Genomic DNA, 115,343 nt, shown 5'->3' with positions numbered 1-115,343 from the left:
TGTTCATCCTCATCGGCGCGGCCATTATCGCCCGCTTCACCTGGGTGTTCTTCCTGTTCGGCGCGTTCCTCATCGTCACCGCCATCAAGTTGGTCACCGGGGGAGACGAAGATGAGGAATATCATGAGAATGGCTTGATCCGCACATTGCGCAAGGTCATCAAGATCACCGATGAGTATGACGGAGAAAAGTTGCGTACCGTCAAAAACGGTGCCAAGTATTGGACTCCGATGCTGATCGTCTTTCTGACCATCGGAACCACCGACGTGATGTTTGCTTTTGACTCCATTCCTGCGATTTTCGGTTTGACGAAGGATCCATTCATTGTGTTCACATCCAATGTGTTCGCGTTGCTCGGTTTGCAACAGCTGTACTTCCTGCTTGGCGAGCTGCTCGACAAACTTGTCTACCTGCCGTTGGGTTTGTCCGTGGTGCTCGGCTTTATCGGCGTCAAGCTCATCATGGAGGCATTGCACGGCAATTCGCTGCCGTTCCTCAATGGTGGGCAGCCGATTTCCTGGGTGCCGGAAGTTCCCACATGGCTATCTCTTGCCGTTATCGTCCTTGCGATTGGTGGCGCGGCTTTGGCAAGTGTTCTTAAGATGCGCACCATGAAAGCGAACGAAAAGTGACAGTCCGGCAAACGTTGGGAGAATAGAGCTTTTCTATTCTCCTACGGAATTGTGAGCGCTCACAACACGCCTCGTTTTGAGGTGGAAGTGGGCGCTTTTTGCTAGTAGACTATGCCACTGGAAACAGGGTCGTCAGATCCCAAATCAATATCAACAAGAATAGGCAGGCATTCATGCGTAAAGCCAAGATCGTAGATACCATCGGTCCAGCTACCGAGTCCCTGGAAGGCATCACCAGCCTTGTCGAAGCAGGTATGGACGTCGCTCGTCTGAACCGCTCCCATGGCACTCCGGAAGACCACCTCAAGGTCTACAACAACCTCCGCGCCGCCGCCAAGGCCACCGGCCGCAACGTCGCAGCCCTGGTTGATCTGCAGGGTCCGAAGATCCGTTGCGGTTGGTTCAAGAAGAACGCCGACGGCGAAGACAAGGTCCAGCTGACCGAAGGCCAGGAGTTCGTCATCACCACCGACGATATCGAGGGCGACGAGCATATCACCTCCACCACTTTCAAGGGCCTGCCGGGCGATTGCCATGCTGGCGACCCGATCCTCATCGATGACGGCAAGGTTCGCCTCGAGGTCACCAAGGTCGAAGGCAACAACGTGTACACCAAGGTTGTCGTGGCCGGACCGGTTTCCAGCCACAAGGGTATCAACCTGCCGGGTGTCGCGGTGTCCCTGCCGGCTCTGACCGAGAAGGATGAAGCCGATCTGCGTTGGGCTATCCGCACCGGCGCCGACATCATCGCCATGTCCTTCGTGCGTTTCGCCACCGACATCGACCGCGCCCACGAGATCATGGACGAGGAAGGCCGTCGCATCCCGGTCGTTGCCAAGATCGAGAAGCCGCAGGCTCTTGAGAACCTTGAAGAGATCGTCAAGGCCTTCGACGGCATCATGGTTGCCCGTGGCGACATGGCCGTCGAGTGCCCGCTGGAAGAGGTCCCGCTGGCTACCAAGCGTTGCATCGAGCTGGCTCGTCAGTACGCCAAGCCGGTCATCGTGGCTACCGAAGTCCTCGGCTCCATGGTCAATTCCCCGGTTCCGACCCGTGCAGAGGCATCTGACTGCGCTAACGCCGTCCTCGACGGTGCCGACGCGACCATGACTTCCAACGAGACCGCCGTCGGCAAGTACCCGGCAGTCACCGTGAACACCATGAGCCGCATCTCCTCCTTCGCCACCGAGCACGGTTTCGACCGTATCCCGGAGCTGAAGAACCTGGATATGTCTTCCACCGGCGCCGTGTCTTCCGCAGCTGTGGATCTGGCTGACAAGCTGAACGCCAAGGCCATCGTTGCCTACACCCAGACCGGTTCCACCGTGCACCGCGTGTCCCGCGAACGCCCGGCCACCCCGATCTATGGCATCACCAACAACGAGCACACCTATCACTGGCTGGCTCTGTCTTGGGGCACCGAGTCCTTCCTGCTCGATGAGGATTACCACGACAAGTCCCGCAAGGACCTGATGATCTTCACCGATAAGATCCTGAAGGATGCCGGCAAGGTCACCGATGGTGACAAGATCGTTGTGCTGAGCTCCGCCCAGGGCGAGCATCAGCCGGGTCGCACCGATTCCATCTACGTCCACACCGTTGGTGCTTGCGACTGAAATGCGTTTCGGTCAGTGACTGACTGATTAGCGAATAGGAGGGCTTTCGTCCGTTTGGATGGAAGCCCTCCTATTGTTTTCGGATGATGTTGGTTTGTGGCCGATTTATAGATTGCGATAGGTTGTGATCAAGGTGTCGAGTATGGTGCGAAACGCCGACCACTCAAGGACTTTGCGAAATCTTTTTTCTGTGTTAAAATAATCAAGTTGTGCGAAAGCCCCTGTATCCCAATTGGTAGAGGAGACAGCCTCAAAATCTGTACAGTGTGGGTTCGAGTCCCACCGGGGGCACCGGATTGATGAACAGCCGCGGACGGGTATCACCCGCCGCGGTTTTCTTGTTATCTGACAACATGTGCAGTTACGTGGTAGCTCAGTGCCTTGCCGTTGCTGCCATATTCCCCTTTCGGCAGTGATGATCCTATCGCGCTGGATTCGTGAGAGTGGCGCCTTATCTCGAAACGATGCCCGTTGGACTCGTGTATGGGAGAATATGTGCGCCATATGTAAATGTGCAGATTTTGTGATTGCGGTCACTATTGCGGTCAAGTGGATGTTTTCTTGTCCGCGATTTTGTCCGCAATCATGGGTGGAAAGAGGTCGAATGATGGTTCGTGACATAGATGAGATGCTCGAGCAGGGAGAGGGACTGTCCGTCGAGTTCAAGAGATGCGGTGCCGTGCCGGAGAAAGACACTTTCGAAACCGTGTGCTCATTTGCCAACCGCTAGGGCGGCCACATCCTTATCGACGTCAACGACGACGGCAACATCGAGGGTGTGGGCGAGAAGTCGGTGGTCGGCATCGAACGGAACATCGTGAACGAGACCAGAAACCCCACCCTGTTCAACACCGCGCCGGGTGGAGATCACGCACGTCACCGTCCAAGGCAGGTGCGTTCCAGAAGGTCGCGGTCGGATATGATCTCCTCGGGAGTCGGGTTGTCATCCGGCACATAATCGCCGCGCGTCCCCTCGCCGTCAGGCAGAGGGTCGTCGAGGGAGACCTCGTTGCGCGTGTGGAACTCGCAGTCAACGCAGTCGCCGTCGCACAGCCACCACTTGCCTCGCGGGCAGAAGCAGCGCCCCCAGTACTGCTCGCGCTTGCGCAGATTCGTGCGCCACCTGTCGAATTCCCGGTACTGGTCCTCCGGCACCTCATACCAGGTGCGGGTTGCCTTGTCATAGATGCGTTGACTCTGATTGCCGTTGTTTTTCATGTGCGATACCTCTGTTTGCTTCTCCCGAACCGGAGGCACCGCGCAAAAAAGGAGCGTGGCCAGCCATCCAGAACGGGAAATCTGTTCTGAAAGGCCAGCCACGCTCGTAAGCTGGTTGTTATTGACTTATGTCACCTTCACGGAGGCTCGAGCCGCCCAGTGCGCACTGGGCGAACGACCGTCAAGGCGGGGCGGTTTATCGACATGCCCAGGTCGATGAGAATCAGTCGTCGTTGATCATCAGCTCGAGGTCGCCGAAGACCTCCTCGTAGCATGCAGGGCTGAGATCGTCGAAGCACGTAGCGCCATGGCGGCGGAAGACGGACTCGGCTGTCTCGCTCCCATACATGGAGCACACCATGTCCGTATCGTTCTCGATGTTGATCCGCCACATCTCTTTGTCATCTGTTGTCACTGTTGACCTCCAGTCTTGATGCGGCGTTCCAGCCCATAGGCACGCCTTGTATGGTTTGCACATGCACGCCATCGTGTGGGCCACTGGTGATCGGCCAGTGCACGAGTGACGTGTGATTGGTTGGGAAGTCGAAAGATATTTCGCGTTCGCAAAAATAAATAGACGTTTGCGTGGGCACGTGATAAAATATCCTTGTGTTCCCATTCATGAGAGGAAGGCCGCGGCCGCTTGCCTTTCAATCACTAAGGTGAGTGTAAGAAATCGGACCTTTTGCAACAGATACATGCGCGGACATTTGAGGACATAATTTGTCCACTCAGGAGGGAGGTGGAAGCGCCTTGAGATTTTGTGAGTTCGCCAAATTCATGCATGAGAATTACGAGGCGAATGCGAATGACAGTGAATTCGTATCTATATTGATTGATGCCATCCTCGATGAATCCGCATTGGAGAAGGAGGGAAACCCGAATCCGATTTATGGGCTCAGCGCGAATACGAGACTCGCTTATTACAGCGGCAAGCGCCAGATTTCACAAAGGAAAGCCGCGCAGATTGTTCCAAATCTGTCCGAGGAATCTTTCGACAACTTTGTGAGCCACTATTCAATGGATGCCCTCGATCACATGCGTGACAAACTGGGTGAGTACGGGTTCGACGTCGAACCGTATGAAGTCGGCAAGGCATGCGCGAACATCCTCGCTCAGATCATCAAACGCCGGTCCGAAGGACTATCGGACGATGTGACCAAGCTTGACTACAAGCGACTGGAAAAGGGACAGAGATTAAAAAACATCGCCCCCGCGTCGATTGAACGCAGAGGCAACAAGCTGGAAATCGCAGGAGAGATCATCACCATCAACCAGGCTCTAGTGCCGGACAGCATCGCGGAACAGGAACTTGAATACATACACGCCCTGTATGAGGTCTTCGCCGAGAAACTCAATCGGGAGAATTTCACCAAGGATGACATGCCGTTGTTGAACAGGGGCATGCGCGAAAACTTCCGTGAACAACGGGAAGCGTATTACAGTGCCGTGAGCGTCGAACGCTCCGTGCGGGACATGTTCACCGACGGGGAGAACGAATTCCAAATACTGAAGGACGACGCATGGCGCGGTATCGACACTACATACTGGAAGGACTACCCGGACGGCTACGCCCGTCTGAATGCTGTGCTGGAAAAGGTGACGAGCACATCGCTTGACCGCTCCATCCTCAGCCAGATGCGCAACCTGATCGGGAATCTTGAAAAGAAAGGCATCTGCCACATCCTGGTGAATGACGGGACAATCGAATCGTGGGTGCATGTCAATGACTGACAGGATTTTCAACACTCCGTTTGAGATGTCGCTGCACGTCGTACTGCTCCTGGGGGTCATTCATGAAAGAGCGACCCTTGACAGGATCGCGGAATACGATTTCATCACCGTGCGCGCCGGGGAATTCGGACTTGATGACGGATCCCTGAACGGTGACAGCATTTTCGCGTTTGGTGAGCTCGCCGCAAAGCGGGAACTGGTGAGAGAAGCCCTGAAGGGCCTTGTTATGGATGGCGTGGTAGATGTCACTGACGGCAATGAGGGAATCACCTATTCCCTGACCGATTCAGGGCGCGCATTGGACGAAGGGCTCGTGTCTGAATATGCGAGCCGATATCGGACGGTGATGAAAAAGGTGAACAGAAGATACAGGAACAAATCGGATGTCGAATTGGCCGGGATCATAAATCGGCAGTCCACGAAGATTTCAAAGAGGTAGCGCTATGCCTGGGTTCTATATAAAGAAGGTCACTGCGAACAGTGCGAAAAAAGGCGACGCCAGCGTCACCTTCGGAAAAGGTCTGAACATCATCCAAGGGCGATCCGACAGTGGAAAGACCTGTGTGGCGAACTGCATAGATTTCATCTACGGCGGCCAGACCAGTAAGCCGTTCAAGGACTCCGCGCAATACGACGGTGTCACCATGATCGTGGCGGCAAATGATGAGCCGGGAGATGTCACGCTGCGGCGTTCCGTTGGCAAGAACCAGGTGGAGGTTGACAGCACGGTCGCTGGGATTGAAAGCGGTATCTATGATGTCTCGCTGAGGAAGAACGCCAAAAACCCACCGTTGAATGAAGTATGGCTCAGGCTTATAGGTACCGACCCTGATGTAAGGATCGTGACGAACTCCGGATTCGAAACTAAAAGGCTCACATGGAAGAATCTTCTGAGGGTCTTCTACCTTGACGAAGGGCGCGTGGATGACGCGGAATCCATTGTCGAGCCGAGCCATCGCTACATGGAGAACACCCTCTTTCTTTCCGCGCTTCTTTATTTGTTTACAGGACGAACGTTCACGGAAACGGATGCTCAGGAAAAGAGCGAAATCAAAAAGGCCCGTCGCAAGGCTGTGAAGGATTACGTGAACAGGAAGATACAGGACGCCGCAGCCAGGAAGGCGGAGCTAGAAGAGAAGCTGCATCTTTTCGACGGAATCGACATAGACGCCCAGATCGAAGAAGCGACAAACGCGCTTGACGAGACACGACGGAAAATCGACCGGGCACTGGAAGAGAGCCAACGGATACTCTCGTCCATATCATCCGAAGAGCAGCGGATCGCCGAATGCAATGTGCTGCTGAACAGATACAACCGGCTATCCGATCAATACAAGGCAGATATCCAGAGACTATCGCTCATAGCGGAGGGCGAGGAATCATACGAAGGCATAAACCCGCCCCTGCTCTGCCCATACTGCGATAATCCGATCACTCCCCGCAAGAGACAGACATACATGGAGTCCGCTCGCGTCACCATGGAAAGGACAATGGATCAGCTCAACGGACTCGTTGATACCGAAAAGGATGTGGAAGAGCAAAAGAAGGAATCGGAAAACAACCTGGAGAAACTGAAATCCGAACGGGATTCCTTGGAAGCCAAAATCAAGATGGAGCTAAGGCCGCAGGAATCGAAGCAGATAGACATCGTGCGCTCCTACAAAGCTTATCTGCAAGTCACGGCGGAGATTGGCGTCATCGAGTCGTATTCCGCCGACTTCGGCCGGGACCTCGATGATATTGAGAACGAGCAAAAGAACGACAAACCCGCTGAGTACCATCCGAAAGAGTACTTTCCGGATGACTTCGTCCCAGCAATGTCCGGATACGCTCAGGAGATTCTCGAGGAGTGCCATTACTCAGGGTTGCTCAAGGCGAACTTCGATCTTACAAAATTCGATATCGTGGTCAACGGTGAAGACAAGGGAACAAGCCATGGCAAGGGTTATCGGTCCTATCTGAATACCGTTATGATTCTGATGCTAAGGAAGTACCTGGCGAATCACGCGAAGTTCAATCCAGGGTCATTCATAATTGATACCCCTCTTCACGGCTTTGATGACGGCGTGGGCGAAGACATTCCGGACAGCATGCGCGCCGGACTCTATCGGTATTTCATGGCTCACCAAGACGAGGGGCAACTCATAATCATCGAGAACCTAGACCACATCCCGCACCTCGACTATGAGGCCAGTGATGCGACGGTCACCACGTTTGAAAAAACAAACGAACCTGGCAAACGATACGGATTCCTGAACGGTGTTAAATAAGAAACACATGCGAATAAAGGCACGGAGGCCTGCAAATGCACTTCAGTTACAACAAGCTGTTCAAGCTTATGATCGACCGCAACATCAAGAAAAAAGAGCTGAGCGAGATGAGCGATGTCAGCGCCACTTCGATAGCGAAACTGGGCAAAGGCGGAAACGTGAACACGGGCGTTCTGCTTCGCATATGCAACGCCTTGAACTGTGATGTCGGTGACATCATGGAGTTCGTACCCGATAAGAAGCAAGAGTCGGTAGCTGATGACGGGAAGACATCAGCTACCTCCCAATAATGAGAAAGCCATGATATGAATGTGTATATGGAAAGCAAAGGAGGGACGCCTCTCAAGTGGAAAAGCTAATAGATATAGGAAGCGATCCCGTGACATCCCTTCTGGATCTGCTACTCGCCGATAAGTCGACGAAAAGGAACATTATATGGGCGACGGATACCTACGAGGAACTTGGCCACGGTTTCACGGACAAGGAGCAAATCGATGCAAAGCTGCTTCTGCAACACGCCGACATCATCAAGCCGAGAATCCAGAAATCGCAGGAGGAGCAAGTCGCCCGAACCCGCAAGAAAGCCGAGGTCTTCACTCCGGCATGGCTCTGCAATCTCATGAACAATTACTGCGATGAGGATTGGTTCGGCAGGAAAAATGTTTTTAACACAGAAAACGACGATCATACCTGGACGGTGACAGAAGCTCAAATTGAGTTTCCGAAACGAAAGACGTGGAAACATTACGTTTTATTGGTGTTATGTACTTTGCGCCGATATTCATCGAGTCCGGACGATCGACATGACGCCGATTAGCGTAGTCTGGGAAAGATTGTCGATGAATAAACTGCCGGCTCGATGGACATTGGAAACCATGCTTGATGTTCATCGAACCGGCAGTTTCTATTTACTTTCAGTGCTTGACCGACAGTGTTTGCTGCAAGGTATGCGAATCATGTGGAGGCACGATGACCGCGCAATCGCGATTGTTAACCGCTTCCACGCACACGAAGCCACGCCATTCGCCGTCGCTCAAATCTCCGATGGCATTGCCGGCTTGCTCTCCCGGATTCCATACCACGGTCTGCGCTGCGCCCTGCTTGGAGACAATGATGGTGCGCTGCAACACGGGGTCGCGCAGCTCAAGCGTATCCGCCGAATAGTAGATGCGGTCAACCATGCCTTGGAAGGTCACAGGTTCATCACCTTGGCTGCAACGCGGATCGCCATCCAATACGGTATCGAGATAGTCCGCGCTCTCCAGCCCGCACACCTGCGACTGTTCGGCGTCGCCAACCTGCAGGTATGTATGCAGTGCCTCTTCGTAAGACAATGGCTCGTCGCCATCGTTATATACGGTAAGCGACATCGTCAATTCATGGCCGACTTCAATGGTGTAAACGGCATGAAATTGAGGATTCGGGCCAGAAACAAACTGGGAAAGTATGTCTGCGTCGATCTCACTGGAATCCAACGTGTAGCGCAAACGAGCTCCGGTGGACCCTTCCTCGTCATAATGCCAGAAACTGTTGCGGGCAAAACCATGCTTAGGTGTCTTCGAAGCCACATGGCCGCCTTCAAAACCGGAATTGAACCAAGGGAAAATAATGGGAACGCCGCCACGGATGGCAGTGCCTTCCTTAAGGTAAATCGCCTTGGGGCGCCAGACAACAGGCTGTTCGCCGGCGGGTGCCCAGGAAAGCACATGCGCACCGTAATCGCTGACTGATGCCGTTGCGTCTTCGTTGACAATATCTCTGATGGTGAAAGTGCTACTCATACGCCCAGTATAAACAAGGTGACGTTGAACATGATTCCCGGAAAGATACTTTGCAAGATTGTGATATTTCCTGAATTTTCCAGCTTGATACGCAAGGCAGGAATGAGGATTGCGGCAACACGCGCTTGTAGGCTTCTGCTAGTATCATCCATGAAAGTACAAGGAAGATAGCCGGTTCGTTTCAACTTGCGTTATGGAAGGTGAATTAAGGCTGTGAAAAGCTGAGAATTCCCAGAATCTGAACGATTGCAAGTAACTGCATCGAATCATTCCGGAAGCGAGTTGGGGCGTGCAAGGCCGGCTTTGGGTGTGACAGTGGAAAGAGACCGACATGTCTGCAGAAAAGACCACGGAACCGGACGAAGTGCTCACCGACGATGAACTTCAGGCTGCCGCAGCGCCTGAGCGCCCCCTCGAAGAGGAGAAGCCTCGCAAGCGTACCGTCGTCGTGGCCGAAGACGAATCCGTGAACCGTATGGATTTGGTTGCCATGCTGGAAGATAACGGCTACGAGGTTGTAGGCGAAGCCGCTAACGGTGAAGAGGCAGTTGATCTGACTCGCAAGTTCCGTCCGAGTGTAGTGTGCATGGACGTCAAGATGCCTCGTATGGACGGCATCGAAGCGGCCGGCATCATCTGCGACGAGAACATCGCCCCGGTTGTTATGCTTACGGCATTCTCCCAGTCCGATCTGGTGAAGAAGGCCACCGGCGCCGGTGCCATGGCGTATGTTACCAAGCCGTATGAGGAGTCCAAGCTGCTGCCGGCTTTGGAAGTGGCCATGGGCCGTTTCGCCGAGATCAACGATCTGCTCGACAATGTGGAGCGCAGCGAATCCAAACTGCATGAAGCCGAAGAGCGGCTTAAGAAGGCGGAAGAGCAGCTGAAGAAGGCTGAGGAAACCCTCGAGGAGCGTAAGCTCGTCGACCGTGCCAAGGGTCTGCTTATGGACAAGGCCGATTTCTCCGAGCAAGGCGCATTCCGTTGGATTCAGAAGACCTCCATGGACCAGCGTATTCCGAAGAAACGCTTGGCCATGGCCATCATCGCCAAGTATGGTGATCAGAAGTCGGAAGCAGAGGATGAGCGCTAACACAGTAACTGTGGAAGGCACTTCACGCGGGACGCTATTGGTCGTTGACGGCCATTCCTTGGCGTTCCGCGCTTTTTTTGCCTTGCCCGTAGAGAATTTCAGTACATCCGCAGGTCAGGCAACCAATGCCGTCTGGGGTTTCGCCACCATGCTTTCGCAAGTGATTGATGCTGAGCATCCCGATCATCTTGCCGTCGCTTTCGACGTCAAAGGCGGCACGTTCCGCAATACGATGCTGCCGCAGTATAAAGGCACGCGAGATGCGGCTCCGGAAGATCTGCTCACGCAGTTGCCTCTGATTCAACAGATGCTTGATGCGTTGGGCGTCACGTTCATCGAAAAACCCGGATATGAGGGTGATGACGTGATCGGCACGTTGGCGAGCATGGGAGACGAAGCTGGCTATCGCACGCTGGTATTGTCTGGCGACCGTGACGCGTTCCAGCTCATCAACAACAACATCACCGTACTGTATCCGGGGCATCATTTCAAAGACCTGAAACATATGACTCCCGATGCGGTAGTGGAGAAATACCATGTCACCCCGGAACAGTACCCGGATTTGGCGGCGCTCCGCGGCGAAACCGCTGACAACATTCCAGGCGTTCCAGGCGTGGGCGATGGCTTCGCAGCCAAGTGGATCAACCTGTATGGCGGGCTTGACCAAATCATCGAGCACGCCGACGAGATCGGCGGCAAAAAAGGCGAGGCACTGCGGGCCAACATCGACCAGGTCAAGCTGAACCGTTCCGTGAACGCCCTGGTGCGTGACCTCGACCTTGGCGTGTCCATCGAAGATCTGACCTTCGGCCAGGTGGATGCCAACCAGCTCAACGAATTGTTCTCCAAGCTTGAATTCGGTATTCGCACCAAAAACCGTGTGCTAAGAACATTCAACGCAGGCAAGCCTACGAACAATCTTGTGCAGCAAGATGAGTCCAGCAAGCTGGAAATACCAGAATTCGAAACGATTGATTCACCGGAAGCGCTGGAATCATGGGTGCAATCCAATCTGCAGGCGACGAACAGGCATCTGCATGATGAGCGAGAAATCGCGCCGAAAACAACTCCTTCCGGTTTCGCCATTGATCATACGAAGAAGTGCTCGCAATCCGTGGCCCGCTCATGGGTGTTGCAGGTGGAAGGCGAAAGCAAGCCGGGGAACGCGGCTTATTCGTCGCTGATGATCGCATCGCAAGGCAAAGCGATTCGCATCAATCATATTGATCGCGATATGGCGTCACAACTGCAAACGCTACTTGACGAATACCACCAATCCATGGTGGTGCATGGCTATAAGGAACAGTCCCATCTGTTGGGAAGCGTCGGCGTGAAACTGCCGGAACCGCTGTTCGATACCAAACTTGCCGGGTATCTGGTCCATCCCGATTTCCATGCAGACACTTTGGAACAGGCGGCGGCTCATTTTTTGGATCTGCATATCGAGGAGCAGTCCGAAAGTGCGACGCAGGGAACGCTTGATTTCGACGAGCCTGAAGAATCCGTGCAGCAGAAAGACGACCAGCTTCCGCGTCACACGGCGATTGTGGGGCTGTTGGCGCGAAATCTGGCGAATTCGCTGGATCAGCGTGAGCAGTTCGCCTTGTTGGATTCCGTGGAGATTCCAGTATCTCGTGTGCTTTATGGCATGGAGCATGCCGGCGCGCAAGTCGATATGAACAGGCTGATGAACATGCGCGAACAGCTTGCCTCCGATGCGAATCATGCGCAGGAAACGGCCTGGCAGTATGCGGGCGAGCGGGTGAATCTGCAAAGTCCCAAACAGTTGCAGAAAATTCTGTTTGAAGATATGGGTTTGAAACCCACGAAGAAGACCAAAACCGGTTCGTATACCACGAATGCGGCGGCTTTGCAGGCGTTGCGCGATCGTTCGTATGATAATGACAGTGCATGCCAGTTCCTTGACGCGTTGTTGCTGCATCGCGAGAAGAACAAGCTCAAGCAGATCGTGCAGACGTTGATCGATGCGACCAACGGGTCTGACGGGCGTATTCATACGACGTTTGAGCAGACTGTGGCTGCGACCGGTCGATTGAGCTCGGTCGATCCGAATTTGCAGAACATTCCGAATCGTGATCCGGCTGGACGTGAGATTCGTTCGGCTTTTGTGCCCGGTGAGGGTTTTGAATCGTTGCTGAGTTCGGATTATTCTCAGGTCGAGTTACGTATTATGGCCGACCTTTCCGGCGATGAGGCGTTGATTGAGGCATTCCGTTCCGGTAGGGACTTCCATAAGTATGTGGCGAGCTTGGTGTATGGCGTCCCTGTTGACGAGATTACGTCTGATCAGCGCAGTCATGTTAAGGCGATGAGCTATGGCTTGGCTTATGGATTGAGCACGTATGGGCTTTCGCAGCAGCTTGGCATTAAGCCGGGTGAGGCCGAATCATTGAAGCGGCAATATTTTGCGACGTTCGGCAAGGTCCATGAGTATTTGGAGTCGTTGGTTTCCACGGCCCGTGAAAAGGGGTATACGGAGACGATTTATGGTCGTCGTAGGTATTTCCCGGGGTTGAAGTCGTCGAATCGTGCGGTACGTGACGCTGCGGAGCGTGCTGCGCTGAATGCGCCTATTCAGGGTTCCGCCGCGGACATTATGAAGATTGCCATGATTCGGGCTGATGATGCGTTGCGTGAGGCTGGTCTTGCCAGCCGGATCATTCTGCAGATTCATGACGAACTTGTGGTGGAGATTGCGCCGGGCGAGGCACAGCAGGCCACTGCGTTGGTGAAGGGTTCCATGGAGCATGCGGTTGACATGGCGGTTCCGTTGGATGTTTCCACGGGTATTGGTTCAGATTGGCAGCTTGCCGCGCACTGATACGGTACTGGGTTTCGTGTGTGCTGTGGATGTGTGTGATGCGAGCAATGGCATAAGGAGGAACGATGGCAACGCTGAAGCAAGTTGTGGATGTGCTGGAAACGCTGTATCCGCTTCGCTATGCGGAACAGTGGGATGAGCCTGGTCTCATCGTGGGTGATTTGCGTCGGCCTGTGCGCAGTATCGCTTTTGCGGCTGATTCTTCTATGGCGGTGGTTGATCAGGCGATTGCCGGGGGCGTTGATTTGCTGGTTTGCCATCATCCGTTGTTCTTCCGTTCCGTTCATGCGGTATCGGGATTGGGTTTCCGCGGTGAGATCGTGCGCAAGCTCAATCGTGCCGGATGCGCGCTGTGGGTGGGGCATACGAATGCCGATGCGGCATATCGTGGTGTCGGCATGGCTGCGGCTGACATGTTTGGTCTGGTGGACCAGCGTCCGCTCGTACCCATCGACGATCCGAACGCCGAGCATCCGGTCGGCCTAGGACGTGTCGGGCGGCTTGCCGAACCTGTGATGCTGCGTGAATTCGCCCGTCGTGTGGCCGACGTGCTGCCGTATACCGAACTTGGCGTGCAGGTTTGCGGTGATCTGGACGCTCCCATCAATACGGTGGCGATATTGCCGGGATCCGGTGATTCGCTGTTCGATGAGGTGCGTGCGACCGGAGCTGACGTATATGTGACCAGCGATCTGAGGCATCATCCCGTAACGGACGCCATTGAACAGGCCCGCTATGAGGCTACCATGCGCGCTTCCGGCATCGCCCTGGGTCATGGCGATGAACATGTGCGTCCGGCGTTTATCAACACTCCACATAGCGCCATCGAATCCATGTGGTTCCAGTATGCGATGAAAGACGTTCCTCAGGCGGTCGCGTCCGTGACCGGCGACACTCCTGATGTGCGTTGGATTTCCATGAACACCGATCCATGGAACATGGTGATCCCCTCGAGCGGACAGGAACGATGACACGTCATGAGTAACGAAGCGGCAGACGAAACCCAAGTTGACGCATTGCTGGACGAGTCCAGCGACGGAGTGGACATGTCCGGCACGGTAACGGTGTTTGACAGCAAGCACGTGTACCAAGGCGCTATCTTCGGTGTCGACGACATGCGGATCGCATTGCCGATGCGTGATGGCGGGCAAACGGTGATTCGTCGGCAGGTGATGCGCCACGCGCCTTGTGTGGTCATGCTGGTGCATGATTGCGCGAACGACCGGTATTTGATCGAACGAGAATATCGTGTCGGTTGCGATGCTTTCGCCTATGGCCTTCCAGCAGGTCTCATCGATGGGGGAGAGGACGTGGAACAGGCCGCGTTACGCGAACTTCGCGAGGAGACCGGTGTGGAACCCACCGGGCATGACGGCATTGAATTCGACCATGTGGGTCAGTTCTACTCGTCCGAAGGCATGACCGACGAGCTCGCTAACATCATGGTGCTTCACCTGCGTTCATGGCGCCCCGTCGAACGTCACTTCGACGGCGACGAGCATGTCGAATCGGCGTGGGTTTCCTGGCGGCGGCTGCGCGACGTTCGCATCACCGCATCCAATTCCATGATTGCCATTCTTCACGAGCAAATTCGGCGAAACCGGCAAAATACAGTCAAAAGTTCTTTCGAATCGTAAAAATAATCGCCGAACAACACGAAATCGCGATTTAAGGTCTGAAACGTGAGATACTTGAATCATGCAAATCAGACCCGGATCGATGTATCCGCTCGGCGCAAGCTATGACGGCGCCGGCGTGAATTTTGCCCTCTTTTCCCAAGTGGCACAAAAGGTCGAGCTTTGTCTTTTCGATGAGGAAGACAACGAAACTCGAATCGAAATGACCGAGCAGAACTCGTACGTTTGGCACAACTATTTGCCCGGAATCCAACCAGGGCAGCGTTACGGCTACCGTGTGTACGGCCCGTACGACCCGATGCAGGGTTTACGCTGCAACCCGAACAAGCTGCTGCTTGACCCCTACGCGAAAGCCATTGAAGGCAATGTCGACGGCGACGAAAGCCTCTACTCGTACTGGTTCAAAAGCCCCGACGACATTACCAGCATGAACACGCTCGACTCGGCCGCACACACTATGAAAGCGGCCGTAGTGAACCCCTATTTCGACTGGGGCAACGACCAGCATCCGAACATCTCATACCACGATTCGGTAATTTACGAAGCCCACGTACGCGGCATGACCAACCTCAACATGGACGTGCCGCCGGACATTCGCGGAACCTACGCGGGACTGGCCTACCCCTCCGTAATCGAATACCTGAAGAAACTGGGCGTCACGGCCATCGAACTCATGCCTATTCACCAGTTCGTCAACGACAGCTTCCTGCAGGAAAAAGGCTTAAGCAACTACTGGGGATACAACACTATCGGCTTCTTCGCCCCGCACAACGCCTACTCCAGCTCCGGGCAGCGCGGCGAACAGGTCAACGAGTTCAAATCCATGGTCAAGGCATACCATCGTGCCGGCATGGAAGTCATCCTCGACGTGGTATACAACCATACTGCCGAAGGCAACAACCTCGGACCGACCCTCAGCTTCAGAGGCATCGACAACGGCGCCTACTACCGTCTGGTAGACAACGACCGCAGGCACTATTTCGACACCACAGGCACCGGAAACTCGCTGCTCATGCGCTCGCCGCACGCGTTGCAGCTCATTACCGACAGCCTGCGCTATTGGGTCACTGAAATGCACATCGACGGATTCCGATTCGATCTTGCGGCCACATTGGCGCGTCAGTTCCAGGAAGTCGACAAACTGTCGGCATTCTTCGATATCGTCGAGCAGGATCCGGTCATCTCTCGCGTCAAGCTGATCGCCGAGCCATGGGATTTGGGTTCCGGCGGATACCAGGTGGGCGGCTTCCCATCCAGCTGGTCCGAATGGAATGGCCGCTATCGTGATTGTGTGCGCGACTTCTGGCGTTCGCAGCCGTCTACCTTGCCGGAATTCGCCAGCCGACTTATGGGCAGTTCCGACTTGTATCAGGTCAACGGCCGCCGACCGGTCGCATCCGTGAACTTCATCACTGCGCATGACGGCTTCACCATGAACGATCTGGTGAGCTACAACGAGAAGCATAATGAGGCCAACGGCGAAGGCAATCGCGATGGCGAAAGCAACAACCGTTCTTGGAACTGCGGTGTCGAAGGTCCTACGACCATCAAGGATGTTAACGAGCTTCGTCAACAGCAGATGCGAAACATGTTCGCCACGCTGTTGCTCAGTCAAGGCATTCCGATGATTTGCGGCGGCGACGAAGTGGCGCGCACCCAGCAGGGCAATAACAACGCCTACTGCCAGGACAATGCGATCTCCTGGACGAACTGGGATTTGGACGAGGATCAGAAGGACCTGCTCGAATTCGTATCGAAGCTGATTCATTTGAGGCTTGAGCATCCTGTGCTGCATCGCCGCCGCTTCTTCTCCGGTCGCGAGCAGGGAGACGACAGCACTGCGATTCCGCAGGTCGAATGGATGGATCACACCGGCTCCATTATGGATATGGACGACTGGTCGAACACACACGCTTTCACCGTGATGATCTATCTGAACGGTTCCGATATTCCGGAAACCGACTGGTACGGCAATCAGATGGTCGACAATGATTTCATTCTGATTTTCAACGCGCATTACGAGCCGATCATGTTCACCCTGCCCGATGAGCAATATGGCAAGAAATGGCGTCTAATTGTCGACACGCATAATCCAAAGGGGCCAGAACTCAATTATGAGGCCGGTTTTGCGATTACTGCGCAATCAAGAAGCTTCCTGCTGTTGATGAGCGACAAGAAGCCGTCCAACGGACATTACAATTTCTGATTGTTTTTCCGACACTGTTTTCCAGCTACGTTTTTTAGACTTCCGAAGCAAGCCGGGAAACAGTGTCGGGAACAGTTTCGCTGACTTCCGCAAGATCCTCGACGGAGTGGGGTCTCTCGGATTGCGCCAGTATCAGCTGCGTCTGCACGCGATCCGCTTCGATGGCGGCAATCTGACGCGAGAAAATGATGAACCAGCCAAGGAACATCATGCCGGCCAACGCCTCCACGTTCGTCAGCGTGTTATGCCCGCTCAGCCATTGGAATCCGGCATAAGCGCCAATCACAATCGCAAGATCGGAAACCACGTATACGATCTTTGAAAGTTGCGGGGCAAGCCAAGGCAGGGCAATCATCAGCATGCTCATCAAACATGGCAGGCCGCGGGCGAACACGTTGTGCAAAATCGGATGCGGCGTGTAACGGAACATGCCGATGCCTATGAAGGCGATGCCGGCCAACGCCAACATGATCGACAGCAGCAGAATCCTCGTACGGAAATGCTTCGGCGTTTCATTGGTGGAGTTGGAATCCAGATACTGCAATTGCAGACGATACGTGGTGATGAGCTCGGAAACGGCGAAATAGCTGATGATCACAATGCAGATGCCCGCGAGCATCAGCGTCGAATTGAACATACGTGCGGCGAACGTCGTACGGTCACCCAGTTGGGAGAAATTATTGTTGTACCAGTATGGATCGTCGGACGTCAATCCTGCGATGCTCACGCCAGACACCACGAAAAACGGCAGTAGGGAAGCGATCGTTTTGGCGTTCATAAGTTCCGCCTGTACGAAAGTTATATAGCCTACAACGCCTGCGATGGCCGCGCATAGGATTGGCAGATAGCCTTTCAGCGTGCGGATACCCATCATGTTGTTGATGATGGACAACATCATGAACGACATGACGAAAATGGTCGAGGCATACACCACGGAAAGCGCGAGAATCTCGAAAATACGACGGACAGGAATAGCCCAACCATGTTTGAGCGTCAGCGATCGTGATTTTCGTGCATAACCCAGACTGAATGATATAACGCCGCATCCTGCCACGATTCCCGAGCAGACGGTGAACAGTCGTTGCGTGACACGCCAGATGGCGGGAGCGAACTGCGTGTAAGCGTTCATAACAAACCAAGCGATGATGGCGCATATTACAAAGGAGATAATGCCCGATGATTCAGCCTGCTGATGACGTCCCATGCCACTCTCCCTTCCGAAACGCTATTGTAAGCCTGTCGTTGTCCAACCATACGCTATAATAGAAACTCGTGTTCACATGATGCGATTCCGCGACGCGGGTTCGCTGAAAGCGAGCAGGAACGGGCTGTAGCGCAGTTTGGTAGCGCGTCTGCTTTGGGAGCAGAATGTCGCAGGTTCAAATCCTGTCAGCCCGACGAAAATCGTTGGAAACAAAGGCGTTTCAGACGGTTTGAAAAACCTTTTCCAGTTTCGGTACAAAACGGTATAAACATGGCAACGCAGAAAAACCTCGTGACCTTTTGCGATGTTCACATGGTTTCGTCCGTCTGGGTTTTCAAACGGAAATGGTATGGACGGAGTCCAATTGCCGAGATCGAGCAAGATACGCACGCTACATGGCGAGATTGAAGCGTTGTTTGCCACGGGTTTTGGATACGATAAACCCTATGAACGCATCTCAAGAGAATCTTTGGCCGGCGCCGTTTGCCAGCAAGTCGCTTGACGCCACCGTTGTGGTGCCGGGCAGCAAATCCCTGTCGAACCGTTATCTCATTCTTGCGGCTCTCGGGCATCGTCCTGTGCGATTGGTCGGGCTGTTGCGCTCGCGTGATACCGAGCTGATGATGGACGCGCTGCGTTCGTTGGGAGTGCGCTGCGAAATCGATGAGCAGGTTGACACCACGGTGACGGTGGTGCCGCCGTCCGACGGCCGGTTCCACGGTGGTACGAAGGTGCTCTGCGGTCTTGCGGGAACGGTGATGCGCTTCGTGCCCGGTCTTGCCATGTTCGCGGACGGTCCTGTGGATTTCGACGGTGACGAGCAGGCGTACGCACGTCCGATGAAGCCCGTGTTGGACGGTCTTGAACAGTTGGGGGCATGTATCGAATACCACGGCGAGGAAGGTCGCCTGCCATTTACAATCACTCCACCTCAAACGGTGAGCCAGTGCGTCAAGCCGAGTGTGGTCAGCATTGATTCTTCGGGATCATCGCAGTTCATTTCAGGACTATTGCTCATCGGCTCTCGAGTGCCAGGCGGTTTGGAACTGCATCACACGGGGGAGAAGACGCCGAGTTTGCCTCATATTCGCATGACCGTGGCCGATCTGCATGGTTCCGGTGTGCGTGCCAACGCAGACGAACACGCCCGCGTGTGGACCGTGCAGCCGGGAGCCGTGCAGTTGCCCGAAACCGTGACGGTCGAGCCTGACCTGTCGAATGCCGCCCCGTTCCTCGGCGCCGCACTGATCGCCGGCGGAACCGTTCGCGTGCCTCACTGGCCGGAATCCACCACCCAGCCGGGCGGCCTGCTTCCCGGATACTTGGAACATATGGGCGCTGAAATCAGCTTCCCCGTGATCGACGGCGTCCGGTACTGCGAAGTGACCGGCAGCAGCCATATCAACGGCTTGGGTGATTTCGACCTGACTGCGGCCGGCGAGATTGCGCCATCGCTGGCCGCAATCCTGGTCTTCGCCGACAAGCCTACGCGCATGCTGGGCATCGGCCACTTGCGCGGCCACGAGACGAACCGTCTGGAAGCATTGGTCAACGAAATCACCAGAGTCGGGGGAGATGCCCGTGAGCTTCCCGACGGGCTGGAGATCGCGCCAGTGCCGGCAATGAATCTCAAGCCGGCTGAAATGGAAACCTATGCGGACCATCGCATGGCGACGTTCGCTGCGATGCTGGGGCTGAAAATCAACGGCATCCTAATCAAGAACATCGCCACCACTGCAAAAACGCTTCCCGATTTCGCAAACATGTGGACCAACATGCTGGCCTAGCAAGGATTGTCAGAGATAATCCGCAAATAATCCACGATATTGAAAACGGTATGAAAATGTCCTTCCTCCGCAAAAACGGAGGAAGGACATTTTACATTTGCACAGGGTCGTAATCATTCTGCGGATGCCGCTATGTCAAGCCACGATGGTTCTTAGCTTTCTTCCTGACACGGCCTGGGCCTTGTCAGGCCCCAACACGGCAAAGGTAGTGGCGCTCGCAAACGTCATAATGCCTACGAAAAACACGGAACCAATGGAAACCTGACACCGTACGTAAAGAGGTAAGCGGCGACGAGGCGTCCGACACCTTGAGAGGTGTTATCTGGCTCGAGCCTAGAAGGCGGAAAGCATGATGAAGCCCCCGGAAGTTTCGCACTTTCGGGGGCCTCATCATATTGATTGTGATTTTGCGTTCAGCAACGAATCAGCTTGGAATCACTCCCACTCGATGGTTGCCGGCGGCTTGGAAGTGCAGTCGAGCACCACACGGTTGATCTGACGGCATTCGTTGGTGATACGCGTCGAAATCGTGGCAAGCACATCGTACGGAATGCGAGACCAGTCCGCGGTCATGGCATCTTCGGAGGAAACCGGACGCAACACGATCGGCGAACCATACGTGCGCTCATCGCCCTGTACGCCCACGGAATGCACGTCGGCCAGCAGCACCACCGGGCACTGCCAGATATCGCGGTCAAGACCAGCCTTGGAAAGCTCCTCGCGAGCGATGGCATCGGCCTCACGAAGCAGATCCAGACGTTCCTTGGTGATCTCGCCGATGATGCGAATGCCGAGGCCCGGGCCAGGGAACGGCTGACGCCATACGATTTCGTCCGGCAATCCAAGCTCGGTACCGATGGCACGAACCTCATCCTTGAACAGGGTGCGCAGTGGCTCGACGAGCTGGAACTTGATGTCGTCAGGCAGACCGCCCACATTGTGGTGCGACTTGATGTTGGCCGCGCCGTCGCCGCCGCCGGATTCCACGACATCCGGGTAGAGGGTGCCCTGAACGAGGAACTTGACTTCCTTGCCGGAAGCGCCCGCCTCTTCGATGACCTGACGCTGGGCCTTCTCGAACGTGCGAATGAACTTTTCGCCGATGATCTTGCGCTTCTTCTCCGGTTCGCTCACACCCTTCAGAGCGGTGAGGAAGTCTTCGGAGGCGTCCACGGCGATGAGCTTGATGCCGGTCGCCTCAACGAAATCATGCTTGACCTGCTCGGCCTCGCCCTTGCGCAGCAGACCGTGGTCCACGAACACGCAGGTGAGCTGGTCGCCGATGGCCTTGTGCACGAGAGCTGCCGCTACTGCGGAATCAACGCCGCCGGACAGGCCGCAGATCACCTGTGCGTCACCGACCTTCTCGCGGATCTTCGCAACCTGATCCTCGATGATGCTGGAGGCATCCCAGTTGTTGCCAAGACCTGCACACTTGTGCAGGAACGTCTCGATAAGCTGCTGGCCCATCGGGGTGTGCTTGACTTCAGGATGCCACTGCACGCCATACAGCTTGCGGGATTCATCCTGCATGGCGGCAACGGGGGCGCCCTCGGTGTGTGCCAGCACTTCGAAGCCTTCCGGCGCGGTCTTAACGGCCACGCCATGGCTCATCCACGTGTTCTGATCGGCGGGGGAGCCTTCGAGCAGACCCTTCGACTCGTCGATGAAGGTCTCGGTCTTGCCGTACTCGCCAAGAGCGGCCTTGTCGACATCCGCACCCAAGGCATAGGCCATGGCCTGGAAGCCGTAGCAGATGCCCAACACGGGAACTCCGGCCTCGAACAGTTTCTTATCCACGCGCGGCGCGCCCGGTTCAAACACCGAAGCCGGACCACCGGAAAGGATGATGGCCTGCGGATCCTTGGCCAGCATCTCGTCGACCGGCATGGAATGCGGCACAAGCTCCGAATAAACATTGGCTTCACGCACGCGACGTGCGATCAGCTGGGCGTACTGGGCTCCGAAATCAACAACGAGCACAGGACCTGCGGCCATAACACTCTCCCTTTTGATATGAGGTATGAAGAAGCAACAATATTAACTGTTCTATTGTGGCGACGCTAGCAGACATTGGAAACGCTGTGAACAGGAAGTGAACAAACCTCACAATTGCTTACTACGCATGGTTCAACACGCCGCATGCAAGTATTGCAAAACGAACGTGAAAAAGGTGCGAGGATGGCTTGAAATCGTTGATATTGAGCCGTTTATCAATCTTTTTGATAGCATGTGAAGTATTCACAAATCTCCCGATAAAAGCTCTCATTTTCTAACAGAAACGACACACTTACGCACACAGTCGCAAAAAAACAGCAAAAAGTCGCACCTCGCTCGTAATATGCTCAAGTGATTGGGAATGAATCGTTCCGCGGAACCGCAAGGTTTTGCAAGATTCAGGACCGAATGAAAATAAACAATCGCACAACACAGTGCAGGAGTACAGGAGTACACATGACGAGTCCTGTTATTGGCACCCCTTGGAAGAAGCTGAACGCTCCGGTTTCCGAGGAAGCTATCGAAGGCGTGGATAAGTACTGGCGTGCAGCCAACTACCTCTCCATCGGCCAGATCTATCTGCGTAGCAACCCGCTGATGAAGGAGCCTTTCACCCGCGAAGACGTCAAGCACCGTCTGGTCGGTCACTGGGGCACCACCCCGGGCCTGAACTTCCTCATCGGCCACATCAACCGTCTCATCGCTGATCACAAGCAGAACACTGTGATCATCATGGGCCCGGGCCACGGCGGCCCGGCTGGTACCGCTCAGTCCTACTTGGACGGCACCTACACTGAGACCTTCCCGAAGATCACCAAGGACGAAGCTGGTCTGCAGAAGTTCTTCCGCCAGTTCTCCTACCCGGGCGGCATCCCGTCTCACTACGCTCCGGAGACTCCGGGCTCCATCCACGAAGGTGGTGAGCTGGGTTACGCCCTGTCCCACGCCTACGGCGCTGTGATGAACAACCCGAGCCTGTTCGTTCCGGCCATCGTCGGCGACGGCGAAGCTGAGACCGGCCCGCTGGCTACCGGCTGGCAGTCCAACAAGCTCATCAACCCGCGCACCGACGGTATCGTGCTGCCGATCCTGCACCTCAACGGCTACAAGATCGCCAACCCGACCATCCTGTCCCGCATCTCCGACGAAGAGCTCCACGAGTTCTTCCACGGCATGGGCTATGAGCCGTACGAGTTCGTCGCTGGCTTCGACAACGAGGATCACCTGTCGATCCATCGTCGTTTCGCCGAGCTGTTCGAGACCGTCTTCGACGAGATCTGCGACATCAAGGCCGCAGCTCAGACCGACGACATGACTCGTCCGTTCTACCCGATGATCATCTTCCGCACCCCGAAGGGCTGGACCTGCCCGAAGTTCATCGACGGCAAGAAGACCGAAGGCTCCTGGCGTTCTCACCAGGTCCCGCTGGCTTCCGCCCGCGATACCGAGGCTCACTTCGAAGTCCTCAAGAACTGGCTCGAGTCCTACAACCCGGAAGAGCTGTTCGACGAGAACGGTGCTGTGAAGCCGGAAGTCACCGCCTTCATGCCGACTGGCGAACTGCGCATCGGTGCTAACCCGAACGCTAACGGTGGTGTGATCCGCGAAGAGCTGAACCTGCCGGCCCTCGAAGACTACGAGGTCAAGGAAGTCGCCGAGTACGGCCATGGCTGGGGCCAGCTCGAGGCAACCCGTCGTCTGGGCGTCTACACCCGCGACATCATCAAGAACAACCCGGACTCCTTCCGCATCTTCGGACCGGACGAGACCGCTTCCAACCGTCTGCAGGCCGCTTACGACGTCACCAACAAGCAGTGGGATGCCGGCTACCTGTCCTCCCAGGTTGACGAGCACATGGCTGTCACCGGCCAGGTCACCGAGCAGCTCTCCGAGCACCAGATGGAAGGCTTCCTCGAGGCCTACCTGCTCACCGGCCGTCACGGCATCTGGAGCTCCTACGAGTCCTTCGTGCACGTGATCGACTCCATGCTGAACCAGCACGCCAAGTGGCTCGAGGCTACCGTCCGCGAGATCCCGTGGCGCAAGCCGATCTCCTCCATGAACCTGCTCGTCTCCTCCCACGTGTGGCGTCAGGATCACAACGGCTTCTCCCACCAGGATCCGGGTGTCACCTCCGTCCTGCTGAACAAGTGCTTCAACAACGATCACGTGATCGGCATCTACTTCCCGGTGGATTCCAACATGCTGCTCGCTGTGGCTGAGAAGTGCTACAAGTCCACCAACATGATCAACGCGATCATCGCTGGTAAGCAGCCGGCCGCTACCTGGCTGACTCTGGACGAAGCTCGCGCTGAGCTCGAGAAGGGTGCTGCTGAGTGGGAGTGGGCTTCCACCGCCAAGTCCAACGACGAAGCCCAGATCGTTCTCGCCTCCGCTGGCGACGTTCCGGCTCAGGAGATCATGGCTGCTGCCGACAAGCTCAACGAGCTCGGCATCAAGTTCAAGGTCGTCAACGTTGTGGATCTGGTCAAGCTGCAGTCCACCAAGGAGAACGATCAGGCTATCTCCGACGCTGACTTCGCTGACCTGTTCACCGAAGACAAGCCGGTCCTGTTCGCTTACCACTCCTACGCCCGCGACGTGCGTGGTCTGATCTACGATCGCCCGAACCACGACAACTTCAACGTCCACGGCTACGAGGAGCAGGGCTCCACCACCACCCCGTACGACATGGTTCGCGTGAACAACATCGACCGCTACGAGCTTGTTGCCGAAGCTCTGCGCATGATCGATGCTGACAAGTACGCCGACAAGATCAACGAGCTGGAAGCCTTCCGTCAGGAAGCCTTCCAGTTCGCAGTCGACAACGGCTACGATCACCCGGATTACACCGACTGGGTCTACTCCGGCGTCAACACCACCAAGCAGGGTGCTGTCTCCGCTACCGCCGCAACCGCTGGCGATAACGAGTGAGTCTAGCCTTTATAGGCTGATTGCTTGAAGAAAACCCCAGAGGATTCGTCCTCTGGGGTTTTCTGTCTTCTCTTCACCGTCTGTCCGCAACACCGTTTCTGAAATGCGTGTCTGTTACTGCTTACGCATTAGAATTGCACGTGGTGCGAAACAACGCAGTCACACACCTGAACAACGAATAGGAGCAGACATCGTGAGTCTAACCAGCGTCACCATCATCAGCCCTGAAGCCGCAAACGGCCGCAACGTCGTGGCCCTTGGCGTCACCAAGGCATTCTCGGCTGCCAAGAAAACGGCCGTGTTCCGCCCGGCGGTTTGCCGAAAGGAAACCTTCACCGACGTTCTTCTTGAAGCAAGCAACGCGGGGCTGGGACGTGAACAATCCGTAGGTGTTTGCCCGAAGCGCGCACGCACCGACAAGGAAGGTGCCCGGGCCGATATCGTGGCCGCCTACACAGAAGCCATCGAAACCGCCCAGCCCGAAGCCGTGGTTATTGTCGGAACGGACAAATCCGCCATCAACGACCCGTCCATCTTTGCATTCAACGCTGACGTAGCTGCAGATCTTAAGTCCGTCGTGCTTCTTGCCGTATGCACCATCAACCGCACTCCGGAACAGGTCTTGGGCACCGTCGAGGCGTCGAAGGTCATCATTGAGAATGCAGGAAGCAAGGTCGTCGGCGTGTTCGTCACTGGATGCAAAGATGAGCAGGTGGAACCCCTCAAGGAGGAGTTCGCAAGTTACGAGGTGCCGGTGTGGACGCTACCCGCCGTTGATTTCGACGAGGAAGACGCCGTAGCCAAGGCCACGAAAGCATTCGAGGCGAATGTCAACGCAGAAGAGCTTATTTCCGCTGTCGAGGCTCCGTTCAAGGCTCCGACCACGCCATACGCATTCCAGTACAGCCTGCTGGGCAAGGCCAAGGCAGACAAGAGAACCATCGTGCTTCCGGAAGGAACCGAAGACCGCATCATCAAGGCAGCCGACTATCTGCTCGAGCGTGATATCGTCGATCTGATCATCGTCGGAGACAAGGAAAGCATTCTCGCCCGCGGTGAGGAGCTTGGACTCAAATCCCTTGAAAAGGCGCAGTTCCAGGCCAAGGACGACGAGGAAGTACTCGCTCCGATGGTCGCCAAACTGTGCGAGCTGCGTGCCAAGAAGGGCATGACCGAGGAACAGGCACGCAAGCAGCTCACCGATGACAGCTACTTTGGCACCATGCTCGTGGTGCTCGGTAAGGCAGACGGTCTCGTTTCCGGATCCATCAACTCCACGGCCAACACCGTACGTCCGGCGTTGCAGGTCATCAAGACCAAGCCGGGATCCTCCCTCGTGTCCGGTGCGTTCCTCATGTGCTTCAAGGATCATGTCGCCGTGTTCTCCGACTGCGCCATCAATCTGAACCCGTCCGCTGAGCAACTTGCGGAAATCGCCATCCAGTCCGCCGAAACGGCGAAGGCTTTCGGCCTTGACCCGAAGGTCGGCATGCTGTCGTATTCCACCCTGGGATCCGGCAAGGGGCCGGATGTCGACCTCGTGGAGGAGGCAACCGCACTCGTGAAGGAGAAGGCTCCGGATCTCGCGGTCGTCGGCCCCATTCAGTTCGACGCGGCTTGGTCGCCGACCGTCGCAGCCACCAAGGCCAAGGGCAACGATGTGGCGGGCCACGTCAACGTGTTCGTGTTCCCGGATCTGTGCGCGGGCAACATCGGGTACAAGGCCGTCCAGCGTTCCTCCGGCGCAGTGGCCGTCGGTCCGGTACTGCAGGGCCTGAACCGACCGGTCAACGACCTGAGCCGAGGCGCGACCGTGCAAGACATCATCAACACTGTTGCCCTGACCGCCATCGAAGCCCAGTAAAACGCTATTTTGTAGCAAGCAAAGAGTAATCTAAAGTTTGGAAAGTCGCGCAAGCGGCACATCGATTAACACATGGAGGATGCACACAATGGCGAAAACCGTCCTTGTCATCAATTCCGGTTCTAGCTCTATCAAGTATCAGCTGGTTGATCTTGAAACCGGTGAAGGTATTGCTTCCGGCCTGGTCGAGAAGATCGGCGAGCCGGTTGACGGCCACTACAAGCATGAGTTCAACGGCGAAAAGCATGAGCTTGAAGAGCCGATTCACGACCACGAGCAGGGTCTGAAGCGCGTGCTCGGCTTCTTCAACGAGTTCGGCCCGAAGCTGGACGAAGCCGGCATCGTAGCAGTCGGCCACCGCGTGGTGCAGGGCGGTTCCATCTTCCCGAACCCGGCTCTGGTTACCGACAAGACCATCAACCAGGTCAAGGATCTCGCCGTGCTCGCTCCGCTGCACAACGGCCCGGAAGCCAAGGGCGCCGAAGTCATGCGTGCGCTCCTGTCGGATGTTCCGCAGATCTTCGTGTTCGATTCCTCCTTCTTCTTCCAGCTGCCGAAGGCCGCCAGCACCTACGCGCTGAACAAGGAAATCGCCGACCAGTACCACATTCGCCGTTACGGCGCCCACGGCACCTCCCACGAGTTCATCTCCTCCGTGGTGCCGAGCGTCATCGGCAAGCCGGCCGAAGGTCTCAAGCAGATCGTGCTGCACATCGGTAACGGCGCTTCCGCTTCCGCCGAGGTTTCCGGCAAGCCGGTCGAGACCTCCATGGGTCTGACCCCGCTCGAAGGCCTCATGATGGGTGGTCGTACCGGCGATATCGATCCGGCAGTCGTCTTCCACCTGATTCGCAACGCCCACATGAACGTGGACGAGCTCGACGCTCTGTTCAACAAGCGTTCCGGCATGATGGGCATGACCGGCTTCGGCGATCTCCGTGAGGTTCACCGTCTGGTCGCCGAAGGCAACGAGGACGCCAAGCTGGCTCTCGACGTCTACGTGCACCGTATCGTCGGCTACATCGGCAACTACACCGCTCAGATGGGTGGCGTAGACGTGATTACCTTCACCGCAGGTGTTGGCGAGAACGATGACGTGGTCCGCAAGATGGTTTGCGACAAGCTCGCACCGTTCGGCGTCAAGCTGGATGAAGAGAAGAACGCGACCCGTTCCAAGGAACCGCGCATCATCTCCACTCCGGACTCGAAGATCACCATCTGCGTCATTCCGACCAACGAGGAGCTGGCAATCGCCCGCAAGTCCGCGGCAATCGCAGAAGCAGGCGAAGACACCTACGGCAACGTCTTCTCCAAGTGATGCTGAGGTCTCGCAGTCATGCTGACTGACGGGACAGCGTAAAAGGGACCGCATGTCCATTGGTATCGGCATTGATACCGATGGACATGCGGTCTTTTCCGTCTGAATATTTCTTTCGCCGTTTCCGAGGTTTCGTCGTCCATCAAACGGATTCCACCCATTCCAGACAACAGCGTTCCATGCCTGTTCATAATCCGCATAATGGGGGAGGGGCTGGTAGTACGATACGAGACGTTGTGACTATTACGCGCATACGTCGCATGTTAAGAGAAGCGGTTGGTTGTTGTGGTAAGACGTCGTTTTGTCGGTCTGAACGGTCTCAAAGGCATTGCCTTGATCGCAATAGTGTTGTATCACTGCGACCAGGGCGCATTGCGGGGCGGATTCCTAGGTGTTGACATATTCTTCACCATTTCCGGTTTCCTGATTTTCTCGTCGTTGCTGAACCATATTGATTCCGGTAAGGGAATAGGTTTCAAGGAATACTGCCTCAAGCGTCTGCGCAGAATATATCCGGCGTTGATTCTGATGGTTCCCGTCACCGTATCGTTGGCATGGTTTATCAACCAAGACATGTTGGTGGGCATTAAAAACCAGATAGTGACGGCCATGTTGGGCTGTTACAACTGGTATGCCATCGGCAGCGGCGACAGCTATTTCTCGCAGATGAATCCAGACATGTTCCGTCATCTGTGGTTCATGTCAGTGCTGATGCAGTTCTATCTGCTGGCTCCTCTGCTGATCTACCTGCTTCGGAAAATTCTGGTACGTTGGGTGCCGGTGGCGGTACTTGCTGGACTTGCCTTGTGCAGTGCGCTTTCCATGGGATTGCAGTATCACCCGGGAACAGATCCAACCAGAGTGTATTTCGGTTCGGATACGCATGCCATGGGACTTTGGCTAGGTGCCATGCTGGCATGGCTGCTGATGATCATACGGCGTAGCAACGGTCGTTCGGAAGAAACTGCGATCATGGAATGCGTTCGTCTGGTCTGGAGAAAGATTGGCCCTACGGCGGCTTTTGTGGCATTGCTGATTCTGTTATGGATGATGCATCACGTTGAGCAGGGGCCTGTTGCCTTCCGTGGAGGGATTTTCGCGGCTTCGCTGCTTTCAGTGGTTCTGGTCGCCGGTTCCATTCCTTTCGGATCTTGGATGCAGGATCTGCTGGTGTTCAAACCATTTGATGTGGTCGGCCGGCATTCATACGGCATTTATCTGTGGCATTGGCCTTTGTGGTTGTTCACCAAGGCGATGTTTCCACAGTGGGGTGCGCGGCATTTGGGATGGATGCTGCTAATCACATTCGCTCTTACCGCATGTTGTACCGCCATGTCGTGGAAGTTGGTGGAACAGCCTGTTGCGCGAGGCGGATTCATCGCCATGATTCGTCCTCTTCCGGAAAACGGCATGTGGGATGCTGCCAGATGCTGGATAACGATCGTAGTGGTGCTGAGCACATGCATGATGTCTGGGTACGCTGTGACTCATGCCCCGCAGCAGACCAGTGTGGAACGCGTATTGTCTGAAAACGCCCGAATACTGAAAGAACAGCAGAAACAGCAAGTGCGGCAGGAGAGCCATGCCGATATCAGCAGAAACGAGGCACCCAAGCCCAGAAAGCCAATTCATACCATGCCTGATGGCGGGCAGATGGTCGCGTTCGGTGATTCGGTGATGTTGGCTTCCAGCCAAGGTCTACAGTCGGTGTTTCCCGGAATCACCGTCGATGCGGAGACCTCACGTTCGATGGTCAAGGCTTTGGGCTTGGTGAATCAGGCCAAAACCCAGCGGGGTGGATTGCGCCAGTGGGTGCTGGTCGGTCTTGCCACAAACTCCACGGTGACCGATGAACAGCTGAATGATTTGCTGAACAGTGTGGGACCGAATCATGTGCTGGTGCTGGTTAACGCGCATGCACCGGTATCGTGGGTTCCGGGAACGAACGACGCGTTGCAAAGGTTTGCGGACGCTCATGCCGACAATGTGGTGCTGGTAGATTGGGATACGGTGATTTCCGCACATCCTGACGAACTTGCAGGTGACGGTATTCATCCGGGAATGACGAATACCCTATATGCACAGGCCGTCAAAGACGCTATTGCCAATTGGATCAAGCGGGGGCACTGAAAGAAAAAACAGTCCTTTCCGCAAGACATCGATTATGAAAAATCCCCCTGACTCGTTTGAGCAGGGGGATTTCATGTCACTTTAAGACTGAATAGTCTCAGTTTTCCTGATGCTGCGGAGCCGACAGGAAATGCTCTTCACTCGGCAGCAACGCATTCAACAGCACAGCCACAACGAACGACACAGCGATGCAGTTGGATGCGAAGATGGACTGGAACAGCGACGGGAAGTTGACGAAAATGTCACCGACCTGCGTGAAACCGATGCCGATGGTGAGGCTCAACGCTGCAATGGTGATGTTGCGCTGCGTGTAGCCGGCCTCGGAAATCATCTGGAAGCCAGACAGGATGATGTTACCGAACATCATGATGGTGCAACCGCCAAGCACGGCCTGCGGCAGGGAATTGAACACTTCCGCCACGGCAGGAACGAAGCTTGCGATCACCAGAATCAGACCACCGGAAAGAATCACCTTACGGTTGACGACCTTGGTCATGGCGACCAAGCCGATATTCTGTGCGAACGACGTCAACGGAAGGCAGCCGAACAGACCGGAGACGGAGGAGATGAGACCGTCGCCTGCGATGGCGCCCGCAGTCTCCTTATCGGTAGGCTGACGGTCGAGACCAACCTTGGTGAGCGCCGCGGTATCGCCGAGCACCTCTACGGAAGACACGACGTACAGCAAGGCGAAGGAGATAATCGCACCCGGATCGAATTCAAGCTGGAAAGGCATGAAATGCGGCACGGACACGACCTGCAGATTCGAGAATCCAGAGAAATCAACCTTGCCCATGAAAATCGCGACAATATAGCCGACAACCAAGCCGAACAGCACGGAAAGCTGCTTGGCGGTACCCTTCATCAGCAGCTGGAAAGCCAGGCAGGCGACCAGCGAAATCAGACCGAGCGTGAGATTCTGCCAGCTTCCGAAATCCTTAGCACCGGAACCGCCGCCGAAACTGGTGGCACCAACGGAAAGCAGTGAAAAGCCAATCGACGTAACCACGATCGCGGATACGATCGGCGGCACGAAGCGACGCCAATACTTGGCGGTCAAACCAAGCACTACCTCCAACAGACCGCCAAGCACGACCGCGCCGGCAACCGCGCCATAGCCTTGATTCTGGGAGATCGACATGGCGGCGGCCACATATGTGAAGGAAATGCCCGTGACCATTGGCAGTCGGGAGCCGATCAGCCACACGCCGTACAGCTGCAGGCAGGTGCCCAGACCTGCCACCAGCAGACCGGCCTGAATGATCGTGGCAGACTGTTCGGCACTCATGTTGGCGGCGGAAGCCACTAGGAAAATCGGAGCCAGATTGGCCACGAACATCGCCATGACATGCTGCAGACCGAACGGGATGCCCTTCCAGAACGAAACAGGTGCGTCCAAGCTGCTTAGCGCTTCAAAGGAAACGCCCTTCTTTTTGTTCGTATTGTCTTTCTTCTCTTCGCTCACAATGAATCCTCTCTTATTCATACTGTGATGAGCAACAGGTTGTAATGGTTTCTGATGCGCGTCCGTGAGATGCGACAATCAGGAGCGGAACTCGATGGTACCGGTTTCCGGATCCATCGACTCCACGATTGCCAGGGAATCAACGTCGTAGCCCGCTGCACGCAGCTCATCGCCGCCGCCCTGGAAACCCTTTTCCACCGCGATGCCGATGCCTTCGACCGTTGCTCCGGCATCATGGCACAGATCGATCAGGCCCTTCAGAGCCTTGCCGTTGGCCAGGAAGTCATCAAGCAGCAGCACATGGTCGCCTTCGTTGAGATACCTCTTGGACACGATGACGGGGAATTCTTTCTGCTTGGTGAAGGAGTAGACGGTGGTGGTGTACTGGTCGCCATCGAGATTGATGGACTGCGCCTTCTTGGCGAACACCACAGGTGCATTGCCGAAATGACGCGCGGCAACACAGGCGATACCAATGCCGGAAGCTTCAATGGTCAGGATCTTATTGATGGTCTTACCGGCAAAATGCTCCGCCCAAGCGGCACCCATGTGGTCGAACAATTCGACATCGCACTGATGGTTAAGGAAAGCGTCCACTTTCAGCACATTACCCGGCTTGACGGTACCCTGCAGGCGAATGCGCTCTTCGAGCTCCTTCATGAATCCCCTTAGATTGTTGGCCGCATAAGGCGGCGTTGATGTTGACATACGGTGAACCGCATATAAACGTTCAGCATACGCGCGTCAATTGACCATGCGAGTGTTGCGCTGACCTGCATGTGTGATAGACATGAACTTCGCAATAATCGACTTCGAATCTTCATGGAAAGAGGAACCGTTGGAGCAGAATATGGAGCCAGGCCTGTGCGATCCGCAAAATCTGATCAAGGACCTCAATCCGCAACAGATGGAAGCGGTGAAGTACTACGGCCAGGCCCTGCTCATCGGCGCCGGCGCCGGATCCGGCAAGACCCGCGTACTCACCAGACGCATCGCATGGCTGCTGGCACACGGTTTTTGGGCGAGCAGCATTCTCGCCATCACCTTCACAAACAAGGCCGCAGCGGAAATGCGTGAACGCCTTACAGCCCTCGTAGGGCCCGAAGCCGAACATATGTGGATCTCCACCTTCCATTCCGCATGCGTGCGCATCCTCCGACGCGACGGCAAGGAAATCGGTCTTACCTCAGGATTCTCCATTTACGACACGGCTGATTGCGAACGTTTGATCAAGCTCATCAGCGGCGATCTGAACATCGATACGAAGCGGTATACGCCGCGCATGCTGCTCGGCAAAATCTCCGACTGCAAGAACTCATTGACTTCATGGCAGGATCAGTTGAAAAGCGTGAACTGCGACTACAAGCCAGGCCAGCGCGGATATCAGGTCTCGGCCGGCGACGTCGACGAGCTGGTCGCCGTGGTATATGCGGAATACCAGCATCGTCTGGCCATGGCGAATGCCGTGGATTTTGACGATCTGATCATGCGCACCGTCGAATTGTTCCAGCGTTGCCCACAGGTAAGCGAATACTATCGGCATAAGTTCCGTTATATTTTCGTGGACGAGTATCAGGACACCAACCATGCGCAATATGTGCTCGTACGCGAGCTTTCCGGCATTGACTCGGGAGAAGAGCCCGATCAACATATGCGTGGCGCGGGCCGTGTCGGACCATCTTGGATTACGGTGGTAGGCGATTCCGACCAGTCGATTTACGCGTTCCGAGGTGCGGACATTCGCAATATTCAGGATTTCGAGCAAGATTTCCCTAACGCGAAAACCATCATGCTCGAACAGAATTATCGTTCGACGCAGACCATTCTCGACGCCGCCAATGCGGTGATTGCAAGAAATGAAAATCGCAAGCCGAAAAAACTGTGGACGGCACTTGGCGAAGGCGACAAGATCGTCGGATACGCGGCCGACAACGCACAACAGGAAGCAGGATGGATCGCCAACGAAATCGCGCAAATCCACGAAGAGGAAGGTGTTGCATACCGCGACATCGCCATCATGTACCGTGCCAACGCGCAATCACGTTCGCTTGAAGAGGCCATGATCAACGCCAATCTTCCATATCAGCTGGTCGGTGGCACCAAATTCTACGAGCGTAGGGAAATCAAGGATGCGCTCGCATATCTGCAGGCCATTGTGAATCCCGCGGACAATGTGAACGTCCGCCGTATTCTCAACGTGCCGAAGCGTGGATTGGGCGTTCGTGCCGAAGGCCTCATTGCCTCGTATGCGGATGCTCACGACACTACGTTCTTTGGTGCGATTGAGCATATGGAGCAGATTGAAGGCATGTCCGCGCGTACGTCGAAGCCGTTGGGTGTGTTCCGCGACATGATGCATGGGCTTGCGGATTTCGCGAAGGAACATGATACGAAACCATCCGAAGTGGTTGCCGAAGTGCTTTCCAAGAGTGGGATTTTGGAGGAGTTGCAGCGTTCCGAGGACCCGCAGGACGCTTCCCGCGTCGACAATCTTTCCCAGCTGCAGTCGGTGGCTGCGGAATTCGAGCAGAACACGCCTGATGCCACGTTGGCGGGATTCTTGGAAACCACGGCTTTGGTGGCCGATTCCGACCAGTTGCCGGGGGAGAACGAGGACTCCGGCAAAGTGACGATGATGACCCTGCACACGGCTAAGGGTCTGGAATATCCGTACGTGTTCCTGACCGGCATGGAGCAGGGAACATTCCCGCACCAGCGGGCCATGGAGGACACCAGCGAGCTTGCAGAGGAGCGTCGCCTTGCCTATGTGGGAATCACCCGCGCGAAGCGTCGCCTGTATGTGACGCGTGCGGCCGTGCGCGCGCAATGGGGGCAAGCCAACGATATGATGCCCAGCCAGTTCCTTGACGAGATTCCCGACGAGCTGATTGATTGGAAAAGACGTGAGGCCGGAGTCGAACGCATGCGTGCCAGCTGGCGGAATGATGACGACGAGTTCGGCGGCTGGGACGATGACGACGATTTCGGATCAGTGACGTTCGGTGGTTCCTCATATGGAAAGACGAGTTACGGTGGTTCCCCATATGGTTCCAGCACGTATGGATCGCGGTCCTCGTACGGGTCGTCCTCGTACGGGTCGTCTTCGTATGGGTCGGGGCGTGCGCAATACGGTGGCTCGTCCACGCGCGGCGCATCATCCTCACACGGCTCCAGCTCGCGGCGTTCGTATGCAGGATCGGGATCGAGCTCCTCATACGGTTCTTCATACAGCTCATACGGCTCCGGCAAGTCCAGCGGAAAATCCGGCAAGGTCACTACTAGGCGTGTCAAGCCGAAAACCAAACCCGTGGACCTGACTAAATCCTCACAGGCAAGCCAAACCGACAATCGGAGCGGCCTGAGCATCTCGGACGTGCATGTCGGAGACAGGATCACGCATGACCATTTCGGCATGGGTACGGTCATCGAAACACAGGACAAAGGCGCTAATTCGGTCATTACCGTTGATTTCGGCAACGGTGAGGTCAAACGTCTGCTGCTGCGTATTGCACCCATCGAAATGCTGTGATGAAGCCGGAAAGCGGACGAAGCCTTTCCTCATAGCACGAAGTTGAAGAAAAAACAAGGCTTTCTTTTTCAAAAGGACCCTGCGATAATCGGCGATGTTGTCTTTTTTGAGAGGAAGATCATGAATAAGAAACTGTATGCCGGTATTTCGCAGATTCTGCTTGGTGCTTTGGTGGCCGTCGCGCCACAGACCTTCGCCCACGTGTGCGCGGTCAAAGAAATGCCGATGGCATGCCATTACACGGCTCAGGCTGCGCTCGGCATCGGCATTGTGATTGCGGTGCTTGGCGTCGCAGGGCTGTTCGTTTCCGATCAGACCCGTGCCGGCCTTGACATTGCCAATGCCGTGCTTGGCGTGCTGACCATCACTGTGCCGACCGTGCTTATCGGCGTGTGCAAGGGTGCCATGATGCACTGCCATATGGTCACCTTGCCGACGCTGATAGTGCTTGGCGTGCTGTTGGCCGTGCTCGCGGCAATCGCTGCGTATCTTGATCTCAAGCCGGCAAAGCGCGCCTGATCCTACGATGCCGAATCACATCACCCTCGCCGGTTTGCCGCTGGTCAACCTCAAGCGCAAACCGTTCCGCACGGCAGCGCTTGCCATCGTCGTCACCATGCTTACCGTGGCCTTTTATGGAGGTTCGCTGCTGTCCATGAACCTCGAAGCTGGTTTGAACAGCATGCAGGAACGTATGGGCGCCGATCTTATGGTCACGCCGCAAAACACCAAAAACGAGGCCGAGGCGTTGCTGACCAATGGATCAGCAAGCACGTTCTACTTCACCAAAGACATCACCGATGAAGTGGCGAAAGCCGACGGCATCGACGAAATCACGGAACAAACCTATATCTCATCGCTGGCCGCCGCATGCTGCGACGAAAAAGTGCAGATCATCGGATTCAATCCCGATACCGACTTCGTAATCACCCCTTGGATCGCATCGCAGTTCGACGGCACGCTCCAGCGCGGTCAGATCGTTGCCGGAGCCAGCATCAGCGTGTCGGGCGATAACACGGTCAAACTGTACGGGCACGAATTCCCAGTGGCGGCGCAACTTGCCAACACGGGTACGTCACTCGACAATTCCGTATTCGTGAACATGCAGACCGTTCCCGACGTGGTCGGCTATTCCGCCAAGGTGGGTCATGCCGCCATTCCGGAAGAATACGCCGACAAAGCCGTTTCCGCAGTGCTCATCAAGGTCAAAGACGGTTATTCCGCTCAGCAGGTCGCTTCGAACATCACCAAAACGACCGGAATCAAAAGCCTCGGATACGTGTATCCGGGCGGTATTACGGCTACCACGAAATCCAATCTGAACGTGATTATTCGCTACGTGACCCTTTTCGTCGCGGTGTTCTGGATTATGGGTCTGATTGTGCTGCTTGCGGTGTTCTCGTCCGCCATGAACGAACGTAAGCGTGAATTCGCCGCGTATCGCATTCTTGGCGCCAATCGTTCCACTTTGGTCGGCATCATTGTGAAGGAATCGGCCATGATTGGAGCTTTGGGCGGAGTCGTTGGCATTGCGGTCGCATCGCTTGCGATTTTCCCGTTCAGCACGCTTATCGGACAGCAGTTGCAGTTGCCGTATCTGCAAACCAACATATGGAATGTGTTGGCATTGATCGCAGTGAGTTTCGTGTTCGCAGTGCTTACCGGACTACTCGCCTCCGCGGCGACGGCGGTGAAACTCTCCGCTCCCGAAACCTATCTGACTTTGAGAGAAGGTGAATGATGACGGAAAACACGGTTCTCGAAGTAAAAGAGCTCACTCGCGAGTTCACACGTCGCGGCAAACCGTTCGCGGCTGTGGATCATGTCGATTTCACCTTAAGTCAAGGCGAATTCGTAGCGATCGTCGGACGTTCCGGCAATGGTAAAAGCACATTGCTGAATCTTATAACCGGCCTGCTCAAACCCACGTCCGGATCCATCGATTTGGACGGTAACGACGTGACGCGGCTGAATGACAGGCAAATGTCGATCGTGCGCAATCGCACCATCGGTTTCGTCACGCAAAGCCAGACGCTGCTGCAGAATCTTACGGCACTTGACAATGTGATTCTTCCTTCCGTACTGCAGAACGGCAAAACAGAGCAGTGCGATACCCGGATGCTTGCAGATCCTCACTATTTACAAGCGACGGAAGAGAACGCTTCTGATTCGTCTTCCGAACAGACGGTCGATGACGGACTCCCGGATGTCATTGCGGCAGTTCCGGCGGCAAAAGCGCAAAACAATCTCGTTCAGGATCATGCCGTGGAACGTGCGCACGCGTTGTTGCGCCGGCTACAGGTCGATGACTTGGCGGAATGCTATCCGAAAGAACTTTCCGGTGGCGAAATGAGACGTGTCAGCATAGCACGAGCTTTGATGAACGGTCCGAAACTATTGATTGCCGATGAGCCCACCGGCGATTTGGACGCCGAAAGCACCGCCATCGTTATGAGGCTACTGCAGAAAGTTGCCAAAGACGGTACGGCCGTACTCATGGTCACCCATGATCCGGACGCACTCGCATACGTGGATCGAACTTACCGCATGGACAGGGGCGTACTGGTCGAAGCATAGCGTCGCAATGGCGGCGTGACATGCCGAAGAGGGCGGAACGGCAAGCTCGTCCCGCCCTCATGTGTATTATTAACGATTGGTGTGCGCCCACAAGGGAACATGCCGTCTGGAGTCTTAGCCCATCAGTGGGTCGGCGGCCGATACGAGCTGTACTACGGCACGTGTTCAAGCCGTTCGTGTTCTGCACGAAGAAGCACTGGAGAGGCTGGCTCAGCGCATATCGGGAAACCGGTTTGCGTTCCGTTCAGACAACGACAGAACAAACAAAGGATTAAACCAATGACGAACGTTCAGCGTTCTCGCCGCCAGGTGCGTCTTTCCCGCGCCCTCGGCATCGCACTGACCCCTAAGGCTCAGCGCATTTTCGAAAAGCGTCCGTATGCTCCGGGTGAGCACGGTCGCACCCGCCGTCGCACTGAGTCCGATTACGCAGTGCGTCTGCGCGAAAAGCAGCGTCTTCGCGCTCAGTATGGCATCTCCGAGAAGCAGCTTCGCGCCGCTTACGAGAAGGGCACCCACACCGCCGGCCAGACCGGTAACGCCATGCTGACCGACCTCGAGACCCGTCTTGACGCTCTGGTTCTGCGTGCAGGCTTCGCCCGCACCACCGCCCAGGCTCGTCAGTTCGTGGTCCACCGCCACATCCTCGTTGACGGCAACATCGTCGACCGCCCGTCCTACCGCGTCAAGCCTGGCCAGACCATTCAGGTCAAGGCCAAGAGCCAGACCATGGTTCCGTTCCAGACCGCTGCCGAAGGCGTGCACCGCGATGTGCTGCCGGCGGTTCCGGGCTACCTGGACGTCAACCTGCCTTCTCTGAAGGCCACCCTGACTCGCAAGCCTGAAGCCGAGGAGATCCCGGTGCAGGTCAACATCCAGTACGTGGTCGAATTCTACGCCCGCTGATCTGGATCTACATACTGTAAGAACATACAGTATAAGGACATACAGCAAGAGCCTCGCAATCCTGATGATTGCGAGGCTCTTCGCTATCTAGTGAATGTAACTGTCAACACCTAGTCGCCGATGATGCCGCCTACAATGCCACTGACAATCGTCATGACAAGAGAGCCGAGTACAGACCATACGAATCCGTCAATAGTGACGCCCACAGAGAAGAACGACAGCGCCAACCATGATGCGAGCTGCATGAACAGCCAGTTGATCACCAATGCGACCAATCCGAACGAAACGATCGACAACGGCAATGCGATGATGTGGATGATCGGCTTGATGGAAGCGTTGATCAGCGCCATGAACAAAGCGAACGCAGCAATGCCAAGCACAGGAGGCTCTCCGATGGCATGCATGCCGGGGAGAACCGCGACCATAACGCCTGCCGCGACGGTAAGAATTAGCCAACGAGAAATAAAACGACCCATAACAACATCGTATAGCACGAATTTGCTCAAACCGTGAGGGTAACATGGAGCCTATGTTGCTTCATCTTCATCTCGTCCGACATGGGCAGACGTTTTTCAACCGATATAACAGGCTGCAGGGTTGGTCGAATTCTCCATTGACGAAATCCGGCATCGCCGACGCAGACAAAGCCGCAAACAAATTGAAGGATTTCGATTTTGCCGCGGCATATTGCTCCGACACCACGCGTGCGCAGATGACTGCCCAGCGTATTCTCGATGTGAACGAAGCGTCCGGCCACGTTCGCCCTCAATTGATGAGCGACATGCATTTCCGTGAACAGTTCTACGGTTATTTCGAAGGGCAGGATATGGGCGTGGCGTGGACCGCCGCTGGAGGCCCTCACGGTGCGAAGAACTACAATGACATCGTTGAAAAGTACGGCCTTGGTGCGACGCGTGACTTCCTCAAAGAGGCTGATCCGTTCCACGACGCCGAATCCGATGCCGAGTATTGGGCGAGGGTCGAAGACGGTTTTGCTTTGATCGCCTCCAATCCCATGCTGAAGGACGGCGATGATGTGCTGCAGATTTCCCACGGCAATACGCTGCTGAGCCTTATGCACCGTTTTGCTCCGGAAGGATACGATTTGAGTGAACGTCCGGCCAATGGATCGGTGACCGTTCTTGACTTCGACACGACGAAACCCATCGAAGAAGCGGTAAGCGTCGTTTCATACAACCAGTGAACGTAACTTGCCTTAGGTCGGGGCTTTTTACTACTGTTATGCGGGTATTGTGTTCGCGGGCAACCGTGGGACTGAAAAGAGGTTCAAGATGGGTGTTGGAGAAATGGCCGGTCTGATTGCGGCAATCGCTTTTGCGATTCTTGCCGGTTTCATGATCTACCCGTTGATTCGTCTCGGTAAGCTGTTCGACCAGATCGCCAAGACCGTCAAAGATACGGGGGATCATGCGATTCCTGCGCTTGACGAAAGTGTGACCACCGTCCAACAAGTCAACAAATCGTTGGAAGACGTCAACAAGATCTCCGCCGCGGCTTCCACGACGGCCAATAATGTCGGTGCGCTGACCGATCTGTATGGATCGTTCCTCGGCAAGCCGGTCATCAAGGTCGCTTCTGCGGTATATGCCCTGAAAACCACTGCGCAGTCCTTCGTGAACAAGAAGAACATCAACAGTGCAGCAAGCAACAAGGGGGAGTGATGTTCAAGCGTCTCTTCTGGATTTCCATCGGTGTGGGCATTGGTGCTGTGGCCGTGACCAAGGCACAGGCATACGTCAAGGCCAACACTCCTGACGCGGCCCGGCAGTTCCTGTTTGGGCCAGACCAAGATCATGTGGCCGTACGTACCCTTGAAGCCTTGTTCAATGAGTTCGACGAAGCACGACGAGCCCGCGAAGCTGAACTTAACACCAAATATGCGAGCAAGATCAGCTGATTCTTCAGCGTGATACAAGTTCAGACAACAATCACGAATTCTTTGGAAGGCATTAGGCCTTCCAGCAAAAAAGGAGCTCAATCTCAAATGCGCACTTCTGAAATCGCGAAGCGCTATCTTGATTATTTCGAAAAGCACGGTCATCTTATCGTGCCTTCGGCGTCGCTGATCTCTCCGAACCCGACCACCCTGTTCACCATCGCAGGCATGGTCCCGTTCATTCCTTACCTCATGGGCGAGCAGACTCCGCCGAAGAGCCGCATGGCTTCCAATCAGAAGTGCGTGCGTACTTTGGATATCGACGAGGTCGGCAAAACCACCCGCCACGGTACCTTCTTCCAGATGCTGGGCAATTTCTCCTTTGGCGATTATTTCAAGGAAGAAGCCATCCACTATGCGTATGAGCTGCTGACCACCCCGCAAGACAAGGGCGGTTACGGTTTCGATCCGGAAAAACTATGGATGACCACCTTCACCGACGATGAGGAAGCCCGCTCGATGTGGAAGAACGAGGGTGTTGACCCCGAACACATCCAGATCATGGGCATGGAAGACAACTTCTGGACGACCGGTGGCCCTGGCCCCGGCGGCCCGTGCTCCGAAATCTACGTGGACCGTGGACCGGAATACGGTGTGGAAGGCGGCCCGATCGCCGACGAGAACCGCTACATTGAAATTTGGGATCTCGTGTTCGAAAACTACGAGGTCGATAATGTCAAGTCCAAGACCGACCTGCACATCGTGGGCGAACTTGAGAACAAGAACATCGATACCGGCGCTGGTCTGGAACGTCTTGCCTATCTGATGCAAGGCAAGCAGAACATTTATGAGACCGACGAGGTCTTCCCGGTCATCGAAGCAGCCCAGAAGCTGTCTGGCCGTACGTATGGCGATGACGAAGCCATGGACGTGCGCTTCCGCATCGTGGCCGACCACGTGCGCTCCGCCTTGATGATCATGTCTGACGGCGTGCGCCCATCCAACAACGGTCGTGGCTATGTGCTGCGCCGACTGCTACGTCGTACCGTCAAGGCCATGCGCGAACTCGGTGTGACCGGTCCGGTCATGCCGACCCTGTTGCCGACTTCCAAGGCGGCTATGGAGCCGAGCTATCCGGAACTCAATAACACTTTCCACGATGTGTCCGAGGCGGCTTACGGCGAGGAGGATGCTTTCCGCCGCACGTTGGAATCCGGTACCGAAATCTTTGATCTCGCTGTGGCAAAGGCCAAGGAATCCGGATCCGACGCCGTTTCCGGCGAAGATGCGTTCAAGCTGCACGACACCTATGGCTTCCCGATCGAGATCACCCTCGAAATGGCCGCAGATCAGGGCGTCAAGGTCGATGAGGCCAAGTTCCGCGAGCTTATGGCCGAGCAGAAGAGCCGCGCACGTGCCGATGCTCTTAAGAAGCGCCACAACGTGGATCTTTCCGTCTACGACGATTTCAAGAAGACGCTGGTTCAGCCCATCGACTTCCTCGGTTACACCGACATGTCCGCGCGCGCCAAGGTGCTGGGCATCATGCAGGAAGGCAAGGGCTCCGTTCCCGCAGTCACCGGTCCGGCCAATGTCGAAGTCATTCTCGACCGTACCCCGTTCTACGCGCAGGCCGGTGGCCAGCTCGCCGATCAGGGTGAGATTCTCTCCGATGATGGCGCTGTGCTCGAGGTCGACGACGTGCAGAAGCCGATCAAGGATCTCATCGTGCACCAGTGCCGTCTGACCGAAGGCACGCTGGTTGTCGGTGCCGAGGTCAACGCCAACATCGATCTTGATCGCCGTGGTGCCATCGCCCGCTCGCATACCGCCACCCACATGGTGCACAAGGCGCTGCGTGAAGAGCTTGGCCCTCAGGCCACCCAGCGCGGTTCCGAAGATGCGCCGAACCGTCTGCGCTTCGACTTCCAGTGGTCCAGCGCTCCGAGCAAGGATGCGATGAACTCCGTGGAAGCTCGTGTCAACGAGAAGCTGCGCGAAAACCTCGCCGTCACCACTCAGGAAATGAAGTTCGATGATGCCATCGCCCTGGGTGCCATGCACCTGTTCGGAGAGAAGTATGGCGACGTCGTGCGTGTGGTTTCCATTGGCGAAGACGGCTGGAGCCGTGAGCTCTGCGGCGGTACCCACGTTGATCATGTAGGTAAGATCGGCGCGGTCAACATCATGTCCGAAGCTTCCATCGGTTCCGGAGTGCGCCGTGTCGATGCGGTCGTGGGCGAAAGCGCTTACGAGTTCAACGCTCGCGAGCATGCGTTGGTGTCACAGCTTTCCGACATGGTTAACGCCCGTCCGGATGAGCTGGCAGACCGCGTGAACGCGTTGCTTGCCAAGCTTAAGGAATCCGATCGTCGTCTTGCAGCTATGTATGAATCCCAGCTTTCGGCTTCCGTTCCGGCTCTGGTTGCTGAGGCCAAGGCTTCTCAGGCTCCGGTCAAGGTGGCCGCGAAGAACGTCGAGCATTTCGGTTCCTTCGATGCGCTGCGCAAGACCGTGCTTGACGTCCGTGGCCAGCTCGGTGAGGAAACCCCGGTCGTGGTGGCCCTCGCCGGCGTGAATGAGGAAGGCAAGCCTATGGTTGCCGTGGCCACCAATGAGGCCGCACGCAAGCAGGGTATCAAGGCGGGAGATCTCGTTCGAGGCGCATCCAAGATTCTCGGCGGCGGTGGCGGCGGCAAGCCGGACTTCGCTCAGGGTGGCGGCGCGGACGCCACCAAGATTGACGAGGCTCTCGAAGCTTTGGCCCACCAGGCCATGAAGGGCTGAGCCACCAAGCATGGTTTGGCTCGGCATTGATTTGGGTGATGCTAGGGTCGGACTCGCATTGTCTGACCCCGGCATCACCCTCGCACACCCTGCAGGCAACATTCAAGTCTACGGGGATTCATTTCGCGCATTGGATGAGGTCGTTGACGTCATCGAAGACGAATCAGTCGACCATGTGGTAGTCGGGTTGCCGTTGCTGCTAAGCGGAGAAGAAGGCAGAAGCGCGAAGAAGGCACGTCGGTGGACTGTTAACCTTGAGAGAAGACTGCGCGCCGCGGTGGAGGATGATGAATACTCGTTGACGCAAGTTCCAACCATCGAATTGGTTGACGAGCGACTGACCACGGTGACTGCGCATCATCAGCTGTTCGATGCGCAAATCGGTGGACGTGGGCATCGTCCGATGGTCGATCAACAGTCAGCGGTGGTGATACTGCAGACAGCAATCGACAGAAGAGAGAGGCAAGAGGAGAGAGACCTGTGACCGATAATCTCGATGATTTTTTCTCCGATAACGCGCAATGGGTGGATTCGTCGGATAGCACATCCTTCAACTCGGCAATGCCTCCGCAGCCGCCGAAATCGCGTAGAGACATGCGTCGTCGCAGAAAACAAAAGCGTCGTCGTCTGTACCTCACGATTATTGCCTCACTTGTGGTAGTTGTTCTGATCGGTGTCGGCGTGTTCTTCGGAGTACGTGCATTGAAACATTGGAAGGCCGCGAACGAAGCGAATTCGCAGAGCCAAATCGAGGATTACACGGGATCAGGCGATAAAGAAGTGACCTTTACCGTAGAATCCGGCCAAGGCCCCGCCGAAATCGCTGAGAACCTTGTCAAAGCGAAGATCGTCAAGTCCGCTGCCGCGTTTACTTCTGCGGTAAGCGGGGCCTCGGCCACGTTGTATCCGGGATCGTACGCTTTGAAGACGCATATGAAGGCATCCGACGTGGTCAAGATTTTGTCTGACCAAAGCAAGGCCGGAGGCTTCGCCGAAGTCAAGGCCGGTGAGCGCGTGTCTGATGTCATCGCGAATGCGGCACAGGCATCGGGCATAGATGTTTCGGAATTCCAAGCCATCATAGATGGTGGGGGATCGGGAATCCTTCCTGAAGAAGCCGGTGGCAAATTCGAAGGCTGGCTTGAGCCTGGCGCCTACAATGCGCAGAACAAGTCCGCTAAGGATATTATCAAGAGCATGGTCGATGCGCGCATCGCCAAGTTGGATGATTTGGGTGTGCCAACCGGCAGCGAACGTGAAAGCATTTTGATCATTGCGTCCATTGCTGAATCTGAAGTGGGCAGTGACAGATACTACGGGCAGGTCGCAAGGGTTATTCTCAACCGTATCGACAGTGACATGGCACTCGGTATGGACACGACTGTCGCCTATGGTCTAGGCATTTCCGCGAGCCGTCTTACCGATGACCAGCTGAACGATGACAGCAATCCGTACAATACCCGCATTCACAAGGGGCTGACGCCTACGCCAATCAGCAATCCGGGAGACGACGCCATCAAGGCATCCATCAATCCTCCGGAAGGCAAGTGGATGTATTTCGTCACCACCAATCTGCAAACCGGCGAAACAAAATTCGTTGAAACGGAAGACGAGTTCTGGAAGATTCGCGACGAGTATAAGAACAACAACGAAAACGCGAACTGATCAGAACATAACGCCAACTGCAATGCCTATCGCCCCGGTCGCCACAATCGCCGGGGCGAATGGCGTTCTACCGGCGTAAGAAGTATGCTTTTGCGGATCAAAACGTGTCCATAGGGCAATCCAGCACAAGCCGACCACGCCGACGGCAAGCCACCAAGACACTACGGCGAACAGACCGAACATGCCGACGGCCAAACCCATAAGCAACGTGGTCGTGACGTCGCCAAATCCCAACGAGCCGGGTTTCACTAAAGCAAGAGCGCATTGCAGCGCCGCCGACAGCGCGGCGAAGAGCAGTGCCTGCAGCGCCAAGAATAGTGCGTTGGCATAGAGCGCGTATATGAGGTTTACGATAATCTGCACTACGCATCCTGCGGCGACCCATGTGCGCGGGATGCGACGTGAACGGATGTCTTCAACGCTGACGGCTAGTCCACAGAGCAGACTCGGCAGGCAAATCATGTACCACATACCGTTAAGATAGTCCACTAGTTGCATTCGGAAGAAAAGGAGTTGGCATGTTGCGCTGGCAGACAGCAGGTGAATCGCACGGCGAGGCGCTTGTCGCCATGATCGAGGGGCTGCCTGCGGGCGTCCACTTCACTACGGAGGATATTGTCGGCGCGTTGGCGCGTCGTCGTCTTGGATATGGCCGTGGCGCACGTATGAAGTTCGAGCAGGACAAGGTTCGTATGCTTACCGGCGTGCGTTTCGGTGAGACCATCGGCTCTCCGGTGGCCATTGAGATCGCCAACACCGAGTGGCCGAAGTGGACCGAAGTGATGAGCGCCGATCCGCTTGATCATGAGATTGCTCGTGAGGGGCGCAATGCCCCGCTGTCCCGCCCGCGCCCGGGGCATGCTGACCTGACTGGCATGCGCAAATACGGTTTTGATGACGCTCGTCCGGTGCTGGAACGTTCTTCCGCACGCGAGACGGCTTCTCGTGTGGCGCTGGGCGAGGTTGCCAAGCAGTTCTTGGAGCAGACATTCGGCATCCGCACCGTTTCACATGTGCTCTCCATCGGCGGCGCGGGCATTACCGATCCGCAGCAGGCCACGCTTCCTAAGCCGGAGGACCTTGAAGCATTGGATGCCTCTCCGGTGCGTACGCTTGACAAGGAAGCGGAAAAGCAGATGATCGCCCGCATCGATGAGGCGAAAGAGAACGCCGACACGTTGGGCGGTGTGATTGAGGTCGTGGCGTACGGCGTTCCTGCGGGCGTCGGTACCTATGTCGAGTCGGATCGCCGTCTTGATGCGGCTTTGGCAAGCGCCGTGATGGGCATTCAGGCCATCAAGGGTGTGGAAATCGGTGACGGTTTCCTTGAAGCCATGCGTCCTGGTTCTCAGGCCCATGATGAGATGGTGGTGGGCGAGGACGGTCGTATCTCCCGTCTGAGCAACCGTGCCGGTGGTATCGAGGGTGGCATGTCGAACGGCCAGCCGATCGTGGTGCGTGCGGCCATGAAGCCAATTCCGTCCATTCCGAAGGCGTTGCGAACCGTTGATGTGACCACAGGCGAACCGGCGCAGGCCATCAACCAGCGTTCCGACAACACCGCGGTTCCGGCGGCCGCGGTTGTGGCCGAGGCAATGGTGCGTCTGACCATTGCGCAGTATGTGCTTGAGAAGTTCGGCGGCGACTGCGTTGCCGAGACCAAGCGCAATGCCGAACAGTACATTGCCTCCTGGCCTGAGCATATGAGGTGATTCGTTTCATGGCTGGTATGCGCAGGCCTGTCGCCGTGATCATCGGCATGATGGGCGCGGGCAAAACACGTGTCGGCAAGGAAGTGGCGCGGATGATGAATCTGCCGTTTGCCGATGCCGATAATGAGATCGAACATGATGCGGGAATGCGAATCCCCGAATATTTCGAAAAGTACGGCGAGCCGGAATTTCGTGAGCTGGAAAGCGATGTTGTGCTTGACATGCTTGAGGATTTCGATGGCATCTTTTCCTTGGGCGGGGGCGCGCCGATGACACCTTCCATCCAGGAGGGATTGGCGAGATACGTTGCGTCTGGTGGCAAGGTCGTGTATTTGATGGCTGATCCGGAAGAGGCCATGGAGCGCGCGAATCGTGGTGGAGGTCGTCCGATGCTCAACGGCGATGCCAATATGCGTTGGAAGAAACTTTATAAGGAACGTGATCCGGTGTTCAGGCGCGTGGCGAACGTGCATGTGGGCACACGCGGCCAGTCTCCGCAGGCGGCTGCGAGAAAGCTGATGGAAATGATTGATCAACGTATAGTACATGTCACCGGTTCCACCATCGAACCGTACGATGTTCGTATCGGCGAGGGTGTGATGGGACAGCTTGCACAGGTTTTGGGCAGCAAGCCCGTCAAGGTGGCGCTTATCCACACACAGCCGGTGCAGCGTCATTCGGATCGTGCGCGCACGCTGCTTCGGCAGGCGGGCTATGATGCGTACGACATTATCATTCCCGATGCGGAGGCTGGAAAGACCATCGAGGTAGCCAACGGTATTTGGCAGCGTTTGGGCGATGAGGGTTTCACCCGTTCCGATGCGGTCGTCGGCCTTGGCGGTGGAGCGGCAACCGATTTGGCTGGTTTTGTGGCAGCCACATGGATGCGTGGCATTCGCTATGTGAACTGCCCGACATCGCTGCTTGCCATGGTTGACGCTTCGACCGGTGGCAAAACTGGCATCAATACGCCGCAGGGAAAGAATCTGGTCGGTTCGTTCTACACTCCGGCCGGAGTGCTCGCCGACCTGAAGTCGCTCACATCGTTGCCGAACGACATTTTCATCGAGGGTTTGGGTGAGGTCGTCAAGTCCGGTTTCATCATGGATCCGGAAATTCTGCAGATTCTCGAGGATTATGCCGATGAACTGCGTGCCTTCGACGGGTCGACATTCCTGGATTCCGATTTGAAGGATGTGGTCGCGGAGCTGATCGAACATACCGTGAGCGTGAAGGCCTACCATGTGTCCGCCGATCTTAAGGAGGCGGGACTGCGAGAATTCCTGAACTATGGGCATACTCTCGGCCATGCCATCGAAAAGCTTGAGCATTTCCGTTGGCGTCATGGCAACGCGGTGGCGGTCGGATGCGTGTATGCGGCCGAACTGTCGCATCTTCTGGGATACATCGATCAGGATCTTGTGGACTACCATCGTTCGCTGCTGGGCTCGCTGGGCTTGCCCACGTCTTGGAACAACGGTACGTGGGACGATGTGCTCGCTTTAATGCATCGAGACAAGAAGGCCCGCGGCAACAAACTTCGTTTTGTGGTGCTTGACAGGATTGGGCATCCGATTCATCTTGAGGATCCACCCGCGGATGCCGTCGAAGAGGCGTTCCGCCGCATTCAGCAGTAATAACAGGGGAGTTTGAACATGACTAAAGTAGTAGTCATCAATGGACCGAATCTCGGTCGTCTTGGCGTGCGACAGCCCGACGTGTACGGCAAGCAGGATCTTGAGACCCTGCGCGAGTTGTGCACGCAGTGGGGTTCGGAACTCGGGCTTGACGTGGAGGTCCGCCAGAGCGATGACGAGGCCGAGATGATCGGCTGGATGCATCAGGCCGCCGACGAGAAGACGCCCATCGTGATGAACCCCGCCGCATTCACCCATTACTCCTACGGTCTTGCGGACGCCGCCCACATGGTGATTGACGAGGGTCTGCCGCTGATGGAGGTGCATATATCCAATCCGTCCGCGCGCGACGAGTTTCGCAAACGCTCCGTGATTTCACCGGTCGCCACCGGCACTATCACTGGCATGGGCTTCTACGGATACAAGCTCGCTTTGGACGCCGTCGCGCACCTGCTGGAAGCTAAGTAACGTTTTTCGAGTTCTGATTGGGACTGCCCAAGCAACGCAATACATGCCGGATGCTTTCCGGTAGGCATCCGGCATCCACCGGGGCCACCGATCCGTCCGATCCTGATGCGAACCAGAAAGATGACGAGACACTACCGGATGATAGAAGCGTCACCATCTACTGCAAGCCTGCCGACTCCAGCTGGAAGAGCCCGAAGACAGGTCCGCCATCACGGGTTTCGTATTGGCCACGGTGACTTTTGACATAGCATTCGCATTCGCGGCTTCCCACAGAAAGAAGAACTGAATCTGATTGACTGACTGTATTTCCTACTTTTGCTAGGCGGGATCATCGAAGAGACGATGGTCCCGCATTTTCGCATTGAAGAAACACGCCGCGTCTTATGCCGCTGATAGACTGAAGTTCCATGGTTAGAAGAACACATGGCAATTCTCAAGAGCACGTTACCAAGCATATTTTTGTCACCGGTGGCGTTGTTTCCTCTCTCGGCAAAGGCCTGACCGCATCCTCCCTTGGTCGCCTACTTCGTAGCCGTGGCATCAAGGTTTTGCAGCAGAAGCTCGATCCGTACATCAACGTTGATCCGGGCACTATGAATCCGTTCCAGCATGGTGAAGTCTATGTCACCGAGGACGGCGCCGAAACCGATCTCGACATCGGCCACTATGAGCGTTTCCTTGACGTGTATCTGAGCCAAAAGGCGAACGTCACCACCGGCCAGATCTACCAGGAAGTGCTGCGCAAGGAACGCGCCGGCGAATACCTTGGACAGTGCGTGCAGGTCATCCCGCACATCACCAACGAAATCAAGTCCCGCATGCGTGCGCAGGCGTCCGATGACGTCGACGTGATCATCACCGAAATCGGTGGCACCGTCGGCGACATCGAATCCCAGCCGTTCCTGGAGGCCGCGCGTGAGGTCCGCCGCGATCTGGGCGCCGAAAACTGCATGTTCGTGCACGTCTCCTTGGTGCCGTACATTGCTGCTGCCCATGAGCTCAAGACCAAGCCGACCCAGCACTCCGTCATGATGCTGCGTCAGCTCGGCATCTCCCCGGATGCCCTGGTGTTGCGTTCCGACCGTCCGCTGAACCAGTCCATCAAGGACAAGATCTCCCTGATGTGCGACGTGGATTCCGAAGGCGTGGTCAACTGTGTGGACGCCCCGAGCATCTACGACGTGCCGAAGACCCTGTTCGACGAAGGCCTCGATGCCTATGTCGTGCGCGAACTCGGCCTGCCGTTCCACGATGTCGATTGGGACGAGTGGGAGGACCTGCTGGAGCGTGTGCACCACCCGAAGCATGAGGTGAACATCGCCATCGTCGGCAAGTACATCGATCTGCCGGATGCCTACCTGTCTGTTACCGAAGCCATCAAGGCCGGTGGTTTCGCCAACTATGCCAAGGTGAACGTCAAGTGGGTCGCCGCCGATAAGTGCGAGACCGAGGAGGGTGCGGCCGCCGCGCTCGACCAAGTCGACGGCATTGTCGTTCCCGGAGGCTTCGGCATCCGCGGCATCGACGGCAAGATCGGCGCCCTGAAGTTCGCCCGTGAGAACAAGCTGCCGGCTCTCGGCCTGTGCCTCGGCCTGCAGTCCATGGTCATCGAATACGCCCGCCACGTCCTCGGCTTGGAGGACGCGAACTCCACCGAGTTCGAGCCCGATTGTGCGACCCCGGTCATCGCAACCATGGAGGAGCAGAAAGACATCGTCGCTGGCAATGGTGACATGGGACACACCATGCGTCTTGGCTCCTATCCTGCTGAGCTTGAAGAAGGTTCCATCGTTGCGGAACTGTACGGCACCACGCATGTCACTGAGCGCCATCGTCACCGTTACGAAGTGAACGTGGCATATAAGGACCGTCTGCGTGAAGCGGGTCTGCGCATTTCCGGCCAGAGCCCGGACGGCGAACTCACCGAGTTCGTCGAACTTCCTCGCGAAGTGCACCCGTTCTATGTGGCCACTCAGGCTCATCCTGAGTTCAAGTCCCGCCCGACCAAGCCGCACCCGCTGTTCGCAGGTCTAGTCAAGGCTGCTCTGGACCACCAGCAGGAGCGCTAAATCGACGAATTGTGATTAACGTCGGATAACCCGATATGCAACATGGTCATGAGTCCAAAGGAGTTCATGACCATGTTGCATAATAGGGGCCTGGCCTTGAATTACCAACAAGACGTATTCGTAATGAAAAACCTTTACGAGGGAGCATGAGCTTGAACGATATGGATTCTCCGGAAAGCGGCAACGGTAAGTTCGCCTTCCCAAACATGGGCGATGACCCAAAAGTCATCTCGCAGGTGAGCTTGGATTCGTTTGCCGAAACGGCCGATCCCATTGATGATGGCGCAGCGTTGACTGTGAATGCCAGCAAGAAGCGCCACCTGTTGTGGCTGTGGATTGTTCTCGCGGTGATGCTTCTTCTCGGTGTCGTGTCCGGCGGCGGATACTGGTTCTTCCAGTCACATGCGTTGCCAGGTGTCACGCTCTGGGGCAAGTCCATGACAGGACAATCCCGAGATCATATCATCCAAGAGATTTCCGATACGGCGGAATCATTGACGGTTCCCGTTTCCTATGAGGGAACGAGTAAGAAAGTCACGTTGAAGGATCTTGGCGTCGCCATTGACGCGGAGTCCATCGCCGAAAATGTGATGAACGCGAAACGTAACGATTCCTTTTTCCAGAAGTATGCATTCTGGACCCGTGAGGATGTCGACGTCGAGTCTTTCGACGATTCTCGAGTCAGTGCCCAGACGGTAGGTGACATGTTGGGAGTGCAGTCCGTGTCCGCCACCAACCCGTCGCTACAGCTCAACGCGGATGGTACCGCCTTCGATGTGACGCCAGGCCAACAGGGGACTGGTATCGATGTGACGGATATCGTCAAAGAAGCCAAGAACGTGCTTGAGTCCTTCGGCAAGCAGACCGCTCAAATGGTGACTCTTAAAAATAAGGTTACTGATCCCGTCATCACGGATGACCAAGCCAACGAGGCCAAGGCTTCTGCTGACGCGTGGATAGCGAAGCCGGTGGCTATCAAAATCGGCGACCATAAAGTGGCGGAATTCGGCGCGCAGTCCATCGCATCGGCCATCACGCTTGGACCGGATAGTGAGAAGCTCGGCAATAATCAAACCCGAAATGGCTCTTTGATCATCGACGGGGACAAATTGCAGCAATACTATAATGATTCCATCAAATCGAACTTCCATGCGGATCGAGTTGACGGTGATGTCATCGTTAATAGTGTCGGTGATGTGCTGCAAACCAATGTAGCTGGGCATGATGGCATAACTGTTTCTGATGGTGGTGACACCAATGTTGGCCGTGATGCCGCTGAGGCGTTTGCCAAAGGCTCTGATTCAGTAAATATCCAAGGCACTTGCGACCCACAGAATGAGAAAAAAACCACACGTACCGTGGTGGTCAGCTTGTCTTCGCATACCGTTACAGCCATTGAAAATGGGCAGACCGTCCGTGTCATGCATATGTCTGCCGGTCAGGGCAACGATTATCAGACGGGCCAGTGCCAGCCGAGCGGCGACTTGTGTACGCCAACCTACTGCGATTCGAACTCCTACGACAACTGTACGCCTGACGGCGACTTCAAAGTGTGGCTCAAATACCAATCTCAGAACATGAGTGGCTCGCTTACCCTATCGAACGGAAGCACCGAGAAGTGGGATGTCAAGGATGTTGGATTCGTCAACTACTTCTCAAAGACCGGATGTGCGATTCACCGCATCGCCACCCAGAGCGCGTTCAACGACAGCAGCATTCAAGCTATGGGGAAGAACACATCCCATGGTTGCGTCGGCGTCGGCTGGGATCAGGCCGAATGGTTCTACAATTGGTGCCTAATGGGAACGACGGTTCACGTTCAGGCCTGATTCGCGGGCTATCGACAGAAAGACGCAAAGGCGGAAGACTGATGTTCGGCTTCCGCCTTTGCGCTATGTAAGATAAATCACGACAAATCATTGCCGAATAGCGAAAGGGGTGCTAGTGTTTCACCCCACGTTCTGTTAGGTTGTCATAAGTACAAACGAGTGATTGGAGGCAGCGTACGGTGGCAGAGAACCAAGCGCCCAATGCCGCAGCTGACGTGGAGATGAGCCAATATGTGGCTGATCGCACGCGAGTGAACGAAGATAAAATCAAGCAGGATGACGAAATCATCCAGCAGTTCGGCGACTATACGTACGGATGGCATGACACGGATTTCGCCGGAGAAGCGGCAAAAAAAGGCATTGACGAGAACGTCGTGCGCGCCATTTCCGCAGATAAGAACGAGCCGGAATGGATGCTGGAAAAGCGATTGGAAGGCTATCGCGATTTCATCAACCGTCCGATGCCTCAATGGGGTGTCGATCTGAAGGATTTTGACGCCGACGATTTCAAGTATTACGTCAAGCCGATCGACAAGCAGGCCACGACCTGGGAGGAATTGCCTGATGAGATCCGCACGACGTATGACAAGCTTGGCATTCCGGAAGCGGAAAAAAGCCGTCTTGTCTCCGGCGTCGCGGCACAGTATGAATCCGAAGTCATCTACAACTCGATCCAGAAGGATCTCGAAGACCAAGGCGTGATTTTCGTCGACACCGACACTGCGGTGCAGAAATATCCGGAAATCGTCAAGAAGTATTTCGGCAAGTGCATTCCAAGCAACGACAACAAATTCTCGGCATTGAACACCGCCGCATGGTCCGGTGGATCGTTCGTCTACGTGCCGAAAGGTGTGCATGTCGATATTCCGCTGCAGGCATACTTCCGTATCAACACGCCGAACATGGGTCAGTTCGAACGCACGTTGATTATTGCCGATGAGGGATCGTACGTGCATTATGTGGAAGGCTGCACCGCGCCGATCTACTCGACCGATTCGCTGCATTCCGGCGTAGTGGAGATTTTCGTTGAGCCACATGCCCGCGTGCGCTACACCACCGTGCAGAACTGGTCGAACAACGTCTACAATCTGGTGACGCAGCGTGCCTACGTGCGTGAAGGCGGCACTATGGAATGGGTCGATGGCAACATTGGTTCTAAGGCAACCATGAAGTATCCGGCCTGCATTCTTGCCGAGCCGTATGCGAAGGCCAGCACCATGTCGCTTGGCTTCGCAGGTAAGGGCCAGTATCAGGATACCGGTGCGAAGATGATCCACCTTGCACCGCACACCAGCTCCACCATTGTGGCGAAGTCGATTTCCCGCGGCGGTGGACGTTCCGCGTATCGTGGTCTCGTCAAAATCGTCAAGGGTGCCGAAGGATCGTCCAACTCGACGGTATGCGATGCACTGCTTGTCGATGAGTTCAGTCGCTCCGACACCTACCCGCATGTGGACGTGCGCGAAGACGATGTTTCCATGGCACATGAGGCTACGGTTTCCAAGGTTTCCGAAGACCAGCTGTTCTACCTGATGAGCCGCGGTCTTTCCGAAGACGAGGCCATGGGCATGATCGTGCGAGGCTTCGTGGAGCCTATCAGCCGTGAGCTGCCGATGGAATACGCGCTTGAACTGAACCGACTGGTTGAACTGCAGATGGAAGGATCGGTGGGCTGATTACCATGGCACAAACTCAGGAAATCAACATTCCCGTCGCGGATCCGAACGATCCGTATGCGAATCCGGCGGCCATGCCATCTTCGGCGGATCGCTCGCCGCGTTCATTCGATGTAGACGCATTCGAAGTGCCCGACCGCAAGCAGGATGATTGGCGTTATACCCCTGTGGAACGCGTCGAAGAGTTCTTTGAACCGTTTACGCCGTCGAACGAAACCCAGATTGCCGTCACTATGATCGACGGCACGGCTCTCACTGAAGGCGTGACCTATAGCGAAGGCAAGCCGGGAGACGCCGATACAGGCATTGTTTCCAAGCCTTGCGATCGCGTGTCCGCGGTGCAATGGAATTCCACATCCCGTGCTGGAATTCTGCGCATTGAGGGTGAAATCGAGCAACCAGTGCTTGTCAAGGTGCATGGTGCCGGAACCGACTTGGATGCTTTCCATTTGGTGATCATCGCAGCTGACCGCGCCCACGCTGATGTTGTTGTGGAGCATGACGGCGATGCACGTATCGCCGAAGGCGTGGAGATCCTCACAGGTAAGGACTCCCATGTGTCCACCACATTCATTCAGGAGTGGAACAAGGGATCCAAGCATGTGGGCAACCAGCGCATCCACATGGGAGAGGGCGCGTCCCTGCGTCATTCCGTGGTCACGCTCGGCGGCGACGTTGTTCGAATCCGTATGGATCAGGATTTCGGCGGCGGCCAAGGCGATCTCAATATGCTGGGTATCTACTTCGTGGATCCGGGCGAGCATATCGAACATCGCACCATGGTTGTGCACAACTATCCCGAATGTAAGAGTCGTGTGGTATATAAAGGCGCTCTTGACGGCAAGGACGCGCACTCCACATGGGTCGGCAACGCGCTGATCGCTCCGACCGCGCCGGGTACTGACTCGTATGAGCTCAACCGCAATCTGGTACTTACTCCGGGCGCGATCGCCGATTCCGAACCGAATCTAGAAATCGAAAACGGCAACATCATCGGAGCTGGACATGCCTCTTCCGTCGGTCGTTTCGACGATGAGGAGCTGTTCTATCTGCAGTCCCGTGGCATTCCGGAAACCGAAGCCCGCAAACTTGTGGTGCGCGGCTTCTTCGGCGAACTCGTCGAGGAAATCGGCATTCCCGCAATCAGCGAACATCTCATGAACGTTATCGATATGCGCCTGGCACGCGGCGAGAATGACGCAATCGCCCAGGTGTTGGAAGAGAAGTAGAACGTAGGAGCGAAAACCATGTCAACTCTTGAAATCAAAGATCTGTACGCCCACGTCGAAACCAAGGACGGCATCAAGCCGATCCTCAAAGGCGTGAACCTGACCGTCAACTCCGGCGAAACCCATGCCATCATGGGACCGAACGGATCCGGCAAATCCACGCTGGCATACACGCTGGCGGGCCATCCCAAGTACGTGGTCGATTCCGGACAGGTGCTGCTCGACGGCGAAGACATCCTCAAGATGACTCCGGACGAGCGAGCCAAGGTAGGTATCTTCCTGGCCATGCAGTATCCGGTCGAAGTGCCGGGTGTGTCGATGACCAACTTCCTGCGCACCGCAAAAACCGAAGTCGACGGCAAGGCTCCAGCCATCCGTACCTGGACCAAGGAACTGTCTGAAGCGATGAAACGCCTGAAGATGGATCCGAAGTTCGCCACCCGTTCCGTGAACGAGGGTTTCTCCGGCGGTGAGAAGAAGCGTGCCGAAGTGCTGCAGCTCGAGCTTCTCAAGCCGAAGTTCGCCATCCTTGACGAAACCGACTCCGGTCTGGATGTCGACGCGTTGCGTATCGTCTCCGAGGGTGTGAACCGCGCCAAGGAAGCCAGCCAGTTCGGCATCCTCATGGTCACGCATTACACCCGAATCCTCAAGTACATCAAGCCGGATATCGTGCATGTGTTTGCGGCAGGCCACTTCGTCAAGACTGGTGGTCCTGAACTGGCCGACGAGCTTGAGGAATCCGGCTATGACGCATACCTGCCGGAAGGTGCCGATTCCGAAAGCGCGCTGGCATGACCGGTTTCGCGGCGATCCGTAGGGAATTTCCGATTCTCAATCAGAAGATTCACGGCCATCAGCTCGTTTATTTGGATTCCGCGGCGACTTCTCAGAAACCGCAATGCGTGATCGACGCCGAAAGCGATTTCTATCGCACCATCAACGCCGGTGTGCATCGTGGAGCGCATGAACTTGCCGCACGCAGCACCATGGCGTTCGAGGAGGCGCGTGCCAAGGTGGCGCGTCTTGTCGGTGCCAATGCGGTTGAAGGCGAGGAGGAAATCGTCGTCACTTCCGGCGCCACGGCAGGATTGAATCTGTTGGCGACCGCCTTCGGTAACGCATCCCAGGGGCGTGGGGGAGAAGTGGCACGACGTTTCGCTGTGAAGCCGGGAGACGAGATTGTCGTATCCAAAGCTGAACATCATTCTGTGTTGCTGCCATTCCAGGAACTTGCCGCACGTACCGGAGCGACATTGAAATGGTTTGATCTGGACGATGAGGGACGAATCCTTGCCAACACCGCAGATGAGGTAATCACCGAGCGTACGAAGATCGTGGCCGTCACCCATGTAGGCAACACCACTGGTGCCATCACCGATATTGCGCCGATTGTGAAGCGTGCGCACGAGGTGGGCGCAGTGGTTGTGCTTGACGCATGTCAGTCCGTGCCGCACCTGAAGATCGATTTGCACGCATTGGACGTGGATTTCGCCGCATGGAGCGCGCATAAGATGTACGGTCCAACGGGCGTCGGCTTCCTATATGGCAAGCGTGAGATGCTCGAAGCGTTGCCTCCGGCGAATTTCGGCGGATCCATGGTGGAACTTGCCTGGATGGATCAGGAAGCGCAATACATGGCACCCCCGGCACGTTTCGAGGCGGGCACACAGCCAGTTGCCCAAGTCGTCGCAGCAGGCGTTGCAGCCGAGTGGCTAATGAACATTGGCATGGAAAACCTTGAAGCCCACGAACGCGTTATCGCAGGAGAACTGCTCAAGATGGGGCAGATCGAGGGTGTACGCATTCTTGGACCGCATGCCAACGAGCAACGTATCGGTACGGTTGCTTTCGAAATCGAAGGTGTTCACCCGCATGATGTCGGCCAGTTCATCGATGCGCAAGGCATCGCCATCCGTGTCGGTCACCATTGTGCGCAGCCGGTGCACCGCCATTTCGGTGTATATGCGTCCAACCGTGCATCCAGTGGCATCTACAACTGCGTCGAAGACGCACAGGCGTTGGTTGAGGCGTTGAAGAAGGTCCGTCCGTTCTTTGGAGTTAAGTAGCACATATGAGTGATTTTGCATTGTCTGGCGACGATCTCGAGCAGATGTATCAGGAGGTCATTCTCGAAGCCTCAAAGAATCCGCATGGCAGGGAGCATTTCGCTCCGGATCTGGCTTCTGAACATGCTTCCCAATCGGGAAACGCTACGGTTCAGGCGGTTCACGAGTATTGCACTCCTGGCGAGTCCCATCAGTTCAATCCGACCTGTGGAGACGAGGCCACCGTGCACGTGGAGGTTTCCGACCAGGAGCCGCATGTTATCGAACGATTGGTGTGGGACGGTCATGGTTGTTCCATTTCACAAGCCAGCCTTTCGGTGATGGTCGACCTTGTGGAAGGCAAAACCGTGGATGAGGCCATGAACTTGGCTAATACCTTCCATAAGCTCATGGAATCACGTGGCAAGGGACTGGATGATGAATCCGCGGAAGAATCCCTTGAGGACGGCATCGTTTTCCAAGGAGTTTCCAAGTATCCGATGCGTATCAAATGCGCATTGCTTGGTTGGGAAGGCATGAAGGATTCCGTGGCTAAGGCGTTGTCTGCGAAGGCGTGACAAGCATCTTTCCGCAAGTGGACCGGTGTTTCGTGCATTGTGCCTACAGTGAACGAAACACCGTCGACAAACTCCAGCCAACACGATAGGCTACTCAACAGGATATACTCAAATCAAATATGGAGCGACAATGAGCGATACCTTGGTCCCAGAACCGCAGGCCTCGATTTTCGATTCCGTTGCCAAGGCATTGGGCAATGATGAAGCCGCTGCGCGTCGCGTCATGCTTAACCCTAATCTCGCCAAAGGATTCAAGGACGGCAAACCAGTGGAAATCGAACACGAGAACATCAAGCAGGATGCTTGTGGCTGTGGCAATCAGGCCGGAGCATGCGGCTGTTCCGAGGAGCAGGATGACGGCATCGCATTGAAGGCCGTCGATGATATCGGACGTGCGACCGCCGCTGATGTGAAGGAAGCACTACATCAGGTCATTGATCCGGAACTCGGCATTGACGTGATTGATTTGGGCTTAGTATACGGCATTGAAATCGATGAGCTTGGCCGTGCCATCATTACGATGACGCTGACCACTCCGGCATGCCCGCTGACCGATTTGATTGAAGACGAGTGCGCAAGCACCCTTGCAGGCCTCGTTGAGGAATTCCGTATCGATTGGACATGGCAGCCGCGTTGGAGCATGGAAAAGATTACTCCGGAAGGACGCGAACAGTTGGCTGCGCTTGGCTTCAACTTCGATAATCTTCCGAAATACTGACAGTATAGCGACATAAAAACGACATAAAAAGCGTGCTCCCGACGCTGGGAAGCACGCTTTTGTTCTGTGTGCGGCAGAACGTCAGTCGTCGACCACAGTACCCTTCGGCACCACAGTGATGCCTTCCGGCGTGACGGTGAAGCCACGAGCCAGATCATGTTCGGTATCGATACCGACGGTCGAATTCTCGGTAAGCACAACATTCTTGTCGAGAATCGCCTTGTAGACGCGTGCCCGACGATTGATGGTCACGCCGTCGAACAGAATCGAATCGACGACCTGCGACCACGAGTGGATACGTACGTTCGGTGAAAGCACGGAATGGTGCACTTCGCCGCCCGACACGATGACGCCGGGGGAGACGATCGAATCGGTGGCGTGTCCAAGACGGTCACGCCCGGCATGCACGAACTTTGCAGGCGGCAGATTGCCGGACAGTGTGTAGATCGGCCATTCGGTGTTATACAGGTTGAACTCCGGCACATAGGAGATCAGATCCATATGTGCATCGTAGAACTGCTTCAGAGTACCCACGTCGCGCCAGTAGGCATGATCGGTCGGCGTCGCTCCCGGAATCTCGTTGGAATTGAAGTCGTAGACGCCGGCCTCATTGCGAGCCGCGAAGTACGGAGCGATGTCGCCACCCATATCATGCTTGGTGTCTTCGGCCTTTTCGTCGAGCGCCAGAGCCTCGAACAGGGCGTCCGTGTTGGCAACGTAATTACCCATGGAAGCGAGGATGGAGTTCGGATCATCCGGCAGACCAGTCGTGGTCTGCGGCTTCTCCTGGAAGCTTTTGATCATGCTCGGGTGTTCCGGATCAACCTCGATCACGCCAAACTGGTTGGACTGGCTGATCGGCTGGCGAATACCCGCCACCGTGAACTCCGCACCGGATTCGATGTGCTGCTGCACCATCTGCTGGAAGTCCATACGGTAAACGTGGTCGGCGCCGACGATCACCACAATATCCGGCTGCACGTCTTCGATGATGTTGATGGTCTGATAGACGGCGTCGGCCGAACCGAGATACCAGTGCTTACCGAGACGCTGCTGGGCGGGAACAGGGGAGACATAGTTGCCGAGCAACGGCGAGAAACGCCACACTGTGGAAATATGGCGATCAAGCGAATGGGACTTGTACTGGGTGAGCACCACGGTCTGCATGTAGCCGGAATTGACCAGATTGCTCAATGGGAAGTCAATCAGTCGGAACACGCCGCCGAATGGAACAGCCGGCTTTGCTCGGTCCCTAGTCAAAGGCATCAGACGGGTGCCTTCACCACCTGCAAGCACGATGGAAAGAATTTTCGGATTCTTCGCCATGAGAACTCCTCTCCTAGAGCGTCGTTATGACACCGCACACATTGGTGGTCTGCATCATCGCAAACCGCTTACGCACTCAATAATTGCATATTTTTTGCAACATGCAAGGAGTTTGCACCGCGAGTCTTGAAAATTTGCGGATTGTTTTAGCGAACAGCAGTTGAATAGAAGGCTACGGCGCTCGAAGCGGCAACGTTAAGACTGTCCACTCCGTGGCTCATGGGAATCTTCACCGTCAGGTCGGCACGGGAGATGGTGTGATGCGACAGGCCATCGCCTTCAGTGCCGAAAATCAGCGCCAACTTATCGATATGGTCTTTTTCGTCGTCGGCATTGTTCAAGCGGCGAACGAGTTCTTCCAACGAAATGGAGTCGTCCTCAAGAGCCATCGCAACGGTCGTGAATCCAAGATCGCGCAATTCCTGCATGCCGGCGAACGGCCAGTAATGCTTATCATCTCCGCCGATGCGCGTCCACGGAATCTGAAACACCGTGCCCATCGACACGCGGGCGGCGCGCCGATACAGCGGATCGCCGCAAGAAGGCGTTACCAACACGGCATCGACATCCAACGCGGCCGCGGAGCGCATAAGCGCGCCGACATTGGTGTGGTCAACGATATTCTCCATGACCGCGACGCGGCGTGCCCCTTGGCAAACTTCTTCGACGCTGGGCAAAGGCCAACGTTTCATCGCAGCCAACGCGCCTCGGTGCAGACGATAGCCGGTCAGCTGCTTGAGCTGTTCGGGGGAGGCCACGTACACGGGAATGTCGGTGCCCCATCGGTTGTCGATGAGCGCGAAGGTTCCGGCCATGCCTTCAATCCACGGTTCTTCGACCAGCAGCGATATCGGCTCTCGGTTGGCGGCAAGCGCCCTGTCAATGACTTTCGGCGATTCCGCGATGAACAGGCCTTTGCTGGGTTCAAGCTTGTTGCGAAGCTGGATTTCCGTGAGATTTGTGTATGCCGCCACGCGCTCGTCGTCAATGGAATCAAGATGGATGAACTGCATGTGACCGATCTTTCACCGAATAGCTTTTCAGATACAAGAAAACCCCTTGTCTCCAAGGGGTTTTGCTGGTGTCCGGAGCGGGACTTGAACCCGCACGCCTGTATAAATAGGCACTAGCACCTCAAGCTAGCGCGTCTACCATTCCGCCACCCGGACAGGTGCGTTGCTCAGCGGCAACGAAAGAAAACTATAGCAGATGCTTGGCGTGATGCAAGTCTCGGCGTGTCGCGCGGAATTCCGCCATTGGTATCCGAGGTGCTGGTAGTCTCTGAAACTATGACTGATGCCCTTTTTCTGCTTGATACGGAACATGATGATGTGCCTGTGAACAGCGATGAGCTGAACGCCGGATGGAAATTGACGTTGCCTCAATCGGTGCGTCGCCACGCCATTCAGGCCATGCGCCTGAAAGACGGTGATGAGCTGCAACTTTCCGATGGTAGGGGATTGCGCATCCATGCAGTGCTGTGCGACGCGCAGCAGGGAATCGCGCAAGTGTCGAGCTTCGGCAAGGAACCGCAACCCATCACCAAACTCGCTTTGATTCAGGCGTTGGCCAAAACAGGGCATGATGAACAGGCCATCGACACGGCAACGCAGATCGGTGTGGACGAGGTAATTCCATGGCAGGCCGATCGTTCCATCGCCAAATGGAAGGTGGGGCGTACCGACAAGAAGTGGAGGCAAGTGCTTGAGGCGGCCACCGAACAATCGCGACGTTCCTGGACGCCTGAATTGGGTGAGTGCGTGACCAGCAAGCAGCTGGTCGCCATATGCAAACGTGCCTGCGTGCACGGCGATATGGTAATCGTGCTGCACCAGGATGCCACCAAGACCTGGAGCCAGTTGGAGGAGTCGATCGCGGCGCTTTCCGACAAGTGTCTGCAAGACGGGCGCCAGCGTACCGTGTACGTGGTGGTCGGGCCGGAAGGCGGTATCGGCGATGCGGAAATTGAGTCTTTCACCAACGCCGGAGCCGAAGTATGCGTGCTCGGAAGCAACATTCTGCGGGCGTCCACGGCCGGTCCGGTCGCATTATCGTTGCTCGCACGGGCGTTGGGACGTTTCGTTTGATGCCACACGTCGGCGATTTGCCGTGGATTATCCCGGTTGCGCAATAGCATGGTCATGGAGGTTTCCCAGCATTAAGGAGCATTATGAGCGACAAGGATTGCCTGTTCTGCAAGATCATCACAGGAGAGATTCCAAGCGAAAAGGTGTATGAGGACGATACCACCTACGCGTTCAAGGACATCAATCCGAAGGCCAAAGTCCACGTGCTTGTGGTGCCTCGCGAGCATTATGCGAACGTGGCCGAGCTTGCGGCGGCCGATCCGCAGCAGCTTGCCCACATGGCTCAAGTTGCGCAGATCATCGCCGATAAGGAATTCCATGGCGCCTTCCGGCTGATCTTCAACACCGGGATTGATGCGGGGCAAACCGTATTCCATGTGCATGCTCATGTGCTGACCGGTGAAAAACTCGACGAGTAACTTTCTTTTCCCCATATATCAACGTTAGAAGAGGTTTTGTGGCCACCACTACACGTACCATCGCGATTCCCCAACAGCTTGATCCGGTAACCGTGCTTGGTCCGGTCGACGAGGTTCTCCGGGAAGTGGAACGAGCGTTCCCTGACCTGACCATCATCGTCAGAGGCAACCGTATCGCGATCATGTCACATTCCAACAAATCCGAATCCCAAGCCGCGCAGGCCGAACATGTGATTGAAAACATCATTCAAGCCGCATATACGGCTCCGATGGATGCCGACACGGTGCGACGCATGCTCGACCAGAATGTGTTGAAAAACCCCGTTCGCGCCGCGCGCCCGGGGCATGGGCGTGTAGTGGAGGGACTACGTTTGGCTGATAGGCAGCAGGGGCGTGCCGCACAACGTGAGCATGCCGCAGACCGCCGCAAGCCGCATGTGCCGGGAGTGATCACCTTTGCGCTTGGCAAGCCGGTCCGCGCGAAAACCGCTGGTCAGGTCGCCTATGTCAATGCCATCGAGTCACATACCATCACGTTTGCCATCGGCCCCGCCGGTACAGGCAAGACGTATCTTGCAGTAGCCAAGGCGGTTCGCGCCTTCCAAGATCGGCAGGTGCGCCGCATCATTCTGACCAGACCTGCAGTGGAGGCCGGAGAGAACCTCGGTTTCCTGCCGGGCACACTGAACGAAAAAGTCGATCCGTATCTTCGCCCGCTGTACGATGCGCTTTCCGACATGCTCGGAGCGGACCAGCTCAAACGTTACATGGACGACGGCACCATTGAAGTCGCGCCGCTTGCGTACATGCGTGGACGCACGCTCAACGACGCGTTCGTGATTCTCGACGAAGCGCAGAATACCACCGAACAGCAGATGAAGATGTTCCTGACGCGACTGGGTTTCAACACGAAAATGATCATCACGGGTGACGTGACGCAGGTCGATCTGACAGTGCCGAAATCCGGCCTTGCCACCATCGAACGCATCCTTGACGGCATCGACGACATAGCATTCGCCCACCTCAAGCCGGAAGACGTGGTGCGACACGCGCTGGTCGGCAAAATCGTCGCGGCCTATGATCGACACGCGGCCATCGCCGGCGACCATAGCCGTCGCGTCGCAAGCAGAATCACATCTAGGAAAACGGACGAGCAAATCGAAAGGAACGCTGAATGAGCGTCGAGGTAACCAACGAAACCGTCTGGCAGATCGACGGCAAGGTGTTCTCCGATCTCGGCATATGGGTGATGGACCAGATGCGCGTCAGCACGCAATCCGACCTGACCATCATGTTTGTCGACCCCGATCCGATCGCCCAATTGCACATGCGTTGGATGAATCTTGAAGGACCGACTGACGTAATGAGCTTCCCCATGGACGAGTTACGCCCAGGAGACGGCAGAACCGTGATGGAAGGCGTGCTTGGGGACATCGTGATCTGCCCATGGGTGGCCGCCCAGCAGGCGCTTGCGGCCGGACACAGCACCATGGAGGAAATGATGCTTCTGACAATCCACGGTATTCTCCACCTGCTTGGATACGATCATGCGACACCGGAACAGGAGCGCCAGATGTTCGGTCTGCAGCGTCAACTGCTGCTCACTTTCTTTGCTCTCCGCCAAGGATCGGGAGCGCAGGCGATTCTTCCGTCAGGAGCGCCGGATGCGCTTGCCGAATGGGATCGGGAGCATGGTACCGGGCGACAGATCGCCAAATAGTGATTACGTTGCCGGCAACATATCGTCCGGCATGATGGGGGCTGAATTATGGTGCAGGAGACAATGATTGCGGTGGTCGCGGTACTTGCCGTGGTAGCGTTGCTGCTGGTCTGGCTGTCTCTTTCGATGGCTGCCACCGAAGGCGCTGTGGGACGTGTGACCCGGGCGAGCCTGAACAACCTGATTCTTGAAGTTCAGACGGATGCGGAACTTTCGCAGTTCATTCGCGACAAGAAGATCAAGCGTATCCATAAGGTCCAGCGGCTGGTGGCCGACCGGTATGCCACCGCAGGATCGTGCGCGTTCTTCCGTATTTGCTGCAATGTGCTTGACGGTGTGCTTGTAACTGTGATCGCAGGCATGCTGGACGCTCCACTATGGGCCGAATTGCTTGCCGGATTTGTTTTTGCCATCGTCGTGGCGGTGATTTCGCTGCTGGTGCGTCCGCGTAGTGCTGGAGCATCCAAGCCCGTCGACATCATGCTGCAGCATGCGGATACCGTCTCCATTGCGGTGCTGTTGACCCCATTCGCGAAAATCGGCGGACAAAAGGGCACGAAGCGTCGTGGCAACGATCTTTCCGACGACGAGGAACTCGAGAAGATCCAGATCGAGCAGGGGCGCGCGACCATCGACCGTTTGGTTGAGGCCAACGATTTCGACCCCGAAGTTTCCGAAATGCTACGAAATGTACTCACGCTTTCCGAAACACTGACCCGTGAGATCATGGTGCCGCGCACCGACATGATCTGCATCGAGCGAGGCGAGACGTTGGAAAACATGTTGAAGCTTTGCTCCCGTTCCGGATTCTCGCGTGTGCCGGTCATTGGCGACGATGTGGACGATCTGGTCGGCGTGGCCTATCTGAAGGACGCCGTGCGCGCGACGGCTTTCAACCATGCGGCGATGACGCGCGAAGTCGAATCGATAGTCCGTGATCCGATGCTGGTACCCGAATCCAAACCGGTTGACGACCTGTTCCATCAAATGCAACGCACACGCCAACATGTCGCCATCGTCGTGGACGAATACGGCGGCATCGCAGGCATGGTCACCATTGAAGACGCCATAGAACAAATCGTGGGCGAGCTGGAAGACGAACATGATCGCACGCAACATGCCGATCCAGAACAAATCGGCGACAAAAAATGGAGCATGCCAGCCCGCACGCCGATCGCCGATCTGGAAGAGATTTTCGAAATCGACATTGACGAGGATGACGTCGACACCGTTTACGGATTGTTGACCAAATTGTTGGGACGCGTGCCGATCGTCGGTTCTTCCGCAGTCACCCGAGGATTGCGTATGACCGCAGTCGATTCCGCGGGACGACGCAAGAAGGTGTCGACCATTGTGGTGGAACCGGTCCACGTCGAGGGCGTGGACGAAACTGAAACACGTAACGAAGAACATGCGGATGATACCGAAGAGGCATCCGACAACGATAAGGATTCCAAAGACGAGCATGACTGACGCAGCAATGACTGAGACGCCCTCCAACCATTCCGATTCCACCACGCCCGTTCCATATCGTTCCGGTTTCGTTGCCGTGGTAGGACGTCCGAACGTAGGCAAGTCGACGTTGATCAACGCGTTGATCGGCACGCAGATCGCCATCGCATCATCTCGACCGGAAACCACACGTAAGGCCATTCGTGGCATTCTTACCACAGATAATGCGCAGATCGTTTTGGTTGACACGCCCGGTATCCATCGCCCGCGCACATTGTTGGGGCAGCGCCTGAATGATGTTGTGGATGAGTCTCTTGCCGACGTGGACGCCATTGCTTTCCTGCTGCCCGGTGATCAGGAGATCGGTCCAGGCGACAAGCGCATTTTGAGTCGTCTGCGTTCCGATTTCGCAGTGAAGCGCGATGACGGCACGTTCAAATGGAAAGTGCCGCTGATTGCCATCGTCACTAAAATCGACGAATTGAGCCGTGAAGGACTGATCAGCAAGCTTATCGAAATCAACGAGTTCGCCGATTTCACCGATATCGTGCCAGTCAGCGCACTCAAGCACGACAATCTTGCCGAGGTCAAGAACGTGCTTATCGAAAACATGCCTGAAGGTCCGCAAATGTATCCGGCCGAACAGATCACCGAAGAACGTCCGGAAGAAACCATTGCGGAACTGGTACGCGGTGCCTTCCTGGAAGAGTTGGATGATGAGCTGCCGCACTCGCTGGCCGTGGTCGTGGACTCCATTGAATATCCAGAAGACAACGATAGCGGAGAATCATACGATGGCAAAGCTCAAGTGATTGTATCGATTTATGTGGAGCGAGATTCCCAAAAGCCGATCATCATCGGCAGGGGAGCGGAACATCTTGTGCGCGTCAAAAAGAAACTACGCACGCCGGTCAATCGCATCGTCGGTCAGAAAGCGAAACTCGATTTGCATGTCAAGGTTGCCAAGGGATGGCAGTCGGATCCTAAACAGCTCGAGAAGCTAGGCTTCTGATCTGCTTAGGATCCGCTTCGCAGCGAAGCTGCTCACTTCACCTAAGGACAGTCCACTGGACTGTCCTTTTGACGGTTCAGCCAAACAGCTCGAGAAGCTAGGCTTCTGATCTGCTTAGGATCCGCTTCGCAGCGGGCTTATTACAATGAAATGAGGTCTGACTCCTGTGGGAGTCAGACCTCATTTCATTGCTGTTCGAAGGTTACTTCTTCTTGGTGTACATCTGCGTGTTCAGCAAAGTGGCATAACGCTGAATGACCTTCGGACGAATCACCTTCATGGAGGAGGTCATTAAACCATTCTCCTGGGTGAACTCCTCCGGCAGAATGATGAACTTGCGTACGGATTCCGCACGGGAAACGCCTTCGTTGGCCTGATCGACCCACTTCTGCACTTCGGCGCGGACCGCTGCATTATTGGCGGCATCCTCCATTGGCATATCGCGGTCAAGTCCCTTGCTTTCCAACCACGGACGCAAGGATTCCTCATCAAGCGTGACCAGAGCGGAAATGAACGGTCGCTTGTCGCCGAGCACCAGCGCCTGGGAAACGAATTCGCAGCGTTTGATAACCTCTTCAATCGGGCCGGGAGAAACGTTCTTGCCGCCCGCGGTGATGATCAGATCCTTCTTACGTCCGATAATGTACAGGAAGCCATCATCATCGATACGTCCCAAATCGCCGGTACGATACCAGCCATCCTCGGTGAACGAATCTTCAGTAGCCTCTTCGTTCTTGTGATACTTCGGGAACACCGCCGTACCCTTGACCTGAATCTCCTCGTCCTCGGCAATACGAAGCTCGAAGCCGGGGAAGGCGACACCGACGGAACCTTGATGATATGGCACACCAAGCGGGTTGAACGCGCACGGAGCGGTGGTTTCGGTCAAACCATAGCCCTCATACACGGGCACGCCGGCGCCACGGAAGAACGCCATCAGTTCCGGATCGAGAGGAGCGCCGCCCGCCACAATCCACTGGGCACGTCCGCCGAGTACCTCACGCAGCGAAGCGTAGACCATCGGATCGAACGCCATACGGCGAGCCTTGGCCAGAGCGCTGGCCTTGCCCTTTGCGCTGATTTCCTTCATATAATTCTGAGCTGCCACAACCGCCGCGGCGAAAGCCACGCCCTTGGCGCCATGTCCGGCCTTTTGCGAAGCCGCGTTGTATACCTTCTCGAGCACACGCGGAACAACGATCATAACGGACGGTTTGGCGACCTGCAGATCGGCGATCAGCGTCTTGATGCCCTGCGCGATGTAAATATGCAGCTCGCTGGCCACGCAGATGTAGTTGATGGCGCGCGCGAAGGAGTGAGCCTGAGGAAGGAACAACAGCACGCTGTTCTTCTTCTCGTGCAGCAGCTGCGGCATGTATGCCGGAAGATTCAACGCGGTGGTGCAGTAATGCTCATGAGTCATCTCCACGCCCTTCGGTGCGGCGGTGGAACCGGACGTGTATACGATGGAGCACGGGTCGGTTTTCTTGATGGAATCAATGCGTGCGTCGAGCTCTTCGTCGCTCACGCCCGAACCATAGGCCATGATTTCGTCAAGACCGCCGTTTTCGAAGCAAATGATATGTTCCAGCGTCGGGCATTCCTTTTCGGCGCCGTCGGCCTTGGTGCGCATATCGGTGGTTTCGACCACCAGCAGACGCGAATCGGAATTATTGACGATGTTGCGAATCTGTTCCGCAGAATCCGTGTCATAGATCGTGGCAAGCACGCCGCCGCACGCCATAACGGCCGCGTCGAACACATCCCACTCGTAAGAGGTGCGGCACATGAACGCCACGCCATCGCCCTTCTTCAGGCCGTAATGCATCAGGCCCTTGGCGATCTGGCGAATATCGGCAAGCACCTCATTGCCGGTTTTGGTTACCCATTCGCTATCCGATTTATAGGTGTAGAGCGGTTCGTCACCCATACGTTCGGCACGATTGGCGTAGATGTCGTAAATTGTGGTGCCCTCGTCCAGCGGCGGCTGTCCCTCGGTTTTGGTGGTCAGTAAACCGGTTTCCGGGTCAAGGAACGTGGTGGATGGGAATCCTTCGCCCCACTCGACGGTGTGCGGAAGATCGATATGACCGTCGGGGGAGATGATGTTGTTCGGATCGTTGTAGTCCGGATTGTTACCGGAATCGTCGCTGACGGGGTGAACGAAGTCACCGCCCAGACGCAGTGCCTTCTGCGCGAGATTTGCAGCTCGCTTGTTCAAAGAGGTGATGACGGACACGTGACTCTCCTACACATCTAAATCCAATATCTGTAGGAATGATAGACCCTTGAACGCGACACGTCACCTTACGGTAGCGTAGGGAAAGCGTATGCGCTAACAAAGCGCTGCATGAAGAAATCGTCATGGAATGCCATTCAATAGGATTCAATAGGTGAACTTTTCTTCATGCGAAGGTGTGACCTACGTTACACTGGTGCGCTGTACCTGTTCATTTTGATTTCTTTAACGAGGAAGAAAGGGCACCTATGGCTGAAAAAGCTGAAGCCACTGTGGTCTTCGGAGTTCTCAATGAGACTTCCGAACACGAGTCTCGCGTTGCTCTGACACCGGATATCGTAGCGAGGTTGCGTAAATCGGGTGTTAATTGCCTGATTGAAACCGGTGCGGGAGTCGCGTCGCATTATGTTGATGAGGATTATACTAAAGCCGGAGCGCAGGTCGTCTCCGCTGATGAAGTGATTGCGCGTGCTGATGCGCTTGGTTTTGTCGATCGTCCGAGCGATGCGTTGATCGCTCGTATCAAGCAGGGTACTTGGATTATCGGTATGCTTGGCTCGTTCACCGATGCCGGTTATATCGCTGCGATTGAGAAGGCCGGCTTGGTCGGTGTCGCCATGGAGAAGCTGCCGCGTCAGTTGAGCTCTGCTCAGTCCATGGATGAAATGACCTCCCAGAACTCCGTGATGGGTTACAAGGCCGCCATTGTGGCAGCCAACGCTTATGGTTCGTTCCTGCCGATGATGACCACTGCCGCTGGCACGATCCGCCCGGCCAAAGTGCTCATTCTTGGCGCCGGTATCGCCGGCCTGCAGGCCATCGGCACTGCCAAGCGTCTTGGTGCGGTCGTCACCGCATACGACGTGCGCCCGGCCTCCAAGGGTGAAGTCGAATCCTTGGGTGCCAAGTTCCTGGATCTGGGTCTTGATTTCTCCAAGGGGCAGGGTGAGGGCGGCTATGCCCGCGCGCTGAGCGCCGAAGAGCAGGCCCAGCAGCAGGCTGCCGTCGACCAGAAGGCTGCCGGTTTCGACATCGTCATCACCACCGCCAAGGTTCCCGGCCGCAAGCCTCCGGTTCTGCTGACCAAGGCTGGCGTGGCCGGACTGCACCGTGGCGCTGTGATCGTCGACTGCGCGGCAAGCGACCTCGGCGGCAACGTCGAAGGTTCCACCGTCGGTACTCAGGTTACCGAGAACGGTGTGACCATCATTGGCGCTCCGTACCTGTCAAGCGGCGTTTCCACTACCGCATCCAACCTGCTGAGCCGCAATGTGGCTGACGTGTTCGCGCATTTCGTGCGTGACGGCAAGCTGGCCATCGATCTGAACGAAGAGCTTGACAACGCCATGGTCGTGGCCGGCCGCGGCGAGGAAGCCAAGAAGGAAGGGGAGTAAGCAATGGATATCGTTGTTGCGATCACTCTGTTCGTCCTCGCGCTGCTCATCGGCGTTGAGGTTATCGGTAAGGTGCCGGCCACCTTGCACACTCCGTTGATGTCGGGCGCGAACTCGATCCACGGCATCGTCATCGCCGGTGTCGTCATCGTCGCCGCGCATGCCACCAGCCCGCTCGCCTGGGTGTTCATCTTCCTGGCCGCAGTGCTGGGCACGATGAACGTGGTCGGCGGTTACGTCGTCACCGACCGCATGCTGGAAATGTTCAAGTCCGACAAGGGCAAGAAGAAGGAAGAGGAGGCCAAGTAAATGGGTACCATGGCTGAAATGCTGAGCACGCCGCTCGGCGTCATCGAATGGTTCGTCTATCTGCTGGCCGCCGTGATGTTCGTTATCGGCCTGCACTTGATGAACTCTCCGAAGACCGCCCGCAAGGGCAATATGGTCTCCGCTGTCGGCATGATTCTCGCCGTGGTCATGGCGTTCATCGTGCTGTTCGCAGGTGAGATCTCCAACGGATTCCAGCATGGCGTTGCCGTTGTGCTGCTGATCGCCGGCATCATCATCGGTGCCATCGCCGGTGTGGTTTCCGCCAAGAAGGTCAAGATGACCGACATGCCGCAGCTTGTTTCCGTATTCAACACCGTGGGTGGTGGCGCCGCCGCGCTTGTGGCTTTGAACGACATTCTGACCTCCGAAGGCACTCCGTCCATCGTGGTGCTGATCACCGCTGGTTTGGGCATCATGATCGGTTCCGTCACGTTCTCCGGCTCTCTGATCGCAGCCGGCAAGCTGCAGGGCATCAAGTGGGTGAAGAAGCTGAACTTGCCGGGCAAGGGCTTCTGGAACATTCTGTTCGCCGTACTGACCGTCGCATCCTTTATCATGCTGTGCGTGCAGCCGGGCCAGCGTCTGCTGTGGTCCGTACTCACCACCGTGTTCGCGCTGTGCTACGGTCTCGTGTTCGTCATCCCGATCGGCGGCGCCGATATGCCGGTAGTCATTTCCGTACTCAACGCCTGCACTGGCACTGCAGTGGCCATGTCTGGCTTGGCCATCAACAACATCGCTCTGATCGTGGCCGGCGCACTGGTTGGTGCAGCCGGTGTGACCCTGTCCATCGCCATGTCCAAGGCCATGAACCGTCCGCTGCTGTCCGTGCTCGCAGGCGGTTTCGGTGGTGCCAATGCCGCCGCTGGCGCCGGTGAAGGTCCGGAAGGCACAATGAAGGAAACTTCCGCAGACGATTTGGCCGTGCAGCTCGTGTATGCCGAGAAGGTCATCTTTGTACCGGGCTTCGGCTTGGCCCAGGCCCAGGCCCAGCGCGAGCTCGCCGATCTTGGTGTGCTTCTTAAGGACCATGGCGTCGAAGTCTCCTACGCCATCCACCCGGTGGCAGGCCGTATGCCTGGCCACATGAACGTGCTGCTCGCCGAAGCCAACGTGCCGTACGAGGAGCTCGTCGACCTGGACGACATCAACCCGCAGTTCCCGCAGGCCAACGTGGCTCTTGTAGTCGGCGCCAACGACGTGACCAACCCGGCCGCACGCAAGCCGGGCACCCCGGTCTCCGGCATGCCGATCCTCGACGTCGACAAGGCCCAGAACGTGGTGGTCATGAAGCGCGGTCGCGGTACCGGTTATGCCGGTATCCAGAACGAACTGTACTTCGAAGACAACACGCAGATGCTTTTCGGCGACGCCAAGGCAAGCCTGCAGGCCGTTATTGCGGCAGTCAAGGAGCTCATCAACTAACAGCTGAAACGTTGCGTTGATGTGTTCTGAAAGGTCCCTTCCAGTGATGGAAGGGACCTTTTTGCATATGGTGATTTTCGTAAGATCAGGTCTGTTGCATGCGAATTGTGAGTTATCCACAGTCGTTATTCGCCTGTGGATATGGGCGGAGTTTTCCACATATCCACAGATTTTCAAGGTCCGGTGGCGCAAGATGATTTGAATATGAGACAGTAGGTGCACCCTACAACAAAGGAGTTGCACATGGCGGAAATAATCACTGGCCCGTTCCATATGGATGAACAGGGATTTTTGGCAACGATCGAAGAACTTATCGAGCGGTTTGATGGATACAGTTCTGGCAAATATCTTGCGGAATTGGGAAAAATCCACGATGAATACGGTGAGATCGGATCTCTTTCGCTTTTTGACGAAAAAGTCTGTGAACTGGGAAAGGAATTATTCTGCAGCACATCATGGGTGGCGAATCTGGCGTGGGCCATGATTTCGTTCGATTATGATCTGGTTGAGCATGATGCGAATTTTCTTGATGGATGCCGTAACATCGTGCGTAAGTACGGTATGAGCGTTTGGCTCTATGAAATGATCAATGACGCTTCGATAGCGGTGGCTTTGCAAAGGCCCAGCAGCAGAATGCCATTCCAGATTGGATTGACTTACACCAAGGATGTGTTTCGGAGAAGCAAGAAAAAGGGTGGAAAATACGCTACCGGCAAAAAGAAGAGACTGGCCTGCATGGCTGAATATTTGCAGGAAGTATATTGGCTGGCCGCGTACAGTCTGCTGCGTTGGGGCGAGGAAGAGCCGCGTGCGGCCGATGTTGCGTTGATGGTGCTTGGATATGGCGGTATCGGCATGTGCATGCTGAGGGACGATCCGAAAGTGGTGGATTCCGGATGCGATGAAGACTTCTCCTATCGCAATCTGTGCGACCATCTGCGCGATCTTAGAATTCAAGCCGATCTGGACTATGCCTGCAATGCCGACCTGGCCGAATCCATGTTGCTTGAATATCCCGCGTGTATGGATGCGCGATATCTGTACGATGCCGAGAAAATCGTGGAAGCGTATCGTGCTTTGTGGAACAAGCAGACTGAGTCAGCTTCGCAAATCATGGAACGCGTTTACCAGAAGGGCGCATATCAGGTGGCGAGCATTTGGGAGGATCCGCTGTACCTGCATGATCTTGCCCTGTCGTTATTGGGGGCGGTGGGCTCGCGGCCACTTACTGAAGGGTTCCGGACCCGAGACGACAAGATGTTCCAGCAGGGAGTGGAAAGTCTGAAACGAACGACTGAATCCGTTAAAGGGATGGGGTTGGTGATGACATTGGGAGGGTATATCTGCTTCCCGGAGCCGGAAAGTAGGGATGATGCGCTTTTCGCACCGCGAAAGGAGAAGAAACAATTAATGGACACTTGTAACGGGCTTAGGGATCTGTCGACAATGGTTGCGCTGTACCGTTTTCCAAGAGATATCGAATCCCTACGTGCCACGCGTGCGCTTCTCGCTCATGACGCGAAGGAATATATCGATCTGATGGGTCCATACATGGGAAGCGTGGATGAGACGGGAGGCAACGAGGGGAGGCCGGTTTCAGTCGGCGACTGATCGACCTCTTAGATCGCGAACGTCTAAGCGTGTGTATCGTGGTTGTGCCGAGATTGAATGGCGGAACGTTCAGATGAACTCTGTCTCTTCGATCTCGGTGCATGCTATGCCGCGTTGCTCCAACAATTCGCGAAATGCTTTTACGTATCTATCTGTGGTGAACTTCTGCGTGAATGTCAGACAGAAGTTCTCGTTTACGCAATTCACTTCCACCAGCGTGGACGTCCAATCCGCATAGGCGCAACAATTTTGGACATGCCGTGCCAAAGAACCCCGATCGAACATTCCTATATAACTGATGTCAGCCGTTGAACGTCACATGCTGATAACTTGTCTGCACATCTGTTTCTGGGCTTCCAGATTCGGCAGGCTCTCAAGATAGTGATTCAGCCAAGTGGTTCCGGCTAGCTTGGGAATCAGTGTTTCAATATCGCACTCGTCTACCTGTTCATGGGGTATCTTCAGCTTGGTCCGGCAGATGCGGCTCTTGGCGCAATCCCTGCACAGGCCATCAGTGTGATCGTCGCGCTGGTGATGATTCGTTGTAAGCGGAAAGACATTCGTTTAAGAAAAGCTGATTTCAAGCCGAATCGCAATATGTTGGGCGACATTCTCAGCATACGGACATTCGTATATTGGCTTCATTCCCCTGCCTTACTTGGAAATCGTATCGTCAAGGTGCATAAACAGTGGGCGAGCCAGCCATGCCAAGGGCAGTGATGCCAGTGCTGAAATCAGCAGAATAAGCCAAACCGTGCAATGTGCGTGCAGCCATCCGTAAAGCATTTGCCCGAGTGGCTGGGCGCATATCGTCAACGATGAAATAATGGCCATGACCTTGCCTGTAATCGCGGTTGGCGTCCTCATCTGAATAGATGGCACGAGAATGAGGTTCAAGAAATCAACGGCGATTATGACTACCGCAGTGCAGAGCACCAGCATGATGAGCTTGGTTTGCGTTGAACATGGAAGCAGGAAGGCGATGGTCGGCGGAAGCAGCATAAGACTTTCCACAAACAACAACGAAGGGGCGTTTCGTGATTTCAAACAGTTGGCGAAACACCCAGCGATGAATGTTCCCGCTATGCCGGCAATGCCGATAATGCCATCGCATAGACCATATGTCGCCGCATCGTAGCCTAACGTAGTTCGAATAATGTAAGGAAAGCTTACTGAACTGAATCCAGTCAGTATCAGATTAATCCATGTGCAAACACCGGCTAATCGTGCTACGGTCGGCTCCTTGCGAAGCAGGAAAGCGGTCGCCGAATGCATATCGCCGATAATGACGCCGAGTAGGCAGATGCCGGCATCATCTTGATTCGATAGGGGCTTCGCGAGTCTGATGAAGCATTCAACCATGGCTGCCGACATAAGACATGCTGCGGTGATGAGCATCATCAGTCGAATGCCAATCAGCCCGTACATCACGCCACCTAGGAAACTCGGGAGTAATTGGCTGAGCTGCTGCACTTGGTTGATGATGGCCGTGCCTCGGCGAAGGTCAGTGGAGGACTCTCTTCCGATGATTTGTGGCAGTGCGGATTGTACGACGGGAGTTTCCATGGCATCGAGTACTGCCAATACTACCTGCATGATGGCGATGGCGAGAATGTTGAATCCGGATAGTGCGAAAAACACAGTCGCGAGCAGCGTGACGATTCCTGAGATGATATCGAGCGCCACCATCATGGCACGTTTGCTTACTCGGTCGGCCATAACACCTCCGAATGGGCTGATAAGTATGGTCGGAATGACGGATATGGCCAGCACAGTGGCGAAGGTCGTGGATGATGCGGTTTCGTCCAGTACCCACATGGACATGGCAAATCGGAGCATGGTATTGCCGAACAAGGAAATGCCTTGACCGAGTACAAGCAGGATGAAGTTTGCGGAGCGCAAGCTGGATTGGAGCGTCGTTTCTGACGAGTTTTTCATGATTATTCCTTTCGATACCGACTGACGGTATGTAAAAAAGTGCAAATAAAGATAGATTGATATTGCTGAGCTTTTATTGCGGATTGCTGGCGAGTAGGAAGAAGCCTTCCGCAAGCCGATCTTCCATATCACTGTCGTGATCGATAAGTGGAACTCCGAGCGAGTCCATAATCAATCCAAGACAGTGGATGCGATGCTTGAATTCACTAGGGGTAGTGATGGGGTAGAAGTTTGGGGCTAGCCAGTAATTGAATAGCAGTGAAAAAAGTTCCGCGGCTTCTTGAGGGTATTCGGTTGTGATCGAACCGTCCTTTAACCCCTCCTGGATGAAGTCGTATGCGATTTTGGTGCTGTCGGTTCGCCAGATGCGAAGATTTTCGGCGAGGATTTTCGGGTCGTTCAGCAGGGGAAATGCATCGCGCATGAGGGTCATATGTTCGGCGTCGGTAATCTGCATCATGAGCGAATTGCGTAGTTTTTGCAATCCGTTTCGCGAGCCATCCTCTTGATTTGCTTGGGGAAGAAGTCGTTCGTTGTCGGAATCTACCAGCGCATGCAGCATCGCTTCTTTGTTTTTGAAATGATGGTAGATAGCGCCTTTGCTGAGGTCTTCGAGCTCGTCGAGAATATCTTGAATCGTGGTGTGCTCATACCCCTTTTGCGCGAACAGCTTTTTCGCGGCGTCAAGGATTCGCTGTCGCGTCACCTCAGGGTGTGCATTGCGCGCCATATGCCTCTCCTTCAAAGGTGGAGTCGAATACACCAACATTATACATACCGTTGGTCGGTATGGTATGTCGGATGCCTCCCAGCTCGGTCGAAAAGTGTACCGAAAGAATCTCTGCAGATTTCTGCAAAGAAACCTGAATCCGCGTTGCCGGGGGTGCGGGATGTCTGTCTTTTCTGCGGTTAGTGCATGATTGGGCGTCCAAGGTCAACTTGAGTGAGTGACGGCTGGGTTCCCGAAAGGAAATAAGACCTTGGTTCCTATATGCCTTTTATGGCATGGGACTTTCGGTGAAGAACGATTGCATCCGATGTGAAAAATCCCACAAATCCGGTCCACGTCCTGCTTGAGGACTCCGAAACTGTTGCCAATGCTGGAAACACGCCGTATATAGTGTTTGAGAAGACAGCGAGACACTGTATGTTGTGGTCTTGATTTTTATTTTCGTTCGGATAATGTGTGCCACGTACCAACGACGTACGGTCGTGAAAGGACGTGGAACATGAACATTACGTTATACACCAAAGCAAACTGCCCGCAATGCACGGCGACAAAACGCCAATTGGACAAACGGGGCCTTCCGTATAGGGCTGTCGACATTACGGCCGACGCACGTATCTCCGACAGATTGCGGAACGAAGGCTGGCGGCAGATGCCGGTCATCATCGCAGACGGCGAATCCTGGTCTGGGTATCGTCCCGACAAAATCCACGAGCTGGAGGCTCGCTGCCGGTGAGCGCGCTGGTGTACTTCTCGTCGGCATCGGGCAATACGACGCGCTTCGTTGAGGGATGCCGATTGGATGAATTCGGCATCCATGCAATGCGCATCCCGCTGCGGCCGGACGAGCCGGAGCTGCATGTGGATGAGCCCTATGTCTTGCTGACACCTACATACGGCGGAGGAACAATCGGCAAAGCAGTGCCCGTGCAAGTCAAACGATTCCTCAATGATGAACGCAACCGCAGCGGCATCATCGGAGTCATCGCATCGGGCAACACCAACTTCGGCGAAGCCTACGGCATCGCAGGCGACATCATCGCGGCTAAATGCCGCGTACCGCTACTCTACCGATTCGAACTGATGGGCACTCCGGAAGATACCACGACCGTGCGCGAAGGACTGCGCAGATTTTTCGACGAATACACACAACAGGAACAACGATAACCATGCCAGAAGATTCAACGACACCACACGCAGCAACCGACGTTACAACCTCTTACGATCGCGCCCATGACTGGCACTCGCTCAACGCGATGCTGAACCTCTACGACAAGCAAGGGCGCATCCAATTTGATAAAGACCTCCAAGCCGTACATGAGTACGTCGAAAAGCACGTGCTGCCGAACACCGTCCACTTCAACTCCACGCAAGACAGACTCAGCCGGCTCATAGAAGACGGCTACTACGATGAATCCGTATTCGCCCAATACGATGCCGAATTCCTTGACAGGTTCTACCGCAACGTGGACGACTGCGGATTCGAATTCGATACATTCCTCGGAGCCTTTAAGTTCTACCGCTCATACGCATTGAAAACCTTCGACGGCAAACAATACCTGGAGAACTTCCCGCAACGCGCGGCCGCCGTCGCGCTCGCTCTTGCCGCCGGCGACCAGACAGCCGCCGAATCGTATTTCGAAGAACTCGTATCAGGGCGTTTCCAACCGGCGACTCCCACTTTCCTCAACCTCGGTAAAGCGCAGCGCGGAGAGGCGGTCAGCTGTTTTCTCGTACGTATCGAAGACAACATGGAGTCCATATCGCGTGGCATCAACGCCGCATTGCAACTGAGCAAGCGAGGCGGAGGCGTCGCGCTGTTGCTTAGCAATCTGCGCGAGGCCGGCGCACCCATCAAGCGCATCAAACACCAGTCCAGCGGCGTTGTGCCTGTGATGAAACTGCTTGAGGACTCTTTCAGCTACGCCAACCAGTTGGGCGCTAGACAGGGTGCCGGTGCGGTGTACCTCAGCGCTCATCATCCGGACATCATGCGTTTTCTCGACACCAAGCGCGAGAATGCGGATGAGAAGATTCGCATCAAATCTTTGGCTCTTGGAGTAGTGATTCCCGACATTACATTCGAACTGGCGAAGAGACACGAACGTATGGCCCTGTTCAGCCCATATGACGTCGAACGCGTCATGGGCAGACCCTTCGCCGATGTTTCCATCAGTGAAAACTACCGGAATATGGTGGACGATGAACGCATCGGAAAAACCTACATTGACGCACGAGAGTTCTTCATGACTTTGGCCGAATTGCAATTCGAATCCGGATACCCGTATATGGTATTCGAAGATACTGTGAACCGAGCCAACCCGATCGACGGGCGAATCGCCATGAGCAACCTGTGCTCGGAAATCCTCCAAGTGCAGGAGCCAAGCACCTATCATGAGGATCTGTCCTACGATCACGTGGGACGTGACGTGTCCTGCAATCTTGGATCGCTCAACATCGCCAAAGCGATGGACGGTGATTTGGGACGAACTGTGGAACGTGCGATTCGCGCACTGACCTCAGTGTCGGAACATACGGACATAGCGTGTGTGCCATCCATCCGACGCGCCAACGACGAAGGCCATGCCATCGGATTGGGACAGATGAACCTCCATGGATTCCTTGCCAGAGAATCGATCATGTACGGTTCGCCGGAAGCCCTCGACTTCACCGACATGTACTTCATGACCGTTGCCTACCATGCCTACCGTGCCTCGCATGATCTCGCAGTCGAACGCGGGACACGGTTTAGAGGCTTCGAACGGTCTGCCTATGCGAAGCCTGCCGGCGCAGGCAACTATTTCGACAAATACACGGACGGCGAGCGATCGCTGGTGCCGAAGACCGGAAAAGTCGCGTCGCTGTTCGCACAACGTGGCATCCATATCCCCGACGAGGATGATTGGCGGCGTCTGCGTGACGACATCATGCGTGACGGTATCTTCAACCAATATCTACAGGCCGTGCCGCCCACGGGGTCAATTTCGTACATCAATCATTCCACGAGTTCCATCCATCCTATCGCCTCGAAGATTGAGATTCGCAAGGAAGGCAAGATTGGACGGATCTACTATCCGGCTCCCTATATGACCAACGACAATCTCCAGTATTTCGCGGATGCGTACGAAATCGGATGGAAGGCCATTGTCGATACGTATGCCGAGGCAACACGGCATGTCGATCAGGGTCTGTCGTTGACCTTGTTCTTTCCCGATACGGCGACTACCCGAGATTTGAACAAGGCGCAGATTTATGCGTGGCGCAAAGGCATCAAAACGCTGTATTACATCCGCATTCGTCAGCAGGCGTTGTCTGGCACCGAAGTGCAAGGCTGCGTCAGCTGCATGTTGTGAAACTCTTGGCTTGAAAGGAAAAGGCATGTCTCGTTTGGTTTACCGCGCGATGCTTCGTCTGACGGCTCCGGACGAATACAGGCGGCTATACGGCCGCGACAATAAGACGACGATCAGAAAGGACGACCATCATGGCACCGATATCCGTACCTCGGCAGAGAATTAAGCTCATTGACCGCGTGAGCGCCATCAACTGGAACAAACTCGAGGATGAAAAGGACCTTGAAGTATGGGACAGGCTGACCGGCAATTTTTGGCTGCCGGAAAAAGTGCCAGTCTCCAATGATCTGCCCGTTTGGCGCGGAATGAGCGAGGCCGAACATACGTTGACCATGCGCGTATTCACCGGCCTCACCTTGCTTGACACTATCCAGGGAACCGTTGGCGCGGTCAGCCTCATACCTGATGCGCTTACCCCGCATGAGGAAGCCGTTTATACGAACATCGCGTTCATGGAATCAGTGCACGCCAAAAGCTATTCCTCGATTTTTTCCACCTTGTGCTCCACCCGACAGATCGACGAAGCGTTCTCTTGGAGCGAAGAGAACGAGTATCTGCAAAGAAAAGCGCGCATCGTGCTCGACTATTACGAGGGGGACAGTCCACTCAAACGCAAAGTGGCCTCCACGCTGCTGGAATCGTTCCTGTTCTACTCAGGCTTCTATCTACCGATGTATTTCTCCGCGCACGCCAAACTCACCAACACCGCCGACGTGATCCGTTTGATCATCCGCGATGAAGCCGTGCATGGTTATTACATCGGATACAAATATCAAAAAGGGCTCGAGCGGGTCGGCGAGGACAAACGCAGTGAACTGCGCGACTACACCTACGACCTGCTCAACGAGTTGTATGACAACGAGGTGGAGTACACGCGCAGCCTCTACGAGCCTGTCGGATTGACGCAGGATGTCGAAAAGTTCCTGCGATACAACGGCAACAAGGCGTTAATGAACCTCGGATATCCAGCGCTTTTTCCACAAGAGATCTGCGACGTGAACCCGTCGATCCTTGCTGCGTTAAGTCCGAATGCCGACGAGAACCATGACTTCTTCTCCGGTTCGGGAAGCTCGTACGTGATGGGCAAATCAGTCGAGACCGACGACGATGACTGGGATTTCTGACTGTATCCCAGACAACCCCGAGGAAAGCAGCTATTGGAAACCGTCACGGGCGAGTTCGCGTCGGATCATCCACGCAGATATCTGCCCGTGACGCTGTCAGGACAGGCACGGATCGTTTCCGGTGTTCCCTCGCATACGATGCGACCGCCGGACATGCCTCCGCCCGGACCCATGTCGATGAGATAATCCGCATTCGCGATTACATCAAGATCATGTTCGATTACTACAACTGTCGCCCCAGAAGCCACCAACGAGTCGAACACGCGTAGTAATACCAGCACATCCAACGGGTGTAGCCCGATCGTAGGCTCGTCGAACACGAATACCGAACCGGACTGTCCGCGTCCCATTTCGCTGGCCAGCTTCAGCCGTTGCGCTTCGCCGCCTGATAACGCAGGAGTCGGCTCGCCAAGTGTCAGATACCCCAGGCCAAGCTCATGCAGTGTGGCCAGTTTCGATCGAACGGGACGTAGGAAATCCAATAGAGGCATCATCTCGTCGACGCTTAGCAACATCAATTCCGGCAGTGAACGGGCGACGCTGTCCGCGCAAACCAATCGAATGTCATCGGCGGTCTGTGCATACCGCGTCCCATGGCAATCGGGACACGTGACGTCAACATCGGGCAGGAACTGCACGTCCAACGAAATGGTACCGGTTCCATCGCAAGTGGAGCAGCGCAACTTGCCCGTGTTGTATGAGAATGCGCCAGGTTTGAGATTCTTCTTATGGGCATCGGAAGTCTTCGCAAACGCACGACGCAGATCATCGTGAACACCACAATACGTCGCCACGGTCGAACGGATGTTTGCTCCAATGGGCGTGGCATCGATCAGTTCCACTTTCGAAATGCCATCCGCGTCAATCAGACGAATCGAGCTTGGGAAAACGGTACCATCAACGGCCGAGCGCAACGCAGGGACCAGTGTCTCCAACACCATCGTCGTCTTACCGGAACCCGACACGCCAGACACCACAGTGAGACGCCCTCGCGGAATGTCCACCAATAACGGATGCACCGTATGCACGGTATTCGTCTCCAAATGAATCCGACCCTTGGCGAACATCGCATCTAAGTCAATCTGCGGCCGCACCCGCTCGTGTATTTTGCCACCATCACGCAGAAAAGGCGCTATCTGAGAACCAGGTGCCGTCACAACATCCACCACCGAACCCTGAGCGATCACATGACCGCCTTCGGCACCAGCCGTCGGACCCATCTCCACCAAATGATCCATCGCGGCAAGCACACGGGTATCATGATCGACCACAACCACCGAATTGCCGTCAGCCACCAAATCGCGCATCACGCCCAACAGTCCATCCACATTCGCCGGATGCAATCCGATAGACGGTTCATCCAGCACATACAGCACGCCTGTAGTGCGGTTACGCACCGAACGGGCCAACTGCACACGTTGGCGCTCGCCGGTGGACAGTGTCGCACCTGCGCGGTCAAGCGACAAATAGCATAATCCGAGTTCCACGAGCCGCTCGGCCGTATCCTCGAACGATTCGCAGATGGCTGTGGCCATCGCACGCATCTCCTGCGGCAATGACTTAGGTACTGAATGCACCCAACGTATCGTTTCGTCAAGTGTCATCGCCGTGGCTTGTGCCAGATCAATACCGAGAATCTGCGGTTGACGAGCCTGCTGTGAAAGCCTCGTACCGAAACAATCCGGACATGGTTTCTCGCTGAGGAATCTCGACACGCGTTTGATACCCTTCTCATCCTTGGCTTTGGCGAGCGCGTTCTCCACGGTATACACGGCGTTGAAGTACGTGAAGTCAAGTTCGGCGAAATCATTGCCTTTCTTCGGTTTGTATAGAATATGTTTCTTGACGGCCGGGCCGTTGAACACGATGTCCCGCTCGGCGTCGGTCAGCTGGTTGAATGGAATGTTCGTGCGCACTCCCATCGCGCCGCACACCTGCTTCATCAGATCCCACATCAACGATCCCCATGGTAATACTGCGCCGTCGTCGATGCTTTTGGTCTCGTCTGGCACCAGGGAAGCACGGTCGACGATTCGCACGATACCTGTTCCGGAGCAGGTCGGGCATGCGCCGGCGGAATTGAACGACAGCTGTTCGGCGGATGGTGGATGCATGAGTTGGTTGCAGGATGCGCATCGTATAGGCAACTCGGCCGCCACGTTCATTGTGGGACGGTTGCGTACGCCACAATGCTCGCAGACATGTGAGGCGCAACGGGAGAACAACAGACGCAGACTGTTGAGCAACTCCGTCATCGTGCCGAACGTGGATCGCACGCCGGGCACTGAAGGTCTTTGATGGAGGGCGAGAGCCGCAGGCACATGACGTATGTCGACTACCTGCGCTCGACTCGCTTGGGTGAGACGTCGCCTGGTATACGTCGACAAAGCCTCCAGATAGCGTCGGGATCCTTCAGCGTATAGCACACCTAAAGCGAGAGAGCTCTTTCCGGACCCGGAGATACCGGCGATACCGACTAATTCGTTCAACGGAATGTCGACGTCGACGCTCTTGAGATTATGTACGCAGGCACCGCGCACTTCGATGTGGGACGGTGGGAAAGCTCTAGATGATTGTTCCATACCTGCTACAGTACCTGTGTGACGGAAAAACACGTGGGCAGGGGAGCCTTATCCGTCATGGTATTGCGGCATGTGGTATTTGATCCATATATTCGACCGCAACGGAGGGGATGTCATTGTTTTCATGGCTGTCGTCAGTGTGCGTGAATCAGAAGGTGATGCGGTGGAATACGGAGAAATGGATTGGGAAAGGAAGAAATCATGTACATCGTATATACCAATGGAAAGAAGTTCGCCGAGGAACAGGACCGGAGTCTGTTCCTCGGCGTGGAGCGGGTTGCGGGCGAATGCCCAGAACATCCGCGTAAGGCGTTGATAGGCTTGTCCGCCGTGTCAGCGTGATGACAAGGCGTTGGCGCTCTTGCCTTTCGTGGCGAGCGTCACGGCGATGATAGACACGAGAGCGACAGCGTACAGTACGGTGATGATCGGAATCAGCGCGCTGTATCGGTGGGCCGCATCCGTCGTATGAGAGACGACGAAGGACGCCAGCTGGTTGCCGGACAATCCGGCGAACGCCCACGCGCTCAAAGCCAGGCCGTGCACGGTGGACACTGACTTCATACCAAAGTGCTGCTCAAGCAGCACCGGCAGTGTGGAGAAGCCGCCGCCATAGCCGGCGTTGATGAGGAACAGCATCGTCACAATCAGCCATAGGGTGCCGTTGTCAATCGAATGCGTGAAGATCTGCAACGCGCACACCGCGATGGACATGATGAAAATCACCAGATATGCGGTTTCACGGCGCTTGCAGTGGTCGGACAGTGCGGAGAACCCGATACGTCCGGCAGCATTGAACACGGCATCGACGGCCAGGATGACGCTGATGCTTCCCGCAATGGCCGTGGCCAGCTGTGTCGCGTTCAGCGACGCGTACTTTGGAAGGATGGACAGCGCATCATGCAGGATGTCCTTCTCTTGGGAGATCAATGCCAGACCGCAGGTGATGTTGAGGTAGAAGGCCAGCCAAATCGCCCAGAACACCGGTTTTCTCATGATGTCGCGACGGCGGATGCGGGCCTGTTCGGAATACACGTATCCGGCTGGACGCTTGATTAGTGCGAAGCCGATCAGCATCATTACCGCGTATACGACGGCAAGAACATAGAACATGGGCGCCAGACCAATCGTGGAGACCAGCCACTGCATGACCGGGCTTGCAATGGCCTTGGCCAGACCGAATCCCGCGACGGCGATGCCGGTGGCGAGACCCTTGTTGTCAGCGAACCACAGCATCAGGTTCTTCGCCGGCGTCAGATAGCCGACGCCCAACCCGATACCCATGATCACGCCATAGAAGATGAACACGCCGGGGAGCCATCCCGCCGCAATACTGGCTCCGGTACCGGCGAACCCACAGACGAAGCAGACCGTCGAGATCAAAGCCGATTTCTTGATGTCCTTTTCGACGAAGGGTCCAAGGAAGGCGGCCGACATGCCAAGAAAGAAGATGGCAAGCGAGAATCCCCATTCCACAATGCCCGGGGCCACATGCATCTGATCGGCGATCAGCTGTTTGAACACGCTCCAGCAGTATACGGTGCCGATTGAGATATGAATGAGCAACGCCGGAATAACAGCGCTCACCCAACGGTTTCCCCCATGTTGTTGATTGACCATGTAATATTCGTTCCTCTCTGTTGTTTGTTCGCTCTGCGACGAACAAACAACAAGATAATGGTGGAGTATTCCATGGCCTTGAGCGTGCCGGGAGGTGACAGGAGTGGGTAAGCCGTTGATTTCATTGGTTTTCCAACAAATGAACATTGCGTATGTTCACTTTGGGGATAAACATGAGGAAAATCTCGTGTGAGTCTTGACACAGTTTTCATGGCTCACAATTCGAATGCGCGTTTGATGAAGGCGTTGACGGTGTTCCAATACAGTTCGGGATCCACGACGGATGCTTCCATATGGCGTGCGTCGGGAACCATGAGCTTTTCCCGATCGATGCTCGAGCACGCTTCGTAATTGATCTTGAGGAAACGTGAGCTCACGATGTCGTCCTGTTCGCCATGAATGAACAGCATCGGAATGACGGTATGTCTGAGCGACTGCAGACAGGTGGCTTCCGAAAAATCGTACCCTGCATAATGTTTGCAGAACAATCCCGTGGCATCTACGCATGCCGCGGCAAGCGGTTTCAGCAGATGCGACGAATGCCGAAGGTTGTCGATGAACACCATGCGTGCAGACGTGTAGCCGCTATCGACGATCGCGGACGCCACATTGCGCGGCAGACGCGGGTCTCCCGTCGTCATCATCACCGTTGCCGCGCCCATCGAACCGCCATACAGCAGGATACGGGCGTCGGCGTCACTCGACACGATAAGGTCGATCCAATTCAGTAGATCATTGCGTTCAAGCCAGCCCATGCCGACGTACCGTCCCTCGCTCAGGTCTTGGGCGCGCTGCGACGGAACCAATACGGTGAATCCCATGCGGGCGTAACGATGTGCCCATTTTGCGGTTTCCTCCGGCACGCCGGTATAGCCATGCATGCAGATCGCGTACAGGTGTGGTTTCGGCGCAGTGCAATCCGGATCGAACAGCCATCCATGCAGTCGAAGTCCATCATCGCTGGTAATCGTCACCGGCTGTTTGGCTTGCGAGAACCATTCTCCTGCTTCCTTTGCCTCACCCTGCTGAAGTTTCTCGATACGTTCCGGAGCAATCAGCGATTGATGGAAAACGGAACGTTTCCATTGCGTATCGATGCAGAAATGGAACAGGTATTTCGCAGTCGCAGCCAACGATGCGATACAGGCAGCCGCCACGGCTCCCGTGGCGATGCAAATATCACGAACGATTGTGCCATTGTCATGCTTCATTGCTGTCTCGATTCCTTGCGATTGACGGATTGTTCACAATTACTATCGATTGTACGTGCATACGGCGTTTTCGTGTGCTTTGACGGATTTTTCCATTTTTGATTTGTGACGTTTTCCGATGATGTCCGTCCCTGCCGTATACTGGTTGAATGTTGTCTTGGCGAGGGAAGCGTATGGCTTCCGTTATCGACTCGGCGTGTGATTCACAACTCCTTGCAGGAGCTCTTTCCACGGCTCGTTGATGCGCCGAAACAGAATGAACGAATACAACAAGGAGAAATAGCCCATGGCTACCACCATTACCCTCGAAGGTGCTGCCCGTACCGAGTTCGGCAAGGGCGCTGCCCGCCGCATGCGCGTTGCTAACCTCATTCCGGCCACTGTGTACGCAGGCGGCGAAGAGCCGGTCTTCGTGCAGCTGCCGATGAAGGAGACCACCCTGTCCCTGCGCCACACCAACGCTCTGTTCACCATCAAGTACGGTGAAGAGACCAAGATGGCCGTCGTCAAGGACGTTCAGCGCAACCCGGTGAAGCGCATCGTCGAGCACGTTGACTTCTATGAGGTCAAGGCCGGCGAGAAGATCGACGTCGAGGTGCCGGTGTTCGTTGAGGGCACCCCGAAGGGCGCTGCCGTCGCATTCGTCGACATTCAGGAGCTCAAGGTTCGCGCTGATGTCGCCAACCTGCCGGAGAAGATCGTGGTCAACGTTGACGGCCTGACCGACGGTTCCAAGGTCTTCGCCAAGGACGTCGTGCTGCCGGAAGGCGTTGTGCTCGACGTTGAGGATCCGGAAGAGTCCGTCGTCACCGTCGAGGTGCCGGAAGACGCTGCCGGTGAGGCTGCTCCGGTCGAAGCCGCTCCGGCTGCCGACGCTGAGTGAGCTCAGCTAGCTTAAGGAAGCAAACTTCCATCTTACGGTTTTGAAAAACCGTAAAAGATGATGAAAAGCCCATGTGCTCAGACGCACATGGGCTTTTTCGTACCCCGGCAACATCCGTTCTATGAGCTGGAAGGCATACGAAACTGACGGCGAATCCTGCATTTCTTACGCAATATTGGTATAACGGGTGGATACGGGCTATACTCGCCTATACGTTCAGTGAACCCGTATGGCACTGTCGGGTGCGAGGGGAACGTTTGCGTACTGCCGGAGACGGACTGCGTGACGATCCGTTTTCCCGGCAGCCATCCTGATGCCGCACATTAATGGACTATATCGAGAATCATCATTTGACGGTGGTAGGCTTCCCACGTGAGATCACACTGATCGACAATGGTCTGACGCAGGATTCCGGCAAATACGTGACGTGCATCAGCATTCCAATCGAATAACGACTAGTATGACTGACGGTGCACGGAAACAATGCACGAGAGACAAAGTGAGACGGTGCGGAAGAGAGAAACATTTGAATAAGCGTATTATTCGGCTTGATGTGGTGATGGTGGTATTCCTTGGCGGATGCGTCGGCACGGGACTGCGGTATGCGAGCTCGTTCATTGCGGACGTGGGCAGCTTTCACGTCGGCACATTCGCAGCCAATATGGTGGCCTGCTTCGTATATGCGGCGCTTTCCGCATGGCTGGGATCTTCCAGTCTGTTGAAAGGCTGTGCAAAAGAATACGTGAATCGTGGATTCGGCATGGGCATATGCGGAGGCCTTTCCACCATGTCTACGCTCGCATTGGAAGAATTCATGATGTTTGACGATCACGCGATTCCCAGAGTCCTCACCTATTGCTGCGCAACGTTCATTGTCGGTTTTTCGCTCGCCTACGCCGGTGCCTTATGCGGTTCGTGGTCGGTGGAACGAAACAAAGACGAACATGCTGACAAGGAGACGATCCGATGAGCGCAATGCTTGCGATCAGCGTATGCGCATGCGGTGGCGTCGGCGCGGCCGCACGCTATATCTGCGATTCGTATATCAAGGCATTGTGGCGCAAAACGTTCCCGCTTTCGACGTTTGCCATCAATGTTGTGGCCGGTCTGCTTGCCGGCTTGGTGGCGGGATTGTTCGCGGCGAACACCATAAGCCCCGACTGCCGCCTACTGCTCGCAACAGGATTTCTCGGCGGTTTCTCAACGTTCTCAACTATGATGAACGAGACGGTTACGCTCCTGCGCAATGGGAAAATCGCTTGTTTCATCGGTTATGCTCTGGCTTCGATCGTCGTGCCTGTCATGGCCGTTGCGTGCGGTTACTGGCTGGCCTGAGCCAACGTAAACGTGATTCCAAAATCATGTCCCAATGCAGAGACTGGCTTAAGTCCGCGCGTAACATGCAGCTACGCTCGGGACTATGGAAATCACGTATACCGATGAAAAGGGATTCGCCAAAGAGCAGGTGCAGCAACTGTTCCGGTCCGTCGGATGGGTGTCGGGTGAATATCCGGAACGTCTGCACAAGGCTCTGATGGGATCGTCCACCGTGTTCAGCGCATGGGACGGCGACCGCTTGGTGGGCTTGGTGCGCGTGCTCGATGACACTGAGATGGTGGCTTACATGCATTACGTGCTGGTCGATCCGGAGTATCAGGGTCATGGCATCGCAGGCCATCTGGTGGGCATGGTCAAAGAGAAATACTGCGACTACCTTTATATTGAAGTCATGCCGGAAGAAAGCAAGAACGCCACCTTCTATCAGAAGCACGGCTTCTCAATCATGGAAGACGGCGTGGCCATGCAGATCCGCAATCCGGGAGAACGCCGCTGAAACAAGCATCGTGACGCCAACAATCTTATTGCCCCCGTCTAATGGCGGGGGTATTGCTTTTTCGAGTATCCGCCAATACATTGGAGGGTTGGGCGGAGCATTTGGTCATTTTCGTACCCCCTATGTGGTCTTTTTCCAGCAAGTTCTGCCATATATAGGCGAGATGTCCCCGGTCAAGTTCACAAATCTGCCATATGTAGCGCGGATACGTGCATAGGGGGGCGTCTTGTCGATGCTGCCCGCGGATGGCGGGCAGAGGTTGCGCCGCTGTGCTGTTTCCGGAGTAAAGGAAGTTGATGCACCATGGCAGTTAACAGCAGTTCCCTAGGCCTCCTGACAGTGCCCAACCCTGGGAGCTCTTGTTAGTCGAACGAAGCTGCGGTGGGTGCCGACCGGCGTGAGGGCGGCAACTTTTTCGCAGGATGTTTCTTCCTATCTCATATCGCGAACGCTTGTAATCGAAAGAGATTATGATGTGGGAAAGTTACTAACCAGAACCGGTGCCACAAGCACTGGAATACCAACAACCGCTGGCCGCTTTCGGGCGGCTGCAACAAGAAGAAGTAAAGAATGACTGAACAGAATCATCACGATCCGGCAGAGCTTGACAAGCTCACCGAGAAGTTCACCGTGCTCCCGAACGAAAACCCGGCATCCGACGCCAAACGTGCCGAACTCATCGACAAGCCGGCATTCGGTCAGGTCTTCTCCGACAACATGGCCCACATGACTTGGACCAAGGGCGAAGGCTGGGGAGACCGCCGCATCGAGCCGTATGCGCCGCTGAAGATGGATCCGGGCGCATCCGTTCTGCACTACGCTCAGGAATGCTTCGAAGGTCTGAAGGCCTACCGTCATGCCGATGGTTCCACCTGGCTGTTCCGTCCGGATGCGAACGCCGAGCGTTTCCAGAACTCTGCCAAGCGTCTGTACCTGCCGGAACTGCCGATCGACGATTTCATCGGTTCCGTGGCCGCCCTCGTCAAGCGTGACGTGAACTGGGTTCCGACCCGCCGCGAGTACACCCTGTACATGCGTCCGTTCATGTTCGCTTCCGAGCCGTTCCTCGGCGTGCGTGCTCCGCAGGAAGTGGACTACTGCGTGATCGCATCTCCGTCCGGCCCGTACTTCCCAGGCGGCGTGAAGCCGGTCAGCATCTGGGTTGAAGACAAGTGGTTCCGCACCGGCCCTGGCGGCACCGGCTTCGCCAAGTGCGGTGGCAACTACGCCGCATCCCTGCTGGGCGAATACACCGGCATCGACCACGGCTGCGAGCAGGTCTGCTTCGTCGACGCCGCTACCAAGACCTACCTCGAGGAGCTTGGCGGCATGAACATGATGGTCGTGCACAAGGACGGCCACGTGGAGACCCCGTCTCTGACCGGCAACATTCTGCCGGGCGTGACCCGTCGCTCCCTGATTCAGCTCATCCAGGACAACGGCCACGACGTGGTCGAAACCATGATCGCTCTGGACCAGTTGCTCGAAGACATCAAGTCCGGCGAAGTCACCGAGGTGTTCGCTTGCGGTACCGCAGCCATCATCACCCCGATCGGTCGTTTCAAGTCCGAGAAGTTCGACGTGACCGTTGCCGACGGCAACTCCGGCGAATTCACCGTGAACCTGCGCAACCAGCTGCTGGGCATCCAGCTTGGCGAGATCGAGGATCCGCACAACTGGATGTGGAAGGTCTGCTGATTTCTCGCGACTGACTTTTATGGGTTCTGACCCCGCGTGAGGGCGGAACATATGTTGCTCGACACACTCAAGGCCGTTCGGCCAAGCCTACGGTCGAGCAACACATGTTCCGTCCTCACGCTTTGTCTGTGTACGATGGGAAGTCGCGAAATCCGAAAGTGAGGGAAGGGAAAGGGAAGCATGCCGGTGGCGTTGGAAAGTAATGCCTTCTTCTGGGGGATTGAGTATTTGGCGACGTTCTGCTGCGGCATGTGCGGCGGACTCGCTGCCGTGCGCAAAGGCTACGACATTTTCGCGATTCTCGTCACCACATGGCTCACCGCACTGGGCGGAGGCATCATCCGTGACTTGCTGTTGGGTATTTCGCCACCAGTCGGCGTATCAGACAAGGGTTTGGTGATCGTCGCGCTGCTCGCTTCGGTGGCTGTAGCGGTGTGCCATCCCGAAATCAACAAGCTCAAATGGTCCATGCTGTCGTTGGACGCTCTGGCATTGGGATTGTATGCGGTCAACGGTACCAGCAAAGCCATGATGTACCACACGTCAGGCATGACCGCGGTTTTTCTCGGCATGTTCACCGCGCTTGGAGGTGGCCTGATTCGAGACATGCTCATCAACGAAGTGCCGATGGTGATTCGTGACAAACATTGGTATGCGGTTCCATCTGCCGTGGGGTGCGTACTGACGGTGCTTGTCTGCAAAGGCGTGGACGCTGGAATCGTCAGTTTTCCAGCCGAAGTGGTGCTTGATCTGCTGATCGTCGCATTGATGGTCAGCATGCGATTGGTATCGGTGATTTTCGACATTCAGCTTCCGGGAGCGTTGGTGCGTCATAATACATATCTGCCAAGTGAAGCGAAATATCTGAAACGACCGGTCATTCATTCTGATAAGGATTCCGACAAACGCAAGTGTGACAAGCGTAGGTAGCGACAGTGAGATGGTAATTAAACGGAAGACATTTGCGTAACAAAAAATCCCGCAGGAAAAACCTGCGGGATTTTCGTTAGCTGTGAGCTTCTAAAACTCAGAGAGCGTTGATGGCCACGGCAAGACCGGACTTGCGGTTAGCAGCCTGGTTCTTGTGGATCACGCCAGCGCCAGCAGCCTTGTCGAGCTTCTGAGCTGCGACCTTGTAGGCGGCTTCTGCTGCGGACTTATCGCCGGCGGCGATAGCTTTACGGGTGGCGCGAACGGCAGTCTTCAGGCTGGACTTCACGGCCACGTTGCGCTTGTGGGCCTTCTCGTTGGTGAGAACGCGCTTCTTCTGCGACTTGATGTTTGCCACTATTTCTCCAAACGACGTTTTCTATAAGGACATACAAACGATGATGATAACATGGCGCGCGGATAAATTGCCAACGGGCTTAGGAGTGTCGCGACTCACCATGCCGATACTAGCGGTTAGAATCGTTTGCGTCGAATATTTCAAGAGGAGGATGGCGTGGGCCAGCAGCATAACCAGCCCGGTTTCACCGATCAGTCGTTGATTCGCAATTTCTGCATCATCGCGCATATCGATCACGGCAAGTCCACGGTGGCAGACCGTATTCTGCAGCTCAGCGGCATCGTGCCCGAACGTGAGATGCGTGATCGTTTCCTGGATCGTATGGATATTGAGCAGGAGCGTGGCATCACCATCAAATCGCAGGCTGTGCGCGTGCCGTGGACGTTCGACGGCACCGAATATACCCTCGGCATGATCGACACTCCAGGCCACGTCGATTTCACTTATGAGGTTTCCCGCGCTCTCGCCGCATGCGAAGGCGCAGTGCTGCTCGTCGACGCGACGCAGGGCATCGAAGCGCAGACCCTGTCGAACCTGTATATGGCCATCGACCATGATCTGGCCATCATTCCTGTACTGAACAAAATCGATCTTCCTAGCGCGGAACCAGACAAGCATGCCGAGGAAATCGCAGGCCTGATCGGCTGCGATCCTTCCGAAGTGCTGCGCGTGTCCGGCAAAACCGGCGAAGGCGTGGCCGAACTGCTCGACCGCATTGTTGCCGACGTTCCTGCACCAACCGGCGATCCGGAAGCTCCCGCGCGTGCGCTGATCTTCGACTCCGTCTACGACTCCTACCGCGGCATCGTCACCTACATTCGTATGGTCGATGGCGAGTTGCGTTCCCGTGAGAAACTGCACATGATGGGTATTGGCATGACCCATGATCCGATTGAAATCGGCGTGATCAGCCCAGACATGATGCCTACAAAGGCGCTTGGTGCGGGTGAGGTCGGTTATGTTATCACCGGCGCGAAAGACGTCAGCCAGTCCAAGGTGGGCGACACCATCACTTCCGCGCTCAAGCCTGCGGCCGATCCGCTCGAAGGCTATCGTGACCCGCAGCCCATGGTCTACGCTGGCCTGTTCCCAATCGACAACGCGCAGTATCCGGAACTTCGTGAGGCGCTCGATAAGCTCAAGCTCAACGACGCGGCTTTGATCTACGAGCCGGAAACGTCCGTGGCGTTGGGCTTCGGTTTCCGCTGCGGCTTCCTTGGCCTGCTGCATATGGAAATCGTGACTGAACGACTGAGCCGCGAATTCGATCTCGACTTGATCTCCACCGCACCGAACGTGCCATACGAGGTCACCGCGGAAGACAATTCCGTGCATCGTGTGACCAATCCGAGCGAATTCCCCGACGGCAAGATCAAGCAGATCGTCGAACCGATGGTTGCCGCCGACATCATCACGCCGAAGGAATTCATCGGCGCCGTCATGGACCTGTGCCAGGACCATCGTGGCCAAATGGGCACCATGGAATACATTTCCGCCGACCGTGTGGAAATGCATTATCGAATTCCGCTGGCCGAAATCGTATTCGACTTCTTCGACCAGTTGAAGAGCCGCACCAAGGGTTACGCGTCGCTGGACTACCATGAGGACGGCGAACAGTCCGCCGATCTGGTGAAGGTTGACATTCTCATCCAGGGCGAGAAGGTCGATGCGTTCAGCGCCATCGTGCATAAGGATAAGGCGTATTCCTACGGTGTGATGATGACGAAGAAGCTGCGTGAGCTCATCCCTCGCCAGCAGTTCGAAATCCCGATTCAGGCCGCCATCGGCTCCCGCATCATCGCGCGCGAGAACATTCGCGCCTTGCGTAAGGACGTGCTTGCCAAGTGCTATGGCGGCGACATTTCCCGTAAGCGCAAGCTGCTCGAAAAGCAGAAGGCCGGCAAGAAACGCATGAAGATGCTCGGCCATGTCGAGGTGCCGCAGGAGGCGTTCATCGCCGCATTGTCGACCGGAGATGCCGGCAATGACCGTGATACCAAAGACAAGATTCGTGCAGCCCAGAAGACCGAAGGCTGATGTTCGAAGTCTACATTCACGTACCGTTCTGCATGCGTCGCTGTGGGTACTGTGATTTCAACACGTATACCGCCGTCGATATGGGAGCGGGCGCATCGCGCGGCAACTACGCCAACATGGTGATTCGAGAAATGTCGATCGTTCGCGATTGGCAGAGCTCGCACGGCATTGACGAACCGGAAGCGGCCACCGTCTTCTTCGGCGGTGGCACGCCCACGATTCTGAAAGCCTCGGATCTGGTGGCTATGTTGAATGCAGTGCGCGATACGTGGAGCATTGCCGAGAATGCGGAAATCACCACCGAAGCGAATCCGGACACGGTGAACGCCGATTATGTGAAGGAACTCGCGGACGGCGGCTTCAACCGTATTTCCTTCGGTATGCAGTCGGCCGTGCCAAGCGTGCTGAAAACTTTGGACCGTACCCATACCCCAGCCAATGTTGCGGCAGGGGTTGCGGCCGCGAATGCCGCAGGCATGCGATCCAGCGTCGATTTGATCTACGGCGCACCGGGGGAGAGCCTTGACGATTGGAGGACTTCCGTACGCACGGCGATTGATTTAGGCGTCAACCATATTTCGGCATATGCGTTGACGGTTGCTCCGAATACGAAAATGGGCCGTCAGATCGCTGCGGGAACATTGCCCACACCCGATGACGACGATGAGGCAACCAAATATGAGATCGCCGACGATCTGTTGGGCGCGGCCGGTCTTGAATGGTACGAGATCAGCAATTGGGCACGCCCCGGCTATGAATCGCAACATAATCTTGGCTACTGGCGCAATGTCGACTGGGCCGGACTCGGACCGGGTGCGCACAGCCATTATGGCAATGTGCTGGGTGTCGAACAGTCTGCGCCGGAGGAAAAAACCGAAACAGTCAAAACTTCGGGTTTGCGCAGCTGGGATATCGCACATCCACGCATGTGGGGGCAGGCTATCAACGCCGGCGATGTGCCATGGTCGGGAAGTGAACGAATCTCCAAAGAGGAGAACCTCGAAGAAATCATCATGCTTGGTCTGCGCATGCGTGAAGGCCTTGATTTGAGCCGCCTTGGAAACACGGCTGATATGGCTCGCATCCAACCCATGGAAGACGAAGGTCTTATCGTGATCCGTGACGGACGTGTGATTCCAACCCGAACCGGACGCCTGCTCAACGACACCATCATCGAGCGTTTCTTCGATGCCTGCTCGTTGTAATGCCGATAATCCTCTGACGAATTGGTTTTAGATGGCCCATCTTGGTATGGGCGGATACAGTGTGCAGATTGAAACGGGCCTCGGATGCAGGTTGTTGCATTCGAGGCCCGATGGCATAGCGCCTCGAACGAGGCTGTCGCCGGATGTTCACAATCAGCGCATCGTGAGTCCGCCATCGACATGCAATGTCTGTCCGGTGATGAAACGCGCATCCTCACCCACCAGCATCGTTACGCCCCCTGCGATGTCGTCGGCGGTGGCGAGCCGTCCCAAAGGCGTCTGTTCAATGATATGTTCGCGAATATCTTCAGTAGTGGCGCGGCTTGAATCCGTGCCTACGGTCAGCCCTGCGGCGATGGCATTCACCGTGATGCCCCACGCGCCGGCTTCCTGCGCCAGCGAGCGTGTGAGCCCGATGAGTGCGCCTTTGGCGGCTATATAGTCGTGGTAGGGGACGATGGGGCTGTCGACGAGGTTGCTGGAGATGTTGACGATACGTCCCCATGATTGGCGTCGCATGTATGGCAGTGTGGCTGTGCAGGTGTTGTAGGTGCCTTTGAGGCATCCTTCGAGTTGGATTGCATAGTCGTTCCAGTCGGTGTTGTCGAAGGTACTGCGGTTGCGCGGGTCGAACGAGTAGTGACTGAGTGCGTTGTTGATGAGGATGTCGATGCTGCCGAAAGTGTTGGCTGTGGTTTGCGTGAGTTCGTTGACTTGGTCTAGGTCGGTCACGTCTGCCTTGCATACGATGATGCGTCCTAGCGCTGCGGCGTCGTGTTCGATATGTTGCGCGGTCTGTTGCGCGCGTTCGTTGTTGCTTAGGTAGTCGATGGTCACGTTGGCGCCGAGTTGCGCGAGTCTTAGTGCGATTGCGGCGCCGATGCCTCGGCTTGCTCCGGTGACGATGGCTGTTTTGCCGGTGAGCGGTCGACTTGTGGGTTGCTGGTTCATGGGGTTTCCTTGGGATTATTCGTAGTCGATGTCGAAGGTGTCGGAATAACGGTCGGTGTTGCGTTCGATATCGACGGCTCTGACAAGATCGAGGATGTTGAATCCGCCATCGTGGTGCCATCCGGATTTCGCACGGTTCATTTCGCCGATGGGACAGATGCGATCGATGCCGTATTCGCCCACGTGCTGCGCAAGCGTGAACAGTCTGGATGAGCTGGCGGCGATCGCGCAGGTTTGCAGCCAAACGCGATATGGTTTCAACGTTGGCAGCGCGTTTTCGAGCTGGTCCACGGCGACGAGGTTGATGGTGCGGTTGAGTGGGGTCGCCAATGAGGTGAGACTGTCGGTATTGGGGAAGTAGAGTACGGTCCAGTTGGTGCCTTGCGGCGATTCGATGACGAACGGCGCCTGTAGGTTGCTTTGGGCCACGGAACCGTCTGATGCCGGTGCCGCCATGAACAGCGCCTTCATTTCGGTTTCTGAACGCGCTCTGCGTATGGCGAGCGATTCTTCATCGGAGGGGGTGGATCTTGGATATTTGTGCTGCTGCGAGTCGAGTTCGCGGGCAAGCAGTTCGGCGGTTTGCGCGGGGGAGATGGCTCCGCCTCGTTCCACGAAGATGGTTTGCGGCGCCAAACAGCTTTGTTGGTCGTAGGTGGCCACGTCCACGGCCATGCGGTGCACGGTCTGCACATGCGTGTCCGCGCGCAATGCTTCGCGGCCAATCAGTGAGAAGCCAATGCGAGCACCATAGCTGAGGAACGGTTTGCCGGCGCCGACACGTGGACGGATGGCTTCGGTGGTGTGCGAAGAACCGTAGGCGATCACGGCGTTCGCTTCGCCGATCGCCATGTCTTCAAGTTCCACAGTGCCGCCGCGCCATGGCACCACGGCCAAAGCGTCAGCAAGATCCGGATCGATTTGCGCCAAGGAGCGCGCGAAGAGCACGGGCATCAGCGGCTCGTCGAACGAGGATTTGCCGATGATCGCGCTTTTCGTCAGCAAACTCATGGTCATGCTCCACACAGGAATGCCGGGAACATTGCTGGAGAACACGTGGAACGTCAGATCCGGTCCGTACAGGCGCGTGTATCCGCCGGACTTGTTCGGACGGTATTCATCCAGCATGCGCGGGCTCGACAGCTCATCGTCGAGAAAACGCAACAGCTCGCGTCTACGGAACATGCGCATGTAACGTTTCAACTCGATGCGCGTCATCGTCGGATCATAGCCGGTAATGGAGGGAATCAACGATTCGGCAAGCAGACGTCCCTCATAATCGGGATCCGTCCACAATGCCACAGCCTTACCGATAACATCCACAATGCGTTCGACGGAATATGCCGACAGTGCCTGCAGCCGATTACGACGTACCGTCCCGCACAAATCACGGATTATCTCCGCAGTGAGCACCGGATATCGTAACGTGACCTCACCATGATCGGTGATGATGTCGCGCGTTTCGAAATCCTGAAACACGAAACCGCGCGGCGCATGGAAAACATCGATGACGCTCATGCGTTCGCCGCCATCACCTCATCGACGGCGATGGAGCAGCCACGTGCCTCCGCACCCTTCGCACGACCATTGAGTTCGTAACCGGAAGCGGTGCGCACGCCAAGATCCTCCGTCAAAATCGCCAGGCAGGAATTCCAATTCGCCAAATCGTAATGCGCGATCACACCCTGCTTGCCGTCGGGAACAGGCATGAGGGTCGCCGGATCGAGAAACACGGAACGAACCCACGACGGCGTGGCCTTCAAATAATTCGACGAGCCATCCGTATAGTACGACAGCAGATTCTGATCGTAAATCTGTGAACTCAACTCCGTCATACCATACATGTTCACACAGTGCGTGCGCGCGACGCCGAACACTTCAGAGAACCTCGCATACAGGTCATCGACCGTCATATCGGTTTTTGTGCTCTTGAATCCACCGGTATCGAACACACGCGAATCCTTCGCCAACGCATAGGTCTTGCCCTGCTTGGCAAGATAGTCAAGCAGATACAGGTATGCGGACGAGGCACCCATCAGCATCACCGGCTCGCCATCGGCCACCGCCTGATTGAGGAATCTCTCCACGCCCGCGAAGTCCAATCCATCCTCATGGAAGAAGAAGCCGCTGCCCTCGCTACCGCACCGCTCCACCGCACGCGTCAGATAACGGGCCAACGAACCATTATGATTCATCTCCCAAGCGGGGGAGAGCACTGCGATGCGTATACGCTCGCGGTCCGGCATGATGAAATGACGGAACGGGCCGATCATCGAAGCGTCCCACACCTCAAGATCAGGATGATAGTTGCGTCCACGCTGGCCAGGATGCGTGGTGCCGCTGGTCATAAACACGGCCTCGCACTCCGTCTCGGGAACCGAAGTGAGCGTCAGCATCTTGAACCCATCCACCGGCATCGGTGGAATATCCATCCAGCTGGACAACGTCTGCGGAGTCACCCTGCGAGACATGCAATACGTGCGATACTGCATGTTATGAGCGTACTGAAAAGCGAAAATCTGTCGTGCGAGTGCGTCGAACGCCTCATCCGGCGCGGTTTCGCATCCGTACTTTTCGATGAACTCAAGCACATCTGCCTTGACCTGCTGCGCTTCAGTGTTTAGCGACATCGATGTCATGATGCAATGTTCCTTTCCTATGTTGAATTTCGGTAACGGTTGGCCATGAATCAAGCTTGTGCCTGATCCCCGTTGTTGCCCACGGCTGTTTTGCGACGATTGATTAGATTCGGCAAATCGATCAGCAACGCTTTGAGAATCACCACGCAGAACGCGCCGACCAGAATCGAATTGGAGAAGAACACGTGAGCGCCGCCCTCAAGACCGCTCAATGCGTTCGGCAACGCGATACCCAACAGCAGTGACAAGCCGATGACTACTTGGGATCGGTCGTCCGGCTCTGCCTTGCGCAGTGTATTGAAGCCCGTACTGATCAGGCTCGCCGCAGCCGGAAGGAAAATGCCGCCGATTACAGGGGAGGGAATCAGCGACAACATCGCGCCGGCTTTCGGCACGAAACCAAGTGCCACAAACACCACACCGGCGATGATCACCGGCACGCGTGTGTGGGACTTGCCCTCATCCGTAACCTTCAGTAAAGCGACATTCTGTGGATATGCGGTAGTGGTGAAGCCACCGATCAGCGAAGAAATAGCGGAACCAGCCGCTTCGCCGGACAAACCATAACGAACCTGGCGATCCTCAAGCTTGACGCCTTGAATCTCGCTGGCCGCCTGATACACGCCAAGCGCTTCCATAATCGCAACCATATATGCGATGAAGAACGGTACAAAAACCGTAGCATCAAAATCAAAACCGCCATATGGCATGATCTGAGGAAGACCGAACCAAGGCTTGGACGCAACCCCGGAAAAATCCGCCATGCCAAACACTATGGAGAGCGAAGTGCCGACAACCAGCGCAATCAAATAGGAAAGCGCCCTGACCATGCCTTTGCCGAACTGGGAAAGCACCACCACCAACACGCAAGTCACCACAGACACGGCCAGCGTCTTCGGATCAGCGAACCCGTCATCGCCGGGAGCGCCGCCAAGAAACTCACTCAATGTGAAACTCGACAGCGAAACGCCCACCAGAAAAATAATCACGCCGGAAACCATCGGCGCAAATAGAAAACGCATCTTCTCAATCACACGAGTCAGACACAACACCAGAAAAATCAGCGAACTAACAAAAATCGACGTGCCAGCCGCAGCCAACGAACCGGCGGTACCAGCGGCAATCATCAACGCGTCAAACGCGGCAGACGGACCTTGCACAATCGGCAGACGCACCAATTTCGTGGACTGAATCAACGTGACCAAACCGGACACGATGAAAATGGCATTCACCATATTCGAAGACAAGGCCAACGGCAACCCAATGGCACCGGCCACAAATACCGGATCAAGCCACACATTAGACACCAACACATGCTGCAAGCCCAGCAAAACGTTCTTTGGAGTGAGCTTCTTCGAATTGGATCCGCTCTGAACGGACGGTTGCGACATGGCAGACATGCCAATTCCCTCTCTTCCTTATGGGGGCGACCAGTCTATGATCGCCGACACAGGGGAACGCATGTGCGCACTGTTCGTGACATTCCTACGCAGGCATTACCCTGATCAGGTATGAGGGTCCAGGCAAAGCCCGTCTCAGCCACATATCGGCTCCCCCTGTGCTATTCGGACAGGCAACCAGCATAACGGCATGCGTCGATACTTGGATGAGTTGGCATGAGAGCCCAGTGCGTTGTGAATTCTCCACATTTCCTCAAGAAAATGTACCTTGACTTTTCTGGGTATTCGTTATATGGACACGGAAATATCCACGACACAAAGGCGCGCTATTCTAAACCGCGCATTAAAGAACCGCAAGACTTTTCTTGCCCAAAAACATTGAAGGTGGTTTCGGTGACTTTCCACACCCCGTTAGATCTCACGATCCATGATTCCCAAGGTATGTACGATCCCGGCGCCGAGCATGACGCCTGCGGCGTGGGTATGGTCACCACCCTCAACAAGCGCCCCGAACGCAAAATCGTCGACGACGCCATTGAAGTGCTCGTCAACCTCAACCACCGTGGCGCGGTCGGCGCCGAAGAAAACACCGGCGACGGCGCGGGCATCCTCATGAGCATGCCCGACGAATTCATGCGCGCCACCGCAGGCGTCGAACTACCCGAAGAAGGCCACTACGCCGCCGGCATCGCGTTCCTCGACCGAGACATCGCCACCTCCGGCCAACAAGAACAGGCCATCGCCAAAATCGTGTGCGAAGAAGGCCTCGAAGTACTCGCATGGCGCGTCGTACCCACCAACCCGGACGGACTCGGACTGCAGGCGCTCGCCAGCATGCCCGCGTTCAAGACGCTGGTCGTGGCCGACCCCGAAGGGCAGCTCACCGGCATCGAACTGGACCGCAAGACGTTCCGCATCCGCAAGCGCGTGGAACACGAGGTGGGCATCTACTTCGCGTCCCTTTCCGCACGCACCATCACCTACAAGGGCATGCTCACCACCATGCAGCTCAAGCCCTTCTTCCTGGACCTTTCTGATGAGCGCATGAAGGCGAAGATCGCCATCGTGCACTCCCGTTTTTCCACCAACACGTTCCCGAGCTGGCCGCTCGCACAGCCGTTTCGCCAGCTGGCTCACAACGGCGAGATCAACACCATCCAGGGTAACCGTAACTGGCTGTCCGCGCGAGAAGGTCGACTGAGCTCCGAACTGCTTGGCGAATTCAAGCCGTTGCTGCCGATCGCGACCCCGGGCTACTCCGACTCCGGCACGTTCGACGAATGCCTCGAACTGCTGCACCTGTCCGGACGTTCCATGCCGCATGCCATCTCCATGATGCTGCCGCCGGCATGGGAGAAGAACGACCAGCTCGATCCCGACGTTAGGGCGTTCTACGAATACAACAACACACTGATCGAACCGTGGGACGGCCCCGCGCACATCATCTTCACCGACGGCACTCAGGTCGGCGCGTTGCTCGACCGCAATGGCTTCCGCCCCGGCCGCTGGCAGCTCACCGACGACGGTTACATCGTGCTCGCCTCCGAAACCGGCGTGCTTCCGGAGAACGCCGAGGAGCACATCGTGTCCAAGGGCCGCTTGGAGCCGGGCAAGATGTTCCTCGTCGACACCGATGAAGGCCGCATCATCCCCGACGAAGAAATCAAGAAGAACCTCGCTGCCCAGCATCCGTACCGCCAGTGGGTCGAAGGCAACACCGTCGAGATGAGCCAGCTGCCCAAGCGCGAGCACGTCAACCACTCCGGCCAGTCCGTGCAGCGCCGTCAGCGTGCCTTCGGCTACACCGAAGAGGACCTGAAGCTGCTGCTCGCCCCGATGGCCAACACCGGTAAGGAACCGCTCGGATCCATGGGCAACGACGCGCCTATGGCCGCGCTCTCTTCCCGCAGCCGCATGCTGTTCGACTACTTCACCCAGAAGTTCGCGCAGGTTACCAACCCGCCGCTCGACTGGGAACGTGAAAAGATCGTGACCTGCCTCGAATCCGCCATCGGTCCCGAGCCGAACCTGCTGGCCGATTCCGAACTGCACGCCAAGAAGATCCTCATTCCGTTGCCGGTGCTCAACTCCGACGAAATGGCGCAGCTCAAGCGCCTCGACCGCGCCAAGATCCTCGGCGGCTACTACAAGCCGTTCGTCGTCAAGGGTCTTTATCAGGTCGCAGGCGGCGGCAAGGCACTGAAGGAACGTCTTGAGGAAATCTTCCAGGAAGTCGATGAGGCCATCGCAAACGGGTCCAACTTCCTTGTGCTCTCCGACCGTGAATCCAACTACACGTGGGGACCGATTCCATCACTGCTGCTCACTTCCGCGGTGCAGCACCACCTGCTGCGCAGACACACGCGTACCCAGATCTCCATGGTCGTGGAGGCCGGCGATGTGCGCGAAATCCACCATGTCGCTCTGCTAATCGCCTACGGCGCGGCAGCAGTCAACCCGTATCTGGCGTTCGAATCCGTCGAAGACCTGTCCCGCAATGGGTATCTCAACGTCGATGCCGAAACCGCAGTGAAGAACCTGACCAACGCGCTGTCCACCGGCGTGCTCAAGATCATGGCCAAGATGGGCGTCTCCACCATCATGAGCTACCGCGGCGCGCAGTTGTTCGAAGCCATCGGCCTGAACAAGGACGTCATCGACAAATACTTCACCGGCACCACCTCCCGCGTCGGCGGCGTCGGACTCGACGAACTGGCCGAAGAGGTTGCCATTCGTCACCGTGTGGCCTACCCGTCGCAGTGGACCGCCCGTCCGCACCGCAACCTGCGCACCGGCGGCGAGTACAAGTGGCGCCGCACCGGCGAGGATCACCTCAATGATCCTGAGGCCATCTTCCTGCTGCAGCAGTCCACCCAGCGCGGCGATTACGACATGTTCAAGAAGTATTCGGCGCACATCAACGACACCTCCAACCGTCTGATGACGCTGCGCGGACTGATGAAGTTCAAGTCCGACCGCAAGCCGATCGACATCAGCGAGGTCGAGCCGGCCAGCGAGATCGTCAAGCGTTTCTCCACCGGAGCCATGAGCTACGGATCCATCTCCCAGGAAGCGCATGAGACCCTCGCCATCGCGATGAACACCATCGGTGCACGTTCTAACTCCGGCGAAGGTGGCGAATCCGAGGATCGTATCAACGATCCGCTGCGCTACAGCAAGATTAAGCAGATCGCATCGGCGCGTTTTGGCGTGACCAGCGATTACCTCGTGCACGCCACTGATTTGCAGATCAAGCTCGCCCAAGGCGCCAAGCCGGGTGAGGGTGGCCACCTTCCGGGAGCCAAGGTCCCGCCGTGGATCGCCAAGGTGCGTCACGCGACCCCGGGCGTAGAGCTCATCTCCCCGCCGCCGCACCACGACATCTATTCCATCGAGGATCTGAAGCAGCTGATCAACGATGCGAAGATGGCGAATCCGAAGGCTCGCGTGCACGTCAAGCTCGTCTCCGAATTCGGCGTCGGCACCATCGCCGCCGGCGTGGCCAAGTGCCATGCCGACGTGGTGCTGATTTCCGGCTACGACGGCGGCACCGGCGCGGCTCCGCTCAACGCCATCAAGCACGCCGGCACCCCATGGGAGATCGGCCTGTCCGAAACCCAGCAGACGCTCGTGCTCAACGGCCTGCGTTCGCGCATCACCGTGCAGTGCGACGGCGAGCTCAAGACCGGACGCGACGTGGTGATCGCAGCCCTGCTTGGCGCCGAGGAATTCGGCTTCGCCACCGCCGCATTGATCGTCGAAGGCTGCGTCATGATGCGCGCCTGCCAGAAGAACACCTGCCCGCAGGGCATCGCCACCCAGGATCCCGAACTGCGCGCACGCTTCAAGGGCAAGCCGGAGCACGTTATCAACTTCTTCATGTTCATTGCCGAGGAAGTGCGCGAACTGCTCGCACAGCTTGGCTTCCGCACCTTGGAGGAGGCTGTCGGCCATGTCGAATGCCTCGATCAGAACGAAGCGATCAAGCGTTGGAAGTCCGACGGCATCGATTTGAGCAACGTGCTGATGCAGCCGGGACCGGTTCCGGGAACCATCCTGCATCAGACCATCGAGCAGAACCACGAGCTCGACAAGGCGCTCGACAACAAGCTCATCGAGCTTGCGCAGCCAGCCCTTGAGAGGAAGGAGCCGGTGCGCATCGAGATGCCAATCCGCAACGTGTACCGTACGCTTGGCACCATGGTCGGCTACGAGATCACCAAGCGCTACGGCGAGGAAGGTCTGCCGGACGACACCATCGACATGACCTTCCACGGTGCGGGCGGCCAGTCCATCGGCGCGTTCATCCCACGCGGCGAAACCATCCGCATATACGGCGAAGTCAACGACTACGCAGGCAAGGGCTTGTCCGGCGGCCGTATGGTCGTGCGTCCGGAAGCGGGCATCACCTTTGATCCGCATGAGAACGTGATTGCAGGCAATGTCACCGGTTTCGGCGCCACCTCTGGCCAGATGTTCGTGGCGGGACGCGCTGGCGAACGCTTTGGCGTACGCAACGGCGGCGCCACCTTCGTGGTGGAAGGCGTCGGTGACCACGGATGCGAATACATGACCGGCGGCACCGTCGTGATTCTCGGTCCCACAGGCCGCAACCTCGGCGCAGGCTTCTCCGGCGGCCACGTGTACGTGCTCGATCTCGATATGAAGCAGGTCAACCCGGCAGCCGCCACCAACGGCGCACTGCTGTTCGAACCGCTCGACAGTGAGTCGGACGAAATCGTGCACGGCCTGGTCAAGCAGCACGCGGAAGAGACCGGCTCCGCATTCGCGGCCGGACTGCTCGCCGACTGGAAGAATGTATCCAAGCGATTCACGCACATCGTGCCGAGGCACTTCCTCGCCATGCAGAAGGCGATGAAGAACGCCGAAGAGAACAATATCGATTTCAATACGCCCGGCGTCTGGGAACAGGTGTACGAGCAGGTTATGGAAGGAGCGCGCTGACATGGGAGATCCACGTGGATTCCTGAAGGTCCGTACCCGTCGCGAACTGGCCGAACGCCCCGTCGAGGAGCGAATCAAGGATTGGTTCGACGTCCACGCCGAATCCGGCCTGCAACCTTGGACCACCGAACAGGCGGCCCGATGCATGGATTGCGGCACGCCGTTCTGCATGAACGGCTGCCCACTGGGCAACATCATTCCAGAATTCAACGATCTGGTCCGCCAGGAGAAGTGGGAGGATGCGTACAACCGCCTGTCCGAGACGAACAACTTCCCTGAGGTCACCGGCCGCATCTGCCCCGCGCTGTGCGAGGCCGCCTGCGTGCTGGGCATCCACCAGCCGCCGACCATGATCAAGAACGACGAATGCACGATCATCGATCAGGCATGGGATCTCGACTATGTCAAGCCGTTGCCTCCGCAGCGTCTGACCGACCAGACCGTCGCAGTGGTCGGCTCCGGCCCATCCGGTCTGGCATGCGCCCAGCAGCTCACCCGCGCCGGCCACACCGTGGTCGTATACGAGCGTGATGACGCCATCGGCGGTCTGATGCGCTACGGCATTCCGAACTTCAAACTCGACAAGCGGCTCATTGACCGCCGTGTGGAACAGATGGAGGCCGAAGGCACTGTGTTCCGCACCGGCGTGGAGATCGGCAAAGACATCTCTTGGGACGATTTGCGCTCCCGCTACGATGCCGTGGTCGTCGCCATCGGTTCCACCGTGCCGCGCGATATGAAGATTCCGGGCCGTGAACTCAAGGGCATCCACTTCGCCATGGAGTTCCTGCCTGATGCAACCCGCCGCGTCTACGGCGTTAAGCCAGTCAATGACATCACCGCCGAAGGCAAGCATGTCGTGATCATCGGCGGCGGCGATACCGGATCCGACTGCTTGGGCACGTCCATTCGCCAAGGCGCCAAAGATGTCACCGTGCTGCAGATCATGCCGCAGGAACCAAGCGAACGCCCGGCCAACCAACCGTGGCCGACTTTCGCACGCCTGTACCAGAAGACCTCCTCCATGGAGGAAGGTTTTGAAACTCAGCGTGCTGAATACGTGTACAGCACGGATTCCGTGAACTTCGTCGGCATCGAAGAGGAACAGGCCAAGGTGAAGGTGGAGCACTCCACCGCCACCGAAGGCTTCGTGGCCGACGAGAACGGACATGTGACCGGTCTCAAGGTCGTGAACGTGGCACCCGGCGAAAACGGCCCATTCACCCGCCAGCCGGGCACCGAACGCGTGATTCCGGCCGATCTGGTGCTCATCTCCGTCGGCTTCCTGCATCCGGACACCACCACGCTCGTGGATCAGCTGCCCGTCGACCTCGACGGACGCGGCAATGTGGCTCGCAACGATAAGTTCGCCACCAGCCAGGATGGCGTATTCGCCTGCGGCGACGCCGGCCGCGGCCAGAGCCTCGTGGTATGGGCCATTTCCGAAGGCCGCTCCTGCGCGGCTGCCGTGGATGAATACCTCACCGGTGCCACTGAACTTCCGGCGCCCATCGTGGCTTCCAAAAGGCCGATGATGCTGCCGCGCTGATTCGACGACGACACCAGGATCCAAGTGGTCTTCATCCGCATCCATCGGCATGCGGATGAAGACCACTTTTCCTATAGGCAACGTTTTCCTTGAATTGATATGACTGAAGCGTGGAAAACAGCCGGCGTACGGGTCCGGCATGCGCTAAAGTGGCATGCAGCAACAAGTAACAAAGGAGTGCACCAATGCCAAATCGCGCCGAACGACGTGCCCAAGCCAAGCAGAACCGCAGGGGAGTGCCCCAACAGTACGACCAGACCAGAGGCCGTGGTCGTTCCGGCATGCTTGACGAATACCAGCTTCAGGAGAAGTCCCGTCGCCTGCAGGACGGCATCGACGGTCCATGGAAACCGACCGGCGGCAGCGTCGTGGAAAACGAAAGCCTGCTGACCACCAATCCGGATTACACAAATCCCAAGATGTTCAAGGCGCCGCATTCCGTGCGCCAGTGGTTCCGCGTGGCCAGCTGGGCGCTGATCGCATTGTCCGCAATCGCATTCCTTGTAGTCATGTGGCTGCCATCGCATCCGATGTGGCTCATCGCAACTGTTTCCACTGTCTTTGCCGTCGGTGTGCTTAGCCTGTTCTTCACGGCGGGTAACCCGAAGCATAATCCGAACCTCGATCAGAATGGTACGGCCGTCTGATGGTAAGGCGATGAACGCAGAGCGGGGCTGCATCCGATGGAAGGATGCAGCCCCGCTTTCGCATGCGAGTCACGAATGACGACACTATTCGTTCCTGGTTTATTGACCTCCTTGTTTGCATTTTTAGAAAAGATGCAAAACTTTGTGACACGAATGAAACAATCAGGCGTTTCCTTGGAAATTTGCCTTACAGTAGTGGTGGAACAACTGCCTGACTCGAAGAGGAGAGCACAGATATGAAGGTTGACATCCTTTCCCGTGAATATCCGCCCAAGGTGTACGGCGGCGCAGGCGTGCACGCAGAGGAGCTTTCCAAGGTTCTGGCGGAACGTGTGGATGTGACGGTTCGTGCATTTGACGGACCACGTGCCGAAAACGAGATTCCCGAAATCCCGGGTGACAATCCGAAAGGTTCGCTCAAGGTCGTCGGATACGACGTTCCCAAGGAACTCCAGGAAGCAAACGGCGCGCTGAAGACGTTCGGCGTCGATCTGCAGATCGCCGACGATGTGGACGCCGACATTATCCACGCGCACACGTGGTATGCATGCTTGGCCGGATACCTTGCCAAGATGCTGCACGGAACGCCGCTGGTCATCACCGCGCATTCCCTCGAACCGTTCCGCCCATGGAAGCGTGAGCAGTTGGGCGGCGGCTACGACCTGAGCTCGTGGGCTGAACGTGACGCATACGAGCACGCCGACCGCGTCATCGCCGTATCCGCCGGCATGCGCGAGGACATCCTGTCCGCATATCCGAATCTTGATCCCGACAAGGTGGTCGTGGTGCACAACGGCATCACCATGAGCCAGTTCGAAATCCCGGCTGACGACGATCCGGGCTGGAAGGTGTTCGAACGTTACAACATCGACCGTAATAAGCCCACGCTCCTGTTCGTCGGCCGCATCACCAGGCAGAAGGGTTTGCCGTACCTGCTGCAGGCGTTGCATTTCGTCGATCCGGGCATCCAGGTCGTGCTGTGCGCCGGCGCGCCCGACACTCCGGAAATCATGAACGAGGTCAAAACCGCGTTCGCCAAGCTTGATGAGGAGCGCGGCAACATCATCTGGATCGAGGAGATGCTGCCGAAGCCGGAACTTAACGCGCTCGAACACGGTTGCGACGCGTTCATCTGCCCGTCCATCTACGAGCCGCTCGGAATCGTGAACCTTGAGGCCATGGCCTGCGGTCTGCCCGTGGTAGCCTCCGCGACAGGCGGTATTCCCGAGGTCGTCGTCGACGGCGAAACCGGTTATCTCGTGCCCGTCGACCAGTTGCACGACGGCACTGGCACCCCGACCAATCCAGACAAGTTCGTACACGATATGGCTGACGCCATCAACCGCATCATGGCCGACCCCGAAAAGGCGAAGCGGATGGGCCAGGCCGGATATGAACGCGCACGCGACAGCTTCAGTTGGGAGTCGATCGCCGACAAGACCGTCAAGGTTTACGAGGATGTGCTGGCCGAGCAGGGCAAAGCCGCCGAATAACCCGTTCACCACGTAGACGATACGTGAACGCCTTCCTCCGGACGCATTATTCTGGCGGAAGGCGTTTTCGTGACTGCAATCTGAACAACGGCAAGGGAGGAAGAATGCCGGAACAGAACATCGCGCTGAAACTCAGTGACGTGGAATTCCGTCGTCGTAAGCGCGTGATTCTCACCAAAGTCAATCTGGAAATCAACAAAGGTGAGAAATGGGTGCTGTTCGGTCCTAACGGCATCGGCAAATCAAGCCTGGTGCAGATGATGAGTACCAGGGGCTTCCCGTCCGAAGGCACCGTCGACATTCTTGGCAACCGTCTCGGAAAAGTGGACGTGTTCTCCTACCGTAACCGCATCGGTTTGAGTTCCGCGGAACTGAGCCGTGCGTTCCCGCCTCAGGAAGATCCGCTCGACGCCATCGTGACCGCATTGACCGCGACCACCGGCCGTTGGCGCGACACCTACACCGACGAGGATTATGCCAAGGCGCGCTCCCTGATGCGCGAATTCGGCATCGAATACCTCGAAGGCAAGATGATGTTCAAGCTTTCGGAAGGCGAACGCACGCGCGTGCTGATCTGCCGTGCGCTGATGGCCGATCCGGATCTGCTGATTCTGGACGAACCGACCACAGGACTCGACCTGGGTGGTCGTGAAATCGCGCTCCGTGCGTTGAGCCGAGTCGGCGCCGAACAATCAGACCGTGCCGTGGTATTGGTGACGCATCGTCTTGAGGAGATTCCGCAGGGATTCGACCATGTGGCGATCATGGGCAGAATCACCGGCAGCGAAGCCGACGCATATGCCGACAATGTGGCAGGTAACGATCCGGCTCCCGGAACCATCGTGTACACGGGCGACTTGGAACATGGCTTTACGTCCGGGCGCCTGAGCGAGGTGTTCGGTCTGAAGCTCGAGGTGACGCACGCGAACGGGCGTTGGAACGCGTACGCGCTGTAACTGGCGCTTTGCAAGGCAGAACATGCTGTAGCATGAATAGCGCTAGACAGGCGGGTCTTGACCGTGCTGTCGCAATGATGGAATCCATGTTTGCAATGAAGGAGCGATTGATGCGTCGAGGACCGTTGACGACGGGCGAGAAAGTGCAGTTCACGGATCGCAGATCCAATAAGATCACCGACCAGCTGGTGCCTGGTGGCGTGACGCAGACCTCGCATGGCATCATTCTGCACGACGACGTGATTGGGCAGCTGGAGGGATCTGTGGTGGTTACGGTGAGCGCCAAACGCGAGACCCAGATCAACCAGGACCATCCGGAACGCGACGCCAACAAGCCTTGGAAGGGCACGCGCGCCATCGGTGGATGGCAGTTCGCGGTAATGCGTCCGAGGCTGGCCGACTATGTGCTGTCGATGCCTCGAGGCGCGCAGATCATGTATCCGAAGGACATTGCCCAGGTAATTCAGTTGGGCGACATCCGTTCCGGCATGAACGTGCTGGAATCCGGAGCCGGATCTGGCGCCATGAGCATCAACCTGCTGGACGCGGTGAGTGAGTCCGGCCGGCTGACCACCATCGAGATGCGGTCGGAATTCGCCCGCGTGGCCGAAGCGAACGCCACGGTCTATTTCGGAGGCCGCCCTGCTTGGTGGGATTTGAAAACTGGAGATTTCGACTCGGTGGCGGCCACGTTGCCGGAGCATTCCTTCGACCGCATCATGCTTGACATGCTCGACCCTTGGAACCGGCTTGAACAGGCGTATCGAGTGATCGCCCCCGGAGGCGTGCTCGTGGCGTATGTGACCACCACCACGCAGCTGAGTCGTATGGCGGAGGCGTTGCGCGAAGCCGGCTGCTGGACGGAACCGGGCATCCAGGAAACGCTGGAACGCGACTGGAAGGTGCAGGGTTTGGCAATCCGCCCCGACCATCAGATGATCGGGCACACCGGTTTCCTTATGGTATCCCGTGCGATGGCTCCGGGATTCCAGGCGTTGCGCAAACGCGACCGTGCCACGAAAGACACAACCACGGATATCGATTCCCTGAGCGCCGAAGAACGTGCCGAACAGCTCGAAGACCTTGAACTGCGTGACATTTCCGACCGTAAGCTGCGCAAAGTGCTGCGCGATCTCGACGCGCAGGTCGAGGCTATCGGCGATTGATACGGTGATTCTTGCAGGTGTTCTGAGACAATAGTCGTGTGTGTTGCGTTGACGCGCATCGGATCGTTAAGGATTGGAGCATTCGTCCATGGGAACGAGCCTTAAGAAGGTTGCGAAGAAAGCCAAGGATTACAAATACGTGCTGCTGGTGATGCGCCACGCCAAGACCGAACCGTTCGGTGACGGCGGCGACGCCGGGCGCGAACTGACTGACAAGGGACGCAAGCAGGCGAAGGCCGTCGCCAAAGGCTTGGCCGCTCACAAAATGGCGCCGACGCGTATCGCGTGCTCCAGCGCCACCAGAGCAAGACAGACATGCGACCGCATGCTCAAGGTGTTCGGCGACGACCCGAAGGTCGACTACCGCCAGAGCCTGTATGAGGGTGGAGTGCAGTCCGTGTTCGACGAGCTTGCGCAGACCAAGGAAAAGCATCGCGAATTGTTGGTGCTTGGCCATGAGCCCACCGTGTCGATCGCATGCCAGTGGCTGGCGAGTTCCGAATCGGATGCGACACTGCTCGAGCTGCTGAATCTGGGCATGTCGCCGGCTTCGCTCGCCGTATTCGGCTCGAACGAGCCGTTCAACCAATGGCAGTTGCACAGCGGCGAACTCATCGCATTGCTGACGGCCAAGGATTTTGAATAATTCCTTGTCGATCGGCATGATGTTGAGAGGCGTGAAACTATCGCGCCAACTGGTATAAACCATGCTTATAACGACACTCAAATTTTCTTAATGACTTATATCAAGGCGATTTGTGATAGCTTGAGCGGGTTGCATTGTTCATATCAGATGGAGGATTCATGTCCGTTCTCACTTCCGTCTCCGGTTTCCCTCGCATCGGCCAGAACCGCGAGCTGAAGAAGATTATCGAAGCTTATTGGAAGGGTGCCGCAACGCTCGACGACGTGCGCGCCACCGCCAAGGAGCTGCGCGCCAAGCATTGGAAGCTGCAGCAGGAAGCCGGAATCGATTTGATTCCGAGCAACGACTTCAGCTATTACGACCAAATGCTCGACACTGCCATCCTGCTGAACGTCATTCCGCAGCGCTACCAGCGCCTCGCCTTCGACAATCCCGAAGAGACGCTGTTCGCCATGGGCCGCGGCTACCAGGGAGACAAGGGCGACGTCACCGCGCTGCCGATGAAGAAGTGGTTCACCACCAACTACCACTATCTGGTGCCGGAAGTCGACGAAGCCACCGACATCAAGCTCAACAGCACCAAGCCGTTCGACGAATTCAACGAGGCGAAGGCGCTCGGCATCACCACCAAGCCGGTGCTCATCGGCCCGTACACCTTCCTCAAGCTCGCCCGCAATCCGCAGGCCGAAGAACTCGAATATGACAAGGGCCTGGTCAACGCGGTCGCCGCCGTCTACGCCGAGGTCGTGGCCAAGTTCGCCGAGCTGGGCGCCGAATGGATCCAGATCGACGAACCGTACCTCGTGCTCGACAAGGAGCCGGGCGACGTCGAACTGTTCAAGAGCCTGTACACCAAGATCCTGCCCGCACGCGACGGCAAGATTAAGGTGCTGCTCAACACCTACTTCGGCCACATCGCCGACGTGTATGAGACAGTCAACCTGCTCGCCTTCGACGGCATCGGACTCGACCTCAACGAAGGCAAGGACGAGAATCTCGCCGCCGTTGAAAAGTTCGGCGTCGCAGAGAGCACCACCATCTTCGCCGGTGTGGTCAACGGCCGCAACATCTGGCGCAACGATTACGCCGTCAGCCTTGGACTCGTCGACGCGCTGAAGAAGGTCACCGACAACGTGGCCGTCTCCACCGCAAGCTCCCTGCTGCATGTGCCGTTCAGCACCGAAGGTGAAGACGGTCTCGCCGATGATGTGCGCAAGCATTTCGCCTTCGCCGTTGAAAAGCTCGGCGAACTGCACGACCTCTCGGTTCTCGCCGACGCCAGCGAGGAAGACAAGAAGGCATCCGGGGCATTGGCCGCCAACCAGGCGCTCTTCGACGGTACCCGCGTTGCCGCCGACAAGAACGTGGCGGAACGTCTCGCAGCTCTGACCGACTCGGACTTCGTGCGTCAGCCGGCACGTGCCGAACGTCAGAAGGCACAGCGTGAGGCGTTGAACCTGCCGTTGCTGCCGACCACCACCATCGGATCCTTCCCGCAAACCAAGGAAGTGCGCGCCGAACGCGCCAGACTGCGCAAGGGCGAAATCACCAAGACTGAATACGACGAATACATGAAGGCGCAGATCGACGCCTGCATCAAGCATCAGGAGCAGATCGGCCTTGACGTGCTTGTGCACGGCGAATTCGAGCGTAACGATATGGTCGAATACTTCGGTCAGAACCTCAACGGTTTCCTGTTCACCAAGAACGCTTGGGTGCAGTCCTATGGCACCCGTTGTGTGAAGCCTCCGATCGTATGGGGCGACGTGTCCCGCGCCAACCCGATTACCGTGGAATGGAGTGCCTACGCGCAGTCCCGTACCAGTCATGTGATGAAGGGCATGCTCACCGGCCCGGTCACTATTCTCAACTGGTCCTGGCCGCGCGAGGACATCACCCACGAGCAGCAGACCCAGCAGCTGGCCCTCGCCATCCGCGACGAAGTGCTCGATCTCGAAGCCGCTGGCATCAAGGTCATCCAGATCGACGAGGCCGCCCTGCGTGAAAAGCTGCCGCTCAGGAAGACCGACTGGCACAAGAAGTACCTCGACTGGGCCATTCCGGCATTCCGACTGGTGCACTCCGCGGTCAAGCCGACCACGCAGATCCACACCCACATGTGCTATTCGGAGTTCAACGACATCATCACCGACATCGACGCCATGGACGCCGACGTGATTTCCTTCGAAGCTTCCCGCGGCGATCTCGTGGTGCTCGACGCCATTCACGACGCCAACTTCGAAACCGAAGCTGGCCCGGGCGTCTACGACATCCACTCGCCGCGCATCCCGTCCGAAGCCGAAATCGAGGAACGCATCTACGAAATCCTCAAGAAGATGGACGTCGAAAAGGTGTGGATCAACCCCGACTGCGGTTTGAAGACCCGCGGCAACGCCGAAACCTGGCCAAGCCTTGAAAACCTCGTGGCCGCAGCCCAGGCTGTGCGTGCCAAGCTGACCAAATAAGGCGAAACGTTAGGAACAAGACGACAGCCATGCATTCGCCAATGTTCTCGCTCGAGGTGTTCCCTCCGAAGCGAACCTCCCCTGTAGGCACCATCTACGATACGTTGGATGGCCTGCAGGGGTTGGACCCCGATTTCATTTCCGTCACCTACGGCACCGGCAAATCATCCGACCGTACATTGACCGCGCGCATCGCCCACACGGTAAGCGAATACGGCATCCCCAGCGTGGCCCATCTGACCGCGCAGTATCTGAACAAGGATGACGTCGACCAGGCACTCGACATGTTCGAACAGGCCAAGGTCTCCGGCGTGCTCGCCTTGCGTGGCGACCGCATCGACGGTGCCGAACCGGCAGGAGTGTTCGAACATGCCAGCGATCTGGCCGCATATATCCGCCAACAGCGCCCGGGCATGAAGATCTACGGCGCCTGCTATCCGGAAAAGCACCCGCAGGCGGCAACGCTGGAAGAAGACATCGACAATCTCAAAAAGAAAGTCGACGCCGGCGTGACGCACCTGATTTCGCAACTGTTCTACGACAACGAGGACTTCCTGAGATTCCTCGACAAAGCGAGGGCCGCAGGCGTCGATGCGCCGATCGAAGCGGGCATCATGCCAGTCATGAACGCGAAATCGGTGTTGAACATGTCGAGCAAATGTCAGTCGAAGATCCCCGAAAAACTCAGCATTATGCTTGATAAATGGGGAAGCGACAAGGCTTTGCTTAAAGAGGCGGGTATCGCTTACGCATCCGAGCAGATCTGCGATCTAGTGGCGCGGGGCGTCGACGGTGTGCACCTGTATACGATGAACCATCCATGCGTCAGCAGACGTATTTGGTCCAACGTCAAACCATTCTTCGTCTGATTCCAGACGATGCAACAAACATCAGGGG

At 56.2% G+C, this 115,343-nt stretch carries 96 protein-coding genes, 3 tRNA genes and 1 riboswitch (1 of these 100 running past the window's edge); of the genes, 76 read left to right on the top strand and 23 right to left on the bottom strand.

Annotation, left to right across the window (positions count from 1 at the left end; genetic code table 11):
• The 4 genes from CE168_RS00485 to CE168_RS09215 form a co-directional block, all read left to right on the top strand.
• On the top strand, positions 1-632 hold the 3' portion of the coding sequence (locus CE168_RS00485) for a TerC family protein (RefSeq protein ID WP_099570682.1). It extends 352 nt beyond the left edge of the window; only the last 632 of its 984 coding nucleotides appear in the window; its start codon lies beyond the left edge, outside the window; the stop codon is at positions 630-632.
• Positions 633-805: 173 nt separating this feature from the next.
• The gene (pyk, locus tag CE168_RS00480) at positions 806-2,248 is read left to right on the top strand and encodes a pyruvate kinase (protein ID WP_099570681.1); all 1,443 of its coding nucleotides are present in this window, start codon (positions 806-808) and stop codon (positions 2,246-2,248) included.
• Between the two features lie 217 nt (positions 2,249-2,465).
• Positions 2,466-2,539 (top strand) — tRNA-Leu (locus CE168_RS00475).
• A 313-nt stretch (positions 2,540-2,852) separates the two neighbouring features.
• Positions 2,853-2,978: an AlbA family DNA-binding domain-containing protein gene (locus CE168_RS09215; protein ID WP_259295469.1), complete on the top strand. Its 126-nt coding sequence runs from the start codon at positions 2,853-2,855 to the stop codon at positions 2,976-2,978.
• Between the two features lie 146 nt (positions 2,979-3,124).
• Here CE168_RS09215 and CE168_RS00470 read toward each other — a convergent pair whose 3' ends face one another.
• Positions 3,125-3,466, bottom strand: a complete 342-nt coding sequence (locus tag CE168_RS00470; protein ID WP_180753642.1) for a hypothetical protein — start codon at positions 3,464-3,466, stop codon at positions 3,125-3,127.
• A 223-nt stretch (positions 3,467-3,689) separates the two neighbouring features.
• Positions 3,690-3,881: a hypothetical protein gene (locus CE168_RS08900; protein ID WP_117789656.1), complete on the bottom strand. Its 192-nt coding sequence runs from the start codon at positions 3,879-3,881 to the stop codon at positions 3,690-3,692.
• Between the two features lie 338 nt (positions 3,882-4,219).
• On the opposite strand from CE168_RS08900, the gene CE168_RS00465 reads away from it, so the two are divergent.
• The 5 genes from CE168_RS00465 to CE168_RS00445 all read left to right on the top strand — a co-directional run bounded on the left by CE168_RS00465 (position 4,220) and on the right by CE168_RS00445 (position 8,287).
• Positions 4,220-5,200 carry an ABC-three component system protein gene (locus tag CE168_RS00465; RefSeq protein WP_143433375.1) on the top strand — a complete coding sequence of 327 codons (981 nt, stop codon included), beginning with the start codon at positions 4,220-4,222 and terminating at the stop codon, positions 5,198-5,200.
• A complete protein-coding gene (locus tag CE168_RS00460; RefSeq protein ID WP_333939256.1) occupies positions 5,160-5,639 on the top strand; it encodes an ABC-three component system middle component 2 in 480 nt (159 codons plus the stop codon). Before CE168_RS00465 ends, CE168_RS00460 begins: the two co-directional genes overlap by 41 nt.
• A 4-nt stretch (positions 5,640-5,643) precedes the next feature.
• Complete coding sequence (locus CE168_RS00455; RefSeq protein ID WP_099570678.1) at positions 5,644-7,470, top strand: coiled-coil domain-containing protein; 1,827 nt, start codon at positions 5,644-5,646, stop codon at positions 7,468-7,470.
• Between the two features lie 35 nt (positions 7,471-7,505).
• Positions 7,506-7,760 (top strand): helix-turn-helix domain-containing protein, encoded by a 255-nt coding sequence (locus tag CE168_RS00450; protein ID WP_099570677.1) that lies wholly within the window; start codon positions 7,506-7,508, stop codon positions 7,758-7,760.
• 89 nt (positions 7,761-7,849) lie between these two features.
• Positions 7,850-8,287 (top strand): hypothetical protein, encoded by a 438-nt coding sequence (locus CE168_RS00445; RefSeq protein WP_201797046.1) that lies wholly within the window; start codon positions 7,850-7,852, stop codon positions 8,285-8,287.
• 97 nt (positions 8,288-8,384) lie between these two features.
• Here CE168_RS00445 and CE168_RS00440 read toward each other — a convergent pair whose 3' ends face one another.
• The gene (locus CE168_RS00440) at positions 8,385-9,251 is read right to left on the bottom strand and encodes a D-hexose-6-phosphate mutarotase (protein ID WP_099570676.1); all 867 of its coding nucleotides are present in this window, start codon (positions 9,249-9,251) and stop codon (positions 8,385-8,387) included.
• Between the two features lie 331 nt (positions 9,252-9,582).
• On the opposite strand from CE168_RS00440, the gene CE168_RS00435 reads away from it, so the two are divergent.
• From CE168_RS00435 to glgX, 5 genes are all read left to right on the top strand, one after another.
• Positions 9,583-10,344 carry an ANTAR domain-containing response regulator gene (locus tag CE168_RS00435; protein ID WP_099570675.1) on the top strand — a complete coding sequence of 254 codons (762 nt, stop codon included), beginning with the start codon at positions 9,583-9,585 and terminating at the stop codon, positions 10,342-10,344.
• The gene (gene polA / locus CE168_RS00430; protein ID WP_099570674.1) at positions 10,334-13,186 is read left to right on the top strand and encodes a DNA polymerase I; all 2,853 of its coding nucleotides are present in this window, start codon (positions 10,334-10,336) and stop codon (positions 13,184-13,186) included. The genes CE168_RS00435 and polA overlap by 11 nt, the downstream gene beginning before the upstream one ends.
• Before the next feature lie 65 nt (positions 13,187-13,251).
• Positions 13,252-14,157: a Nif3-like dinuclear metal center hexameric protein gene (locus tag CE168_RS00425; protein WP_099570673.1), complete on the top strand. Its 906-nt coding sequence runs from the start codon at positions 13,252-13,254 to the stop codon at positions 14,155-14,157.
• 6 nt (positions 14,158-14,163) lie between these two features.
• On the top strand, positions 14,164-14,823 hold the full coding sequence (locus CE168_RS00420; protein WP_099570672.1) for an NUDIX hydrolase: 660 nt from the start codon (positions 14,164-14,166) through the stop codon (positions 14,821-14,823).
• Between the two features lie 61 nt (positions 14,824-14,884).
• Complete coding sequence (glgX, locus tag CE168_RS00415; RefSeq protein WP_099570671.1) at positions 14,885-17,029, top strand: glycogen debranching protein GlgX; 2,145 nt, start codon at positions 14,885-14,887, stop codon at positions 17,027-17,029.
• 34 nt (positions 17,030-17,063) lie between these two features.
• On the opposite strand, the gene CE168_RS00410 is transcribed toward glgX, so the two are convergent.
• The gene (locus CE168_RS00410; protein WP_099570670.1) at positions 17,064-18,233 is read right to left on the bottom strand and encodes an ABC transporter permease; all 1,170 of its coding nucleotides are present in this window, start codon (positions 18,231-18,233) and stop codon (positions 17,064-17,066) included.
• Positions 18,234-18,353: 120 nt separating this feature from the next.
• Between CE168_RS00410 and CE168_RS00405 the strand changes: the two genes are divergently transcribed.
• Positions 18,354-18,427, top strand: a tRNA-Pro gene (locus tag CE168_RS00405).
• A gap of 252 nt (positions 18,428-18,679) precedes the next feature.
• Positions 18,680-20,020 (top strand): 3-phosphoshikimate 1-carboxyvinyltransferase, encoded by a 1,341-nt coding sequence (aroA, locus tag CE168_RS00400; RefSeq protein WP_099570669.1) that lies wholly within the window; start codon positions 18,680-18,682, stop codon positions 20,018-20,020.
• Positions 20,021-20,455: 435 nt separating this feature from the next.
• Here aroA and guaA read toward each other — a convergent pair whose 3' ends face one another.
• Positions 20,456-22,018: a glutamine-hydrolyzing GMP synthase gene (gene guaA / locus CE168_RS00395; RefSeq protein WP_033501228.1), complete on the bottom strand. Its 1,563-nt coding sequence runs from the start codon at positions 22,016-22,018 to the stop codon at positions 20,456-20,458.
• A gap of 456 nt (positions 22,019-22,474) precedes the next feature.
• Here guaA and CE168_RS00385 point away from each other — a divergent pair, with 456 nt between their 5' ends.
• The 4 genes from CE168_RS00385 (at position 22,475) to CE168_RS00370 (ending at position 30,264) form a co-directional block, all read left to right on the top strand.
• A complete protein-coding gene (locus CE168_RS00385; RefSeq protein ID WP_099570668.1) occupies positions 22,475-24,952 on the top strand; it encodes a phosphoketolase in 2,478 nt (825 codons plus the stop codon).
• Positions 24,953-25,145: 193 nt separating this feature from the next.
• On the top strand, positions 25,146-26,816 hold the full coding sequence (gene pta, locus CE168_RS00380) for a phosphate acetyltransferase (protein WP_099570667.1): 1,671 nt from the start codon (positions 25,146-25,148) through the stop codon (positions 26,814-26,816).
• A gap of 88 nt (positions 26,817-26,904) precedes the next feature.
• A complete protein-coding gene (locus CE168_RS00375) occupies positions 26,905-28,134 on the top strand; it encodes an acetate/propionate family kinase (protein ID WP_099570666.1) in 1,230 nt (409 codons plus the stop codon).
• A gap of 276 nt (positions 28,135-28,410) precedes the next feature.
• Positions 28,411-30,264 carry an acyltransferase family protein gene (locus CE168_RS00370; protein ID WP_099570665.1) on the top strand — a complete coding sequence of 618 codons (1,854 nt, stop codon included), beginning with the start codon at positions 28,411-28,413 and terminating at the stop codon, positions 30,262-30,264.
• Positions 30,265-30,361: 97 nt separating this feature from the next.
• Here the strand turns inward: CE168_RS00370 and CE168_RS00365 are convergent, their stop codons facing one another.
• Complete coding sequence (locus CE168_RS00365) at positions 30,362-31,750, bottom strand: nucleobase:cation symporter-2 family protein (RefSeq protein WP_236824270.1); 1,389 nt, start codon at positions 31,748-31,750, stop codon at positions 30,362-30,364.
• A 57-nt stretch (positions 31,751-31,807) separates the two neighbouring features.
• Positions 31,808-32,389, bottom strand: coding sequence for a xanthine phosphoribosyltransferase (locus tag CE168_RS00360; RefSeq protein ID WP_099570664.1), 582 nt, complete (start codon positions 32,387-32,389; stop codon positions 31,808-31,810).
• Positions 32,390-32,579: 190 nt separating this feature from the next.
• Between CE168_RS00360 and CE168_RS00355 the strand changes: the two genes are divergently transcribed.
• The 5 genes from CE168_RS00355 (at position 32,580) to rpsD (ending at position 38,741) form a co-directional block, all read left to right on the top strand.
• The gene (locus CE168_RS00355) at positions 32,580-35,258 is read left to right on the top strand and encodes an ATP-dependent helicase (protein ID WP_180753678.1); all 2,679 of its coding nucleotides are present in this window, start codon (positions 32,580-32,582) and stop codon (positions 35,256-35,258) included.
• Positions 35,259-35,378: 120 nt separating this feature from the next.
• Positions 35,379-35,777: a DUF4418 family protein gene (locus tag CE168_RS00350; RefSeq protein WP_099570662.1), complete on the top strand. Its 399-nt coding sequence runs from the start codon at positions 35,379-35,381 to the stop codon at positions 35,775-35,777.
• Between the two features lie 7 nt (positions 35,778-35,784).
• Positions 35,785-36,999, top strand: a complete 1,215-nt coding sequence (locus CE168_RS00345) for an ABC transporter permease (RefSeq protein ID WP_099570661.1) — start codon at positions 35,785-35,787, stop codon at positions 36,997-36,999.
• Complete coding sequence (locus CE168_RS00340) at positions 36,996-37,835, top strand: ABC transporter ATP-binding protein (protein ID WP_099570660.1); 840 nt, start codon at positions 36,996-36,998, stop codon at positions 37,833-37,835. Before CE168_RS00345 ends, CE168_RS00340 begins: the two co-directional genes overlap by 4 nt.
• Positions 37,836-38,114: 279 nt before the next feature.
• Positions 38,115-38,741 carry a 30S ribosomal protein S4 gene (gene rpsD / locus CE168_RS00335; protein WP_099570659.1) on the top strand — a complete coding sequence of 209 codons (627 nt, stop codon included), beginning with the start codon at positions 38,115-38,117 and terminating at the stop codon, positions 38,739-38,741.
• Positions 38,742-38,851: 110 nt separating this feature from the next.
• Here rpsD and CE168_RS00330 read toward each other — a convergent pair whose 3' ends face one another.
• Complete coding sequence (locus tag CE168_RS00330) at positions 38,852-39,217, bottom strand: phage holin family protein (protein WP_099571145.1); 366 nt, start codon at positions 39,215-39,217, stop codon at positions 38,852-38,854.
• Between the two features lie 53 nt (positions 39,218-39,270).
• Here CE168_RS00330 and CE168_RS00325 point away from each other — a divergent pair, with 53 nt between their 5' ends.
• The 6 genes from CE168_RS00325 (at position 39,271) to mltG (ending at position 45,090) form a co-directional block, all read left to right on the top strand.
• Entirely contained in the window at positions 39,271-39,945 is a 675-nt protein-coding gene (locus CE168_RS00325; protein WP_099570658.1) for a histidine phosphatase family protein, read from the top strand.
• An 88-nt stretch (positions 39,946-40,033) separates the two neighbouring features.
• Positions 40,034-40,423: a DUF948 domain-containing protein gene (locus CE168_RS00320; protein WP_099570657.1), complete on the top strand. Its 390-nt coding sequence runs from the start codon at positions 40,034-40,036 to the stop codon at positions 40,421-40,423.
• The gene (locus CE168_RS00315) at positions 40,423-40,659 is read left to right on the top strand and encodes a hypothetical protein (protein WP_099570656.1); all 237 of its coding nucleotides are present in this window, start codon (positions 40,423-40,425) and stop codon (positions 40,657-40,659) included. The genes CE168_RS00320 and CE168_RS00315 overlap by 1 nt, the downstream gene beginning before the upstream one ends.
• An 87-nt stretch (positions 40,660-40,746) precedes the next feature.
• Positions 40,747-43,425 carry an alanine--tRNA ligase gene (gene alaS / locus CE168_RS00310; RefSeq protein ID WP_099570655.1) on the top strand — a complete coding sequence of 893 codons (2,679 nt, stop codon included), beginning with the start codon at positions 40,747-40,749 and terminating at the stop codon, positions 43,423-43,425.
• Between the two features lie 10 nt (positions 43,426-43,435).
• Positions 43,436-43,909 carry a Holliday junction resolvase RuvX gene (gene ruvX / locus CE168_RS00305; protein WP_099570654.1) on the top strand — a complete coding sequence of 158 codons (474 nt, stop codon included), beginning with the start codon at positions 43,436-43,438 and terminating at the stop codon, positions 43,907-43,909.
• Positions 43,906-45,090: an endolytic transglycosylase MltG gene (gene mltG / locus CE168_RS00300; RefSeq protein WP_099570653.1), complete on the top strand. Its 1,185-nt coding sequence runs from the start codon at positions 43,906-43,908 to the stop codon at positions 45,088-45,090. The genes ruvX and mltG overlap by 4 nt, the downstream gene beginning before the upstream one ends.
• Here the strand turns inward: mltG and CE168_RS00295 are convergent, their stop codons facing one another.
• Positions 45,091-45,561, bottom strand: a complete 471-nt coding sequence (locus CE168_RS00295) for a prepilin peptidase (RefSeq protein WP_180753453.1) — start codon at positions 45,559-45,561, stop codon at positions 45,091-45,093.
• 47 nt (positions 45,562-45,608) lie between these two features.
• Between CE168_RS00295 and aroC the strand changes: the two genes are divergently transcribed.
• From aroC to CE168_RS00235, 11 genes are all read left to right on the top strand, one after another.
• The gene (aroC, locus tag CE168_RS00290) at positions 45,609-46,802 is read left to right on the top strand and encodes a chorismate synthase (protein ID WP_099570651.1); all 1,194 of its coding nucleotides are present in this window, start codon (positions 45,609-45,611) and stop codon (positions 46,800-46,802) included.
• Positions 46,803-46,819: 17 nt separating this feature from the next.
• Positions 46,820-48,439, top strand: coding sequence for a bifunctional shikimate kinase/3-dehydroquinate synthase (locus tag CE168_RS00285; protein WP_099571144.1), 1,620 nt, complete (start codon positions 46,820-46,822; stop codon positions 48,437-48,439).
• An 18-nt stretch (positions 48,440-48,457) separates the two neighbouring features.
• Positions 48,458-48,907: a type II 3-dehydroquinate dehydratase gene (locus CE168_RS00280; protein WP_099570650.1), complete on the top strand. Its 450-nt coding sequence runs from the start codon at positions 48,458-48,460 to the stop codon at positions 48,905-48,907.
• Between the two features lie 407 nt (positions 48,908-49,314).
• Positions 49,315-50,976 (top strand): CTP synthase, encoded by a 1,662-nt coding sequence (locus CE168_RS00270; RefSeq protein WP_099570649.1) that lies wholly within the window; start codon positions 49,315-49,317, stop codon positions 50,974-50,976.
• 146 nt (positions 50,977-51,122) lie between these two features.
• Positions 51,123-52,805 carry a L,D-transpeptidase family protein gene (locus tag CE168_RS00265; protein WP_099570648.1) on the top strand — a complete coding sequence of 561 codons (1,683 nt, stop codon included), beginning with the start codon at positions 51,123-51,125 and terminating at the stop codon, positions 52,803-52,805.
• Between the two features lie 221 nt (positions 52,806-53,026).
• Entirely contained in the window at positions 53,027-54,481 is a 1,455-nt protein-coding gene (sufB, locus tag CE168_RS00260) for a Fe-S cluster assembly protein SufB (protein ID WP_099571143.1), read from the top strand.
• 5 nt (positions 54,482-54,486) lie between these two features.
• Positions 54,487-55,710: a Fe-S cluster assembly protein SufD gene (sufD, locus tag CE168_RS00255; RefSeq protein WP_099570647.1), complete on the top strand. Its 1,224-nt coding sequence runs from the start codon at positions 54,487-54,489 to the stop codon at positions 55,708-55,710.
• An 18-nt stretch (positions 55,711-55,728) separates the two neighbouring features.
• The gene (gene sufC / locus CE168_RS00250) at positions 55,729-56,508 is read left to right on the top strand and encodes a Fe-S cluster assembly ATPase SufC (RefSeq protein ID WP_099570646.1); all 780 of its coding nucleotides are present in this window, start codon (positions 55,729-55,731) and stop codon (positions 56,506-56,508) included.
• Positions 56,505-57,779, top strand: coding sequence for a SufS family cysteine desulfurase (locus CE168_RS00245; protein WP_099570645.1), 1,275 nt, complete (start codon positions 56,505-56,507; stop codon positions 57,777-57,779). The genes sufC and CE168_RS00245 overlap by 4 nt, the downstream gene beginning before the upstream one ends.
• Before the next feature lie 5 nt (positions 57,780-57,784).
• Entirely contained in the window at positions 57,785-58,336 is a 552-nt protein-coding gene (gene sufU, locus CE168_RS00240; protein WP_099570644.1) for a Fe-S cluster assembly sulfur transfer protein SufU, read from the top strand.
• Between the two features lie 130 nt (positions 58,337-58,466).
• The gene (locus CE168_RS00235) at positions 58,467-59,054 is read left to right on the top strand and encodes a metal-sulfur cluster assembly factor (protein WP_099570643.1); all 588 of its coding nucleotides are present in this window, start codon (positions 58,467-58,469) and stop codon (positions 59,052-59,054) included.
• Positions 59,055-59,135: 81 nt separating this feature from the next.
• Here the strand turns inward: CE168_RS00235 and glgC are convergent, their stop codons facing one another.
• From glgC to CE168_RS00220, 3 genes are all read right to left on the bottom strand, one after another.
• Entirely contained in the window at positions 59,136-60,380 is a 1,245-nt protein-coding gene (gene glgC, locus CE168_RS00230; RefSeq protein WP_033501205.1) for a glucose-1-phosphate adenylyltransferase, read from the bottom strand.
• 146 nt (positions 60,381-60,526) lie between these two features.
• A complete protein-coding gene (locus tag CE168_RS00225; protein ID WP_099570642.1) occupies positions 60,527-61,393 on the bottom strand; it encodes a TrmH family RNA methyltransferase in 867 nt (288 codons plus the stop codon).
• A 66-nt stretch (positions 61,394-61,459) separates the two neighbouring features.
• A tRNA-Leu gene (locus CE168_RS00220) sits at positions 61,460-61,549 on the bottom strand.
• A gap of 120 nt (positions 61,550-61,669) precedes the next feature.
• On the opposite strand from CE168_RS00220, the gene CE168_RS00215 reads away from it, so the two are divergent.
• The 6 genes from CE168_RS00215 to era all read left to right on the top strand — a co-directional run bounded on the left by CE168_RS00215 (position 61,670) and on the right by era (position 67,070).
• A complete protein-coding gene (locus tag CE168_RS00215; protein ID WP_099570641.1) occupies positions 61,670-62,467 on the top strand; it encodes a 16S rRNA (uracil(1498)-N(3))-methyltransferase in 798 nt (265 codons plus the stop codon).
• Between the two features lie 83 nt (positions 62,468-62,550).
• Complete coding sequence (locus CE168_RS00210) at positions 62,551-62,886, top strand: histidine triad nucleotide-binding protein (RefSeq protein ID WP_099570640.1); 336 nt, start codon at positions 62,551-62,553, stop codon at positions 62,884-62,886.
• Between the two features lie 38 nt (positions 62,887-62,924).
• Positions 62,925-64,064 carry a PhoH family protein gene (locus CE168_RS00205; protein WP_099570639.1) on the top strand — a complete coding sequence of 380 codons (1,140 nt, stop codon included), beginning with the start codon at positions 62,925-62,927 and terminating at the stop codon, positions 64,062-64,064.
• Positions 64,061-64,606 (top strand): rRNA maturation RNase YbeY, encoded by a 546-nt coding sequence (gene ybeY, locus CE168_RS00200; RefSeq protein ID WP_003835085.1) that lies wholly within the window; start codon positions 64,061-64,063, stop codon positions 64,604-64,606. Before CE168_RS00205 ends, ybeY begins: the two co-directional genes overlap by 4 nt.
• A gap of 48 nt (positions 64,607-64,654) precedes the next feature.
• Complete coding sequence (locus tag CE168_RS00195) at positions 64,655-66,079, top strand: hemolysin family protein (RefSeq protein WP_099570638.1); 1,425 nt, start codon at positions 64,655-64,657, stop codon at positions 66,077-66,079.
• Positions 66,072-67,070 carry a GTPase Era gene (gene era, locus CE168_RS00190; RefSeq protein ID WP_099570637.1) on the top strand — a complete coding sequence of 333 codons (999 nt, stop codon included), beginning with the start codon at positions 66,072-66,074 and terminating at the stop codon, positions 67,068-67,070. Before CE168_RS00195 ends, era begins: the two co-directional genes overlap by 8 nt.
• A gap of 202 nt (positions 67,071-67,272) precedes the next feature.
• Here the strand turns inward: era and CE168_RS00185 are convergent, their stop codons facing one another.
• Positions 67,273-69,309, bottom strand: coding sequence for an AMP-dependent synthetase/ligase (locus CE168_RS00185; protein ID WP_099570636.1), 2,037 nt, complete (start codon positions 69,307-69,309; stop codon positions 67,273-67,275).
• Between the two features lie 248 nt (positions 69,310-69,557).
• On the opposite strand from CE168_RS00185, the gene CE168_RS00180 reads away from it, so the two are divergent.
• The 4 genes from CE168_RS00180 (at position 69,558) to CE168_RS00160 (ending at position 74,069) form a co-directional block, all read left to right on the top strand.
• A complete protein-coding gene (locus CE168_RS00180; RefSeq protein WP_099570635.1) occupies positions 69,558-70,703 on the top strand; it encodes an NAD(P) transhydrogenase subunit alpha in 1,146 nt (381 codons plus the stop codon).
• A 3-nt stretch (positions 70,704-70,706) separates the two neighbouring features.
• Positions 70,707-71,012: an NAD(P) transhydrogenase subunit alpha gene (locus CE168_RS00175; protein ID WP_003809446.1), complete on the top strand. Its 306-nt coding sequence runs from the start codon at positions 70,707-70,709 to the stop codon at positions 71,010-71,012.
• Entirely contained in the window at positions 71,013-72,458 is a 1,446-nt protein-coding gene (locus tag CE168_RS00170) for an NAD(P)(+) transhydrogenase (Re/Si-specific) subunit beta (protein WP_099570634.1), read from the top strand.
• Between the two features lie 243 nt (positions 72,459-72,701).
• Positions 72,702-74,069: a riboflavin deaminase gene (locus CE168_RS00160; RefSeq protein ID WP_099570632.1), complete on the top strand. Its 1,368-nt coding sequence runs from the start codon at positions 72,702-72,704 to the stop codon at positions 74,067-74,069.
• Positions 74,070-74,723: 654 nt separating this feature from the next.
• On the opposite strand, the gene CE168_RS00155 is transcribed toward CE168_RS00160, so the two are convergent.
• A complete protein-coding gene (locus CE168_RS00155) occupies positions 74,724-76,007 on the bottom strand; it encodes an MFS transporter (RefSeq protein WP_099570631.1) in 1,284 nt (427 codons plus the stop codon).
• A 73-nt stretch (positions 76,008-76,080) separates the two neighbouring features.
• On the bottom strand, positions 76,081-76,737 hold the full coding sequence (locus CE168_RS00150) for a TetR/AcrR family transcriptional regulator (protein ID WP_099570630.1): 657 nt from the start codon (positions 76,735-76,737) through the stop codon (positions 76,081-76,083).
• 499 nt (positions 76,738-77,236) lie between these two features.
• Between CE168_RS00150 and nrdH the strand changes: the two genes are divergently transcribed.
• The 4 genes from nrdH to nrdF all read left to right on the top strand — a co-directional run bounded on the left by nrdH (position 77,237) and on the right by nrdF (position 81,211).
• Positions 77,237-77,470, top strand: coding sequence for a glutaredoxin-like protein NrdH (gene nrdH / locus CE168_RS00145; protein ID WP_039197963.1), 234 nt, complete (start codon positions 77,237-77,239; stop codon positions 77,468-77,470).
• The gene (gene nrdI / locus CE168_RS00140) at positions 77,416-77,901 is read left to right on the top strand and encodes a class Ib ribonucleoside-diphosphate reductase assembly flavoprotein NrdI (protein WP_430796967.1); all 486 of its coding nucleotides are present in this window, start codon (positions 77,416-77,418) and stop codon (positions 77,899-77,901) included. The genes nrdH and nrdI overlap by 55 nt, the downstream gene beginning before the upstream one ends.
• 2 nt (positions 77,902-77,903) lie before the next feature.
• A complete protein-coding gene (nrdE, locus tag CE168_RS00135; RefSeq protein ID WP_099570628.1) occupies positions 77,904-80,087 on the top strand; it encodes a class 1b ribonucleoside-diphosphate reductase subunit alpha in 2,184 nt (727 codons plus the stop codon).
• Positions 80,088-80,218: 131 nt separating this feature from the next.
• On the top strand, positions 80,219-81,211 hold the full coding sequence (gene nrdF / locus CE168_RS00130) for a class 1b ribonucleoside-diphosphate reductase subunit beta (RefSeq protein WP_099570627.1): 993 nt from the start codon (positions 80,219-80,221) through the stop codon (positions 81,209-81,211).
• Positions 81,212-81,276: 65 nt separating this feature from the next.
• Here the strand turns inward: nrdF and CE168_RS00125 are convergent, their stop codons facing one another.
• Complete coding sequence (locus CE168_RS00125) at positions 81,277-83,325, bottom strand: excinuclease ABC subunit A (protein WP_236824269.1); 2,049 nt, start codon at positions 83,323-83,325, stop codon at positions 81,277-81,279.
• Here CE168_RS00125 and CE168_RS09100 point away from each other — a divergent pair.
• Both CE168_RS09100 and CE168_RS08975 read left to right on the top strand, forming a co-directional pair.
• Positions 83,324-83,509 (top strand): hypothetical protein, encoded by a 186-nt coding sequence (locus tag CE168_RS09100; RefSeq protein WP_229027363.1) that lies wholly within the window; start codon positions 83,324-83,326, stop codon positions 83,507-83,509. The genes CE168_RS00125 and CE168_RS09100 overlap by 2 nt on opposite strands.
• Before the next feature lie 485 nt (positions 83,510-83,994).
• Complete coding sequence (locus CE168_RS08975; protein WP_180753641.1) at positions 83,995-84,135, top strand: hypothetical protein; 141 nt, start codon at positions 83,995-83,997, stop codon at positions 84,133-84,135.
• Here CE168_RS08975 and CE168_RS00120 read toward each other — a convergent pair.
• Positions 84,127-85,413, bottom strand: coding sequence for an OFA family MFS transporter (locus CE168_RS00120; protein ID WP_099570625.1), 1,287 nt, complete (start codon positions 85,411-85,413; stop codon positions 84,127-84,129). The two genes, CE168_RS08975 and CE168_RS00120, sit on opposite strands and share 9 nt — an antisense overlap.
• A 215-nt stretch (positions 85,414-85,628) precedes the next feature.
• Positions 85,629-86,624: an alpha/beta hydrolase gene (locus tag CE168_RS00115; protein ID WP_099570624.1), complete on the bottom strand. Its 996-nt coding sequence runs from the start codon at positions 86,622-86,624 to the stop codon at positions 85,629-85,631.
• Positions 86,625-86,910: 286 nt separating this feature from the next.
• Between CE168_RS00115 and CE168_RS00110 the strand changes: the two genes are divergently transcribed.
• From CE168_RS00110 to CE168_RS00085, 7 genes are all read left to right on the top strand, one after another.
• Positions 86,911-87,507, top strand: a complete 597-nt coding sequence (locus CE168_RS00110; protein WP_099570623.1) for a 50S ribosomal protein L25/general stress protein Ctc — start codon at positions 86,911-86,913, stop codon at positions 87,505-87,507.
• 326 nt (positions 87,508-87,833) lie between these two features.
• Positions 87,834-87,959, top strand: coding sequence for a hypothetical protein (locus CE168_RS09210; RefSeq protein WP_260805437.1), 126 nt, complete (start codon positions 87,834-87,836; stop codon positions 87,957-87,959).
• Between the two features lie 8 nt (positions 87,960-87,967).
• Positions 87,968-88,477: a FluC/FEX family fluoride channel gene (locus tag CE168_RS00105; protein ID WP_180753640.1), complete on the top strand. Its 510-nt coding sequence runs from the start codon at positions 87,968-87,970 to the stop codon at positions 88,475-88,477.
• Complete coding sequence (gene crcB / locus CE168_RS00100; RefSeq protein WP_099570622.1) at positions 88,474-88,842, top strand: fluoride efflux transporter CrcB; 369 nt, start codon at positions 88,474-88,476, stop codon at positions 88,840-88,842. Before CE168_RS00105 ends, crcB begins: the two co-directional genes overlap by 4 nt.
• Before the next feature lie 85 nt (positions 88,843-88,927).
• Positions 88,928-89,341, top strand: coding sequence for a GNAT family N-acetyltransferase (locus CE168_RS00095; RefSeq protein WP_099570621.1), 414 nt, complete (start codon positions 88,928-88,930; stop codon positions 89,339-89,341).
• A gap of 570 nt (positions 89,342-89,911) precedes the next feature.
• The gene (locus tag CE168_RS00090; protein WP_003835037.1) at positions 89,912-91,039 is read left to right on the top strand and encodes a branched-chain amino acid aminotransferase; all 1,128 of its coding nucleotides are present in this window, start codon (positions 89,912-89,914) and stop codon (positions 91,037-91,039) included.
• 180 nt (positions 91,040-91,219) lie between these two features.
• On the top strand, positions 91,220-91,969 hold the full coding sequence (locus tag CE168_RS00085) for a trimeric intracellular cation channel family protein (protein WP_099570620.1): 750 nt from the start codon (positions 91,220-91,222) through the stop codon (positions 91,967-91,969).
• 97 nt (positions 91,970-92,066) lie between these two features.
• Here CE168_RS00085 and rpsT read toward each other — a convergent pair whose 3' ends face one another.
• Positions 92,067-92,327 carry a 30S ribosomal protein S20 gene (gene rpsT / locus CE168_RS00080; protein ID WP_099570619.1) on the bottom strand — a complete coding sequence of 87 codons (261 nt, stop codon included), beginning with the start codon at positions 92,325-92,327 and terminating at the stop codon, positions 92,067-92,069.
• Between the two features lie 156 nt (positions 92,328-92,483).
• Between rpsT and lepA the strand changes: the two genes are divergently transcribed.
• A complete protein-coding gene (gene lepA / locus CE168_RS00075; protein WP_099570618.1) occupies positions 92,484-94,364 on the top strand; it encodes a translation elongation factor 4 in 1,881 nt (626 codons plus the stop codon).
• Positions 94,364-95,569 (top strand): radical SAM family heme chaperone HemW, encoded by a 1,206-nt coding sequence (gene hemW / locus CE168_RS00070; protein ID WP_099570617.1) that lies wholly within the window; start codon positions 94,364-94,366, stop codon positions 95,567-95,569. The genes lepA and hemW overlap by 1 nt, the downstream gene beginning before the upstream one ends.
• Before the next feature lie 153 nt (positions 95,570-95,722).
• Here the strand turns inward: hemW and CE168_RS00065 are convergent, their stop codons facing one another.
• The 4 genes from CE168_RS00065 to CE168_RS00050 are packed head-to-tail and all read right to left on the bottom strand — an operon-like array spanning position 95,723 to position 100,559.
• Positions 95,723-96,520 (bottom strand): SDR family oxidoreductase, encoded by a 798-nt coding sequence (locus CE168_RS00065; RefSeq protein WP_099570616.1) that lies wholly within the window; start codon positions 96,518-96,520, stop codon positions 95,723-95,725.
• A 15-nt stretch (positions 96,521-96,535) separates the two neighbouring features.
• Complete coding sequence (locus CE168_RS00060; RefSeq protein WP_099570615.1) at positions 96,536-98,038, bottom strand: acyl-CoA reductase; 1,503 nt, start codon at positions 98,036-98,038, stop codon at positions 96,536-96,538.
• Positions 98,035-99,159 (bottom strand): LuxE/PaaK family acyltransferase, encoded by a 1,125-nt coding sequence (locus CE168_RS00055; RefSeq protein ID WP_099570614.1) that lies wholly within the window; start codon positions 99,157-99,159, stop codon positions 98,035-98,037. Before CE168_RS00055 ends, CE168_RS00060 begins: the two co-directional genes overlap by 4 nt.
• 50 nt (positions 99,160-99,209) lie before the next feature.
• Positions 99,210-100,559 carry a solute carrier family 23 protein gene (locus CE168_RS00050; protein ID WP_099570613.1) on the bottom strand — a complete coding sequence of 450 codons (1,350 nt, stop codon included), beginning with the start codon at positions 100,557-100,559 and terminating at the stop codon, positions 99,210-99,212.
• A 65-nt stretch (positions 100,560-100,624) separates the two neighbouring features.
• Positions 100,625-100,726, bottom strand: a riboswitch (TPP riboswitch).
• A 226-nt stretch (positions 100,727-100,952) separates the two neighbouring features.
• On the opposite strand from CE168_RS00050, the gene gltB reads away from it, so the two are divergent.
• The 9 genes from gltB to metF all read left to right on the top strand — a co-directional run bounded on the left by gltB (position 100,953) and on the right by metF (position 115,315).
• Entirely contained in the window at positions 100,953-105,524 is a 4,572-nt protein-coding gene (gltB, locus tag CE168_RS00045) for a glutamate synthase large subunit (RefSeq protein ID WP_099570612.1), read from the top strand.
• A 1-nt stretch (position 105,525) separates the two neighbouring features.
• Positions 105,526-107,073 carry a glutamate synthase subunit beta gene (locus CE168_RS00040; RefSeq protein ID WP_099570611.1) on the top strand — a complete coding sequence of 516 codons (1,548 nt, stop codon included), beginning with the start codon at positions 105,526-105,528 and terminating at the stop codon, positions 107,071-107,073.
• Positions 107,074-107,258: 185 nt separating this feature from the next.
• On the top strand, positions 107,259-107,720 hold the full coding sequence (locus CE168_RS00035; RefSeq protein WP_099570610.1) for a Yip1 family protein: 462 nt from the start codon (positions 107,259-107,261) through the stop codon (positions 107,718-107,720).
• Between the two features lie 236 nt (positions 107,721-107,956).
• Positions 107,957-109,213: a glycogen synthase gene (glgA, locus tag CE168_RS00030; RefSeq protein WP_099570609.1), complete on the top strand. Its 1,257-nt coding sequence runs from the start codon at positions 107,957-107,959 to the stop codon at positions 109,211-109,213.
• Positions 109,214-109,317: 104 nt separating this feature from the next.
• Positions 109,318-110,169, top strand: coding sequence for an ABC transporter ATP-binding protein (locus CE168_RS00025; protein ID WP_099570608.1), 852 nt, complete (start codon positions 109,318-109,320; stop codon positions 110,167-110,169).
• A 110-nt stretch (positions 110,170-110,279) separates the two neighbouring features.
• Entirely contained in the window at positions 110,280-111,335 is a 1,056-nt protein-coding gene (locus CE168_RS00020) for a tRNA (adenine-N1)-methyltransferase (RefSeq protein ID WP_099570607.1), read from the top strand.
• A gap of 88 nt (positions 111,336-111,423) precedes the next feature.
• Positions 111,424-111,981 (top strand): SixA phosphatase family protein, encoded by a 558-nt coding sequence (locus CE168_RS00015; protein ID WP_099570606.1) that lies wholly within the window; start codon positions 111,424-111,426, stop codon positions 111,979-111,981.
• 158 nt (positions 111,982-112,139) lie between these two features.
• Positions 112,140-114,446 carry a 5-methyltetrahydropteroyltriglutamate--homocysteine S-methyltransferase gene (gene metE, locus CE168_RS00010; RefSeq protein ID WP_099570605.1) on the top strand — a complete coding sequence of 769 codons (2,307 nt, stop codon included), beginning with the start codon at positions 112,140-112,142 and terminating at the stop codon, positions 114,444-114,446.
• Positions 114,447-114,475: 29 nt separating this feature from the next.
• Positions 114,476-115,315 (top strand): methylenetetrahydrofolate reductase [NAD(P)H], encoded by an 840-nt coding sequence (gene metF, locus CE168_RS00005; protein WP_099570604.1) that lies wholly within the window; start codon positions 114,476-114,478, stop codon positions 115,313-115,315.
• The last annotated feature ends 28 nt before the right edge of the window (positions 115,316-115,343 follow it).

This window comes from Bifidobacterium sp. N5G01 (genome assembly GCF_002742425.1).
GTDB classification, from domain to species: Bacteria; Actinomycetota; Actinomycetes; order Actinomycetales; family Bifidobacteriaceae; genus Bifidobacterium; species Bifidobacterium hominis.
This window is presented reverse-complemented; position numbering and strand designations above follow the sequence as displayed.

What these genes read in the sequence shown, in the direction of transcription:
- pyk (WP_099570681.1), top strand. Translation starts at nt 806, where the DNA reads ATGCGTAAAGCCAAGATCGTAGATACCATCGGTCCAGCTACCGAGTCC.
- CE168_RS09215 (WP_259295469.1), top strand. Translation starts at nt 2,853, where the DNA reads ATGATGGTTCGTGACATAGATGAGATGCTCGAGCAGGGAGAGGGACTG.
- CE168_RS00470 (WP_180753642.1), bottom strand. Translation starts at nt 3,466, where the DNA reads ATGAAAAACAACGGCAATCAGAGTCAACGCATCTATGACAAGGCAACC.
- CE168_RS00460 (WP_333939256.1), top strand. Translation starts at nt 5,160, where the DNA reads ATGACGGGACAATCGAATCGTGGGTGCATGTCAATGACTGACAGGATT.
- CE168_RS00455 (WP_099570678.1), top strand. Translation starts at nt 5,644, where the DNA reads ATGCCTGGGTTCTATATAAAGAAGGTCACTGCGAACAGTGCGAAAAAA.
- CE168_RS00450 (WP_099570677.1), top strand. Translation starts at nt 7,506, where the DNA reads ATGCACTTCAGTTACAACAAGCTGTTCAAGCTTATGATCGACCGCAAC.
- CE168_RS00440 (WP_099570676.1), bottom strand. Translation starts at nt 9,251, where the DNA reads ATGAGTAGCACTTTCACCATCAGAGATATTGTCAACGAAGACGCAACG.
- CE168_RS00435 (WP_099570675.1), top strand. Translation starts at nt 9,583, where the DNA reads ATGTCTGCAGAAAAGACCACGGAACCGGACGAAGTGCTCACCGACGAT.
- polA (WP_099570674.1), top strand. Translation starts at nt 10,334, where the DNA reads ATGAGCGCTAACACAGTAACTGTGGAAGGCACTTCACGCGGGACGCTA.
- CE168_RS00425 (WP_099570673.1), top strand. Translation starts at nt 13,252, where the DNA reads ATGGCAACGCTGAAGCAAGTTGTGGATGTGCTGGAAACGCTGTATCCG.
- CE168_RS00420 (WP_099570672.1), top strand. Translation starts at nt 14,164, where the DNA reads ATGAGTAACGAAGCGGCAGACGAAACCCAAGTTGACGCATTGCTGGAC.
- glgX (WP_099570671.1), top strand. Translation starts at nt 14,885, where the DNA reads ATGCAAATCAGACCCGGATCGATGTATCCGCTCGGCGCAAGCTATGAC.
- CE168_RS00410 (WP_099570670.1), bottom strand. Translation starts at nt 18,233, where the DNA reads ATGGGACGTCATCAGCAGGCTGAATCATCGGGCATTATCTCCTTTGTA.
- aroA (WP_099570669.1), top strand. Translation starts at nt 18,680, where the DNA reads ATGAACGCATCTCAAGAGAATCTTTGGCCGGCGCCGTTTGCCAGCAAG.
- guaA (WP_033501228.1), bottom strand. Translation starts at nt 22,018, where the DNA reads ATGGCCGCAGGTCCTGTGCTCGTTGTTGATTTCGGAGCCCAGTACGCC.
- CE168_RS00385 (WP_099570668.1), top strand. Translation starts at nt 22,475, where the DNA reads ATGACGAGTCCTGTTATTGGCACCCCTTGGAAGAAGCTGAACGCTCCG.
- CE168_RS00375 (WP_099570666.1), top strand. Translation starts at nt 26,905, where the DNA reads ATGGCGAAAACCGTCCTTGTCATCAATTCCGGTTCTAGCTCTATCAAG.
- CE168_RS00365 (WP_236824270.1), bottom strand. Translation starts at nt 31,750, where the DNA reads ATGAATAAGAGAGGATTCATTGTGAGCGAAGAGAAGAAAGACAATACG.
- CE168_RS00360 (WP_099570664.1), bottom strand. Translation starts at nt 32,389, where the DNA reads ATGAAGGAGCTCGAAGAGCGCATTCGCCTGCAGGGTACCGTCAAGCCG.
- CE168_RS00355 (WP_180753678.1), top strand. Translation starts at nt 32,580, where the DNA reads ATGGAGCCAGGCCTGTGCGATCCGCAAAATCTGATCAAGGACCTCAAT.
- CE168_RS00350 (WP_099570662.1), top strand. Translation starts at nt 35,379, where the DNA reads ATGAATAAGAAACTGTATGCCGGTATTTCGCAGATTCTGCTTGGTGCT.
- CE168_RS00345 (WP_099570661.1), top strand. Translation starts at nt 35,785, where the DNA reads ATGCCGAATCACATCACCCTCGCCGGTTTGCCGCTGGTCAACCTCAAG.
- CE168_RS00340 (WP_099570660.1), top strand. Translation starts at nt 36,996, where the DNA reads ATGATGACGGAAAACACGGTTCTCGAAGTAAAAGAGCTCACTCGCGAG.
- rpsD (WP_099570659.1), top strand. Translation starts at nt 38,115, where the DNA reads ATGACGAACGTTCAGCGTTCTCGCCGCCAGGTGCGTCTTTCCCGCGCC.
- CE168_RS00330 (WP_099571145.1), bottom strand. Translation starts at nt 39,217, where the DNA reads ATGGGTCGTTTTATTTCTCGTTGGCTAATTCTTACCGTCGCGGCAGGC.
- CE168_RS00325 (WP_099570658.1), top strand. Translation starts at nt 39,271, where the DNA reads ATGTTGCTTCATCTTCATCTCGTCCGACATGGGCAGACGTTTTTCAAC.
- CE168_RS00320 (WP_099570657.1), top strand. Translation starts at nt 40,034, where the DNA reads ATGGGTGTTGGAGAAATGGCCGGTCTGATTGCGGCAATCGCTTTTGCG.
- CE168_RS00315 (WP_099570656.1), top strand. Translation starts at nt 40,423, where the DNA reads ATGTTCAAGCGTCTCTTCTGGATTTCCATCGGTGTGGGCATTGGTGCT.
- alaS (WP_099570655.1), top strand. Translation starts at nt 40,747, where the DNA reads ATGCGCACTTCTGAAATCGCGAAGCGCTATCTTGATTATTTCGAAAAG.
- ruvX (WP_099570654.1), top strand. Translation starts at nt 43,436, where the DNA reads ATGGTTTGGCTCGGCATTGATTTGGGTGATGCTAGGGTCGGACTCGCA.
- CE168_RS00295 (WP_180753453.1), bottom strand. Translation starts at nt 45,561, where the DNA reads ATGTGGTACATGATTTGCCTGCCGAGTCTGCTCTGTGGACTAGCCGTC.
- aroC (WP_099570651.1), top strand. Translation starts at nt 45,609, where the DNA reads ATGTTGCGCTGGCAGACAGCAGGTGAATCGCACGGCGAGGCGCTTGTC.
- CE168_RS00285 (WP_099571144.1), top strand. Translation starts at nt 46,820, where the DNA reads ATGCGCAGGCCTGTCGCCGTGATCATCGGCATGATGGGCGCGGGCAAA.
- CE168_RS00280 (WP_099570650.1), top strand. Translation starts at nt 48,458, where the DNA reads ATGACTAAAGTAGTAGTCATCAATGGACCGAATCTCGGTCGTCTTGGC.
- CE168_RS00270 (WP_099570649.1), top strand. Translation starts at nt 49,315, where the DNA reads ATGGTTAGAAGAACACATGGCAATTCTCAAGAGCACGTTACCAAGCAT.
- CE168_RS00265 (WP_099570648.1), top strand. Translation starts at nt 51,123, where the DNA reads ATGAGCTTGAACGATATGGATTCTCCGGAAAGCGGCAACGGTAAGTTC.
- sufB (WP_099571143.1), top strand. Translation starts at nt 53,027, where the DNA reads ATGAGCCAATATGTGGCTGATCGCACGCGAGTGAACGAAGATAAAATC.
- sufD (WP_099570647.1), top strand. Translation starts at nt 54,487, where the DNA reads ATGGCACAAACTCAGGAAATCAACATTCCCGTCGCGGATCCGAACGAT.
- sufC (WP_099570646.1), top strand. Translation starts at nt 55,729, where the DNA reads ATGTCAACTCTTGAAATCAAAGATCTGTACGCCCACGTCGAAACCAAG.
- CE168_RS00245 (WP_099570645.1), top strand. Translation starts at nt 56,505, where the DNA reads ATGACCGGTTTCGCGGCGATCCGTAGGGAATTTCCGATTCTCAATCAG.
- sufU (WP_099570644.1), top strand. Translation starts at nt 57,785, where the DNA reads ATGAGTGATTTTGCATTGTCTGGCGACGATCTCGAGCAGATGTATCAG.
- CE168_RS00235 (WP_099570643.1), top strand. Translation starts at nt 58,467, where the DNA reads ATGAGCGATACCTTGGTCCCAGAACCGCAGGCCTCGATTTTCGATTCC.
- glgC (WP_033501205.1), bottom strand. Translation starts at nt 60,380, where the DNA reads ATGGCGAAGAATCCGAAAATTCTTTCCATCGTGCTTGCAGGTGGTGAA.
- CE168_RS00225 (WP_099570642.1), bottom strand. Translation starts at nt 61,393, where the DNA reads ATGCAGTTCATCCATCTTGATTCCATTGACGACGAGCGCGTGGCGGCA.
- CE168_RS00215 (WP_099570641.1), top strand. Translation starts at nt 61,670, where the DNA reads ATGACTGATGCCCTTTTTCTGCTTGATACGGAACATGATGATGTGCCT.
- CE168_RS00210 (WP_099570640.1), top strand. Translation starts at nt 62,551, where the DNA reads ATGAGCGACAAGGATTGCCTGTTCTGCAAGATCATCACAGGAGAGATT.
- ybeY (WP_003835085.1), top strand. Translation starts at nt 64,061, where the DNA reads ATGAGCGTCGAGGTAACCAACGAAACCGTCTGGCAGATCGACGGCAAG.
- CE168_RS00195 (WP_099570638.1), top strand. Translation starts at nt 64,655, where the DNA reads ATGGTGCAGGAGACAATGATTGCGGTGGTCGCGGTACTTGCCGTGGTA.
- era (WP_099570637.1), top strand. Translation starts at nt 66,072, where the DNA reads ATGACTGACGCAGCAATGACTGAGACGCCCTCCAACCATTCCGATTCC.
- CE168_RS00180 (WP_099570635.1), top strand. Translation starts at nt 69,558, where the DNA reads ATGGCTGAAAAAGCTGAAGCCACTGTGGTCTTCGGAGTTCTCAATGAG.
- CE168_RS00175 (WP_003809446.1), top strand. Translation starts at nt 70,707, where the DNA reads ATGGATATCGTTGTTGCGATCACTCTGTTCGTCCTCGCGCTGCTCATC.
- CE168_RS00170 (WP_099570634.1), top strand. Translation starts at nt 71,013, where the DNA reads ATGGGTACCATGGCTGAAATGCTGAGCACGCCGCTCGGCGTCATCGAA.
- CE168_RS00160 (WP_099570632.1), top strand. Translation starts at nt 72,702, where the DNA reads ATGGCGGAAATAATCACTGGCCCGTTCCATATGGATGAACAGGGATTT.
- CE168_RS00155 (WP_099570631.1), bottom strand. Translation starts at nt 76,007, where the DNA reads ATGAAAAACTCGTCAGAAACGACGCTCCAATCCAGCTTGCGCTCCGCA.
- CE168_RS00150 (WP_099570630.1), bottom strand. Translation starts at nt 76,737, where the DNA reads ATGGCGCGCAATGCACACCCTGAGGTGACGCGACAGCGAATCCTTGAC.
- nrdH (WP_039197963.1), top strand. Translation starts at nt 77,237, where the DNA reads ATGAACATTACGTTATACACCAAAGCAAACTGCCCGCAATGCACGGCG.
- nrdE (WP_099570628.1), top strand. Translation starts at nt 77,904, where the DNA reads ATGCCAGAAGATTCAACGACACCACACGCAGCAACCGACGTTACAACC.
- nrdF (WP_099570627.1), top strand. Translation starts at nt 80,219, where the DNA reads ATGGCACCGATATCCGTACCTCGGCAGAGAATTAAGCTCATTGACCGC.
- CE168_RS09100 (WP_229027363.1), top strand. Translation starts at nt 83,324, where the DNA reads ATGAGTTGGTTGCAGGATGCGCATCGTATAGGCAACTCGGCCGCCACG.
- CE168_RS00125 (WP_236824269.1), bottom strand. Translation starts at nt 83,325, where the DNA reads ATGCATCCACCATCCGCCGAACAGCTGTCGTTCAATTCCGCCGGCGCA.
- CE168_RS08975 (WP_180753641.1), top strand. Translation starts at nt 83,995, where the DNA reads ATGTACATCGTATATACCAATGGAAAGAAGTTCGCCGAGGAACAGGAC.
- CE168_RS00120 (WP_099570625.1), bottom strand. Translation starts at nt 85,413, where the DNA reads ATGGTCAATCAACAACATGGGGGAAACCGTTGGGTGAGCGCTGTTATT.
- CE168_RS00115 (WP_099570624.1), bottom strand. Translation starts at nt 86,624, where the DNA reads ATGAAGCATGACAATGGCACAATCGTTCGTGATATTTGCATCGCCACG.
- CE168_RS00110 (WP_099570623.1), top strand. Translation starts at nt 86,911, where the DNA reads ATGGCTACCACCATTACCCTCGAAGGTGCTGCCCGTACCGAGTTCGGC.
- CE168_RS09210 (WP_260805437.1), top strand. Translation starts at nt 87,834, where the DNA reads ATGGACTATATCGAGAATCATCATTTGACGGTGGTAGGCTTCCCACGT.
- CE168_RS00105 (WP_180753640.1), top strand. Translation starts at nt 87,968, where the DNA reads ATGACTGACGGTGCACGGAAACAATGCACGAGAGACAAAGTGAGACGG.
- crcB (WP_099570622.1), top strand. Translation starts at nt 88,474, where the DNA reads ATGAGCGCAATGCTTGCGATCAGCGTATGCGCATGCGGTGGCGTCGGC.
- CE168_RS00095 (WP_099570621.1), top strand. Translation starts at nt 88,928, where the DNA reads ATGGAAATCACGTATACCGATGAAAAGGGATTCGCCAAAGAGCAGGTG.
- CE168_RS00090 (WP_003835037.1), top strand. Translation starts at nt 89,912, where the DNA reads ATGACTGAACAGAATCATCACGATCCGGCAGAGCTTGACAAGCTCACC.
- CE168_RS00085 (WP_099570620.1), top strand. Translation starts at nt 91,220, where the DNA reads ATGCCGGTGGCGTTGGAAAGTAATGCCTTCTTCTGGGGGATTGAGTAT.
- hemW (WP_099570617.1), top strand. Translation starts at nt 94,364, where the DNA reads ATGTTCGAAGTCTACATTCACGTACCGTTCTGCATGCGTCGCTGTGGG.
- CE168_RS00065 (WP_099570616.1), bottom strand. Translation starts at nt 96,520, where the DNA reads ATGAACCAGCAACCCACAAGTCGACCGCTCACCGGCAAAACAGCCATC.
- CE168_RS00060 (WP_099570615.1), bottom strand. Translation starts at nt 98,038, where the DNA reads ATGAGCGTCATCGATGTTTTCCATGCGCCGCGCGGTTTCGTGTTTCAG.
- CE168_RS00055 (WP_099570614.1), bottom strand. Translation starts at nt 99,159, where the DNA reads ATGACATCGATGTCGCTAAACACTGAAGCGCAGCAGGTCAAGGCAGAT.
- CE168_RS00050 (WP_099570613.1), bottom strand. Translation starts at nt 100,559, where the DNA reads ATGTCTGCCATGTCGCAACCGTCCGTTCAGAGCGGATCCAATTCGAAG.
- CE168_RS00040 (WP_099570611.1), top strand. Translation starts at nt 105,526, where the DNA reads ATGGGAGATCCACGTGGATTCCTGAAGGTCCGTACCCGTCGCGAACTG.
- CE168_RS00035 (WP_099570610.1), top strand. Translation starts at nt 107,259, where the DNA reads ATGCCAAATCGCGCCGAACGACGTGCCCAAGCCAAGCAGAACCGCAGG.
- glgA (WP_099570609.1), top strand. Translation starts at nt 107,957, where the DNA reads ATGAAGGTTGACATCCTTTCCCGTGAATATCCGCCCAAGGTGTACGGC.
- CE168_RS00025 (WP_099570608.1), top strand. Translation starts at nt 109,318, where the DNA reads ATGCCGGAACAGAACATCGCGCTGAAACTCAGTGACGTGGAATTCCGT.
- CE168_RS00020 (WP_099570607.1), top strand. Translation starts at nt 110,280, where the DNA reads ATGCGTCGAGGACCGTTGACGACGGGCGAGAAAGTGCAGTTCACGGAT.
- CE168_RS00015 (WP_099570606.1), top strand. Translation starts at nt 111,424, where the DNA reads ATGGGAACGAGCCTTAAGAAGGTTGCGAAGAAAGCCAAGGATTACAAA.
- metE (WP_099570605.1), top strand. Translation starts at nt 112,140, where the DNA reads ATGTCCGTTCTCACTTCCGTCTCCGGTTTCCCTCGCATCGGCCAGAAC.
- metF (WP_099570604.1), top strand. Translation starts at nt 114,476, where the DNA reads ATGCATTCGCCAATGTTCTCGCTCGAGGTGTTCCCTCCGAAGCGAACC.